The organism is Achromobacter marplatensis (assembly GCF_002209535.1).
In the GTDB taxonomy this organism is placed as follows: domain Bacteria; phylum Pseudomonadota; class Gammaproteobacteria; order Burkholderiales; family Burkholderiaceae_B; genus Achromobacter; species Achromobacter marplatensis.
In genome coordinates, this window is sequence record NZ_NJIG01000005.1 from 226618 (window position 1) to 340844 (window position 114227).

A 114227-nucleotide genomic window follows, 5' to 3' on the forward strand; every position below is an offset into this window, starting at 1 on the left:
GTGGAATTCCGGCACCGTAGCTGGTTCGAAACGCCGGCGGCCACGGCGGACACGCTCGCGTTCGAACGCGACCTGGGCGTGGTGCATACCGTGGTCGATGCCCCCCAGGGCTTCGACAACACGGTGCCCGCCGTTTGGGAAAGCAGCCATCCCGAACTGACGCTGCTACGCCTGCACGGCCGCAATGCCGCGGCCTGGAACGTATCCGGGGCGGCCTCGTCGGGACGCTTCCAGTATGAATACACGGAACAGGAATTGGCCGAATTGGCAGAGCGCTTTTCGCGGCTGGCGACGCAAAGCGCCCAGGCGCATGCCGTGTTCAACACCAATTTCGAAGACCAGGGCATGCGCAACGCTGCCGCGTTCGCGTCCGCGCTGCTGCCGTTCTAAGGCCGCGGTATCGACGCCGCCGGTCAGGCCGCCGCCGGCTTGCGGGCGACTTCCGCCAGGCTTTCCAACAGCACTTCGAACTTGCGCGCGATGTCGTGCTCGGGCACACAGGCGTAGCCCAGCAGCAGGCCCGGCCGCCGCCCTTCCGCATTCACGTAGTACCGCGACAGCGCGCGCGTCAGCACGCCTTTGCTGCGCGCCACGTCAACCACGCGCAAATCATCCATATCCGGCGGCAGAGTCAGCACCAAGTGCAGGCCCGCCATGCTGGCGTCGCGGTGCAGCCAGTCCGGACCCAGCCGGCGTTCGATCAGGTTGACCAGCATCGCGCGGCGCCGACCATACAGCATGCGCATCCGGCGGATATGGGCCGCGTAATGGCCTTCGGCGATGAACGTCGCCAGCGCTGCGTGCGTCATCAGATGCCCCTCGCGGTAAAGCTCCGCATGCGCCGCCTGGAACGCCGCGGTCAGCGGCTTGGGCAATACCAGATATCCGACGCGCAGGCCCGGGTACAGGGTTTTGCTGAAGGTGCCCATATAGATGACGGGCGCATCCGGCTCCAGGCCCAGCAACGATGCGATGGGCCGGCCTGAGAAGCGGAATTCGCTGTCGTAATCGTCTTCGATGATCCAGCTGCCACATTGCCGCGCCACGGCAAGCAATTGGCGGCGCCGGGTCAGCGACATGACCGGACCCAGCGGATACTGGTGCGAGGGGGTGACGAAGATGAAGCGCGGCGGCGTGCCCACGGCGTCCGGCAGGCGCATGCCTTCTTCATCGACCGGCAGGTGCACGGTATGCAGGCCATTGGCCTGCAGGATGGTGCGGGCACCCCAATAGCCCGGGTCTTCGACCCAGGCGGTCTCGCCGGCTTCGCCCAGGATGCGAGTCGTCAGGTCGATGGCCTGGTGCGACCCTTCGGTGATGATGATCTGTTCGGGGTCGCAATCGATGGAGCGCGTCAGCGCCAGATGCTGGGCCAGCGCCTCGCGCAGTGCCGGCAGGCCGCCGCCGTAGGCATAGGTCAGCAGATCGGGCGACGGGTTACGCCATAGCGAACTGAAGATGCGGCCGAATTTCTTGTGCGGGAACTCGGTCAGGTCGGGCACGCCGGGCATGAAGGCGCCCCATTGGTAGGGCGAGGCCGACACGCCATCCACGATGGCCGCGCCGCGCGGCGACAAGGCCGGGCCCGGCTGCGACTTCGGCGGCTGGCGCAGCCGGCGGCCGCTGGCCAGGTAGGAATCCGGTACCGAGGCGTTGACGAAGGTGCCGTTGCCCTGGCGGCTGCGCGTATAGCCTTCGGCCAGCAGCTGGCTGTAGACGTGGACCACGGTATTGCGGGCGATGCCGAGTTCGGCAGCCAGGTCGCGCGAAGCCGGCAGGCGCGAGTCCGCGGCGATGGCGCCGTCCAGGATCGCTTCGCGGATGCCGCGGTACAGCCGCTTGTTCATCGGCTCGTTCGCCCCATCGGCCAAACGCAGCAGCAGCAAGTCACCTACAATGGACCGCAATTGGTTCTACCTGTTTTATTAAAGTGGTTCCCACAAATGGGGCCATCGTAGCATTAAATAAGGTTTTTCCCGCCCACCACGTTCCCCGAGGCAGAGATGAAGAATCAGGACCTGAATACCCGCCGTTCCTTGGCCACCCCGCGTGGCGTCGGCGTCATGTGCGACTTCTACGCGGTGCGCGCCGAAAACGCCACGCTGTGGGACGCCAACGGCAAGGAATACATCGATTTCGCGGGCGGCATCGCCGTGCTGAACACCGGCCACCTGCACCCCAAGGTCAAGGCCGCTGTGTCCGCCCAGCTGGACAACTTCACGCACACGGCCTATCAGATCGTGCCGTACGAAGGCTACATCTCGCTGGCCGAGCGCATCAACCGCCTGGCCCCCATCGACGGCCTGAAGAAGACCGCGTTCTTCACGACCGGCGTCGAAGCCGTTGAAAACGCCATCAAGATCGCACGTTCGGCCACCGGCCGTTCGGGCGTCATCGCCTTTTCGGGTTCGTTCCACGGCCGCACCATGCTGGGCATGGCGCTGACCGGCAAGGTCGCCCCCTACAAGCTGTCGTTCGGCCCGATGCCGGGCGACATCTACCACGTGCCGTTCCCCAACGGCACCCAGTCCATCACCGTGGCGGATTCGCTCAAGGCGCTGGACCTGCTGTTCAAGTGCGACATCGATCCCAAGCGCGTGGCTGCGATCATCATCGAACCGGTGCAAGGCGAAGGCGGCTTCAACATCACCCCGCCTGAACTGATGACCGCCCTGCGCAAGCTTTGCGACGAGCACGGCATCCTGCTGATCGCCGACGAAGTGCAAACGGGCTTTGGCCGCACCGGCAAGCTGTTCGCGATGGAACACCACTCGGTGCAGGCAGACATCATCACGATGGCCAAGAGCCTGGGCGGCGGCTTCCCGATCTCGGGCGTGGTCGGCCGCGCCGACGTCATGGACGGCCCGGCCGCGGGCGGCCTGGGCGGCACGTACGCCGGCAACCCGCTGGCGGTCGCCGCTGCGCACGCCGTGCTGGACGTGATCGCCGAAGAAAAGCTGTGCGAACGCGCAAGCGTGCTGGGCGACAAGCTGCGCGCCCATCTGCAAGGCCTGCGTGGCAAGGTGGCGGGCATCGCCGACGTGCGCGGCCTGGGCTCGATGGTGGCGCTGGAACTGAACGACGCCAACGGCAAGCCGGACGCCGAAGCCGTCAAGCGCGTGCAAGCGCGCGCGCTGGAGCAAGGCCTGATCCTGCTGAGCTGCGGCGTGTACGGCAACGTGCTGCGCTTCCTGTACCCGCTGACCATCCCCGACGCGCAATTCGACCGCGCGCTGGTTATCCTGTCCGAGGCGCTGGCCGCCTGATGCCCAGGGCCTGAACACCCGATCTTCGGTTGGGCAGGCATGGCAATTGCGGGCGTGTTGCGGTTTACCGCCACGCCCGCAGCCGTTTCCTGGCCCTGCTGCATTTCATTCAAGGAGACTCCGATAATGACCGCTTTGACCCATCCCCTGTCGCGCCCTGAACTGCTGCGCGACGCCTGCTACATCGACGGCAAGTGGGTAGGCGCCGGCAACGGCGCATCGATCCCGGTGGACAATCCCTCCACCGGCAAGACCATCGTGTCCGTGCCCAAGCTGGGCCGCAAGGAAACCGAACAGGCCATCGCCAGCGCACAAGCCGCGCTGCCGGCCTGGAGCGCCAAGACCGGCAAGGAACGCGCCGCGATCCTGCTGAAGTGGGCGCAGTTGATGATGCAGAACCAGCAAGACCTGGCCGCCATCATGACGTCCGAACAGGGCAAGCCCGTGACCGAAGCCGCCGGCGAAATCGCCTACGCCGCCTCGTTCCTGGAATGGTTCGCTGAAGAAGCCAAGCGCATCGACGGCGACGTGCTGCAAAGCCCGAAGGCCGGCCAGCGCTTGCTGGCATTGAAGCAGCCCATTGGCGTCACCGCCGCCATCACGCCGTGGAACTTCCCGGCCGCCATGATCACCCGCAAGGTCGGCCCGGCGCTTGCCGCCGGCTGCACCATGGTCGTCAAGCCCGCCCAGCAGACCCCGCTGACCGCGCTGGCGCTGGCCGTGCTGGCCGAAGAAGCCGGCGTGCCGGCCGGCGTGTTCCACGTCATCACCGGCAGCTCGCGCGATATCGGCGCGGCCCTGTGCGAGAGCGAGGTGGTGCGCAAGCTGAGCTTCACCGGATCGACGGAAGTCGGCCGCACGCTGATGGAGCAATGCGCGCCGACCATCAAGAAGCTGTCGCTGGAACTGGGCGGCAACGCGCCCTTCATCGTGTTCGACGACGCCGACCTGGACCGCGCCGTGGACGGCATCCTGGCCTCGAAGTACCGCAACGCCGGCCAGACCTGCGTGTGCGCCAACCGCATTTACGTGCAGGCCGGCGTGTATGAAGAGATCGCCAAGCGCCTGGTGGCCAAGGTCAATGGCATGAAGGTGGGCGACGGCTTCGCCGACGGCGTGACGCAAGGTCCGCTGATCGACGCCAGCGCCGTGGAAAAGGTGCAGGAACACATCGCCGAGGCAACCTCGCACGGCGCCAAGGTCATCGCTGGCGGCAAGCCGCATGCGCTGGGCGGCACGTTCTTCGAGCCGACCGTGGTGCGCGACGTGACCCAGTCGATGCGTTTCGCGACCGAAGAAACCTTCGGCCCGGTGGCCCCGCTGTTCCGCTTCGAAACGGAAGAAGAAGTCATCGGCATGGCGAATGACACCATCTTCGGCCTGGCCGCCTACTTCTTCACCCGCGACTACGCCCGCATCTGGCGCGTGTCGGAATCGCTGGAGTACGGCATCGTCGGCATCAACACCGGCTTGATCTCCAACGAAGTCGGCCCGTTCGGCGGTGTGAAGCAATCCGGCCTGGGCCGCGAAGGCTCCAAGTACGGTATCGAGGAATACCTCGAGATCAAGTACTTGTGCGTCGACCTGGGCTAAAGAGAAAGGGCCCCCACGCCGCGCACGCTACGCGTGCTTGCTGCCCCCCGAGGGGGCGGCGCCGCTTTGGGGCGGCCCGGCGGCGGCGCGGCCCCCACGCCGCGCACGCTACGCGTGCTTGCTGCCCCCGAGGGGGCGGCGGCGCCTCCGGGATAAGCGGGCTTTGCCCTGCTTATCCCCACCAACTGTGGACAACCCGGCAGATAACTCCTGCATAGCCGGAAAAAGTCCTTTCATTCCAGTGACTTGCAAAACACGATCAAATGCCGCTCAGGCGTGATAGATTTGCGCGTTCCCTGGATGAGTCAGTATGAGCAGAACTTTTACCCGCGAGGACACCCGCAAGCTTGCCGTCGTGCTGGCCGAAACCGCCCTGGCGGAGGTCATGCCGCGCTATCGCAACCTGCCGGAAGGCTCGGTGCGGGGCAAGAGTTCGCCGCGCGACCTGGTGACCGACGCGGACGAGGCGGCTGAACGCCTGATCGCCGCCCGCCTGGCCAAGCTGCACCCCGGCGCCGTGCTAATCGGCGAAGAAGCCTCCGCGCGCAATCCCGCCCTGCTGAACATGCTGGTCGACGCCGACCTGGCCTTTTTGATCGACCCCATCGACGGCACCCGCAACTATGTGGCTGGCTTGCCCCTGTTCGGCATGATGATCGCGGCCTGCCATCGCGGCGACGTCATCGCGGGCGTCATCTACGACCCCGTCAACCGCGACAGCGCGCTGGCCGTGCGCGGCGAAGGCGCCTGGATGGAATACGAGAATGGCCGGCAGGCCCCGCTGGCAGTCGCCAGCCCGGCGCCGCCCGAAGACATGGATGGCCTGATCGCCACGGGTGCGCTGCCCGAACCGTTGCGCACCACCGTCAATAGCAACCTGTCGCGCCTGGGCAGCACCGCATCGCTGCGCTGCGCCGCCCATGAATACCGGATGCTGGCCGCCGGCCATTGCCATGTGGCGCTGTACAACCAGCTGACGGCCTGGGACCATGCGGCGGGCTGGCTGCTCCACCGGGAAGCCGGCGGGTACGCCGCGCGCTTTGACGGCTCGCCCTACAAGCCCACGCACCGCACGGGCGGGCTGCTGTATGCGCCGGATGCCGGCAGCTGGCACGCCGCCCGCAAGGCGTTACTGGGCGACGGGCTTGAGCCGCTAGAGACGTAAAAAATGGGGGTTATCCCTAGGAATTATCCACAGTTCCTGTGGACAACCCTATGGAAAGGTCTGTAACAGAGCGAAAAATCCCTTACGGGGCAAGCACTTGCTTAGACCGGTCAAAAACCGGCCGGCAAAAAGTGTGCCTATAAGGCATCCAACGCCACCGCACAGGGCTGTTCCACCTTCAGGGTCAGCAGCGGATCGGCCCGCGTGCGGCCCAGGTTGATGGCGGCGATCGGCATGCCGTTGCGGGACGCCGCGGTCACGAAACGATAGCCTGAATACACCATCAGCGACGAGCCGACGACCAGCACCGCATCGGCGCTCATCAGGCCGGCATTGGCCCGGTCCACGCGATCGCGGGGTACGGTTTCACCGAAGAAGACCACGTCCGGCTTGACGATGCCGCCACAGCGCGGACAAGGCGGCACGGCGAAGCGCGAGAAATCCTCGCCCTCGAGGTCGGCGTCACCGTCGGGCGCATCGGTGGCGTCCAGGGACGTCCATTCCGGGTTGCCCTGCAGAAGCGCCTCTTGCCAGGGCTGGCGGCCGCCGCGCCAGTCGCAATTCATGCAACGCACCTCGTCCAGCCGGCCGTGCAGGTCCACGACTTCGCGGCTGCCCGCCGCTTCGTGCAGGCCATCGACGTTTTGCGTGACCAGCACCGTGACGTGGCCGCGCGACTCCAGCCGCGCCAGCGCGCGGTGCGAATCATTAGGCTTGACGCTGCCGAAGCGGCGCCAGCCGACCATGCTGCGGGCCCAATAGCGGGCGCGCGCCAGGTCGTCGCCCATGAAGGTCTGCAGCGTCATGGGCGGCTTGCGCTTCCATTCGCCTTCAGTATCGCGGTAGTCGGGGATGCCGGAGTCGGTGCTGACGCCCGCCCCCGTCAGTACGAACAGCCGCGGGTGGCGGTCGACGAAGCCGCGCAGCGCGGCCAGATCCGAGACTCGTGTATCCATCCTGACTCCTCTGTCCTGGCCGCCCGCGCACGCGGCGCTGCGTGCATCGATAAAGGCGGTTCAGCCGCCCAGGCCGCAATCCGGCATGTCGCTGACCAGGCTGGCCTGCGTGACGTTGCTACCCGGGGCCACACTGCGCGTCAGCCAGACGTTGCCGCCAATGGTCGATCCCTTGCCGATCGTGACGCGGCCCAGAATCGTGGCGCCAGCGTAGATCACGACATCGTCTTCGATCAACGGGTGACGCGGCAGGCCTTTCTTCAGCTCGCCGTTTTCACCGGGCGGGAAGCGCTTGGCGCCCAGCGTCACCATCTGGTAGAGCCGCACGCGGTCGCCGATGATGGCGGTTTCGCCGATGACCACGCCCGTGCCGTGGTCGATGAAGAAACTGCGGCCGATGGTGGCGCCCGGGTGGATGTCGATGCCGGTGTCAGCATGGGCGATCTCGGCCACGATGCGGGCCAGCATCGGCACGTTCAGGCGGTACAGGACGTTGGCCAGGCGGTGATGGATCATCGCCGCCACGCCGGGATAGCACAGCAGCACTTCGTCGACGCTGTGCGCCGCCGGGTCGCCCTGGTAGGCCGCGGTCACGTCCAGGTCGAGCGCGGCGCGCACCCGCGGCAGCTCGGCGCCGAACTGGCGCACGATCTCGATGGCGCGCCGCTGGGTTTCAGCGGGGTCCACGTGTTCATGGCGGCCCACGTATTGCAGTTCAAGACAGACCTGGTGCAGCAGCGCGTCCAGTGCGGCGCCGATGGTGTGCCCGACGTAGAAGTCTTCGACTTCCTCGCGCAGGTCGATCGGACCCAGGCGCATCGGGAACAAGGCGCCACAGAGATCCTTGACGATCTGGCGCAGGCTTTCCTGCGACGGGAATTCGCGCAAACCCGAGTCTTCGCGCAAGCGGCCGCGCGGGCCGCGCCAGGCGACGCGCGCGTCGCGCAGGCCGGACACGATGCTGTCCAGGTTCCAGTGGGCCGGCGGCAGGTAGGAGGGGCCGCTCATTGCCACTGCTCCGGCAAGGCGCCGTGCTGCCCGGCATACGGATGGAATTCAAACATGGAAGTGCCTCACTGACGGTGCATGGCCCGGGCGGCCAGGCCGCCGGGCCATGTTGCTACGCAATAATCCCGTCAACTGTAACCGCTACCGCCCTTTTTCCGTAACCCCTCCGACACGCCATTGGGGTTATGCGGCGGCCTGGGTAGCGGTGGGCTCCCCGTGCCCCGGCGGCAACTGGCCGGGCGCGTCGTAGCCTTGCGGATTGCCTTGCTGCCAGCGCCACCCGTCGGCGCACATGGCGGCCACGTCGTGCGTACTGCGCCAGCCCAGCAAAGCGGCCGCCAGGGCGGGGTCCGCCCACATCCGCTCGATGTCCCCAGGACGCCGCCCCTGCGTGCGCACCGGAATGCGGCAGCCATTGACCCGTTCAAAGGCATGCACCAGCTCCAGCACGCTGGTGCCCTGCCCTGTGCCCAGGTTCACCGCCACGAAACCGGGGTGATCCTTGGAATACGACAAGGCCTGCACATGGCCCTGCGCCAAGTCCATGACGTGCAGATAGTCGCGCACGCCCGTGCCGTCGGCCGTGTCGTAATCGTCCCCGAACACGCGCAGGAAGGGCTGCCGGCCCACCGCCACCTGGGTGATGAAGGGAAACAGGTTGTTGGGCAGGTCGCGGGGGCTTTCACCGATCAGCCCGCTGGGGTGCGCGCCGATGGGATTGAAATAGCGCAGCGTGACCGCACTGAAAGCAGGAGACGCCGTGCAGACATCGCGCAGCATTTCCTCCACCATCAGCTTGGTGCGGCCGTAGGGGTTGGTCGGTGCCAGCGGGTGCGCTTCGGTGAACGGCAGGTATTGCGGTTCGCCATAGACCGTGGCCGACGAACTGAACACCAGCCGCGCCACGCCCGTCTCGCGCATTGCATGCAGCAAGGCCAGCGACCCCGCCACGTTGTTGTCGTAGTACTTGAGCGGATCGGCCACCGATTCCCCGACGGCCTTGCAGCCGGCCAGGTGCAGCACCGCCTGCACGGGCTCGCCCCGGCCCGCGGCGTCGGCCAGCACCGACTCCACCAGACCGGGGGTACGGATGTCGCCCTCGATCAGCGGAATCGGGACGCCACACAGGCGCTCGACCCGGCGCACGGCCTCGCGGCTGCCGTTGCTGAAGTTATCCAACACCAGCGGCCGCTGGCCCGCCGCCAGCATCGCGACCAGCGTGTGCGTGCCGATGTAGCCCGCCCCGCCCGTCACCAGCACATGCAGGTCCGCCATGCCGGCCCCCGTCAAAGGTGCGCCGCCACGCCCGGCACCCACGCGTGCCGCGAACGCGGTGCCTGGGCATGGCCGCGATAGCGGTCGATCCAATACGACGTGGAGGCGTCATGGCCCCAGTCCACCACCCCGGCCGAGACTGGCACTGCCAGTTCGCGTTCGATGCCGGTGGCCAGGCGTTTGCCCAGTTCCACACCCCATTGATCAAAGGGGTTGATGCCCCAGACCACGCTTTGCACGAACACTTTGTGCTCGTACAAGGCCAGCAGCGCGCCCAGGCCCCGCGGGTCCAGTTGGCGCAGGACGATCAGGGTCGACGGCCGTCCGCCCGGATGCACCATGTGCTGCGCCAGGCTGAGCGCGCGTTCCTGGTCGTCGATATGGGCCACGTCCAGGAGCGCCTGTTCCAGGCACTTGCCGCGCAGCAGCGCCTGCCGCTGGGCCAGGCAATTGGCCAGCAGCATGCGGTGTGCGTCGGGGCTGTCGGTATGGCCTTGCAGGCTGGCGATGAAGTCCACCGGTGCGCCGTCTTCGCTCTGATGCAGCCACTGGAAGAACGTGTGCTGCCCATCGGTACCCGGCATGCCCCAGATGATCGGCGCCGTCGGCACGCCCACGGCCGTGCCGTCGCCGGCGACCCGCTTGCCCAACGACTCCATTTCCAACTGCTGCAGATACGTCACCAAGTGCAGCAAGCGCGCGCTGTAGGCAGCGATGTTCAGGGAGTTGTGGCCCAGCACGCTGCAGTTCACCAGGCCGGCCAGCGCCAGCTGGATCGGCGCGTTCGAGGCGAACGGCGCCTGCTGGAAATGCTGGTCCATCGCTTCGGCGCCCGCCCGCATGCCGATCAGTACGTCGGCGCCCACCGTCAATGCGATCGACAGGCCGGCGACCGACCACACGGAGTAGCGTCCGCCCACCCAGTCGCACATCTTGAACACCTGGTTGGCCGGCACGCCCAGGGCGCGCGCGGCAGGCGCGTTCGCCGTGACCGCCGCCAGATGCTCGGACACGTCGGTCACGCCGCCCTGCTTGAGCCAGGCGATGGCGGCACGCGCGTTGTGCAGGGTCTCGGACGTGGTGAAGGATTTGGACGACACCACCACCAGGCAGCGGCGCGGGTCCAGCCCGGCCACGGCATCATGGAAAGCATGGCCGTCGATATTGGAGACAAAGCGGATCTGGCGGCGTTGCCCCGGGCCGCCGAAGGCCTGAATGGCCAAGCGGGGGCCCCAGTCGCTGCCGCCGATACCGATGTGCAGCACGGACGAAAAATCGGCCGTCTGGTCTACCTTGCGGACGAAATCGGTCATGCGCGAATACTCGCAGACGGATTCCGCATCCAGGCCGTCAGGCTGCTCGCGGGTACGCCCGGCGCGCAACGCGGTATGCCAGGCCGGCTTGCCTTCGGTCCAGTTGACGGGGTCGCCTGCGAACAACGCGTGGCGCGCATCCGCCAGCCCACGCGCCTGCAGCAGGTTCAGCGCCGCCGCCTCCAGGGCGGGGGACTGCCGCTGCATGGTCAAGTCCACGCACAATCCCGCCGCTTCAATCACTTTCAACGTGCCGGCATCCAATCCGGCGCTCTGCGCGGCCTGCGCAAACGCCTGCCACTCGGGGCTTTGCGCCAGGCCGGAATTGGCCCTTAACGCCTCAATCGCATAGTTGGCCTTACCCATCGCGTGATGCTCCTTAGAACGGTAAACGAACGTGAGGCGCAATGCGCCGGAACGCGTTGCGGAAGTCCTCCTCGATACGGGCCAATGCGGCCACGGTGTCTCCTTCAAAACGCAAAACCACCGTCGGCGTGGTGTTGGACGGACGCGCCAGGCCGAAGCCATCGGCATAGTCCACCCGGACGCCATCCAGATCGTTGACGGAGATGGCGCCAGGGAACTCCCCCTGCGCGCGCAATGCCTCCACCAGTTCGAACTGTTCGCCTTCGGCGGTGTCCAGCTTGATTTCAGGGGTCGCGCAGGATTGAGGCAGACTTTCCAGCAAGCCTGACGGATCCGGCGCTGCCGAGAGGATCTCCAGCAGCCGGGCAGCGGCGTAAATGCCATCGTCAAAGCCGTACCAGCGCTCTTTGAAAAACATATGGCCGCTCATCTCTCCAGCAAGTAGCGCTCCCGTCTCGCGCATCTTGGCCTTGATCAGCGAATGACCGGTCTTCCACATGGTGGCGCGCCCCCCCGCCTCGACGATGGCGCGCGCCACGTGGCGGCTGCATTTGACGTCGTAGATGATCTCGGCGCCCGGATTGCGCTCGAGCACGTCGCGGGCGAAGAGGATCAGTTGCCGGTCGGGCCAGATGATCTGTCCCGATTTCGTCACCACCCCCAGCCGATCGCCGTCACCATCAAAGGCCAGACCCACTTCGCAATCGGAATAGCGCAGGCAATAGATCAGATCTTGCAAGTTCTGCGGATCTGCCGGGTCGGGGTGGTGGCCAGGAAACGAGCCGTCCACTTCGCAGAACAGTTCGGTCACTTCGCAACCCAGCGCGCGGAACAGTGCCGGCGCCACCGCGCCCGCCACGCCGCTGCCGCAATCGATGGCGATCTTCATCGGGCGCGCCATGCGGATGTCGCCCAGCAGGCGGGCCGCGTAGCAGGGCTGGATCTGCATCTGGGTACGTCCGCCTGCCACGGCGGCCGATTCGATGGGCAGCCGCATGGCGTCGCGCAAGGCTGTGATTCCTTCGCCGTACAGCGACGCGCCTTCCAGCACGATCTTGAAGCCGTTGTGCGCTGGCGGATTATGGCTGCCCGTGACGGCGATGCCGGCGCCGGTGTCCATCAGGCGCGTGGCGAAATACACCATCGGCGTGGTGGCCATGCCGATATCGATGACGTGCATGCCCGCCGAACGCAGCCCTGCCTGCAGCGCGGCCGCCAACTCCACGCTGCTGATCCGGCCGTCGCGGCCCACCACGATCGAGCGCGCCCCCTGCTCCCTTGCCTGGGTGCCTGCCGCCATGCCCAGGCTGTGGGCAAAGCGCGCATCGATCTCGTCGGGCACGGTGCCGCGTATGTCATAAGCCTTGAAAACCGCATCCAGAATTTGCGGGGTATCCCAGCCAAAAGTTCCGTGCATGCCAGTTTCTCCGGGTGGCGTTATTTGGGGCCGTTCTGTTTGAAATCGCCGTAATACGCCGCACGGGAATACCGATAACTCCCATACTTGGACCGGAAGCCGAAGCGCTCCGGCATGAGCTTGAGCCCGTTGAACAACACGCCGTCCACGGGCGCTCCGGCCTGGATCAGCCGCTTGGCCGTTTCGCGGATCTCGCCCACGGTGTTCATGCCGGAGCGCACCACCACCATGACTGCGGCCGCATGCGTGCCCACCACCGCCGCGTCGGGCGATGACAGCACCGGGGCCGTATCCAGAATCACCATGTCGTACTGCGACGCCAGTTCGCGCAGCGTGGCGCCGAAGACGGGCGAGGCCAGCAGTTCTGACGGATCGAAGGTCACCGCGCCTGTGGCGATGAAGTCCACGCCTTCGGACACGCTGTGCTTCCTGACGCGAGTCAGCGGGATGGTGCCCGACAGCACTTCGAACAGTCCGTCTTCTTTCGGCACGCCGAAATAGCGGTTCAGCTGGCCCTTGCGGAAGTCGGCGTCGATGAGCAGCACGCGCTTGCCCACGCCGCCCTGGATGAAGGCGAAGTTGGCCGACAGGAACGACTTGCCCACGCCCGCCACAGGCCCGGTGAACATGACCATGTTGTTGGCGGACTGGCGCAGCGACGCCTGCAACACATTGCGGAACGAACGCAGGCTTTCGATGGGCGGCGCGTTGCCCTGGCTTTGCGCGAGCAGCGCAGGCACGGTCGCGTTCTTGCGGCGGCTGCGGCGCCACAGCTTGTCCTGCATGTCGCTGTACGGGATGGCGGCCAACACAGGCAGACCCGTGTAGCGTTCGACGTCCTCGGGTTCCGACAGGCCGCCGAACAGCGCGTTGCGGACGAAGGCGCACAGCATGCCGAAGATCAGGCCGATGGCCGTCGCCACGCCGATGATGATCGCGGCCTTGGGGCGCACGGGACGGTCGGGTTGCACGGCCGCATCCAGGATGCGCACGTTGCCCACCTTGCCCGCGCGGATCAGCCGCAGTTGCTGCGCGTTGTTCAAGAGGCCCGTGTAGAGCTCGGTGTTGACGCGCACGTCGCGCACCAGGCGCACTACGTCCTGCTCCAGATCCGGCAGTTGCTTGATGTTGTTGCCGATGCGGCTGACGTCACCGGAGAGCGACGTAATCTGCCGATCGATGGCCACGATGCTGGGATGGGTCGGCGCAAAGCGCGTGATCAGTTCCTGCCGCTTGGAACGCAGCTCCATCACCTTGGTCTGCGCGTCCACCGATTGCGCCAGGATGAGCTTGGCTTCTTCGCTCAAGTCGATCGTGCCGCGCTTGTTGCGCAGCGCGTTGTACTTGGTTTCTGCGGCGTCCAGTTCGCCCTTCAGGATGGGCAGTTGCTGCTCCAGGAACGTCAGCGACTTCTCGGCCTGGGCCGACTTGCGGTTGACGTTCTGCTGCACGTATTCCTGGCCGATCTGGTTCAGCACCGCCGTGGTCAACGCCGGATCATTGCCTTCCAGCGTGACGCCGATCACGCCCGAAGCGCGGCCGCGCTCGAAGATGCCCAGGTGCGATTGCACGTCTTCGATCGCTGCCAGGCGCGAACTGCGGGACACCGTGAACTCGGTGCCGGGGCGGCCCGCCAGCGCATCGATGTGCACGTCCATCGCGCCGCCGCCGGGCAAGAGGAAGTGTTCCGGCTTGCCGACGGTGCCGTTGAACGTGGCGCCGGTGAACTTGTCGGTCAGCGTGTAGCGGCCTTCGCCCAGCGTGGTCACGCGAAAGGGCTTGCCCAGCCATTCATTGGGCACGTCCAGTTGCGAGATCGCGATGGACTCCCCGCCCCATGCATACCCGCCGCGCGGCAGGCTGGACGGATACGGCAGCGCTTCATAGCGCTGCGCCAGCCATTCGCCCACCACGGGGAAATAGCGCGGCTTGGCGTGGATGTAGAGCAGGAATTTGTCGACGGCAGGTCCGACCACCATGCGCGAACGCAGCACTTCCATTTCGCCGGACGTCTCGGCCTTGGTGTCGAACATGGCGGAGACGTCGCCCAGCAGGCTGCGCGCCTGGCCATTGGGCATTTCCTCTTCGACCTGCACGATGATGTCGGCCGAATAGACCGATGGCGTCACCATCACGTATGCCAAGGCGCCAAGAAAGGCGAGCAAGGTGATGGCGATGATCATCCACCGGTTCGAGACGATCGCATCCACGTGGGACGACAACGGGGTTTCCTGCTGGCGAGCCGGGACGTTCGGCTCGAATGATTCGATGGGCAACGACATGCAGCTCTCCAGACGTGGGCGCCGCCGCGGTCGCGGCGCCCCCAAAGGCGTGGTTTAGGGTCTGGCGACCCTGAAAGGCGGACTAGTTGATCGATTTCACGGTCTGTACCGTTTGTGCGCTCGGGAACAGGTTGCTGATGAAGCGGTTCCACCGCACCAGCGCTGCCGTATCCACGAACACGACGTCTTTGGGTTCCAACTCGAACTTCGCTCCTACCGCCAGAGCCTGCGGCGACTTGGAGTTCAGATGGAACACCAGCGGCGTCGCTTGCTCAGTACTGCGCACTACGAAAATCTGCGACGCGTCAGCCGTGAGCTGGTTCGGTCCTCCCGCCATGCCCAGCGCCTCGGTCAACGACATGCGTCCGTCGCGCATCACCACCGTGGTGGGCAGGAACACTTCGCCCATCACGAACACCTTGCTGTCGTCACGCGGCGTCACACGCACAATGTCGCCTGACTTCAGCATGACCTGATTCAAGTCCTGGCCACGTTCGATCAGCGCGGGCAGGTTCACGCGGGTACGGCGGCCATCACGAATCACATAGACGGCGCTGCGGTCGGCGGTGGGCAACAAACCTCCCGCGCGGTTGACCGCTTCGAGCAGAGTCATCGGGATGTCATTGATGGCAACCGTGCCCGGCAACTTGACCTCGCCTTCGACGTAGACGCGCTTGCTGCGATAGCCAAGCACGCGTACTGTGATCTGCGGATCCTGGATGTACTTGCCGGAACTATTGACTATGAGATTGCGCGCCTGAAGTTCCGTCAACCCCGCCACTTTCAGCAATCCCGTATAGGGAAATTGGATGTATCCAGTGGATGACACCGTATAGCCCGGAATGCCCGAGGCGGTATCTCCCATGACTAGTTCGGTCACCCCTGTCCCGATGGCGTAGGTTTGCGTCGGAAGGACGAGCTCGGGGTGATCCCAGACCACGATGGAGAGGATGTCTCCCGGGCCGATGCGGTAGGGCTCGACGCTGCCGACCAGGCGGTCCACGCCGTCGTTGTCGATCAGCGCCTGGCGGGCCCGCAAGTCGTCCACGACCAGCGACGGCGTGATTTCCTTGATCGGGGCCACGGAGTTCGGATCCAGGGGATCTACGAGGTGGCTGGCATTAAAGGTCATACCGGGAGACAGGGCGCAAGCGCCCAGCGAGGACACGAGCGCGATAGCGGCGATGGCTCGGCTCAACGTTCCGAAAAATGTCGTCATGGCAAATCCACTGTGAATGACTTCGTTGCTTGGAATGGAGCCCGATGCGTAACGGGTTGCGACATTCCACTCTCTTTTCGAAGCCCCGCACATTCGACGGATGCCCTAAGCCTTCTCCTACATCGTTTGGAGGTTTCGGGTACGCCTTGCACTCAATAAGATTTCGTCGGTAGCCACATGTTTTGCGGCAGTGCATCGTTTTTTTCGCCGCAAGAGACTCCCCACGAACAGGAGTGCGCGATGGACCCGTCCAACTCGGACACGTCGGCAAGATTCAGCGGAGCCAGTTATCTGTACCGCTTGCTCGATGCCGCGATCGTGATCACCTGCGGCCTGACTGCCACCGGTTTGAAATTCTCGGACGATGCTCTGGCGGACCCGCCGCAGATCCATCTGTTCCTCGTCTACTTGTGCGGCCTGGGCGTCATCGCCATCTTTCCGGCGTTCCGCCTGTACGTGTCGTGGCGGGGCCGCCTGCTGACGGATCTGGTGGTGCGCAGCCTGATGGCGTGGGCCACCGTCTTCGCGCTGGGCATCCTCGTCAGTTTTCTCATGCACCAGACCGCCGCGATATCCCGCATATGGGCGGCTACCTGGTTCGGCATGTCGGCCTTGACGCTGGCGGGTGTGCGCATCGCCGTCTATGCGGCGCTGGGCGCGGCGCGCGACCGCGGCCTGAACAAGAAGAACGTCTTGCTGGTGGGCTTTGGCGCGCTGGGCCATGACCTGTGGCGCCGCGTCGAACGGTACCGGGGCGCAGGCTACACCGTGGCCGGCATCTACGCCGAACCGCATGAAAGCCTGCCGCCGCAAGTGCGCCGCCTGCAGGACCTGGATAACCTGCACGCCTTCGTCCATGAACACAACGTGCGCGAGATCTGGATCGTCCTTCCGATGGAGGCGGGCCAGGAATTGCGTGAAGTGCTCTACCACCTGCGCAACGACCTGGTGGATATCCGGTGGATCCCCGATGTGATGTCGATCCAGCTGCTGGGCCACCGCATCGGCGAATTCCTGGGCTTGCCCGCCATCCAGCTCAACAGCCTGCCGGCCGCCGGCGTGCGGGGCTGGGCCAAGGAGGTCTTCGACCGCAGCTTCGCCTTTTGCGCGCTAATCGGCTTGTCGCCCCTGATGATCTCCATCGCCCTGATGGTGAAACTGACGTCCCGTGGCCCCGTTTTCTTTACCCAGCCGCGGCTGGGCGTGGACGGCAAGGTATTCCACGTCTACAAGTTCCGCACCATGACCGTGCATCAGGAGCATGGCACGGTCACGCAGGCGACCCGCAACGATTCCCGCATTACCCGCATCGGCGGCTTCCTGCGGCGCACCAGCCTGGACGAGCTGCCGCAGTTCCTGAACGTGCTGATGGGCGACATGTCCGTCGTCGGGCCCCGCCCGCACGCGCTGGAGCACAACGAAATGTACAAGGACCTGGTGCAGCGCTACATGATGCGCCACCGCGTCAAACCGGGCATTACGGGCTGGGCCCAGGTCAACGGGTTCCGGGGACAGACGGACACGCTGCGCAAGATGAGCGACCGCGTCGAACACGACATCTACTACATCCAGCACTGGACGTTCCGGATGGACCTGTTGATCATCGCCCGCACGGCCGTGTCGGGATGGACGGGCCGCAATGTCTACTAAGCCTCTGGGATGGCCGGGCCACAGCGCCCGCACGGACATCAGTCGTGGCGGCATGCTGGCCCAGGCCGACTTCCGCCAGGCGGTGGAGATGCTGCCACTGGTGTCCATCGACCTGTTGCTGCGCGACGCCAACGGCCGCTACCTGACGGGCTTGCGGACCAATCCGCCGGCCCGCGGCGCCTGGTTCGTGCCCGGCGGCCGGATCCGCAAGAACGAATCCCTGCGCAACGCGCTGCGCCGCATCGCCAATGACGAGCTGGGCTTGGCCATCGCGGCCGAGGCCTGGACGCCTCGCGGCGTGTACGAACACTTCTATGGCACCAATTTCGCGGGTGAAGCCGGACGCTCCACCCATTACGTCGTCCTCGCCTACGAGGCCGAGTTGTCGTTGGACACCGCTTGTCTTCCGCAGGCGCAGCACCAGAGCTACCGCTGGCTGCCTGCGGAAGAGATCGCCGCCGACCCCGGCGTGCATCCGTACACCCAGGCCTACTTCAAGGAGTGAGCGCCATGACGAATCCCCCTCCCCCCTACCGGGCTGTCATCCTTTGCGGCGGTTCCGGTTCGCGCCTGTGGCCGTTGTCGCGCGAGCTGCTGCCCAAGCAGTTCATCCGTTTGACCGATGCCCGCAGCCTGTTGCAGAACACGCTGCTGCGCCTGGGATCTGCCGGCGCCCAGGCCAAGCCGATGCTGGTGTGCAACGACGCCCACCAGTACATCGCCGCCGAACAGACCCTGGAACTGGGCATCAAGGACGCCGAGGTGATCCTGGAGCCCTTCGCGCGGAACACCGCCCCGGCGATCGCCGCGGCCACGTTGCGGGCCATGCGGGACGGTGAAGACCCTATCATGCTGATCATGCCGTCGGACCACGTGCTGGAGGACGGCGAGGTGCTCAGCGCGGCCTTCGCCGCCGCCTACGAGGCCGCGCGCCAGGGTGCGCTGGTGACCTTCGGCATCACCCCGACCGCGCCGCTCAGCGGCTACGGCTATATCCAGGCGGAAGAGCCCGGCGTCATGGCGCCGGCCCGCCGCGTGCGCCGCTTCGTCGAAAAGCCGTCGCCCGAGGTGGCGCAGCGCTTCATCGACGACGGCGGCTACTACTGGAACAGCGGCATGTTCGCCTTCCAGGCCTCCGTCTTCCTGTCTGAAATGGCCCGCTTGGCGCCGAAGATGCTCGAGCAGGTGCAGGCCGCCGTCGCCACCGGCCACGGCGAAAGCGGGCTGTTCCATCTGGACGGGCCGTCGTTCGAGGCTTGCCCCAGCGATTCGATGGACTACGCCATCATGGAACGCACGGACAGCGCCGTCGTCATCCCGCTGGCGGCCTCATGGAGCGACGTAGGGGCCTGGGACGCGGTCTGGGGCATCGCCCAGAAGACGGTGGAGGGCAACTCCACCACGGGCGACGTCATGGTCGAGGATTCCCGCAACTGCCTGATCCATTCCACCAGCCGGTTGGTCGCTTCGGTGGGCCTGGACGACATCGTGGTGATCGAAACGGCCGACGCCGTGCTGGTGGCCCATAAATCCCGGTCGCAGGACGTCAAGCGCCTGGTGGAGATCTTCAAGACCCAGCATCGGTCGGAACTGAACCACCACCGCGAGGTGCAGCGCCCCTGGGGGTCCTACGACTCGGTGGGCCACGGGCCGCGCTACCAGGTCAAGCGCATCACGGTGAAGCCGGGCGCCCGCCTGTCGTCCCAGATGCATCATCACCGGGCCGAACACTGGATCGTGGTGTCGGGCACGGCGCGCATCTACAACGGCGACAAGCAGTACCTGCTGACCGAGAACCAGTCGACCTACATCCCGTTGGGCGAGACCCACAGCCTGGAAAACCCCGGGAAGATCCCGCTGGAGATCATCGAGGTGCAGTCGGGCGCCTATCTGGGCGAGGACGACATCGTGCGCTTCCAGGACCTCTACGGCCGTGTCTGAAAACCCGGTGAAAGAACCCTTCTGGCGGCCGGGGTTGGCTCGGATATGCCTGCCGTTGGCCGGCCTGTTCTTCGCCGTGCTGGTGACGGTGGGCAACCTGCCCGGGCTGGCGGCGGACATGTCGGACGCTTTTGGCGACAAGCGTCTGCACCTTGTGGCTTACGCCTTCCTGACCGCGTTGATCTACCTGTCGGTCAACCGGCGCCCCGCCCTGGTGGCCATGCTGGCAATCACGGCTTTAGGTGCCCTGGACGAATCAATCCAGTCCTTTTTTCCCTACCGACAGGCTGAACTCTTAGACCTTTTGGCCGATATCTCGGCGGCTGGTGCAACAGTAATCTCATTGCACATCGGTTCCGCAGCCTTCGGCTCCTTTCGTGCAGTCACTAAGTCTTAAGGATACAACCATGCCAAAACGGGCACTGATTACCGGCGTTACCGGCCAAGACGGGGCCTACCTGGCGGAGTTCCTGCTGGCCAAGGGCTATGAGGTCCACGGCATCAAGCGGCGCGCTTCGCTGTTCAACACCGCGCGCATCGATCACCTGTACCAGGATCCCCACGACCAGCCGCGCAATTTCGTGCTGCATCACGGCGACATGACCGATTCGTGCAGCCTGATCCGCATCGTGCAATCCGTTCAGCCGGACGAGATCTACAACCTGGCGGCACAAAGCCATGTGGGGGTGTCGTTCGAAGAGCCTGAATACACCGCCAACGCCGACGGCCTGGGCACCTTGCGCCTGCTGGAAGCCATCCGCATCCTGAAGCTGGAGGAAAAGGCGCGCTTCTACCAGGCCTCCACCTCTGAGCTGTATGGCCTGGTGCAGGAAACGCCGCAGAAGGAAACCACCCCCTTCTATCCGCGCAGCCCCTACGCCGCCGCCAAGCTGTACGCCTATTGGATCAGCGTGAACTACCGCGAAGCCTATGGGATGTACGCCTGCAACGGCATCCTGTTCAACCACGAATCGCCCAAGCGCGGCGAGACGTTCGTCACCCGCAAGATCACCCGCGGCCTGGCGCGCATCGTCCTGGGCCTGCAGGAATGCCTGTACCTGGGCAACTTGTCGGCCCTGCGCGACTGGGGCCATGCGCGGGATTACGTCGAAATGCAATGGCTGATGCTGCAGCAGGAGACGCCCGAGGACTACGTCATCGCCACCGGCCTGCAATACAGCGTGCGCGAATTCATCAATACGGCGGCGCGCGAGCTGGGCATCCTGCTGGCGTGGGAGGGCGAAGGGCTGGAGGAGACGGCCACCGTGCTGTTCTCGCCCGTCCATGACATCAAGCCCGGGCAGGTGATCGTGCGCGTCGATCCGCGCTACTTCCGTCCGACCGAAGTGGAGACGCTGCTGGGCGACCCCACCAAGGCGCGGGAAAAGCTCGGCTGGTCGCCGCGCACCACGTTCGCGCAACTGGTCAAGGAAATGGTGGAGAGCGACCTGAAGGATGCGCGCCGCGACGCGCTGGTCGAGCAGAACGGCTACGAAATCTACGCCTACAAGGAGTAGTCCGCCATGACGAACCTGGACCAACGCGTGTTTGTCGCCGGCCATCGCGGCATGGTGGGCGCCGCGATCACCCGCGAACTACAGCGGCGCGGCTACCCCCATGTGCTGACCCGCACCCGCGCCGAACTGGACCTGGAAAACCAGAACCAGGTGCACCGCTTCTTTTCGACGACCCCTGTCGACGTGGTGTACCTGGCGGCGGCCAAGGTAGGCGGCATCCTGGCCAACCAGAATCATCCGGTCGATTTTCTGTACAAGAACCTGATGATCCAGTGCAACGTGATCCGCGCCGCCTATGCGGCCGGCGTGCGCAAGTTGCTGTTTCTGGGTTCGTCATGCATCTACCCCCGCGAGGCTCCGCAGCCGCTGCGCGAGGACGCTTTGCTGACCGGCCCGCTGGAATCCACCAACGAGCCGTACGCCATCGCCAAGATCGCGGGCCTGAAGCTGTGCGAAGCCTACCAGCGCGAGTACGGCGCGCGCTTCATCTGCGCCATGCCGACCAACCTGTACGGCCCGCATGACAACTATGACCTGCACAGCAGCCATGTGCTGCCGGCGCTGATCCGCAAATTCCACGAAGGGCGCGAATCGGGCCAGGAAAGCGTGACGATCTGGGGCACGGGCACGCCGCTGCGCGAGTTCCTGTACGTGGACGACCTGGCCCAGGCCTGCGTCACGCTGATGGAGCACCCCGACGCCGAAGGCATCTACAACATCGGCGCGGGCAAGGACATCTCCATCGCGGACCTGGCGGCGCTGGTGGCGCGGGTGGTGGGTTACCACGGCCGCATCGTCTACGACGCCACCAAGCCCGACGGCACGCCGCGCAAGCTCATGGACTCGTCGCGCGTGCAGGCGCTGGGCTGGCGGCCCGACGTATCGCTCGTGGACGGCATCACGCTGGCATACGGCCACTTCCTGCGTGAACGCGCCGAACAACCCCAACAGGCGCTGCCCGTGGCCTGACGGCCGCGCCAGCATGAACCATAGGCCATCCGATGCTTGGATTCGTCAGGAAACACATCGCCGGCAATGCCTCTTTCTGGGGGCTGGTGGAATACGGCATCGGCCCCGTTGCGGCGCTGGTGGCCCTGCCCATCCTGTTCCGTCAACTGGGAACGGTGGGCTTTGGCCAGTATTCCATGATCATCGCGCTGGCCGGCTTCGGCAACGCCGCCAACCTGGGTGCGGCCGTGACTGCGACCAAGCTGGTGTCCGAACGGCTGCACGAACCGGGCGGCGCCTACCGCGCGGCGGGCGTCAGCATGTCGCTGATCGGTTGCGCGCTGGGCGTGGTCACGCTGGCTGCGGTGCTGCTGTGGGCGGTCGTGGGCCTGGGGTGGCCCGCCGCGACGTTCGGCGGCGTGGCGGTGACGCTGCTGGCCATGCCGGCGCTGGCCATCTACCTGACCCAGCAATATGACCAGCTGTTCTCGGGCTGCCTGAAGGGGCGCGAGGATTTCCGCGCCACCGCGCTGTGCGAAGTCTTCAGCCGTTCCGGCACGATGGCGCTGGCTTGCGCCACGGCCTGGCTGACCGCGTCGCCCACCTGGACAGGCGTGGCGCAAGCCTTCGGACTGCTGATCGCGGGCACCGTGAAGATGCGCGTGTTCTCGCGCGCCTACGGCCGGGTGCTGGTGCGCCCGGTGCGCGACCGCGCCGCGATGATGGACGCATTCAAGTTTTCGCGCTGGTCCTGGTTGAACAGCCTGAGCGCGCTGGCGTTCGGGTCCGTGGACCGCGTGCTGGTGGGCAGTTTGATGGGCCCGGCCGCGCTGGCGATCTATACCGTCGGCGTGCAGGTCGGCCAGATCATCCATACCGCGGCGGTGGCGATCTTCCAGAAAGCCATGCCGCGCGTCAGCCGCCTGTCGGTGTCGCCGCCCTATGCGGGCGCCGCCGAACACGAGATCCGCCGCATGATGCTGTGGAACCTGGTGCTGTCGACCAGCGCCACGCTTGCGGTGCTGGCGGTCAGCCATCCTCTGTTGAACCTGCTGCTGGGTGACAACGTGGCCACGGGCCATCTTGCCACCTTCCGGCTGCTGATCGTGGCATCGGGGCTGCTGTCCCTGAATGCCGCGGCGCACTTCTCGCTGCTCGGCCTGGGAAATTCCCGCGCGGTCGCCATCCTGAACGGGCTGGGCGGACTGGCGATGCTGTGCGTCATGGCGGGATTGGTACACGCGGCGGGCGAGCACGCCGCGGCTTGGGGCCGCATGGCCTACGCGGCAATCACGCTGGCTGGCGTCGCTCTCGCCATCCGTCAATCGCGCCCCGACTTCCCGGGCGCGTTGCCAGCGGCCACCCGATAACCCCAACATGTTGAGGTCTTACATGCGCAAGCGTCATAACGAGTACTCACGTCAGCTCATCGACTTCGTCCGCGAGCTACGCCCGCCCGCGCCGATCGCCGGGGGCCTGTTGCCCAAGGTGACCATCGTGACTCCCTCGTTCAACCAGGCCAAGTTCCTGGAACGCACCATTCTTTCCGTGCTGAACCAGGGCTATCCGCGCCTGGAGTACATCATCATCGATGGCGGGTCGACCGACGGCAGCGTGGACATCATCCGCAAGTACGAACGCTACCTCACCTACTGGGAAAGCACCCCGGACCGCGGCCAGTCGCACGCCATCAACAAGGGGTTCGAGCGCGCGACCGGCGACTACGTCGGCTGGCAGAACTCCGATGACCTGTACTTCCCCGGTGCGCTGCGCAAGCTGGGCGCGGCTGCCGCCCGGGGCCGGGCGCCCATCGTCAGCGGAAACCTGTTCGTGGCCGACGCCAACAACCAGATTTTCCGCAAGATTCACTACACGCCCGTCAACCGCGGCACGCTGACCGTGGTGAAGGCATCCATCCCCAACCAGTCGGCCATCTTCCGCCGCGACCTGCTGCGCAAATACGGGCTGCTGCAGGAAAGCATGCGCTACTGCATGGACCTGGAGCTGTGGAGCCGCCTCTTGCGCGAGGGCAAGAACCTGATCGTGCCGGACGCGCTGGGGGTCTACACCGCGCATGACGAAACCAAGACCGCGCTGATGCAGGACGTGCTGCTGGAAGAGCGCGAACAGATCGTGACCCGCATCCGGCGCACCGAGCCGGGGCTGGGCCGGCTGTTCGAACTGTCCTGCCGCGCGTCGAAGGTCGCAGCCCATGCCCGCCAAGGGGACCTGTCCTATCTATTCGAGAAGCTGACGACCAAGATCTTCGGTCGCGACGACTGGGCCGCCCACTAGAGCACCCACCTGGACACCCCCATGAGCCCGCATCGCCGCCTATCCACCCTGCACTTGCTGGGGCTGTTCGCGTTCACCGCCCTGGCCCTGAACGACGACCGCTTCATCCTGGGCGTGGGCAGCTTCAAGCTGTCGCCGTTCGACGTGCTGTTCGTCGCCATGCTGGCCGTCAAGGCGCTGCGGCTGGCCGAGCCCAGCGCCTACGCCTTGCCGCGCGGCCTGCTTGGCGCGCTCCTTGGCCTGCAGGCAATGTCGGTAATCTATCTGCTGCTGGTGTCGATGCACCATCCCGGCATCGAGACGGGCGACGTGGCGCGCGACTTGCGCATCGTGTTCTATTTCCTGTGCACGCCCTTTCTTTGCTACAAGGACATCGACAGCCCCGCCGCCTACGCCGTGTTGCAGAAGTACATCGTTGCGGCCTGCCTGGCCGTCGCCACGCTGATGTTGCTGGAGCAGCTGCAGGGCTTCAGCGTGGCCAACCCGCTGCGTAACGTGCGGTTGGGCGTCTGGGCCATTCCCTTCGGCGTCGTCTCACTGCTGTACTTCCGCCGCACGCTGAACGTGTCCGGGCCAAAGGCCTATGCCTTGACGGTGTACATGCTGCTGGCGCTGGTGTTCTCGCTGAACCGCAGCCAGTACCTGCAATTGGCGGTGTCGGTGCTGATCGCCGTGCTGCTGGGCTCGGGCCCCGAGATCCGCCGGCGCGCCGTGCTGATCTTCGCGCCGGCCGCCGTCGCGGGCGTGCTGGTATTCGCCAGCATCGGCTATCTGGACGTGCTGACCAACCGCATCTTCAGCGTGGAAAAGCTGGACGAGGACTCCAGCTATGGCGCCCGCATCCAGGAAATGCAGGGGCAGATGGACTTTTTCGCCGAAAGCCCCGTGTTCGGTAAGGGCGCGGGCTTTCGCAGTTGGGTGATGGGCGAGAACGGCTTCGAGCTCAGCACCTTCGCGCACAACTCCTGGGCGTTCTACCTGATGAAGTTCGGCGTGGTGGGCACCATCATGATCATGCTGCCGCCACTGCTGATCCTGCTGCTGACGCTACTCAAGCGATACAACCATCCCGGGCTGGAGATGCACCGGCGCTACCTGCTGGCCACCGCCCCCATCTACATTTTCATCGACTCGCTGTCGGGCGGCCTGGCCTACGCGCCCAAGACCGCGTTCACCGGATTTCTGCTGTGCTATTGCCTGTCTCTGATGCGTAATGCGCAGATCATGCCCGTGCCGCAGGCGGACACGCCTGGCACGACGCTCACCCCCAGCCATCGTCCGGACGCCGCGCGCCGGGCGCTACCGCGAGTGATTCCCCATGCCTGATGTCCTGTTTGTCGCGCCCGACTTGCACGGCGGCGTCGGAAGATGCGTCGCCTTCATCGTGGACGCCTTGCCGGAACAGGGCGTCGATTCCGCGCTGTTCCTGCTGCGTTCGCGCAACCGCGAATACCCGGTCGGCAACCCGAAGGTCACCCGCGCGCTGCCGGTCATCGAATCGCCCGCCAAGCTCAGGCTGATGCTGCCGCTGGCGTTCATGCGCCTGGTGGCCCAGATCCGGCGCGACAAGCCGGCGATCGTGTGCTCGCACGGCTTGCTGTGCAACATGCTGGTGGTGCTGGCCAGGAAGTTCCTGGGCGGCACCTTCCGCACCGTCGCGTTCGAGCACAGCAGCCCGGCCATCCATTACGGCGCATCGCGGATGCGGCGCCTGAAGTGCTGGCTGGTCAGCCAGACCTACCGCCGCCATGACGCCGTGGTGGGCGTGTCCCGCGGCGTGAAGGAGGACTTGGTCAGCATGTTCCCGCCGTTGCGCGGCAAGGTGCACACCATCTACAACGGCGTGCCGCTGGACAATGTGCGCAAGCAAGGCGCCCAGCGCCCGGATGGCGGCAGCGATACTCCGTATCAGGTGGTGGCGGTGGGCCGGCTGGAAGCGGTGAAGGATTACGCCACCCTGATCGACGCCGCTGCGCTGCTGGACGATCCCGGCATCGCCTTCACCATCCTGGGCGAGGGTTCCGAACACGCCGCGCTGCAAAGGCGCATCGACGAACGCCCTTCCCGCACGTCGGTCACCTTGGCTGGCCACATCGACAACCCCTTCCCCGTGATCGCGGGCGCGGGCGCCTTCGCGTTGACCTCCATCCGTGAGAGCTTCGGCAATGTACTGGTCGAAGCGCTGTGCCTGGGCGTGCCGGTGATCTCGACCGACTGCCCTCATGGCCCCGCGGAAATCCTGGATGCGGGCCGCTACGGCCTGCTGGTGCCGGTCGGCGACGCCGCGGCGTTGGCCGATGCCGTGCGCCGCCTGGCCTATGACGGCAGCATCCGCGAACAACTGGCCGCGCAAGGCCCCGAGCGCGCCGACGCCTTTTCCCTAGAGCGGCATTGCCGCAACGTCATCGCGCTATTCCAGCCGCTGATGCAACGCGGCACGCCTTGAACAGGACAGCATCATGCAGAAAATACCGGTTTCCGTAGTGGTCATGACGAAGAACGAGGAACGCAATATCGCCAAGTGCTTGAAAGCGCTGGTGGAATTCGACGAAGTGTTCGTCGTGGACTCCGACAGCACCGACGCCACCTGCGCGATGGCCGCGGCGCTTGGCGCCCGCGTCTCGAACTTCCAATGGAACGGCAAGTACCCCAAGAAAAAACAGTGGTGCCTGGAACAACTGCCGTTCTCGCACCCGGTCGTGCTGTACGTGGACGCCGACGAGGAAATGACCCCCGAGCTGGCCGCCGAGATCCGCGAGGTCCTGCCGCGCTTCGCCGCCGGTGCGGGCGGCGCCTTCGTGCCCTTCGATTACGTGTTCTGCGGCAAGAAGCTGGAACACGGCCACCGCGTCTACAAGCTGGCACTGCTGGCGCGCGACCAATCCCGGTTCCTCGACTACGACGATCTGGATGTCGCCCACATGTGGGAAGTCGAAGGCCACTACCAGCCGCAAGTCAAGGGCGAGACCTTTGCGCTGCGCCAGCGCATGGTGCATAACGACCACGACTCGCTTTTCCATTATTTCGACAAGCACAACCGCTATTCCGACTGGGAAGCCAACCTGCGCACGAAGGGGCTGATGAACGACCCGCGCGAAGCCAACGTGGGCGCGCGCGCACTGCTCAAGCGCATCTTCCAGGCCATGCCGTTCAAGGCGCCGATTTCTTTCCTGCATTCCTATGTCTTCCGACTGGGTTTCCTGGACGGCAAGGCGGGCTACGACTATGCGGTGGCGCGCGCCATGTATTACTGGCAGATCCGCATCAAGACCGAAGAACTCCAGAAGGCGCGTCTGGCGCGTGCCGGCGACACGCAGGCCGACACCGTGGCGGGAGCCGCCAAATGAGCACGCTTCAGCAACTGGATCGCTTTGCGCTGGCCCCCGGCCAACGCGGCCGCTCCGCGTTGACGGTGCAGCTGTGGTGGATGGTGCAAGGCACGGTGTTCCGGTGGTCGCCGCAGGTGGCATACGGTTTTCGCCGCTGGTTGTTGCGCTGCTTCGGCGCACAGGTCGGCCGCAAGGTGCTGATCCGGCCGACCGCCACGGTGACCTATCCGTGGAAGGTCCAGATCGGCGACTACGCCTGGATCGGCGACGACGCCGTGATCTACAGCCTGGGGCCCATCCACATCGGCGCGCATGCCGTGGTGTCGCAACGCAGCTACCTGTGCGCGGCCGATCATGATGCGGGCCAGCCGGATTTTCCCTTGCGCGAACGCGCGGTCCGTGTCGAAGACGGGGCCTGGGTGGCGACTGACGTATTCGTCGGCCCGGGCGTGACGATCGGCCGTGAAGCCGTGGTGGGTGCGCGCAGTTCGGTGTTCCGCAACATGCCCCCCGCGATGGTGTGCCATGGCAACCCGTGCCGGCCTGTCCGCCCACGCATGCCGACGCCGCCATGAAGATCCTGATCTACGGTATCAACTACGCGCCGGAATTGACCGGCATCGGCAAGTACAGCGCTGAACTCGCTGAATGGATGGCTGCGCACGGGCATGAGGTCAGTGTTGTGACGGCGCCGCCCTACTACCCCCAATGGCAGGTCCACGACGGCTACCGCGCCGGCCGCTACCGCAAGGAAGAGCGTGCCGGGGTCACGGTGCGCCGCGCGCCCCTGTGGGTGCCGGCCCGCCCCGGTGGCCTCAAGCGCCTGATCCACCTGGCCAGCTTCGCGGTGTCCAGCCTGCCGTCCTTGCTGCGCGCGGCTGCCAGCCGGCCAGACCTCATCCTTGTGGTGGAACCCGCTTTGTTCTGCGCGCCCGCCGCCTGGCTGACCGCCCGCCTGTGCGGCGCCCGCGCGTGGCTGCACATCCAGGATTACGAAGTCGACGCGGCGTTCGAGCTGGGCCTGCTCAAGGGCGCTGGCTTGCGCTCCCTGGTCAAGCGCGCCGAACGCTGGCTGATGCGCCGCTTCGACCGCGTGTCGACGATCTCGCACCGCATGCTGGACCTGGCGCTGGCCAAAGGCGTGGCGCCTGAACGCGCGGTGCTGCTGCCCAACTGGATCGACGTCAACGCCATCACGCCCCGCGCGGACGGCGGCGACTATCGCGCCGAGCTCGGCATTCCCCAAGACGCAATCGTTGCGCTGTACTCCGGCAACATGGGCGGAAAGCAGGGGCTGCAGACGCTGGCCGACGTAGCCCGGCAGCTTGCGGACGACACGCGGGTCTGGTTCGTATTCTGCGGCCAGGGGCCGGAACGCGCGCCGCTGCAGGCGCGCTGTGTAGGCTTGCCGCGCGTCCGGTTCCTGGATCTGCAACCGGCGGCCCGACTGGGCGCGCTGCTGAACACGGCGGACATCCACCTGTTGCCGCAGCGCGCCGGCGCGGCCGATCTCGTCATGCCGTCCAAGCTGACCGGCATGCTGGCCAGCGGCCGCCCCGTCGTCTGCGGGGCCGCGGCCGGCACGGAACTGGCCAACGTCGTCGCGCATTGCGGATTGCTCACCCCACCCGAGGACGCCGACGCCATGGCCCAGGCGGTGCGCACGCTAAGCAGCGATGCGCACGCCCGCCAAACCCTGGGCGCGTCGGCGCGCCAGTACGCGCTGGCCCATCTGCACGTGGATGCGGTGCTGGCCGCGGCCGAGCGCGAGTTCGCCTCTGTAGTCGGCGCCAAGGCCAAGCCGGCATCCCTGAAAAGCCGTACACGCGAGAGTGATACGTAGGATGGGTGGAGCGCGAGAGTTGTAGGATGGGTGGAGCGCGAGAGTGCTTAGGCAAGGACTCTTGCGTTCAGCGCGCGCAACCCATCAGGCAGCGGCTGCGCTGTGGCTGGAGTTGCCAAGAAATCACCGTTGCTTGATGGGTTACGCGCGCTGGGCAGAAATTTTCTTGCCTAAGCACTCTCGCGCTCCACCCATCCTACGGTTTCCCATCAGGTGATCGCGGCGGGAACAATCGCCCCCGCCCCGCTCCCTGTCAATTGCTGTCCGCTTTCCCCTGTGCCAGCGCGCCGCCGCTTCGGACCAATCCCATCTGCACCGCGATATAGGCCGCCTCGGCCTGGTTGCGCGCGTTCAGTTTCCAATACAGCGTGCGTGCATGGCTCTTCACTGTGGCGACCGATATGCCGACCTGTTGGCCGATCTCCCGCATTGTCTTGCCCTGCACCAGCAGTTGCAGGATTTCTTCCTGCCGCTGCGTCAGTTCGCGCAGCTCCTGCACTGGCGCGTGGGAGACGGCCTGGGGCCGGCCAGCCGGCTGGGGATAGCACTCGCCGCCTGCCATCACCAGGCTGACGGCCGCAGCCAGTGCGTCGGGGCTTGAGGCCTTAGGCAGGTATCCCGCCACGCCGGTACGCGCACACACGCCCATGACCGAAGGGTCCAGCACGGAGTAAAGCACCAGGACCAGCCGCGGCATGAAGAAGGCCATCGCCTGCGAGATGAGCCCGATGTCCTGCTCGGCCATGCCGCTGCAACCGATAACCAGCAATTCCACTGGACGGTTGATCGAGCTGGACATGTTGAGCAAGTGGGCTGGCGAAATGGCCAGGATGTCGTCGGCGTTCCGGACACGTTCCAGTACATGCTGGATTGCGACGCGAAGCAGAGCGTAGTCTTCGATCAGTACGGTTGTCATCCCGGGAGGAACCTTGTGACGCATGGCCCATACACGGTTCCCGTCACGCCGGCGCATCAGGCTGCCAAGGCAGGTTTTGGCGGTGCGCCGGCATGACGGGAATCTCGTCCGCGCTATTGGATCGCGATCGCGAGGCGTTGTGATTCGCGCTCTCAACCCATGCTTGCGGACACAACCCATGCTATCAGCGGCTACGTCCGCTGAATCTCGGTCAGGTGGATGATTGGTGGAGGAAAGGCGTGCCGCGCGGCACGCCGGGCCCTGCTGTGTATGCCTTAGCCAGGATGGCTATGAGGACCCGGCAGCAACGGAACCTGTGCGTTCCAGGCTGCCGGGCAGGCAGCGCAACCCGCTACTACCCCAGCTTGCGCCCATAGATCTGCCCGGCGTCCGTATCCCTGCCATTGGGATCATGCCATTCCAAGGTCGCGCCACGCTGCAACGCCGCGTATACGGCCTCTCCCTTGTTCTTGACATGCAGACGCTGGTAAAGCGTGCAGGCATGCGTCTTGGCGGTAGCGACCGAAATATTGAGCATCCGGCTGACCGTCTTGATCGGATAGCCCCTGGCCAGCAACACCAGGACTTCGTACTGACGCGGCGTGATCTGAAGCAACTGCGCCCCGGCGCTGACCGGCATCGTGCCCTTTCCAGATGCGTCGTCGGCATCGCGGGAAGGCAAGGCGCAAACCGTCGCCGCAGGCGCCTGCAATGCCTGCTCGCTGGGGAAGCACTGCCCGCCTGCCATAACCAGGCGTATCGCGGCTTCCAGGATTTCGACCGAAGCGGTCTTCATCAGGCAGCCATACACGCTTGCGCCAGGCAGGCCCTGCACCGGCATCGGCAAGGGCATCACATCCGTCAGAAGCAGAATCCGCTTCGGGGTGAGCACACGCTGGATCTCGTGCAATGCGCTCCATGCCTCGTCGGTCTCAACCGGCAATCCGTAGATCAGAAGATCGGCGCCAGCGTGCGCGCCGTCGGCCTTGGACAAATCTGCCAGGCCCATCCCCTCGATTTCCCACACATCATCCAACTTGCTAAGTATCTGCCACAACCCCAACCGCAATAGCGGATGAGCTTCAATCAGGACCATCTTGGCCATGGTGTCCTCCCGGTTTTTCGACGGGCCTAGAAGGGATCTTCGCTGTGCTGAAGACTATTTTTTTTCCAACCCCGCGGTGGGTGGTCCGCACTATCCCGGAATATCTAATGAAGCTGGACCGGGGCGTTTGGGCTGGGCAACTTTGGTAGCCAACATAACGGATGGCATGAACCCATCTTATGGTTCGAAACTCCCAAAATCAAGACGTTTCAGGGCGATATAATCCGATAAAAACAGAAATCATTCGTTAGCCTTAATCACTCTCGTAAATAGGGATGAGATGACCGTCTCCCCCTTTTTACCGCTAGGGTTTTCACCAGGAATCCACGGTGTTCCCAGGAGATCCCCCTCCATCCTCACCGTGCGCAAGCGCAATGGGGACGGGGATGAGGGGGAGCAAGCGCCCGAAAAAAAGCCGCAGCGGGGCACGCCCCCGCCGCGGCAAGAAAGTCCGGTTTTGGATGAAAAGCCTATCTATATGTTTCCACGGACACACCCTGCCCGTGCAGGCATCTTTCAATCGAAATATAGGTAACATTTTTATTTTTGTGCCGGAAACGTCATTTACTCCATATAGGCGAAGTCAAATACCGTATGACCCCCCTGATGATGCCAATGGTGCATTGAAGCATGACGCTTCCTCAAAAAGCTCGCGTAGTGGATTTCGCCGTCCGTTTCCACGTAGGTGGTCGGCGAGAGCTCCTCGATCCGGTTCAACGAGACGCCCTTGCCGTAGTGGCAGAAGCCCTGGTACTGGGCACATCGGATCACGTCTCCGCTAGGCGAGACAACGATTCCGGCGTTTCGAGCCCGCATCGGGTTGCGCACGATGGGGTTGCATGCGTGCGGCGTCCAGACGGTGGAACGCGGCGAATCCGAAAAAAACGCGAAAAGTTCGTCGCAGTGGTTTTGCCCATCAGTCCGGTCAATATTCGTTAATAACCACCAGTATTCTCCGTGTTTAAAAATAATAGTATCCACGGCGGATATATTGGTCATTAACGTGACATCAAGCTCCCATTTAAGCGGAAATTCAGTGCATTTCCATAATTCAATACTACGATTTCCGCACGTTTCCGGAACCATGTACGTCACGCCATCGTGTTCGAAAATATAAGGAAACGAGAGGTGATAGGGCAGGTTCAGCGCGGTGCCAAGCAGCCGGAAAGCCCCGTCAGAGTAGGTCGCGACCGAAATCGTCCCCTTGCGTGAAGTGAAGTCGTAATCCTCGAAAAAAATATATGGTTTCTTGTCGTGGGTATATACAAACGGATCCGCAAAAAAACGCCCCTTCGGCGGTTGGAGAACCATCGCCTCGGATATCACCGCCTGTTGCCGCGATGATGGAAACATGCCGATCCGCCATCGGACATTACGTTTCATGACGCGGCGCACAATCAAATCCGATATTAACCACGCTTGACGTGCGATATATGCCGCACTGTCCCACTCCGCCGGATCCGCCCGGCGCGGCCCGCTCATGATCTGCATCTCAGGCGCCGCCAAGGCTTGCCTGGCGCGGGCCAGCGCCTGCAGGGCGTCGTAGACCATGAAATTTCCCAGGCTGAAAGCACGGGCCTGATTTTTCAACCAAAACACTTCCGTGTTGAAACTGCGCTGGTCCAGGAGCTCATCCTGATCCGCTTGCGGACCGACTCGCCAGAGTTTCACCGTGGTGTGATCCTCCCGCTGATAAACCTCCCAAAAACCGGCATATCGGCTGGTCGACACCGCGATATCCGAATAGCTCAACTGCCAGACGCCCAGGCGTGCCCACCCCATCATCTGGGCCCGCGTGGCCAGCGACGCGCCCAGCGTGATCACCAGGTCCAGGCCCAGGGCGGCCACCACGTCCTCGCCCGGCGCCCCCTCCGGCTCCCGTGGCGTCAGCGGCAGGACCGGCACGCCGGCGGGCATGCTCTGCCGCATGTCGCGGCAATTGGCCAGCATCTGGCGCTGCTTGACCGGCAGCAACCTGGCCTCGAAGCGCGACAGCGTGCCGAACAGCGCCTTCACGCCCAATCGCGGCGCTTTGCCCATGCCTTCGGGGGGTATCACCAACAAGGCGGACATGTCGAAGTCCTGACTGTGGATCAGCCACTCCGCCATCTCATGCATCCAGCCGGGTTGCTCATACCCGTCAACCAGCAGTCCCACTCGGTAGGTCTTCATTTGTCCTGCTCCTGTGTCAGGGCGCACGGGTAGCCGCAGCGGTCTGGCAAACGGGCCCGCGTCACGTATCGCCGGTGCAATGCGTTCAAGTCCTCGCGCTGATACTGCGGCGTTTTCGACGTGCATTCCAGACCACATTCATCCTAGGTCGGCCGTCCGAGGGCGAACGGCTCAGCCCCCCGCCTACGGTCGATGCGCGGGTCGTCCGACTGCGCGAGCTGCCTCATCCATCTGATCTAGCTTGCCCGGTGCCCCAATACCTGAAGGGTTCACAGCGACCGGTACTTCAGTACCTGAAAGGTTCAGACCAACCGGCGCAGCAGCGCCGTTACGGGTAAACCCTATTGGGGATAGCCGAGGCTCGCTTCTCGCACTTCGCTACCGCATAATGCTTTTAAACGAACGTTTGAATTCAACCTTATGCAAGAAATCAGAACTCCCAACACCCGCGAATCCATCCTGGACACGGCCGAAGCGCTATTTGCGCAACAAGGCCATGACGGGACATCGATGCGACAGATCACCGGCGCGGCCGGTGTCAATCTGGCATCGGTGAACTATCACTTCGGCTCCAAGGAGTCACTCGTGCAGGCGGTGCTCAAACGGCGCCTGGAAGTGCTCAATCGCGAACGTCTGCGCCTGTTGGATGAACTGGAGTCGCAATCCGGCGGCAAGCCCTTGAAGCCGTCGCTCATCGTGGACGCCTTTTTCGGGACGCTGCTGCGACTGGCGGCCGATCCCGCGCAGGCGGGCAGCACCTTCCTGCCGCTGCTTGAACGCACCATGACCGACCCGTCAGACTTCATCCGCGCGCTGTTCGCCGAGGAATACGCCGACGTGCTGGAGCGCTACCGCAATGCCCTGTTCGCCGCGCTGCCCGACGTGCCCAAGGCCGAAATCGTGTGGCGCTTCCAGTTCATGCTTGGCGCCACGTCGTACGCCATCATCGGCACGGACCTGCTGCGGTCCGTCACGGGATGGACGCTGGACGAAGCCGAACAACCCGACAACCCCGACTTGCTGCTGCCCCGGCTGATGAGCTTCCTGCTGGGGGGGCTGCGCGCACCGCTGCCGCCCGTAGCCGGCACCTAGCGGGCCTCGCGGACCGGCAGCCAGAACAGAACACATACGGAGACAAAGAAATGAACGCAGTCCTCATCGCGCTGGTCGTCATCGCGCTCCTTGCTGCCGTCGTGCTGGGCGTGCGCCCCATCCGGCGGGCGCTGCTGTCCGCGCCGATCTTCAACCTGTACCGGAAAGTGCTGCCGCAGATGTCGGACACCGAGCGCGATGCGCTGGAAGCCGGCACCGTGTGGTGGGAAGGCGAACTGTTCCGCGGGCGGCCCGACTGGAGCCGCCTGCTGGCCTACCCGCGTCCGCGCCTGACCGACGAAGAGCAGCACTTCCTGGACAACCAGGCAGAGCAAGCCTGCCGCATGGTCAATGACTGGAGCGTCACGCAAGAACGCTACGACCTGCCCGCCGATGTCTGGACCTATCTGAAGTCCCAGGGTTTCCTGGGCATGATCATCCCCAAGGAATATGGCGGCCTGGCCTTCTCGGCCTACGCCCATTCCGAGATCGTCACCAAGTTGTCCACGCGCTCGTCCGCGCTGGCCGTATCGGTCATGGTGCCCAATTCCCTGGGCCCCGCCGAACTGCTGCTGCACTACGGCACCGACGAACAGAAAAACCACTACCTGCCCCGCCTGGCGCGCGGCGAAGACGTGCCCGCCTTCGCGCTGACCAGCCCCTGGGCGGGTTCCGACGCCGCAGCCATCCCCGACAGCGGCATCGTCTGCAAGGGCGAATGGCAGGGCCGCGAAGTGGTCGGCATGCGGGTTACCTGGGACAAGCGCTACATCACGCTGGCGCCCGTCTGCACCTTGCTGGGCCTGGCGTTCCGCCTGTATGACCCCGAGGGCCTCCTCGGCGGCAAAAAGGACCTGGGGATCACCTGCGCGCTGGTGCCGCACGACCACCCCGGCGTGGACACGGGCCGGCGCCACTTCCCGCTCAATGCGATGTTCATGAACGGGCCCACTCGCGGCACCGATGTCTTCATGCCGCTGGACTTCATCATCGGCGGCCCGGCCATGGCGGGCCAGGGCTGGCGCATGCTGATGGAATGCCTGGCCGCGGGCCGTTCGATTTCACTGCCCTCCTCCAACACCGGCATGTCCAAGCTGACGGCTCGCGCCGTGGGCGGCTATGCACGCGTGCGCAGCCAGTTCCGCACGCCCGTCGGCAAGTTCGAAGGCGTCGAAGAAGCGCTGGCGCGCATCGGCGGCCATACCTACATGATGGATGCGGCGCGCAGCATGACCGCAGGCGCCGTGGACCTGGGAGAAAAACCATCGGTGGTCTCGGCGATCGTGAAATACCACGTGACCGAACGCGCTCGCCAGGTCGTCAACGACGGCATGGACGTGATCGGCGGCAAGGGAATCTGCCTGGGCCCCAACAACTTCCTGGGCCGGGCGTATCAGCAGATCCCCATTGGCATCACCGTCGAAGGCGCCAACATCCTGACGCGCAGCCTGATCATCTTCGGCCAGGGCGCGATCCGCTGCCACCCCTATGTGCTGGCCGAAATGCAGGCTGCTCAATCGCCTGACAGGAAGCAAGGCCTGACGGATTTCGACCGCGCCTTCTGGGGCCACGTCGGCTTTGTCGCCCGCAACAAGCTGCGCGCGCTGGGCACGGCGCTGACCGGGGCCCGCTACGTCGGCGTGAACGCCGATGTCGCGCCGGACATGTTGCGGTACTACAAGCTGCTTAGCCGCTATTCCGCCGCCTTCGCCTTGCTGGCCGACACCTCGATGCTGGTGCTGGGCGGCAGCCTGAAGCGCCGCGAGCGCCTGTCCGCGCGGCTGGGCGACGTGCTGTCCCAGATGTACCTGATCAGCGCCACGCTCAAGCGCTACGAAGACGAAGGCCGCCAGGCCGCCGACGCGCCGCTTGCGCACTGGTCGATCCAGGACGCGCTGTTCAAGCTGCAGGAAGCGTTGGACGGCGTGCTCGCCAACTACCCCAACCGCTTCGTGGCCTGGAGCCTGGCGCGCATCATCTTCCCGTGGGGCCGCACGCAGTCGCCGCCCTGCGACCAGCTTGGCCAGGACGTGGCGCGCCTGATGATCAACCCCAGCGCCACGCGCGACCGGCTGACGGCGGGCTGCCACCTGCCCGCCACGGCTGATGAGCCCGTGGGCGCCATTGAACAGGCGCTGGCCGCCACGCTGGAGGCCGAACCCATCGAAGCCAAGATACGTGAACTGGAAAAGCGTGGCGCGCTGGAAGGCAACCCGCAGGCCAACGTGCGCGACATCGCGGATGCCGCCTTTGCGGCCGGCGGCATCACCGCCGAAGAATATGCGGTGGTGAAACGCCGCAACAGCTTGCGCGATACCGTCGTGAAAGTGGATGATTTCCCCTTCGACCTTGGCGCGTCGGGCGCAGCCAGGCCCGCCGCCGAGCTCAAGGTCGCCTGAGGGAGGGAACGGATGGCATTCAAACCGGTTTACGTCGTCGACGGCGCCCGTACGCCCTTCCTGAAAGCGCGCACCGGGCCCGGCCCCTTCTCCGCGGGCGACCTGGCCGTGCAGGCGGGCCGCGGCCTGCTGCTGCGCCAGCCCTTCGCGCCCACGGACTTCGACGAGGTCATCGTGGGCTGCGCCGCCCCTTCGCCCGATGAAGTGAATATCGGCCGCGTCATCGCGCTACGCCTGGGTTGCGGCAACAAGGTGCCCGGCTGGACGGTGATGCGCAATTGCGCGTCGGGCATGCAGGCAGTGGATTCCGGCATCGCCAACATCCAGTCCGGCCGCTCGGAACTGGTGCTGGCGGGGGGCACGGATGCCCTCTCGCGCGCGCCGCTGTTGTTCTCGGACGACATGGTGCGCTGGTTGGCCGGCTGGTACGCGGCCCGCGGGGTCGGCGCCAAACTGGCCGCCTTGCGTCGCTTCCGGTTGAAGAATCTGGCCCCGGTCATCGGCCTGTTGAAGGGCCTGACGGACCCCGTCGTGGGCCTGTCGATGGGCCAGACCGCCGAAAACGTCGCCACCCGCTTCGGCATCGATCGCGCCGCCATGGACGCCTATTCGGCCGGCAGCCATCAACGCGCGCTGGCCGCCCGCGCGGCCGGCGTCATGACCGAGATCACGCCGCTCATCGATACCCAAGGCAAGCTGTATCCCGATGACGACGGCGTGCGGGAAGACTCGACGCCGGAAAAGCTTGCCAAGCTCAAGCCCGTGTTCGACAAGCCCTGGGGCAACATCACCGCCGGCAACAGTTCGCAAGTGACCGACGGCGCCGCCATGCTGGTCCTGGCTTCCGAAGCGGCCGTCGCCAAATGGAACCTGCGCCCCCTGGGCCGCATCGTCGACAGCCAGTGGGCAGGCCTGGATCCGGCGCAGATGGGCCTGGGGCCCGTGCACGCGGCCACCCCGATCCTGCAACGCCACGGCCTGGGCCTGAATGACCTGGATTTGTGGGAGATCAACGAGGCGTTCGCCGCGCAGGTGCTAGGCTGCCTGGCGGCATGGCGCGACGAGGCCTATTGCCAAGCGCACTTCGGTACGCCAGCATGGGGGTCGCTTGACCCCGCCAAGCTCAACGTGGACGGCGGCGCCATCGCGATCGGGCATCCGGTGGGCGCGTCTGGCGCCCGCATCGTCCTGCATCTGCTTGACGCCCTGAAGCGCCGCGGCGCCAAACGCGGCATGGCGGCCATCTGCATCGGCGGCGGCCAAGGCGGCGCCATGCTGGTTGAAACCCTGGACGAGGACCGCCCATGACGACGTTGGACTCGCTTTCCCACTGGCGCCTGGAGCGCGACGCCGACGGCGTGGCGTGGCTGACGTTCGACCGGGCGGGCAGTGCCGTCAACGCCCTGTCGGCCGACACCATGGCCGAGCTTTCCCAGGTGCTGGACGCGCTGGACGCCGCTCCGCCCAAGGGCTTGATCATCCAATCCGGCAAGGCCACGGGCTTCATCGTGGGCGCCGATGTCAATGAATTCGCCAGCCTGGACACGCCCGAACAGGGCCGCGCGCTGGTGGCCCGCGGCTGGAACCTGTTCAAGCGCCTGGCCGCCGTGCGCTATCCCACGCTGGCGCTGATCCAGGGTCACTGCCTCGGTGGCGGACTGGAACTGGCGCTGGCCTGCCGGTATCGGCTGGTGGCCGATCAGCCCGGCACGTCGCTGGCGCTGCCCGAAGTCATGCTGGGCATCTTCCCCGGCTGGGGCGGCATGTTGCGCCTGCCGCAAGTCATCGGCGCGCCCGCCGCGCTGGACATGATGCTGACCGGCCGTGCGGCCGATGCCCGCCGCGCCGCCGCGCTGGGCCTGGCCGACGCCCGCGTACCGCCCCGCCTGCTGCGGGCGGCTGCCCGCCAGACAGTGCTGTCGAACAAGCCGCCGCGCCGTGCGCGCGGCCTGGGCGGGCTGGCCAACCACTGGCCGCTCAAATCCATCGTGGCCAACCGGGCCCGCAAGCAGATCACCGCCAAGGATCCGCTGGGCCACTACCCCGCCGCGCCCGCCATCGTGACGCTGTGGGAAAAGCATGGCGGCAACGCCCTGCTGGCGCCCGAGCTGATCGACGGCATCATCGCGTCGGACACCGCCCGCAATCTGCTGCGCGTATTCCGCCTGCAGGAACGCCTGAAGGCCAATGGCAAGCAAACGGGCGTCACGCCCGCGCGCCACGTCCACGTGGTGGGCGCCGGCGTCATGGGCGGCGACATCGCCGCCTGGTGCGCGTTCAAGGGCTTGACGGTTACGTTGCAAGACCAGGACATGTCACGCATCGCCCCGGCGATTCAACGCGCAGCCACGCTGTATGCGCGCCGCCTGAAAGACCCGCGCCTGGCGCGCGCGGCGTTCGACCGGTTGATCCCCGATCCAGCGGGCAATGGCGTGCCCCTGGCCGACATCGTCATCGAAGCCATCAGCGAACAACCCGAAGCCAAGCGTTCGCTGTACCGGTCGCTGGAGCCCCGCATGAAGCCGGGCGCGCTGCTGGCCACCAACACCTCCAGCCTGTCGCTTGAAACCCTGCGCGCCGGTTTGGCGCGCCCCGAGCAACTGATCGGCATCCACTTCTTCAACCCGGTGGCCAAGATGCCCTTGGTCGAAGTGGTGCATGCCGAGGGCGACGCCAGCGACGCGCTCACGCGTGCCTGCGCCTTCGTCGGCCAGATCGACAAGCTGGCGCTGCCCGTCAAGAGCGCGCCCGGATTCCTCGTCAACGCCGTGCTGGCGCCGTACATGCTGCAGGCCATGCGCAGCGTGGATGACGGCGTCGCGCCGGAGACCGTGGACGCCGCCATGGTGGCGTTCGGCATGCCGATGGGACCGCTGGAATTGGCCGACACCGTGGGCCTGGACATCGCGCGCGCAGCGGGCGAGGAACTGGCCGGCGGCGCCGAGCCTCCGCGCTGCCTGGCCGAGCGGCTGGCGCGCGGCGACCTGGGCAAGAAAAGCGGCAAGGGCTTCTACACCTGGCGTGATGGCAAACCGGTCAAGCAAGGCGGCGCCAGCCCGGCCGCCGCGCCGGCGGGCCTGGCGAAGCGCCTGATCCAACCGCTGATCGACGCTACCCGGCAACGCGTGGAAGCGGGCGTCGTGGCCGACGCCGACCTGGCCGACGCGGGCGTGATTTTCGGAACGGGGTTCGCGCCATTCACGGGCGGACCCCTGCATTACCAAGGCAGCAACCCGAAGCACAGCAGTGAAACGGCTCACGCCGATTAGACCGGCCCGACAAGCAGACCGGCAGTGCAATAGAGACATACATCCAACTCGAGGAGGCAGTACCATGCGCAGACGTTCATTGTCCCTGAGCACCTTGTCGGCCATTGTGGTCGGCCTGGGCGCATCCGCAACGTCCTACGCCGCCGGCTTTCAGCTTTTAGAGCAGAACGCCAGCGGGCTGGGCAACGCGTACGCAGGCTCGGCGGCAAACCCGGAAAACGCCAGCATCATCTACTACAACCCGGCAGGGATGACCTATCTGCCCGGCATCAACTTCTCGGGCGGGGTCAACCTCATCAAGCCCTCGTTCAAGTTCTCGGACAATGGCAACAGCCGCAACCCCAGCGTGCCCGGCATTCCCGGCTCTGGCCTGAACGGGTCGGTGCCCACCGGCGGCAACGGCGGCGACGCCGGCAACCTGGGCGTCGTTCCCAACCTCTACGCCTCCTGGCAGTTGAACGAACAGTGGTACGTCGGCCTGGGCGTCGGCGCCCCGTTCGGCCTGATGACCGAATACGACGACGGCTGGGTCGGCCAGTACCACTCCAACAAGTTCGAGATCAAGACCATCAACGTGAACCCGTCGATCGCCTACAAGGTCAACGACAAGTTCTCGATGGGCTTCGGCGTGAACTGGCAGCACATCGACGCCAACTACAAGAAGAAAACGGTGGTGCCGATCGCCGGCCTGCCGCTGGCCACCAACGGCGATGCGGACCTGAACCTGAAGGGCGACGCCTGGGGCTGGAACGTGGGCTTCATGCTGCAACCGACGGAAGACACGCGCATCGGCCTGTCGTACCGCTCGAAGATCAAGCACACGGCCAAGGGCGATACCGACATCACCAGCATCGGCCCGACCAAGGCATCGGTCTCGTTCGACGCCAAAGCCTCGGTGGACCTGCCCGACTCGCTGATCCTCAGCGCCACGCATCAGCTGAACGAGCGGTGGGAGCTGCTGGGCGACGTGTCGTGGACGGGCTGGAGCAGCATCCCCGACCTGAAGATCCGCAACTCGGGCGCCGGCGCTCGCGACGACGACCTGCCACTGAACTTCCGCGACACGTGGCGCGTCGCCGTGGGCGCGAACTACAAGTTCGCTCCCGACTGGAAGTGGAAATTCGGCCTGGCCTATGACCAGTCGCCGGTCCACAAGGAAGCCGACCGCCCGACGTCGTTGCCCGACAACGACCGCTATTGGTTCTCGACCGGCGTGCAATGGGCCGCCACCAAGAACACGACGCTGGACCTGGGCTACACCTATCTGTACCTGCGCAAGACGGACATCGACACGACGTCCGGCAATCAGCTGACCAAGGGCCGCGTGGCGGGCACCTATGACAGCAGCGGCCACATCGTGGGCCTGCAACTGTCGTCCCGCTTCTAGCCTTGCACGGGCGGGCGGCCCCGCGCCGCCCGCCCGCTTTTCCAGGAGAATCCCTTGAGCAAGTTCGTCGTCAAACACGTCGCCGTCCTGGGTGCCGGCGTCATGGGCGCGCAGATCGCCGCCCACCTGGCCAATGCCGGCGTGCCCGTCACGCTGTTCGATCTGGCCGCGGCCGAAGGCGACCGCAACGGCATCGTCAAGAAGGCGCTGGCCGGCCTGAAAAAACTGGAACCCGCGCCGCTGGCCGGCGCGGCCCGCATCGCCCTGATCACCCCCGCGAACTACGACGACCATCTGGACGCGCTGCGCGGCTGCGACCTGGTCATCGAGGCCATCGCCGAACGCATGGACTGGAAGACGGCGCTGTACGAGCGCATCGCCCCGCATGTGTCGCCCGACGCCATCATCGCCTCGAACACGTCCGGCCTGTCCATCGACGCGCTGGCCAACGCGTTGCCCGCGAGCCTGCGCGACCGCTTCTGCGGCATCCATTTCTTCAATCCGCCCCGCTACATGCGGCTGGTGGAGATCATCGCCACGTCCCACACCCAGCCTGCGGTGCTGGACCAGCTGGAAACCTGGCTGACGTCTACGCTGGGCAAGGGCGTGGTCCGCGCGCTGGACACGCCCAACTTCGTGGCCAACCGCATCGGCGTGTTCTCGATCCTGGCTGCCATGCACCACACCGCGCGCCTGGGGCTGGGTTTTGACGAGGTCGATGCGCTGACCGGCCCGAAGATCGGCCGCCCCAAGAGCGCTACCTACCGCACGGCGGACGTCGTCGGCCTGGACACGCTGGCCCACGTGGTCGGCACGATGGAAAAGAACCTGCCCGACGACCCCTGGCACCGCTACTTTGCATTGCCCGCCTGGTTGTCCGCCTTGATCCAGAAAGGCGCGCTGGGTCAGAAGACCGGCGCCGGCGTCTACCGCAAGCAGGGCAAGGACATTCTGGTGCTGGATCTGAAGGCGCAAGACTACCGGCCCAGCGCCGGCAAGCTGGCCGATGAGGTCGCCGCGCTGCTGAAGGAACGCGACCCCGCGCGCCGCTTTGCCGCGCTGCGCGCCAGCGAGCATCCGCAGGCGCAGTTCCTGTGGAGCCTGTTCCGCGACATCTTCCATTACAGCGCCGTGCAGCTTGAGCACGTGGCCGACAATGCACGCGACCTGGACCTGGCCATGCGGTGGGGCTTCGGCTGGGCGCAAGGCCCGTTCGAAACCTGGCAGGCCGCCGGCTGGCAAGCGATCGCCGCCGCGGTGGCCGAAGACATCGCCGCCGGCCGCGCCATGAGCGACGCCCCCCTGCCCGCCTGGGCGCTGGAACCCGGCCGCAAAGGCGTGCACACGCCGGAAGGCTCGTATTCCGCGCGCACCGGCCGCCTGCATCCGCGTTCGACCCTGCCGGTGTACCGTCGTCAATTGTTCCCGGAACGCGTGTTCGGCGAAGGGGCCGACGACCGCGGCGTCACGGTGTGGGAGAACGAGGGCGTGCGCCTGTGGAATCTGCCCGACGTGGATGCCGGGATCGCAATCCTGTCCGTCACGTCCAAGAACCACACGCTGGGCGGCGAAGTGCTGGAAGGCGTGCTGCAAGCAGTCGCCCGCGCCGAGCGCGAATTCGACGGCCTGGTGATCTGGCACGAGCCCCCCTTCGCGGTCGGCGCCAACCTGCAGCAAGTGGTCGAGGCTTGCGCAGCCGGCCAATTCGACATGCTGGAAGCCATGGTAGAAAAATTCCAGCGTGCCTCCCAATCGTTCAAGTACGCGCAGATCCCCACCGTCGCTGCCGTGCAGGGGATGGCGCTGGGCGGGGGCTGCGAATTCCTGATGCACGCCTCGCACCGCGTGCTGGCACTGGAAAGCTATATCGGCCTGGTGGAAGCAGGCGTCGGCCTGATTCCGGCGGGCGGTGGCAGCAAGGAGTTCGCTGGTCGCGCGGCCGCCTTGGCCGCCAAGACCGCCACCCCCGGCGAGGTGTTCCCCTACCTGCAACCCATCTTCCAGACGATTGCCACGGCGCAAGTGGCCAAAAGCGGCCTGGAAGCCATCGACACGGGTTTTGCGCGCGAGCACGACATCGTGCTGTTCCATCCCGACGAGCTGCTTTATGTGGCCATCGGCCAGGCGCGCGCCGCGGCCCAGGCCGGCTACACGCCGCCGCCCCGCCTGGCGAACATCCCGGTGGCGGGCCGCAACGGCATCGCCAACTTCGAGATGGTGCTGGTCAACATGCGTGAAGGCGGCATGATCAGCGCGCACGACTATCGCGTGGCGCGCAGCGCCGCCGTGGCCCTGTGCGGCGGCGAGATCGAGACTGGCACCAAGGTGGACGAGGAATGGCTGCTGGCGGTGGAGCGCCGCGAATTCGTGGCGCTCTTGCGCACGCCTGAAACCCAGGCCCGCATCCGCCACACCCTCGAAACCGGCAAGCCTCTACGGAACTGAGGAGTAGAACATGAGCAAGCAGATTCAGGACGCTTACATCGTCGCCGCCACGCGCTTGCCGGTGGGCAAGCGCAATGGCGCCTACATCACCACCCGCCCGGACGACATGCTGGCCGCCGCGCTGAACGGCGCGTTGGCCCAGGTTCCCGGGCTGGACACGGCGCGCATCGAAGACGTGATCGCAGGCTGCGCCATGCCGGAAGCCGAGCAAGGCATGAACGTAGCGCGCATCGGCCTGCTGCTGGCCGGCCTGCCGCAAAGCGTGGCCGGGGTCACCGTCAACCGCTTCTGCGCATCCGGCCTGCAAGCGGTGGCGGATGCCGCCGCCCGCATCCGCGCGGGCGAAGCCGACATCATGATCGGCGCCGGCACCGAATCCATGAGCGCCATGCCGCAGATCATGGGCAACAAGGTGTCGATGAACCCGGCCATCTTCGCCAACGAAGAGAACATCGGCATGGCCTTCGGCATGGGCCTGACCGGCGAAAAGGTCGCTGAACGCTGGAAGGTCTCGCGCGAGGATCAAGATGCCTTTGCGCTGGCCTCGCACCAGAAAGCCTGCGCCGCCATCGCGGCCGGCCACTTCCGCGCGGAAACCACGCCATTCGAAGTGGTGTCGCATCTGCCGGACGGCGCCAGCGGCGCCGTGCGCGTGGTGCGCCGCCTGGTCGAGGTGGACGAAGGCCCGCGCCCGGACAGCAGCGCGGAAGCGCTGGCCCGGCTGCGCCCCGTGTTCGCGGCGCGCGGCAGCGTCACCGCGGGCAACAGCTCGCAGATGTCCGACGGCGCAGCCGCCGTGGTCCTGGTGTCCGACCGGATCCTGCGCGAATTCAACCTGAGCCCGCTGGCGCGCTTTGTCAGCTTCTCGGTGGCCGGCGTGCCGCCCGAAGTCATGGGCATCGGCCCGGTCGCCGCCATCCCCAAGGTGCTGGAACGCGCCGGCATCACGCAAGATGCGCTGGACTGGATCGAACTGAACGAGGCCTTCGCCGCGCAGTCGCTGGCCGTGATCCGGGAACTGAAACTGGATCCCGCCAAGGTCAATCCGCTGGGCGGCGCCATTGCGCTGGGCCACCCGCTGGGTGCGACCGGCGCGATCCGCACGGCCACGATCACGCACGGCCTGCGCCGCACTGGCGGCAAGTACGGGCTGGTCACCATGTGCATCGGCACCGGCATGGGTGCGGCTGGCCTGTTCGAGGCGATGTGATCCAGCCCTATTGGTTCAAGAGCCTGTCGCCGCAATGGCGCGCGCGCCTGATGCGGGTGGGGTTCAACCTGCATCCGGCGTTTCGCGCCACCGGCGGACGCGTGCTGCATGTGTCGCCGGACTTCCAGCACATCCGCATCAAGCTGCCCTTGCAGCGGCGCACGCGCAATATCGTCGGTTCGATGTATGGCGGGTCGCTGTTCGCGGTGACGGACGGCGCGCACCCCACGATGCTGATGTCTGCTCTGGGCGCGGACCACATCGTTTGGGACAAGGCGGCGTCGATCCGCTTCCGCAAGCCTGCCTATACGACGCTGTATGTGGACTTCCGGCTGCCGCCTGGAGAGATTGCTGAAATCCGCCGCATCCTGGCGCGGGACCATGAGACGACCCGCACGTACACGGTGGAGTTGAAGGACAAGGACGGCGTGGTCTATGCCGTCGTGGAACGCACGATCTATATCGCCGACAAGAAGTTCTACAAGCGAAAGAACACAGGAGGAGACCCATGCATCCCATCTCTGGAGGGCGATCCGCCGCCCTGAGCCTCATTGTTGCCGCCACCCTGGCGGGTGCGCCCGCTTTCGCCGCCGACATGGACGTCGCGGGCGTGCGCGTGCCGGAACAGCTGTCCGAAGGCGGCCGCGCGCTGGTGCTCAACGGCGCCGGCGTGCGCACCAAGTTCGTCGTGAAGGTCTACGTAGCCGCGCTGTACGCCACCGCCAAGAGCAGCGACGCCGCGGCGTTGGTCAACAGCACGGAACCCCGACGCATGCGCCTGCAGTTGCTGCGCGACGTAGACAGCAAAAGCCTGGACGACGCGTTGCAGGAGGGATTGCGCGACAATACGCCGAAGCAGGAGCTTGCCGCGCTGAAAGCGCCGGCAGACCGTTTGTCCCGTCTGATGGCCGAGATCGGCACCGCCAAGACGGGCGATGTCGTCGACCTGGACTTCGACGCCCGCGGCGTCACGGTCACGGACAACGGCAAGCAACGTGGCCGTATCGACAGCCCCGAGTTCGCGCGCGCCTTGCTGCGCGTCTGGCTGGGCGACAACCCTGCGCAGGCTTCCCTGAAGAAAGCCCTCCTGGGCAACTAGGCACAACGATGGAACGAATCTGGCACAAGAGCTATCCCTCCGGCGTTCCCGCGGAGATCGAGATGGACGGCGTGACGACGCTGGTCTCGGTCGTGCAGGAAAGTTGCCGCCGCTTTGCGGACAAGACCGCCTACATCAGCATGGGCAAGTCGATCCGCTACGCCGAACTGGACGCGCTGACGCGCGACTTCGCCGCATGGCTGCACGCCAACGGGTTGGGCAAAGGCGATCGCGTCGCGCTGATGATGCCCAACCTGCTGCAATACCCGGTCTGCCTGTTCGGCGCGCTACGCGTCGGCTGCGTCGTCGTCAACTGCAACCCGCTCTATACCGCGCACGAGCTTGAACACCAGTTGGCCGATTCGGGCGCGCGCGCCATCGTGGTAGCGGACAACTTCGCGTCCACCTTGCAGAAGGCCCTGCCACGGACTGCGATCGAACGCGTGCTGGTGACGTCCATTGGCGGGATGCTTGGGCCCGTCAAAGGCCAGCTGGTGGACTTCATCGTCCGCCGCGTCAAGCGCATGGTGCCGGCCTGGTCGCTGCCCGGCGCCGTCCGGCTGGGCGACGCCTTGCGTGCCGGCCGCAACATGCCGTTCACCGAGGTGCCACTGGACCAGCGCGACCTCGCCTGCCTGCAATACACCGGGGGCACGACCGGCGTGGCCAAGGCCGCGATGCTGACGCACGGCAACCTGGTGGCCAACCTGAGCCAGGCCCATGCCTGGATCAAGCCGTTGGTAAAAGAAGGCGAAGAGTGCGTCGTGACAGCCCTGCCGCTTTATCACATCTTCGCGCTGACGGCGAACTGCCTGACCTTCATGAAGATCGGCGCCAGCAACCTGCTCATCATCAATCCGCGCGACATCCCCGGCTTGATCAAAGAGATGGGCAAGGTGCCTTTTTCCGCCTTCACCGGGGTCAACACGCTGTTCAACGCGCTGCTCAACCATCCCGATTTTGCCAAGCTGGACTTCTCGCGCCTGCGCCTGACGATGGGCGGCGGCATGGCGGTGCAACGCGCCGTGGCCGACCGCTGGCGCGCCGTCACGGGCAAGTCGCTGGCGCAGGCCTACGGCCTGACCGAGACCTCGCCCGCCGTCACCGTCAACCCGCTGGACGTCAAGGTGTTCACCGGCTCGATCGGCCTGCCGGTGCCGTCCACCGAAATTTCCATCCGCAATGACGAAGGCCAAGAGCAAGGCATCGGCGAAAGCGGCGAGATCTGCGTGCGCGGCCCCCAGGTCACGCAAGGCTATTGGAACCGGCCCGACGAAACCGCGCTGGTGATGTACCCGGACGGCTTCCTGCGCACGGGCGACATCGGCTACGTCGATGAAAACGGCTACGTGTTCCTCATCGACCGCAAGAAGGACATGATCCTGGTGTCCGGCTTCAACGTCTATCCCAACGAGGTCGAAGACGCGGCCGCGCTGCATCCCGGCGTACGCGAAGTGGCCGCGGTCGGGGTGCCCGACGAACGCTCGGGCGAGGCGGTGAAGCTGTACGTCATCCGCAAGGACCCCGGGCTGGACGCGGAAACGCTGATCGCCCATTGCCGCACGCAACTGACGGGCTACAAGGTGCCGCGCTACGTGGAGTTTCGCGATGACTTGCCGCGCACCAACGTGGGCAAGATATTGCGGCGGGAGTTGAAGCCGGAGGCGCAGAATGCCGCCCCCCAATCCCAAACCCGATCCGCGGTAAAGGCCTGAGGGCCGCCCCTCCTACCACTGCCCGAAAAACACACCGGCGCGCTTGTGCGCGTTGGTGGCGTTTTCCACGGCTTCGTCGCTGATCGTGGTGCGCCGCTTGCCGCGCAGCATCCAGTCCAGCAAGCGTTCACGCAATTCCGCGCGCACCCCCGCGTGCGCGCTGCTCACGCCCAGATCCTGGAATTCGTCAGGATCGGCATGCAGGTCGAAGAGCTGCTCGGGCTCGTCCAGCCAATGCACGTAGCGCCAGCGGTCGGTCCGCACCGACCAGGCGCGCGCGTTCTGCGGCGTCTTGCCGCGCAGCACTCGCGCCTGCCGGAAGCTGTAGTCCAGTTCGGAAAACACGCAATCCCGCCAAGGCGTGGCGGCATCCCGGCCATGCAGTAGTTCCTGCAGCGCCCGGCCCTCCAGCCGATGGCCCGGTCCGGCCGTCCCCAGCGCGCGCAGCACGGTGGGCACCACGTCCACGCTCTCGACCATGTCCGCCAAGGCGCGGCCGCGCGTGGCATCGGCTGCGGCCGACGGGTCCATTACGATGAAGGGAACCCGCTGCACGGTGTCGTAGAACAGTTCCTTTTCGCCCACCAGTGGTCGCCCAGGAAGTCGCCATGATCCGCCGTGAACACGATCAGCGTGTTCTTCATCAGCCCCGCGCCTTCCATATAGTCGAAGAGCCGGCCCAGGTGGTCGTCCAGTTGCCGGATCAGGCCTTGATAGGCGGGCCGCACCACGCGCACGCATTCGTCCGTGGAGAAGCTGACGCTTTCTTCCTGCTGGCGGTATGCGGCGACAACGGGATGCGCGTCCACCAGTTCTTCGCGGTTGCGCCGCACGGGCAGGCATTGGTCGGCGGTATAGCGTTTGTGATAGGGTGCCGGCGCCATGTAGGGCCAGTGCGGTTTGACGTAGCTCAGGTGCAGCACCCAGGGCTGGCCGCCGCGCCTCTTCATGAAATCCAGCGCCTGGTCCGTCATGTACGCGGTCTCGGAATGCGGCTCGGCGACTCGCGATGCCAGATGCACGTTGCGCATGTTCCACCCGCTGACGACGTTGCCGCCAGCATCCACGCCCGCGATCACGTAATCGGTCCAGGGGTCCACGCTGTCATAACCATTGCGGCGCAGGAATGCGGGGTAGCCGCTTTCCTTGCCGGGCGTGTGATGGCCGTCATAGCGGTCCAGCTCGGTGAAGCCGCCCCGGCTTAGCAACACGCCCAATTCGGAGGCGCCATCGATTGCCAGCCGCTCCATGCCCGCTTTGTCGGGGATGATGTGGGTCTTGCCCGCCAGCGCCAGCTCCCGCCCCTGCCCGGCCAGGTACTCGCCCAGCGTGATCTCGTTGACCGATAGCGGCACGCGGTTCCAGGTCGCGCCATGGCGCGACGGGTAGCGCCCCGTGTAGTAGCTCATGCGCGAGGGGCCGCAGACGCCGGAATTCACGAAAGCGCGGTCAAAGCGCACGCCGCGGGCCGCCAGCGCGTCCAGGCTGGGTGTCTGCAAGTAGGGATGGCCATAACAGCTCAGGTGGTCGGCCCGTAGCTGGTCGGCCATGATGAACAATACATTCTGCACGGTGCCCATGCCGGCTCCTCTTATTGCGTGGCCGTGAAGCCGGAGGCCCGCACCACCGGTTCCCATTGCTTGCGGTACGCGGCCAGCGCGTCGGCGGTGCCGGCAGCATCGAGAGAAACCGGTTCCAGGAACACGCCGCGCACGGCCTCCTGCATGGCGGGTTCGCGCAAGATGGCCGCGATGTCCGCGCCCAGCCGGTCGACCTTGGCCTGCGGCATCGCGGCCGGGGCGAAGAAGGCGTTCCAGCCGTCGGCCGCCAAGTTCACACCGCTTTCCTTGAACGTGGGCACCTCTTTCAGATCCGCATCACGGGTGTCTCCGGACGTGGCCAGGATGCGGATCTTGCCCGCGCGGTGCTGCGGCAGCAGCGTGTCCAGCGTATCGATGCCTTGCGGCAGGATCCCGCCGATCAGCTCCGAGATCAGCGGGGCCGATCCCCGGTAGCCGACCACTTCCGGCTCCTGCTCGATCTCGCGCCCGAGCATCAACGCGAAGAAGTGCGGCAGGCTGCCCGTGGCCGGCACGCCCACCGTGAACTGCTTGGGGTTCTGTCGCAGCCACTGGCGCAATGCCGCCACATCCTGAATCGGCGAACTGGCCGGCACCGCCAGCGCGAACTTGTAGCGGCTGGCCAGCGACACGGGCTTGAAGTCCTGCTGGGCGTCGTAGCCTGGTTGGGCATAGACCAGAGGCGCCACCACCATCACGGCCGGGTTGGCCAGCATCAGCACGTTCTGGCTGGCAGGCGCCGCATGCAACCCCTGCGCTGCGATACGGCCGCCGGCGCCGGTCTTGTTCTCGACCACTACCGGCACGCCGGCCCGGTCTTTCAGCCGGTCAGCCACCAGCCGCGCAATGCGATCCGAACTGCCGCCTGGCGGATAGCCCACCACGATGGTCAGCGGGCCGTCCAGCGGCGCTTGCTGCGCACAGGCCAGCGGGGCCAGCCCGGTCAACGCCGTCGCCACCAGGGCGCCCGTCATCCATTTACGCATTGTCTTCTCCTGGAGACAGTGGCCCGCTGTCGGTTATGGTTATCCATGCTTGGCCGATACCCGATTGAGTGAGCGGACTGTAGCAACGCGGCCGTTGGTTGATCTAATCCAGGACTTTCCATAACGATATGCACGCCATGCCTTCCACGCCCCTGTCCGAGCCGCCACATCTGGCGGACATGCTGATGTACCGGCTGTATCAGGCCTGGTCGCAAAGCAATCCGGTCTTCGTGCGGCTGTGCGAAGGCCGTTTCGGCATCACGCGTCGCGAATGGCGGATCCTGGCCTGCGCCGTCGAAGGCGGCATCATGAACTCGGCCGAACTGGCCGCGGCCGCCAAGCTTGATTTACCCCGCACCTCGCGCACGCTTGGGACGCTGTGCGAAAAGGGCTGGCTGCGGCGGCTTCACGACAGCGCCGACCGCCGGGTCGTACGCGTGGAGGCCACCGCCGAAGGCATCGACCGCTACCAGCGCCTGCTGCCCGAGGTCGCCCGCCTGAACGACCTGCTGGTGCAGGACCTGAACCACGATGAAATCGCGCTGCTGCGCGACTTCCTGGCCCGTATCGAACAGCGCGGGCGCCGCATGGCCGACGACAATATCGTCTCGGAAAAGGCCAGCCGCCGCGAAGGCGGCACGCGCCGGGCGCGGTACGCCTGAAACGCCATTTGTCGCGCATCGCCAACACATCTCCGCTGCGGGGCACCGAAACCAGCACCCGCGCCAAGCCGCTGATAAATATGGGATTTATTGCATTAAAACTGCCCACGCAGCCAGTTTGCAGGGCTTTTTTACATCTGCGAGCACCCTGATTTCGCGTGTCTGGCCGACGCCCAATTAATAATAATTATCGTTGCCATTCTTATATGTGATCGGCTGCCAAGCAGCCGCCGGGGAGATCTCTTGAAACGCCACCCTTATCCGACCGCGCGTCGAGCGCGGCCGCAGACCCTGTTGCCCGTCACCGCCCTGCTGGCCGCCTGCTTCGGCGCGGCGGCTCAGGCCCAACCCGCCCAACCCGGCCCGTCCACCGAGCCCGCCACGGTGCTGCCCGCCGTGCAGGTCACCGGCACGGGTGAAACCGCGACAGGCCCCGTCGACGGCTACGTCGCAACGCGCAGCGCCACCGGCACCAAAACTGACACCCCGCTGTCCGAAACTCCGCAGGCCATCACGGTGATACCCCGCGGGCAGATCGTGGACCAGGGATCGCAGAACGTGCAGGACGCCATGAATTACGCGGCCGGCGTGCGGCCCAACGCCTACGGCGTGGACAACCGCGGCGATTACGTCCGAATCCGCGGCGTGGAACCGGCGCAATATCTGGATGGTCTGCGTCAGTTCTTCAACTACAACAACCCTCGCACCGAGATCTACGGGATGGAACGCGTGGAAGTGCTGCGCGGCCCGTCATCCATGCTGTACGGACAGGGCAGCACGGGCGGCATCGTCAACCTGGTCAGCAAGCGCCCGCAGGCCGAAGCCCAACGCGAGATCGGCGTGGTGCTGGGCAACGACAACCGCCGCGAGATCCAGGCGGACCTGACCGGGCCGGTAACGGAAGACGGTCAATGGCTGTATCGCGTCGTGGCGGTGGGCCGCGACAGCGACACGCAGGTGCAGCACGCGCCCGACGACCGCCTGATGCTGGCGCCTTCCCTCACGTGGCGTCCCAGCGCCGCCACCTCACTGACCCTGCAGGCCCTGTGGCAAAAGGACAAGGCCGGCACCACGCAATCCTTCCTGCCCTGGAGCGGGTCGGTGCAGGAAAATCCGAACGGCCGCATCCCGACCCGCCGCTTCGTCAGTGAACCGGGTTTCGATGCTTACGATACCGAGCAATTCAGCGTGGGCTGGCTGTTCGAACACCAGTTCAACGACACCTGGAAGTTCCGCCAGAACTTCCGCAACACGGTCAGCCGGGTCGACTACCAGTCGCTGTATCCGAACGTCTACGGCGACCGGCGCGGCAATTCGTACATCGATGCGGACCAGACCACCACGGATCGCTTCTTCTACATCAACAAGCCGCGCATGCGCACGCTCTTGGCCGACCAGAACATCGAAGGCAAGCTGAACTGGGGCCGCACCGAGCACACCGTGATCTTCGGGATGGATTATTCGCACTACCGCGAAACCAGCCAGACGGCCAGCGGCCTGGGCGCGCCGCTGAACCTGTATCACCCGGTCTACGGCAACCTGCCGGAATACGAACTGTCCGACACGCCGAAGCAGAAGCAGCAACAGTTGGGCTTCTACGCGCAGGACCAGATCAAGTTCGACAAGAACTGGATCTTCCTGGCCGGCATCCGGCGCGACCGCGCCGACAACCGCATCGACGGTCAGGACAAGGAAACCGACTACGCCACGACCAAACGCTTCGGCCTGATGTATGCCGCCGACAACGGCTGGTCTCCCTACCTGAGCTACAGCGAATCCTTCACCCCGATCGCGGGTTCCGACTTCTACGACCAGCGCTGGAAGCCCATGCGCGGCAAGCAGGTCGAGGCCGGCATCAAGTACATGCCGAAGGATGCCGACATCGAGTTCACTGCCGCCGCCTACGATTTGCGGGAAAAGAACCGGCAGACCAACGACCCGAACAACCCCAACAACCAGATCCAGGCGGGCAAGACGCGCACGCGCGGCGTCGAACTGGAGCTGCGCGGCCGGGTCACCAAAGACGTGGACGTGATCGCCAATTACATCTATACCGATCCCGATCCGCAGCTGGAAGGCCTGCCCAAACACATGGCGTCGCTGTGGGGCAAATACCGCTTCGCCCTGGCTGGACAACCGGGATTCGCCGTAGGCGCGGGGGTACGCTACCTGACGGCATTCCGCGACGGCGGCGCGCCGCAGACACCGGCCGTGACCTTGTTCGATGCCATGGTCAGCTACGACAATGGCCCATGGCGCTACGCGTTGAACGTCAACAACATCGCCGACCGTACCTATGAAGTCGTCTGCCTGGACCGTGGCGACTGCTTTTACGGGGCGCGCCGCACGGTCATGTTGAGCGGGGCCTACCGCTTCTAAGCAGCACACGAACTTCAGGACGGGGAAAACCTGTACGTACCGGCTGTACGTACAGGTGTACACTACGGTTTTTCAACCCCCACTGACAGACGCATCAACGAACTTCTGCAACCCACCAGAACCGTCCTGGAGACTCCCGCAAGTGTCGACCGCCGCCTCTTCCCGCTCGCCCTTTTTTGGCACCATGCAGAAAATCCCTGGTGGATTGATGCTGGTGCCGCTGATCCTGGGTTCCCTGATCGGCACCTTCGCCCCTGATGCACTGGCCATCGGCGGCTTCACTACCGCCCTCTTCAAGAACAGCGCCCTGCCGCTGATCGCCCTGCTGATCTTCGCAACCGGCACGCAAGTCAACACCCGCACCGGCGGCCCCATCCTGGCTACCGCCGGCACCATCCTGTTGATGAAGACGCTGGTGCCCGCCACGTTGATCATCATCCTGGGCAGCTACGTCGGCCTGGACGGCGTGCTGGGCGTGTCGATCCTGGCCATGCTGGCTGCGTTCGACAACAGCAATGGCGGCCTGTGGCTGGCCTACACCGGCCAGTACGGCGATGCCCGCGACCGCGGCGCCTATGTGGCCAGCGCGGTCAACGACGGCCCCTTCTTCAGCCTGCTTTTCCTGGGCGCCTCGGGCCTGGCCGATATTCCGATGATTGCCCTGGTGGCGGCACTGGTGCCGTTCCTGCTGGGCGTCGTGGTCGGCAATCTGGACCCGAAGTGGCGCGACGTGCTCAAGCCCGTGCCGAACATCGTCATCCCGTTCTTCGCCTTTGCGCTGGGCACCGGCATCAACTTGGGCGCGGTCGTCAGCGGCGGCATGAGCGGCCTGATCCTGGGCCTGATCATCAGCCCCATCACCGGCGGCCTGGTCTACCTGGGCTATCGTATGATCCTGCGCCGCGGCGGCAAGAGCGGCCTGGGCTTTGCTGCAGGCACGACGGCCGGCAACGCCATCGCCACGCCCGCCGTGGTGGCGGCAGCCGACCCCAACTTCCAGCAATACGTCGCGACCGCCACTGCACAGGTCGCCGCGTGCGTGCTGATCAGCTCGATCCTGGCCCCGATCCTGGCCTCGTATTTCCTGAAACGCGCGGGTGAACTCAAGTCCGAAGATGCGGACGTAACCGGCGGCACGCCCACCTTGGGCGAGGCCCGTGGAGAAGCGCTTTGACGCCCACCATCGCCATCGTTGCCGATGACCTGACCGGTTCCGGCGACACCGCGGTGCAGTTCGTCCGCGCCGGCTGGAGCACGCATCTGTCCATCGGCGGCGCCGACGAAGCGCTGTCGGGCCCGGCGACCGAGGGTGTCGAAGTGCTGGCGGTCACGACCAACAGCCGCGCCCTGGCCGCCGCCGACGCCGCCGGGGTCATCCGGCAGAACGTCGAACAACTGCGCGCCGCCGGCGTATCGCGCCTCTACAAGAAGGTGGACTCCACCTTGCGCGGGGCCTTCAAGGCCGAGATCGACGCGGCGCGCGACGCCTGGGGCCCGGACACGGTGGCGGTGATCTGCCCCGCCTTTCCTGCCACGGGCCGCACCGTCGAACAGGGCATTCTGTATGTGAACGGCAAGCCGGTCACCGAGACCTCGGCCGCGACCGATCCGGTCACGCCGGTGACCGAAAGCCACATCCCCACCCTGCTGGGCTGCGCCCACGTCGCGGCGCAAGCGGGCGATACGCCCGACACGCTGGCCGCGCGCATCCGGCAGGCCGGCAACACGGTCGTGGTTGACGCCGCCACCGATGCCGACCTGGAACGCCTGGCGCGCGCCATCGGCCTGCTCGGTGAACACGCGCTGCCCGTGGGCGCGGGCGGCCTGGCCGTGCCGCTGGCCCGCGTCTGGGCTGGCGCCGACCAGACGGCGCCCGTCGTCGTCGTCGTGACCTCGCAGCACAGCGCGGCGCGCGCGCAAGCCGCCGCTCTGCAAGCCTCGGGCGCAGACACCTGGACACCGTCGCTGGCCCAACTGGCCGACGACGCGGCATGGCAGGCCTGGAGCCAGCCGCTGCTGCAACACCATGCGCAGGCGCCGGCCGAGGCCGGGACCGTGCTGTTGCTGGCGCCCGAAGGGCAACTCGCGGGGCTGGATTCCGAAACGGTTGCCGAGCGCCTGGGCAGCCTGGCGGCGCAGTTGATCACGACGTCGCGCGCGGCGGGCGTGGTCGCCACCGGCGGCGACGGCGCGCGCAGCGTGCTGGTGGCGCTTGCCGCCCGCGGCATTGCGCTGGTGGATGAAGTGATGGGCGGCGTGCCCCTGGGCACGCTGACCGGAGGCATGGCCGCGGGCCTGCCCGTGGTGACCAAGGCCGGCGGCTTTGGCACCGAAGACGTATTGGTTCGCGCAGTACGCGCGATCCGCGACAGGAGATTCAAGCGATGACACAACCCCAACCCAACAAGCTGCCTTTGCTGGCTGTCACCCTGGGCGACGTGGCGGGCATCGGGCCGGAAATCACGGCCAAGATGCTGATGGGCCACGACGAACTGCGCCAGAAGGCCCGCCTGCTGGTGGTCGGCGACGTGGACGTCATGATCAAGGCCGTGCAGGGCCTGGGCGGCGACGCCGCCATCGTGCGCAAGCTGGACCGCGCAGCGGACTGCACCAACACGCCGGGCACGATCGAAGTGCTGCAAGCCGGCCCGTCGCTGGCCCACGTCAAGCTGGGCGAAATCAGCGCCGACGCCGGCGACGGATCGGTGCGTTTCGTCACCACGGCCTGCGCCCTGGCGCGCGCCGGCGAAGTCGACGGCATCGTCACCGCGCCCTTGAACAAGGCCGCCATGCACGCCGCCGGCCACAAGTGGCCCGGCCACACCGAACTGCTGGCCCACGAATTCGGCGTCAAGACGTTTTCGCTGGTGCTCTCGGCCGGCGACCTCTACATCTTCCACGCCACCACCCACGTGTCGCTGCGCCAGGCCATCGACGACCTGACTCCGACCCGCATGCGCGCCGTCTTGCGCCTGGCCGGATCGTTCGCCAAGGCACTGGGCCGTGGCGACCAGCCGGTGGCCGTATCGGGACTGAACCCGCACGCCGGTGAAAACGGCATCTTCGGCAGCGAAGACGCCGATATCCTGGCGCCCGCCGTGGCCGAAGCCAACGCGGCCGGCATCCTCGCCGCCGGCCCGATCCCGGCCGACGCCCTGTTCCCGCAAGCGGTGCGCGGCAAGTGGCAGTTCGTGATCGCCTGTTACCACGACCAGGGCCACGCGCCCTTCAAGGCGGTCTATGGCGACGACGGCGTGAACATCACGGTAGGCCTGCCCGTCGTGCGCGTGTCCGTCGACCACGGCACCGCGTTCGACATCGCCGGCAAGGGCATCGCCCGCGAAGACAGTTTGATCCTGGCCGCCGAGCGTGCCGCGCATCTAGCCCCGGGCTGGACGCATGTGTGGGAAACTGCGCGGGCACAAACCGGAGGTTGATTCCCATGGCGCCCGCCACGCACGACGCATTGCCCGTTCTTGATCGCACAGGAGACATCCCGCTGCACGCCCAGGTGGCGACCCTGCTGCGGGGCTATATCCGGACGAACAAGCTCGCGGCTGGCGCCGTGCTGCCCAGCGAGGCCGCGCTGTGCGACCGCTTTGGCGTCGCGCGCAGCGTGGTGCGCCAGGCGCTGGCCGCCCTGGCCACCGAGGGACTGATCCAGCGCGAGACCGGGCGCCCCGCGACGGTGGCGGCGCCCCAGGAACACCGGCGGCTGGTGCAGCGCTCAACCGGGCTGTACGAACAGTTTGCCCAATCGGGTGTCGCCTTGCAGACCCGAGTACTGGCGTTTGCACGCGCCGAGCCGCCCGATGACGTCGCCTCCTTTTTCGGTACAACCCAGTTGCTGATGCTGGAGCGCCTGCGCCACGTGGCAGACGCCCCGTTGGCCTACGTGCGTACCTGGCTGCCCGCCGACGCGGTGCCCGGCCTGCGTGCCGATGACCTGACCGATGCGTCCTTGCACGGCGTGCTGACGCGACGCTTCGGCCTGCGCCCGGGTGCCGGCCGCAACCAGATCCGTGCGGTTGCCGCAGACGACCGGCTGGCCGGCTTGCTGGATACCCGGGCAGGCACACCGCTGCTGATGCTGCAAGGCCAGGGCATGGACCAGCACGGGCGGCCGCTGGAATGGTTCACGACCTGGCACCGCGCCGAGCAACTGGTGTTCGACGTGGATGTCAGCGTGGGGCACGAAAGCGTGCAGCCCCGGCTGCAGGACACCCCGGCCCAAGCCGAACCCGGCCATGCCGCCCCGGCCGGCATCGTGCCCGATGGGCATGACCCGCTGGCCCGCGCGCAGGCACTGGTGGCGGAACTTTCGGCCGAGCTGGCCCGGCTGCGCGGCAAGTCCTGATCGGATTTTGCGGGCCAGGGCGGGACGCTTGCCGACCTGACTTCCCCTACCCAGCCTGGCAACCTGCCCGCGCCATGCTTCAGGCGCTGGCAGCCTGCGCGGCCACCTGCCGCGCCAAGGCCTTGCGATCCACCTTGCCGACCGCATTTTCCGGCAGCCGATCGATCCACACGATATCGCGCGGCACATAGATGCGGCCCAGGCGGGCCAATACCTCGGCCTGGATCGCCGACGCCTGCAACGCGTCATCCACCATGCCATCGCCGTCACGCTGCACGAAAATCACCGGGACTTCCCCCAGGTCCTCATCGGGCGCGCCGACCACGCAGCACGCCGCCACGCCGGCCAAGCCGGTGACGACGCCTTCGATCAACGCCGGCGAAATGTTCTCGCCGCCCCGGATGATGACGTCCTTGATGCGGCCGGTGATGCTCAGATACCCCTGCTCGTCGAACCGGCCCAGGTCCCCGGTACGCAACAGCAAGGGCGCCCCGCCGTCCGCCTCGTCCACGCCCAGATAACCCAGCATCAGGCTGTCGCCTTCGATGCAGATCTCGCCTTCGCCGCCCGGTGCGGCCTGCGAGCCGTCCGGCAGCCGCAAGGTTACGCGCTGGCCCGCCAGCACCGTGCCCACCGAGCCCACGCGCCGCGCCCCGGGCGGATTCATCGTGGACGTGCAGGTCGCCTCCGACAAGCCATAGGACACCACCAGCGGGCAGCCCAGAAAGGCCTCGATACGCCGGTGCAATGCCTCGGTGATCGGCGCCGACCCGCAGCGTGCGAAGCGCAAGCCCGCCAGGCTTTGCGGGTCGAACGTCAATTCCAGCATGCGGGCGTACATGGTGGGCACGCCGGTGATGATGGTGGGCAGGAACGCGCGCAGCAGGCCTGGCATGTCGTCCGCCCGGAAGCGGCCGGCCAGCGCCACGCTGGCGCCCGCCAGCAGCGGCGTGAAAATCTGGTTGTTCAGGGCGTTGGTGTGATGCAGCGGCATCACGTGCAGCAGGCGGTCACCCGGCGTCAAGCCGGTGTGCGCCAACACGCCGCGCGCATTGTTCGCCAGGCCCCGGTGGCTGAGCAGCACGCCTTTGGGGTTGCCCGTGCTGCCGGAGGTAAAAAGCAGCAAGCCAGGGTCGGCTGCCGCGACGTCGCTGCCCGACCAATCCACCGGCCCCTGCTCGATGTCGCTGGCTGCCAGCAGGCGCGCGGGCGGCAGGCCGCAAGCCTCCGCCGTCGCGGCGTTGGCCACATCGTGCAGCATCCAGGCCAGACCCACCGCCGACACGCGCCGCGCCGTCTCCTCGACCGACAGGCGCGGCTCCAGCGGGCAAGGGCAGGCCCCCGCCGCCATCACGCCCAGGATGGCCAGCACTTGCGCCAACGAACGCTCCATCGCCACCGCCACGAAGGCGCCGCGCGGCACACCGGCGGCACGCAGGCCGCCGGCCACCTGCCCCACCCGGCGATACAACGCCGCATAGGTCAGCGTTTCGTCCGTCGTCACCATGGCGGGCCGCGCCGACCATTCAGGCTGGCGCCACGCGCGTTCGCACGCCGCCGCGAGCGTGGCTTCGGCAATCGTCATGGCGGCCTCCTAGCGCAGCGCGACGGCAGCGTCGCGTTCGAATTGACCGTCCTCATCCAGCTCGCGCAGCGCACGGGCTTCGGCCGCCGTGGGCGGTTCGGACGGCACGGCGCCGGTGGCGTCGAACTCGAACCCCGTGCGTTCGCGCACTTCAGACAGGCTGGACTCCGGATGCCACGACTGCAAGGCCAGCTTGCCATCGCGCTTCACGAACACGGCGATCGGCGTCACCACGCCATGGAAGCCGCCCCAGGACGTCATGAAATCCAGCTTCTGCACGAACGTGCGGCGCGAGTGTTCCGTGCGCCACGTGCACGCGCGCCGCGCCGTGGGCAGCATCACCGCCCCGCCCCCGCCGCCCGGCAGGCGCACCTTGGGCTCGTGCCAGTCGCCGATGCAGGAATTGTTGGCGCAACCCGCGCCGTCGATCTGCGCCGCCCCCAAGAAGGTCAGGTCCATGCGGCCCCGCGTGCACAGATCGTAGAAATCCTCGTTCGAGAAAATCGACGCCGTGTGCTCGGCCAGCACCGGGTCCGAGCTGGATATCGGAATGTGCGACGGCCGCGGATTCACGCCGCCGGCCACGTTGATGTAGACGAAGTCCCAGTCATAGGCGCGTTTCGCCAGCAGGCACGCCAGCATCGGCATCGTGGAATTGACGCCGCTGAACGTGATCTCGTCGGGGCGGATAAACCGCGCCAGGTTGGTGACGATGTAGGAAAAGCCCGACCATTGCTCAGCCATGATTGCCCCCTTGCGCTTCAGGCGCCGCGGCCAGGTGCGCTTGCAGATCGCTGTTCTTGTCCATGTATGCCTCTACCGCGGGATAGTCGATGGCGTAATCCGGCCAGCACGATCCCGGCCACGCGCTGCCCGGCGCCACGGCGTAGGCCTGCACCATGAAGTACGGCACCAGCGTGGATTCCGGCTGCGCTTCGAACACCGCGCTGTCGACGACCTTCTCGGCCACCACCAGCACGCTGCCCGCGGCGCGCGACATGATGCGGTCCCAATGCGCCGTGCCATGCACGCGCACATTGCCCAGCGCGTCCACTTCAGAAGCCTGGATCACGGCAAAGTCCGGACGAATGGCCGGCACGACATACGTCTTCTCGCCGCTGCCATAAGGGTCGTCCAGGCAGGCCCAGCCATTGAGCGCCGGCAAGCCGCTGCCATGCAGGCCGCCGCAAGGCTGGAACGGCACGCCGAACGCCGCCGCCCGCAACCCCGCTGTCAGGCTGGCGCAGGCATGCTCTTCCAACTCGACCTCGCGGCGCTCCACGGCGCGCCGATACCACGGCGCCAGTCCGAAGTTGCCTTCCATCGCCACGATGCCCGCGCGCACGCGGCGCAGCACGCCGGCGCGGCACAGGATGTCCACGTCGTAGCCGGGCGATTGCTTGATCAGTTCAAGATCGCGCTTGCCCTGGCGGATCAGTTCGCGCACGAACGCGAACGGCCCGCGGTGCAGGAAGCTGCCGCCCAGCGCAATGGATGCGCCATCCGGCACCAGCGCGGCCAGCTCCGCCACCGAGCACTGCTTGTTCTTTTGATTGAAACCCGAAGCCATTGTCTTGTCCTCCCCTGCTGATTCTTGGTCCCTAGCGCGCCTGCAGATAGGCGGCCACGCGGTCCTTCAACCCCGGCGCCGCCGCCGAACGCACCAGGCGCGCCAGATCGGCGTCCGGCGTCTCAAGCGACAGGGCCGCATACAGCTGGACCCGGCTGGCGTCCGTCAACGCGGCTGCCGTTTCCACCGCCTGTTGCTCGATTTCGGGCCACTCCTGCTGCTCGGCAAGCCGGCTGGCGAAGCCGTCACGCAACGCCTCTTCCGCATTGAACGTCGCGGCTTGCTCCAAGACCGTGCGGGCCCGTTCGGCGCCCACCAGCGCGGCAAAGCGGCGCGTGCCCAGCACCAGGCCGAACTTCAGCCCCGGCATGCGAAACGTGGCGTCCGGCGCGCTGATACGCCACTTGCACGCACCGAACAGGTCGACGCCCGCGCCGAAATTGCGACCATGCGCCAAGGCCACCGTCAGGCAAGGCGATGCCGCCAGGCGCTGCAGCAAGGTTTCGATGCGCACGAAGCGCAGCAGCAGGTCGCCCTCGCTTTGCGCCTGCCAGTCGCCGAAGTCGAAACCCGCGCTGAAGTTCTTGCCCTCGCCCTTCAGCACGATCAGCCTGGCACCCTGCGCCTCGGCCTCGTCCAGCGCCGTGATCAGCGCCTCCACCAATTCGGCCGACAGCGCGTTCATCTTCTCTGCGCGCGTGAGCGTCAGCACATGCCGCGCGCCCTGCTTGTCGATATGCAGAACGCCGCTCATGCCGTCGCCCCTTTCTTGGCGCCGCGCAAGGCGCCCAGCACCTCGTCGTTGTGTTCGCCCAGCGCCGGCGGACGCAAGCGCAGCGCCGTGGTCTGACCGTCGAACCGCACCGGCAGGCCAAAGGTGCGGGTCTGCACGCCGTTGGGCAGTTCCACCGGCTGCACCCACCCCATGTGCTCCACCTGCGGGTCGGCCAGCACTTCGGAATACGTGTTGATCGGCGCGCACGGCACGCCGGCTGCACGGAAGCGCGCCAGCCAGGTCTGCGCATCGTCATTGGCGAAGATGGCTTCAAGAATTTCGCGCAGCGCCGTCTGGTTGCGGGCGCGGGCGCTGGTGTCGGTAAAGCGGGGGTCGGCCAGCAGGTCCTCGCGGCCCACGGTGGCGCAAACGCCCTTCCACAGCGCTTGGTTGCCCGCGGCCATGCCGAAGTAGCCCCCCTTGCATCGGAACGCCTGGTACGGCGCGTTGCGCGGATGCGCCGACCCGAGCTTGACCGGGTCCTTGCCGCTGCCGAAGAACTCCGACGTCTGCAAGGCGGCGATGCCCAGCGTTGCGCCCAGCATCGGCACGTCGATGTGCGTGCCCTGCCCGCTGGCCTGGGCTGCGCGTAGCGCCGAAGCGATGGCGAAGGCGCCGTATAGCCCCGCTGAAAAGTCCGCCACCGGCACGCCGCATTTCACGGGTTCGCCGCCCGCCTCGCCCGTCACGCTCATGATGCCGCTCATCGCCTGGATGGTCAGGTCAAACCCGCCTTCCTGCGATCGCGGGCCCGATTGGCCGTAGGCCGAGATCGAGCAATAGACCAGCCTGGGATTGGCTTCGCGCAATTGCGCATAGCCCAGCCCCAACCGGTCCATCACGCCCGGCCGGTTGTTTTCGATCAGCACGTCGGCGGTCAGCGCCAGTTCGCGCGCCAGGGCCAGATCGCCCGGATCTTTCAGGTTCAGCGTCACCGACTTCTTGTTGCGGTTCAGGGACGCGAAGTTCTCGCTGTAGCCGTCGGAGATGGGCGGCCAGCTGCGCAAGGTGTCGCCGCCCTCGGGGTTTTCCACCTTGATCACGTCGGCGCCCATATCCGCCAACAACATGCCGCAAAACGGCCCCGCCGCGACATTGCAAATCTCCAGCACCGTGATGCCGGCAAGTGCCGAACTGGGTGTCATGTCTGACCTCTCGTTATAAAAATTCAATATTTAGGATTCGAAAAATATTATAAGAGCGCGGTTTGCAGGATGGCATCATGCCGGACGGATTTATGCCATTCACCCGTGTTTCCTAGTGCAATCCCTAGGTGACGCGCTTAATTGTTGACCAGCATATCACCGTGTGGAATTCTACGTAAACCATTTATTGGAATGCGAGTCCTATATTTTAGGACTTATAGAACAAGATCGCAGCGCCGCAAGCCCCCGCAGCCGCAGGGGCCCGCGCAGGACGGTCCGACCACACCAAGGAGACTCCCCATGAAGCAAACGTGGCGCATTGCGCTCGCCGGCGCCGTTCTGGCGCTGGCCGCCGGCCCTGCCCAAGCCCAGGCCTGGCCCTCGAAACCCGTGCGCATGGTCGTGCCGTTTCCCCCAGGCGGCGCCACGGATGCCGCCGCGCGCATCTACGCGCAACACCTGGGAGATTTCCTGGGGCAAGGCGTGGTGGTCGAAAACAAGGCGGGTGCGGGCGGCGAGATCGGTGCCGAATTCGTCGCCAAATCGGCGCCTGACGGCTACACGCTGCTGATGGGGGCCGTAGGCAGCCATGCTATCCACGCCGCCATGCCGGACAAGCCGGGCTATGACTTCGCCACCGCGTTTGTCGGCGTCTCCATGGCGACCAGCATGCCGATGGCGGTCGCCGTGAACAGCAAGGTGCCTGCCACGAACGTGCAGGAACTGATCGCGCTGGCCAAGAGCAAACCCGGCACCATCACGTTCGGATCGGCGGGCCCGGGCACGTCGCAACACATGGCGGGCGAACTCTTCCAGGTGGTGACGGGCACCCGCCTGATGCATGTGCCCTACCGTGGCAGCGGCCCGGCCATCACCGACTTGCTGGGCGGCCAGATCGACATGGTGATCGAAACCCTGCCCGCGCTCCTGCCGCAGGTCGCCAGCGGCAAGATCCGGCTGCTGGGGGTAACCACCGCCACGCGCGCCACCGCGCTACCCGACCTGCCCACGCTGATGGAGCAAGGCGTGAAGGATTATTCCGTCGCCACCGCCTATGCGTTGCTGGCGCCCGCCGGCACGCCGCCTGCCGTCGTCGACAAGCTGTCGGCTGGCATGCAGAAGGCCGCCGCCATGGCCTCGGTGCAGCAGGCCGCGTTGAAGCTGGGCGCCGATGCCGTGGCCACATCGCCCGCCGACACCAGCCGCGTGCTCAAGCAGGAAGTCGCCCGCTGGGCGGACGTGGTGCGCATGTCGAACGCCAAATGACGCCTGCCCACGCATCCTCCCCATCGATGGCCGCGGACCTGGCCATCGTGGGCGGCGGCTCGGTCGCCGTCAGCCTGCTCTACCAATTCCTGCTGGCACTGGAAGCAGCGGGGCGCGGCCCCGCCTCCCTCCCCTTGCGCGTTGCGCTTTTCGAACCGCAAGCGGAGCCGGGCCCGGGCGGCGCCTACCAGTCAGACCTGCCCAGCAATTTGCTCAACATCCCCGCCGGCAACATGTCGGCGCGGGCCGATCAGCGGATGGACTTCGTCGACTGGCTGCGCGAGCAGGATCCCGCCTGGCTGCGCGAAGCGGGCGTCGAGACCGTCGCTCCGTCGGACTTCCTTCCGCGGCCGCTGTTCGGCGCTTATATGCGCGCCGTCCATGCGCGTTGCCGCCAGTTGGCGCCATCGTTGGGCGTGACATTGCTGCATGTGCAAAGCCGGGTCCAACGCGTGTCGCCGCTGCCCGATGGCGGCGTCTGCGTGAATCCGGACGAGGGGCCGCCATGGCGTGCCCGCCATGCGGTACTGTGCAACGGCAACCTGCCTTCGCAGGCCTTTCCGCATCTGGAAGGCGCGCCAGGCTATTTCAACAGTCCCTACCCCGTCGCCGAATTGGCAAACACGATCGCGCGGGATGACGCCGTGTGCGTCGTGGGCACCAGCCTCAGCGCCGTGGACGCCATCGCCGCCTTGCAGCAATCCGGCCATCGCGGCCCCCTCCTCTGTGTATCGCGCAACGGGCGGTTGCCCTCCGTGCGCAGCCCCCACAATCAGCCGCCCGCGGCGTTGCGCCACCTGAGCCGCGACGGCGCCTTGCAACTGGCCGCACGCCACGGCGGGGCGCTGTCCGTCGAGGTCATCGCGCAAGCGCTGAAGGACGAGGTGCGGGCCATGGGCGGCCCGCTGGACGCCGACGACGTGCTGGGCCTGGACGCAGACGCGCACACGGCGCTGGAAGAAGAGATCCGCCGTTCTTCGCAAGCGGCCCGCCCCTGGCAAGCGGTGGCCGCCGCCACCAACGCGGCGGTCGATCAGATCTGGCATTTGATGCCCGCCTCTGAACGCCGCGTTTTCCAATCGCAATGGCGGTCCCTGTGGATGGCGCGTCGCGCCACCTTTCCGATGCGCAATGCGCTGAAACTTCAGGCGCTGTTCCAAAGCGGCCAGTTGCAGGTGCGGGCGGGTTATGTGGACAGCCGCTACGACCCGGCGGACCAGCAGTTCCAAACGCGCCTGCGTGGGGCCGATGGCCTCGTCACGCGGGCCAGCCGCCATCTGGTCAATGCCACGAGCTTCTCGGTAGATACCGCGGCCACCCGCGATCCATTGGTCGCCACGCTGCTGCAGGACGGCCATGCGCAGGCGGACCCGTTCGGCGGGCTGGCGCTGGACTACGAATCGGGCTGCCTGAAAGATGCGCGGAACGCGGTGCTGACGCAGATCTCGGTGCTGGGCAGCCTGGCCGGCGGCACCTACTTCTGGACCACGTCGATGGATGTGAACGCGCGCTTGGCGCGGGATCAGGCGCAGCGCATCGCACTGGCGCTCGCGCGGCCGGCGGGGCTTACTGGTCCAGAAAACCCCGCCGATAGCCCATCCCCTGCGAGATGGCCTGCGCACAGGCCGACACATCCGGCGCCAGCTGCTTCATCCTAGCGGCGCTCAGGCGGTCCAGCGGGCCAGAGATGCCCACGGCCGCCACGGGCTGGTCCAGGCTGTTGAACAGCGTCACGGCCAGGCCGCCCACGCCTTCGCGCCATTCGCCGCGGTTCACGGCGTAGCCCGCGCGGGCGATCTTGCGCAGCTCGTCTTTCAGCAGCGCCATGGACACGATGGTGGACGGCGTGTGGCGCACCAGTTGCTCGGCATAGCGTTCGACATAGCCGTCAGGCTGGTAGGCCAGCAGGGCCTTGCCGGTCGCCACGGCGTAAGCCGGCGCGCGGCCGCCCACCATGGAATAGGCCCGGATGGGCTGCGGGCTGTCGATCTTGTCGACGTAGACCACATCAAACCCGTCCAGTACCGACAAGTGCACGGTTTCACCCGTCTGGTCGGCCAGCGTGCGCATGAACGGGGCTGCCAGTTTGCGCACGTCAAGTTGCGCAAGCTGGCGCGCCGCCAGTTCGAACAGGCGCACCGCGCCACGGTATCCGCCGCCGTCATCGTCCTTGATGACATAGCCGGCGTGGATCAGCGTTTGCAATGTGCGATGCGTATTGCTGCGGGTGAGGCCAACCCGCGCGGCAAGCGCATCGATGGTGCGCGGCGGATTGTCCACGTCGGTCACCGCCTCCAACACCATCAGCCCCTTGAGCAGCGTCTTGTCCATGCTATTTTTTCCTAATATTTAGGACGGGAACATAGCATGAGACGCGGCGCGCGAACAGCGCTTTCGGGGCGCGGCGCTCAGCCTTTCAGCCCGGGGATGGTGGCACGCACGGCGGCGGACCGGTCCCACAGATTCGGCAGGCTGGGCGACGAATAGCCGGAGACAAACGGCTTGGGCTGCCCCGTCTGTGGATCATAGACATGGCGCGACACCGCACCGATGTTGCCGCCGTACAGGTGCACACTGATCGACACGCGATCCGCGAAGGCGTTGGACACGCGATGGATGTCGCCCTCTACAGGCGACAGGCGCTCGACGTCACCAGGCTGCAAGGTGGTGGCCTCGCCCGCGGGCGTCAGTTGGCCGTCCGGATGGCGCACGTAGCGCTGATTGATTTCGGCGCCGCGCAGCATGCCCACATAGCCCCAGACCTCATGGTCATGCACCGGCGTGAACTGCCCTGGTCCCCAGACGAAACTGACCAGCGAAAACCGCTCCAGCGGATCGCAATGCAGCAGGAACTGCTGGTAGTACTGCGGATGCGGCGTGGTACAGGCCTCGGGCAACCAATCGTCGTGGCGCACCAGGTCGGCGAAGGCCGCTTCCAGCGCCGGCGTCTGCGCCAGCCCGTCCGGGGTGGCCAAGCGCGTCGCGGTGGCGATAAAACGGCGAAGCCGGTCCAGACCGGGTGAAGCGTCGGGCATTGCGTGTCTCCGTGTCGGCGAGAAAATCCCAGATGAGAAAACCAGTATCCACCATTCGGGATACTTGCGCACGTTTATCCCTGTCGCGGTCACGGCGATGGGAGCCAAGCCGCGCTTGACAGGCCTGGGCGTAAGCGCGCAGCGTATCGGACTATCTTCCAGGTTGAAAATGACGAGTACTTATCAAGATATTCCGCCCACACTGGTGGAGACGTTACGCGGCGCGCAGCGCGTCGTCGTCTTCACCGGCGCCGGGATTTCCGCGGAAAGCGGCATCGCCACCTTCCGCGATGCCTTGACCGGTTTGTGGTCGCGCTTTGACGCGCAAGCGCTGGCCACGCCCGAAGCGTTCCGCGCGCATCCCGATGTCGTCTGGGGCTGGTATGAATGGCGCCGCGCACAAGCGCTGCGCGCCGAACCGAACGCCGCGCACCGCGCCATTGCGGCGTTGGCGCGCCACGTGCCCGAATTGATCGTCGTCACGCAGAACGTGGACGACCTGCACGAGCGTGCCGGCAGCCCTCAGGTAGCGCACCTGCACGGCAGCCTGCATGCGCCGCGCTGTTCATCTTGCGGTGCGCCGCAAGCGTTGTCCGGCGGCGTGTCTGAGGAGCCCGACGAAGGACGCCGCCTCGCGCCGCCCGCCTGCACGCGTTGCGGCGCGCCGGTGCGGCCGGGCGTCGTCTGGTTTGGCGAAAGCCTGCCTGCCGACGCATGGAGCGACGCGCTGCGCGCGGCCGAACAATGCGATCTGCTCTTCTCCATCGGCACGTCGGCGCTGGTCTACCCTGCCGCCGAATTGCCGCAACGCGCATTGGCCGCAGGGGCCACGGTCGTTCAGGTCAACCCGACCGTGACGCCGTTGGACCGGCAAGCGCACTGCAATTTGCACGGCGCTGCCGCCGACGTCATGCCCCGCCTGCTGGCAGCGGCCTTCGGCGCCACCGGCCGCTGACGGACGCATCGGCGCGGCTCCTCGTTCAGCCGCCGGCTCACCACTTGCAGCCGCGGTCCGTCAGGGTATCCGCCAGCAACATCGGCAACGCCAACAGCCCGCCGCCCGCGTGCGCGTCCTTACAGGAGGGCCGCGCAGCTTGGACTATGCCTTGAGCCAGCGCAGACGGCTGCTCGCGCGCCTTTGGCGCAAGGCGAAACACCGGCTCGCCCCGCGCGCGCGGCAGGCCCACCGCCTCGGCATCCGCTTCCCGCCAGCGAAAATCATGCGGCGGTGCGACGGCAGAAGACTGCTGCGCGCCCTTGCTCGGGACGGATGGGGTCGCGGAAGGCGGACGCGCGGAGGGCAATGCCGCCCGCCCCGACCGCGGCACGGGTACAGCGGCGAATTCCGATGCCTGCGTGGGTGCGGGCGCCGAACCCGGCGCAGTTGCCGGTGCCAGTGCTGGTGTCCGCCCAGAGGGCAATGCAGGCGCGGAATGCTTCGCCGGCAGCACCATCACGATCAGAGCGGGCTCCGCCTCCCGCGCGCTTGTCGGCGCAAGCCGGTCGGACCACCACAGCGCCCCCAAGCCCCCATGCAGGGCACAAGACAGCACCGCCGCCCACCCGGAAATCCTCCGCGATTGCCGTCTCAGCACATGCGCGCGTGGCGTCGCGGCCGCCTCTCCCACCATGCTCGACACTCAAGCTGCAAGCCCTTTCAAGCGGGCGACGCGCCGATGATAGCGTCATGTCTGGTGAAGATTTGTGAAGATCTTTAGGGCCGTTGTGGGGTAGAAACAAGGTTGCTGCAGCAGTCGAGGGGAAACCCCAAATCTCACCGCTTCGTCACCGGATTACAGTGGCGCAAGCTGTTTCGGCCGTGGAGAGCATCATCCCTTTTTCCTGGAGACTTCCCGATGTCTTTGTGCGCTCATCAGACGGTGTCTTGCATCGTGTGGTGCGCCACGCCACGACCACCGAAACCATCGCCAAACTTGAGAGCGTTCCCAGCAATTACCACCTGGATTGCGAGTGCATGCTTGATAACGGTGAAACGCTTTCCTGGATAGGAAATAACCAGTATCGTCAGACTAATGGCGGTGCGATCTACACCGCCGAATCCGATATCACGACGCCCCGAGGTGAATCCCGCAAAAGCGGCGCCGCAAAGCGAAGTGGGCCGGATGCATACAGGGCAACCCCGCACAAGAAACTGACTGCGGAGCGCGCCCCTTTACCACTAGCTGTCGTCAATCTAAAAACCGGCAACGATTGGAGCCTGATACGCGCCTGGCGCGAGCACCTCAATATCAGCACTGCGGATATGGCTGCCCGGCTTGGCGTGGACCACTCTATCTACATTGAATTGGAACGGCCGCGTCCACGGCCTCGCCAGGTCATCCTGGATCGCGTTTCGGAAGCATTGGGCGTGTCACCCGACCAACTCGATGATTCATTGTTAGGGGGACGTTTTCAGTAGCGCAGCGAGGGGATTCCCCTTGGCTTCGGAAATTGAAGCGTCCACGTGACTTTGGCGCCGCATGAAAGACGGCCCCGCGCAGGAGGTAAGCAGTATGCTCGGCACCGCAAGACGATTGACGGACGTGCTGGTCACGTCCCCCGATGGCACCCTGTATCGCATTGAACGTTTCGTGGCCGACCTTGACGCGTATTCCGCGCTGGGGACGTCGCGCTTTGATCCGAAGATGCATTGCATCTGTCGGACCAGTTCAGGCGAAAAAGTCACCTGGCTTGGCGGCCAGGCCTACGAGATGCTCAAGAACGGCATCTCGCTGACGGCGGTCGACCGACGACGGCGGTGAGCCCGTGCCCTACCGCGTGAATCGATCCACCAAAAAGTCCACGAAGGTCGTGAGCTTGGGCAACGCCTGCCTGTCCTTGGGATACAGCAGCGAGATCGGGCGCGCGGCGGGCCAGTACGGCTGCAAGATCGGCACCAGCCTGCCTGCGCGCACGTCATCGCCCAGCAACAGTTCGGGCTGCAGCACCACCCCAAAGCCCGCCAGCGACGCTTGCCGCAGCGCCTGGCCATTGTTCGACACGAACCGGCCGGTGGGATACCCCACCTGATTGCCATCCCCGCTGTTCAACTGCCAGCCAGTGCGACGGCTCCAATAGGAAAAATCCAGGCATTGATGCCGCACCAGGTCGTCCGGCGTGGCGGGCGTGCCGTAGCGCTCCAGATACGCGGGTGCCGCGCAGACGATCATCTGGTAGCGCCCGATCGTGCGCGCGACGAGCGTTGAATCCGCCGGCTCGCCGATCCGCACCGCCAGGTCATAGCGCGCCGCGACGATGTCTTCCACCACATCGCTCAGCACCAGCTCCACACTGACATCGGGATAGATGGACAGGTAGTCGGCAATGGCCGGCGTCAGCGCAAATGAACCGAAAGTCACGGTCGAGGTGATGCGCAAATGGCCCCTAGGCGTCAGGCGCAAGGCTTCGGCGCCCTGTTCAGCGTCGCGGATCTCGGCCAGGATGGTCTTGCAGCGCGCGAAATAGGCTTGGCCCGCCTCGGTCAGGCTTTGCCGGCGCGTGGTGCGGTTCATCAGGCGCACGCCCAAGCGGGCCTCCAGGCCCTTGACGTGCTTGGCCGCCATGGCCGCCGACATCTGGTGCCGCGCTGCCGCTGCGGTCAGGCTGCCCAGCTCCACGACCGCCACGAACACTTCCATGCTTAGCAACCGGTCCATGAATTACGCACCCTGAGTATGAAGTGTTTCCACCATTCCTGGATTTTTCCATGGAAATCGAACGGCGAGAATGCTTGCATGCACTGGCGCTCGGCCGGTGCGCCCCAAAGCCAACAGATTTCGGGCAATCCCCGGGAGACCCTTATGAAAATCATCCTTATCGGCGCCACCGGCACCATCGGCCGCGCAGTCGCACAAGAGCTCGGCCAACGCCACGACATCATCGCCGTGGGCAAGACCCAAGGCCAGTACCAGGTCGACGTGACCCGCAGCGACAGCATTCGCAACTTGTTCGAACGCGTGGGCAAAGTGGACGCAATCGTCTCCACGACCGGCACCCTGCACTTCGGCCCGCTGTCCGAAATGACGGCAGACCAGTTCAAGATCGGCTTGCACGACAAACTGCTGGGCCAGGTGGATCTTGCGCTGATCGGCCAGCACTACGTCAACGCGGGCGGCTCCATCACGCTTACCAGCGGCATCGTCAGCGACGAACCCATCCGCTTCGGCGCCAACGCCTCGGCGGTCAATTCCGCCATCGACGGTTTTGTGCGCGGCGCGGCCGTGGAACTGCAAGGCATCCGCATCAACTCCGTCAGCCCGACCGTGTTGCAGGAGTCGATGGCAAGCTATGGCCCCTACTTCCCCGGCTTCGAAGCCGCGCCCGCCAGCCGCGTGGCCCTGGCCTACAGCCGCAGCGTCGAAGGCGCGCAGACGGGGCGGGTGATCCGGGTGTGGTGATGCACGATTGACCTGCTGCAGCGGACTTGGCAGCAGTCGCCCGGACAAAAGAAAAGCGGCTTGATGGATGACCATCAAGCCGCTTTTTGTATTGCTTTTGCCTTTCGGCTGAACCGCGGCATCGTTGATACCGCGTGTTCAAAATAAGGTGGCGCGCCCGGCAGGATTCGAACCTACGACCCCCTGGTTCGTAGCCAGGTACTCTATCCAGCTGAGCTACGGGCGCTCCGAAAGAGGCGTGTTTATAACATGAAAAAATACCATCGTGCAAATCGGGGGCCGAAAACCCGCGGTTTTCCGGAATCCACGATGCCTTGCGCCAGATCAACGATGGTCTGCACCCTGCGCAGTACGCTGAATATGCAGCAACACAGGACCCGGTCCTGCCCCACCGCGCATGCAGGCAAACCATGGCCAAGAAATTTCCGATGTATCCCAAGCACCCCGAACGCATCTGCTGGGGCTGCGACCGCTATTGCCCGACCGACGCGATGAGTTGCGGCAACGGCTCCGACCGCACCATGCACCCCATCGAACTCCTTGGAGACGATTGGGCAAGCGTGGGGGATTGGGGATTCGAAGACACCGATGATGCGCGGCATGGCGCGCAAACTGCGGCCACACAGGCGCCACAGCACTGAATTTCAACGCGCAGTTTGAATGCGCAGTTTCAATACTGCAGACATGCGGGTGACCTTCCCCTCGCATGCACGCCATGCGCCGGAAAAACAAAAAGGCCTTCGATACGAGATCAAAGGCCTTTCCATTTTCTTTCTTTGGCGCGCCCGGCAGGATTCGAACCTACGACCCCCTGGTTCGTAGCCAGGTACTCTATCCAGCTGAGCTACGGGCGCTCCGACAAAGAGGCAAAATTATATCAGAATAATTAAGCCGTTGGGGCTGCTGCTGCCCCTATTTGCTTTTTCTTTTAGGTTTTTTCGCATCCTGCGTTCACAAGGAACATGGGGTACTGAAAACTTGGCGCGCCCGGCAGGATTCGAACCTACGACCCCCTGGTTCGTAGCCAGGTACTCTATCCAGCTGAGCTACGGGCGCATCAAAAAGCAAGCCTTGAATAATAGCGTTGTTTCAGAAAACGTGCAAGTCAGGGGCGAGAATATTCCATACCGATCCGCATCGCGGCGCGCTGCACACGGCTGCCTGCCTCCCCTGCGTACAGCTTTCTGACAGCGGATGGTCACACCGATAGAACGTTGGCTCTTTAGCCTAGCGGCCGTTAACGATGCCGGCTGTCATCCGGCGATCCCGTGGCGCAATGACAGTGCGCCACGTTACCCGCAAGCTCAAGAGTCCATCCCCATGTCTGACAAAGAAAAGAACACCGGCGCGCCGTCCGCCGCCACCACGGACGCGGAATCTCCCGTACGCCCCACGCGCCGCGGCTTCCTGACCGGCATCGCCGCGCTCGGCGCCAGCGCTGCAGCAATGGGCGCCTTGTCCGGTTGCTCAAGCGATGACGACGATGACAGCCCCGCCACGCCCACGCCGGATCCCACGCCGACGCCCACTCCCGCGCCGGATCTGACCCAGCAGTTGCGTGCCAACGTGAAGACGGTGGTCGTGATCTTTGCCGAGAACCGCAGCTTCAACAACTTGTTCGCCAATTTCCCCGGCGTGGAAAAACCGCTGTCCGCATTGACCGCGGCTGACTACGCGCAGAACGACCGCGACGGCACGCCGCTATCCGTCCTGCCACCCGTGTGGAACGGCATGGTGCCCACGTCGCAACAGGCCAACCACATCACGTACCAGGTCGCTCAAGCCGCACCCTACATGAACAATCTGCCCAACGCGCCATTTGCGCTGCTGGGACCGCAGGGCGAACCGCTGCCCCAGGGCGTCGTCACGCGTGACCTGTGGCACGTGTTCTATCAGAACCAGATGCAGATCAACGGCGGCAAGAACGACCGCTTCGTCGCGTGGGCCGACTCCGGCGCGCTGGTCATGGGCCACTACAGCGATTCCGCCTACAACCTGCGCCTGTGGAAGCTTGCCCAGGAATTCGTGCTGTGCGACAACTTCTTCCAGGGCGCATTCGGCGGTTCATTCCTGAACCATCAATATCTGGTCGCGGGCCGTCCGCCCTTCTACCCCGATGCGGCTGATTCGGTCGCCAAGACTCAGATCGCGCAACTGCAAAGCGCCGATCCCGCCGATCCGCGACTGCAGCCCAAGCCCGCATCGCCCGCAAGCGCGCTGACTGGCATTCCGCAATTCGGCGCCAGCGCGCTGACGCCGGACGGCTACGGCGTGAATACCATGGCCCCGCCCTACTGGCCTTCGTTCAGCCGCGACGCCACCGACCCGACGCTGGCGGACGCCACCAATCCGCAAACGATGGTGCCGCAAACTCACAACAACATCGGCGACCTGATGACCGCCAAGGGCCTGGACTGGGCCTGGTACGCGGGCGGCTGGCAAGCCGCCGTGGACTCCACGGCCAACACGGGCTTTCCGTCGTCGCCTAATTTCCAGGCGCATCACCAGCCCTTCAACTACTTCAAGAGCACCGCACCCGGCACCGCCGCGCGCACCGCGCACCTGCGCGACGGCGGACTGGGCGACCTGTCGTCCACCAACAAATTCCTGGCCGACGCCGAAGCCGGCAAGCTGCCTGCGCTGACGTTCTACAAGCCACAAGGCAACCTGAACATGCACGCGGGCTACGCGGACGTGGACTCGGGCGACCGCCATATCGCCCACATCGTCGACAGCCTGCGCAAGAGCGCGCAGTGGGAGAACATGGTGGTGGTGGTCACCGTCGACGAAAACGGCGGCTGGTGGGACCACGTGGCGCCTCCGCAGGGCGATCGCTGGGGTCCGGGCACCCGCGTCCCCGCGCTGGTGATCTCGCCCTTCGCCAAGAAGGGCACCGTCGACCACACGGTGTACGACACCGGTTCGATCCTGCGTCTGGCGACGCGCGTGTTCGACCTGCCGATGCTCGAAGGCCTGAAGGCACGCGACGACGCGATGTCGGCACGCGGCCAGCACCCCATGGGCGACCTGAGCAATGCGCTGACGTTCAGCGCCTGAGCGCGGTTGCCGACGGCGCGCGCGGCGCGTGCGCCGTCGGCCTTCGGCGACCTAGAAAAGCGTGAGCGTGGGCCGCCGGGCGCTGCTGCCGTTCCATGCGGCGGGCAGCCCGGCCGCCTCCGCGGCGCGTACGATCAGTTCCCCTACCCGCACCATGTCGGCATCCCCGCCTTCCGGCGCCCCCCAGAACGCCAGTTCCAGCCGCCCTTCCCTCTTGGCGCGGTTGCGGTCCTGGCGCGTATAGAAGCAGAATCCGTGCAGGCCGGCGGCTGCACCGCCGCGCTCGTGAAAGATTTCCGAGCAATCGGCAAAGCCATCCGACTGCGTCGTGCCCGCATCCTGGAGGGCCACCAGCCCCGCCTGCGTCAACGATGCAAACAACGCATCCAGCCGCGCTTGCGCGTCGCGCCATTGCGCGGCAGTGAGCTTGACGGGTTCCGGCTCAGGCTCCGGCACTTCCAGCGCCACGCCGGTCAGCGCGGACAGCAGCTCCTGCACCTCGGGCATCATCGCGTTCACGGTGATGTGATTGCCATGGGCATCGCGGATATCCGCGCGGGCGCCCGCGTCGATCAACAATTGCACCGCGTCCGTGCTGGGCGCGAACTCGGCCGCCAGATACAGCGCCGTGCGCCCTTCACGATGAAATTCCAACGGGCTGCCGGCGTCGACCAGCAGCTTCAACACCGCGAGGTTCTCGGAGATCTCCGTGTCGTTGGCGCCCATCGCGGCCTGCTGCAACGCCGTGAATCCATACGCATCGACCGCCGCCGGGTCCGCGCCCGCGTCCAGGCAAGCCTGCACCCCTTTCACATCGCCGCTGCGCGCGGCGTCGAATATCTTGCTGAGTTTCAAAGGCGGCTCCTAGATCTGCGCGTCGCCCGCGCCGTGCACAAGCATTGCATAGATTTCCGCGACCCTTTCCACCGTGATGCCTTCGCGTTGCTCGACGGCAAGCGGGTGGTTGGTCGGCTCCAGTTCAATCGATGGCCTGACCCCGCCATCGCGCAAATGCACGTGCGTCTTCAGGCTCAACGTATCCGGATAAGGCGCCAACTGCGTATTCAGCCAGCCGAACAGAGGCGGTGTCTGCGCGCGTTCAGAGGCGTCGAAAGTGCGTACCCAGGTTTCGAAGCTGGCCAGGCTGACCGACACCCATACGCCCCACACAAAGGGCTCGGGATGGCCATGGATGGGCAGCTCGATGCAGCCCCGCACGAAGAAATGCTCCTCGTCGATCACGCAGTCGTCGCTGCCCAGGTCGCCGCGCTGCTGGCGCTCTTCCGGCGCAAGGCGGTAATAGCTTTCAGGCGCGTCGGCGCCAAAGCTGGGCAGGCCGTGATGGACCTGATCGCACGAAGCGCATTTGAATGAGAATTCCATATTCCGGGCAGGCAGGGAGAATGCGCAGATGATAGCAACCGGCACGGCGGGAAAGCTTTATCCTAGGGAGTTCTTCCCATTCATCGCATCCCCGAAACGGCTCCTCACGTGAAACACCTGCTCGCCAGCTTGGACAAGCTGGCAGATTTCGACGAAATCATCGATGTGCGCTCGCCGCTGGAATACGCCGACGACCATATTCCCGGAGCGATCAACGCGCCCGTGCTCAGCAACGAAGAACGCGCGCAGGTCGGCACCCTGTACCGTCAGGTCTCGCCCTTCGAAGCGTCGCGCACCGGTGCGGCCATCGTGGCGCGCAACATCGCGCGGCATCTGGAGACCACCTTCGCCGACCGGCCGCAAGGATGGCGCCCGCTGGTCTATTGCTGGCGCGGCGGCAAGCGCTCCGGCTCGATGACCGTCATGTTCAACATGATCGGCTGGCGCGCGCGCCAATTGGACGGCGGCTACAAAACCTACCGCGGCGCCACACTGCAGGCGCTGGACACGTTGCCCGCCGCGCTGCGCTGCGTAGTGCTGGTCGGCCCCACCGGCAGTGGCAAGACGCGGCTGCTCAACGCGCTGGACCAGGCGGGCGCGCAGACGCTGGACCTGGAACAGCTGGCCTCGCATCGCGGCTCGCTGCTGGGCGCCCTGCCCGGCATCGCACAACCCTCGCAAAAGCGCTTCGACACGCTGCTGGCCGCGCGCCTGCGGGCGTTCGACGCCAGCCAAGCCGTGTACGTGGAAGCGGAAAGCCGCAAGATCGGCTCGGTCGCGCTGCCGCCCGCGCTGCTGCAGGCCATGCACCGCGGCGCCTGCATCGAAGTCGTCTCCTCGCGCGAAGACCGCGCCGCGTTCCTGCAGCAGGATTACGCGCAGCTGTTCGAAAACCCGGACTGGCTGAAAACCCAACTGCAACGCCTGCTGGGCCTGCACAGCCGCGACGTCATCAACGGCTGGCTGAAGATGGTGGACGAAGGCCGGCGCATCGACCTGGCCCGCGAACTCATCGACCGCCACTACGACCCCGCCTACGCTCGCAGCAGCCACACGCACTTCACGCAATTGCCGCAAGCCACACGGATGGCTTTTCGGCCGAATGACGCTGACGGAGTAGAACAAGCCCGTGCGCTCTTGAAGGCGTTGGCGTAAATCTATCAACGACGCCCCGCCCGCAGAACTCTCAATCTTTCGCACAAGGAACCCGGCAACCATGACCGAACCACGCAGCAATATCCTGCTGGAAATCAGACGGCTCACGCCCGCAGAATGGAGTCACGCCTACCCCGTGATCGCCCAACTCCGATCGTTGGACGAAGCAGAATTCCTGGCGCGGGTGCGCCGCCAATCGCATTCAGGTTACGAACTTGTCGCGGCCTTTCTGGGCGGAAAGATCATCGGGATCTTGGGGATGCGGCCCGTGCACACACTGGCGCGCGGCCCCCACCTGCATGTTGACGACCTCGTCGTAGACGCGGCGGTGCGTGGCAGTGGTGCAGGCCGGGCCTTGATGGACTACGCTGAACGCGACGCTCGCGCTCGCGGCATGACGGCGGTGTTTCTCGATGCGCGGCCGGATGCCGTTGCGTTCTACGAACGGGAGAACTATCAGCTGCATGCGGCGCCTTCGATGAAGAAGGTGCTTGCGCCCTGAAGGAAAACGCGGCCAAGGCAGGCCGCCGCGCAGATAACCTCAACCCATGAAAAAACCCCGCAATCACTTTCGCGATTGCGGGGTTTTTATCTTCAGCACTGGCCAGAAGCCAGTACTAAAGCTTATCTGGCGGAGACGGTGGGATTCGAACCCACGATGCAGTTTTTAGCCACATACTCCCTTAGCAGGGGAGCCCCTTCAGCCTCTCGGGCACGTCTCCGAAAAGAGAACGAGATTCTAGCACGAATTTTTGGAGTATTTCCCGAGAAGCGGGCCATCGATCAAAAAAATCGTGCCGGAACCGTTGCCTTTATTCCTTGGCGCCCGGCGTCTGATCCAGGCCGAAGGCCTTGTGCAGCGCGCGCACGCCCAATTCCATGTACTTGTCGTCGATGATGACGGACGTCTTGATTTCGCTGGTGCTGATCATCTGGATGTTGATGCCTTCTTGCGAAAGCGTCTGGAACATCAAGCTGGCCACGCCCACGTGCGAGCGCATGCCGATGCCCACGATCGAGACCTTGGCGACCTTCTCGTCGGTGGACAGTTCGCCCGCGCCAACGGCCGGGATCACTTCGCGCTTGAGCAGGTCCACGGCGCGCGCAAACTCGTTGCGGTTCACGGTGAACGAGAAGTCGGTCGTGCCAGCCACGGACTGGTTCTGCACGATCATGTCGACGTCGATATTGGCGGCGGCGACCGGGCCCAGGATGGAGAAAGCGATGCCCGGTTTGTCGGGCACGGCCAGCAAGGTGATTTTGGCTTCGTCGCGGCTGAAGGCGATGCCGGAGACAACGGCGGCTTCCATTTTTTCGTCTTCCTCAAAAGTAATCAGCGTGCCCGAGACCATTTCTTCGTCGAGCGGGATGAGCGGGTCGGTCAGCGAGGACAGGACCCGGACCGGTACACGGTATTTGCCGGCGAATTCAACCGAGCGGATCTGGAGGACCTTGGAACCCAGCGACGCCATTTCCAGCATTTCCTCGAAGGAAACGACGGCCATGCGGCGCGCTTCGGGCACCACGCGCGGATCGGTCGTGTAAACGCCGTCCACGTCGGTGTAGATCAGGCATTCGTCGGCCTTGATGGCCGCTGCCACGGCGACGGCCGAGGTGTCCGAACCGCCACGGCCCAGCGTCGTGATGTGGCCTTCCGGGTCGATGCCCTGGAAGCCCGTCACGATGACCACGCGGCCAGCGTCGAGGTCGGCGCGGATGCGCGCGTCGTCGATGGAGCTGATGCGCGCTTTCGTGAAGGACGAATCCGTGCGCACGGGCACTTGCCAACCGGCATAGCTGCGCGCCGGCACGCCTTCGGCCTGGAGCGCAATAGCCAGCAAGCCGCTGCTGGCCTGCTCGCCGGTGGCGGCGATCATATCGAGCTCGCGGCCGTCGGGCTGGGGCGCGATTTCGCGTGCCAGGCCAAGCAGGCGATTCGTTTCGCCCGCCATTGCCGACGGCACAACAACAACCTGGTGGCCTGCGGCGTGCCACTTCGCGACGCGACGCGCCACGTTTCTGATGCGCTCGACCGAGCCCATCGAAGTACCGCCATATTTGTGAACGATCAGGGACATCTCGTACTCTGGCTGGGAACCCGCCGCAAAGTGGTGGCGGGCAAAACCATATATTCTAGCGCGGCGGTAAAAATTTGCTCAGTTTGAGGAAATTTATGTTCATTACGCGGCTATTTTTCTGCGGATTCTTTCCAAAGCAGCCGTTTTTATCCTCTGCGCTCGACCCAGACCCGTCCCCGATGGCATCGGACCACATGTCCCGCCTGCTCCACCCGCAGCTGACGGTCATGGCCCAGGCTGTGCAGTTCTCGCAGCTGGCGCAACAGGTCGCGCAGGCGCGCGTCGGTGGGCATGCGGGCCCCGTTTTGCGCCAGCCAATGGCGCAGCACCTGGGCCTGGCGCGCCGCCGACAATCCGCGCCACGCCTGCAGCGAAAAACTGGCGCCGTCCGGGCTGGGCTCCAGCCGGGCGAAATCCTCGCGCGCGACCTCGTCCAGGATTTCTGCCGCTTCGGCCATGTGCGCCGCGTGCCGGGCGACGATGCCCCTCCATCCGGGCCAGCGGCCATCCAGCACCGGCGCCAGCAGCTCGCGCACCGCGGCGCGCGTATAGCGGGGATCGGAATTGGTCGGATCTTGCACCGCTTGCCAGCCACAGGCGGCCTCAACAGCCGCCGCAGCCTGCAGGACCGTAGCGCGGTCCTGGCCTAGCCAGGGCCGCAGGTACCAAACGCCATCGCGCTGCGTGGCCGGCGACATGGCCGCCATGCCTGCCAGCCCGGTGCCGCGCAACAAGCGCAGCAACACGGTTTCGGCCTGGTCGTTGCGATGGTGGGCCAGCAGCACATGACGAATTCCGTCAGCATCGGCCAATTGGGCCAGCGCTGCGTAACGCGCGTCGCGCGCCGCCGCTTCAATGCCCTTGCCGGCCGCTTGCTCGACCTGCACTCGTGCCTCGGCGACAGGCACGCCCAGCAAGCTGCCCAGCGCATGCACCTGGCGCCCCCACGCATCGGCGGCGGCCTGCAAGCCATGATGCACATGGAACAAGGACAGACCGATGCCCAGCTCGCGGGCCACGGCCGCCGCATGCACGGCCAGCATGGCCGAATCCGCGCCGCCGCTGACGGCGACCGCCATGCGCGCGGGACGCTCGGGCAAGGCCAGCAGGGCTTGGCGCAGCGCGGCAGACAATTCCGGGGACACGGGCGGCAAAGAGGGGCCGGAATGCACAACGCCCGACTCGGCCGGTACGGGCGTGTCGGGCGTTGGCCGGACGTTCATGAGGATGGCGCGGGTAGCGCGGTCGCGGCGCCGGCTGGCTTGCCGGCGCCCTGCCCGCCTTACGCGCGCACTTCCTGGTAGGCGCCGTAGGACAGCAGGCGCTGGACGCGCTGTTCCACTAGCTGCTCGGGCGTCATGCCCTGCAACTGGCGCAGGGCGTCGCCCAGTGCGCGGCGCAGCAGGCGAGCCATGACGCGGGGATCGCGGTGTGCGCCACCCACGGGTTCGTTGACCACGCGGTCCACCAGACCCAAGTCCTTCAGGCGCGGGGCGATGATGGCCAGCGCTTCGGCGGCCTCAGGCGCCTTGTCGGCGCTGCGCCACAGGATGGAGGCGCAGCCTTCCGGCGAAATCACGGCGTAGGTGGCGTACTGCAGCATCAGCACGGCGTTGCCCACTGCAATCGCCAGGGCGCCGCCCGAACCGCCTTCGCCGATGATCGTGCAGATCACGGGGACCTTGAGCTCGGCCATGGCGTACAGGTTGTGGCCGATGGCTTCGGACTGGCCGCGCTCTTCGGCGCCAATACCCGGATAGGCGCCCGGGGTGTCCACGAAGGTGAACACGGGGATGCCGAATTTTTCAGCCAGACGCATCAGGCGCAGGGCCTTGCGATAGCCTTCAGGACGCGGCATGCCGAAATTGCGGGCAGCGCGTTCCTTTGTGTCGCGGCCTTTCTGATGGCCGATCACCATGCAGGGGGTGCCGTTGAAGCGCGCCAAGCCGCCGATGATGGACTGGTCGTCGGCGTACATGCGGTCGCCGTGCAGTTCATGGAAGTCGGTGAACATTTCGCGCACGTAATCCAGCGTGTAGGGACGCTGGGGGTGGCGGGCGACGAGGGCCGTCTGCCACGGCGTGAGCTTGGCGTAGATTTCCTTGGCCAAGGTCTGGCTCTTCTGCTGCAGACGTCCGATCTCGTCGGAGATGTCTACCGCTGAATCGGCCTGCACGTAGCGCAGCTGCTCGATCTTGTTTTCAAGTTCGGCCAGCGGCTGTTCAAATTCCAGAAATGTATTGCGCATGTAGTGTGGTTCCGTAGATGGGCTGCCTGGTGTGCATCAGTATTGAACCGGTGTCGGTTCCAGACTGCGCCATAAGTACCAGGTTGCCACGGTACGCCAGGGCTGCCACGCCAGCGAGACTTCGCGAGCCTCGAAGCGCGAGACAGGCTCGCCACTGAAATAGTGTAGCGAGATTGCCTTGAGCAACCCGGGATCATCCAGCGGCAGGACGTCAGGCCGCTGTAGATTGAAAATCAAAAACATCTCCGCCGTCCAGCGCCCGATGCCCCGGATGGCGACCAATTCAGAAATAACGGCCTCGTCGTCCATGGCCGCCCACTTTTCAGGGTGGACGCGGCGTTCGCCGAAATGCACGGCCAGGTCCAGCACGTATTCGGCCTTGCGTTGGGACAAGCCCGCCTTGCGCAGCCCGTCCAGGCCTACGCGCAGCACGGCGACTGGCGTGGGGCGCTTGCCCACGGCATCGATGAACTTGGTCCAGACGGCGTCGGCCGCCTTGGTGGAGATCTGTTGCCCGATGATCGCCCGCGCCAGCGTCACGAACGGCGTGCCGCGCGAGGTCAGCCAGACCTCGGGATGCTGGGGGATGACCTTTTTCAGGATACGGTCGCGCCGCATCAGGTGGGCGACGGCGGCCTCCCAATACTCGGGCTTGGGAATGTCGAGATCGGCGGTGGACATATCGGGCGTATCCACTGGGCTCACGCCCGGCGCCATTGCGTCAAGCCACCCGGCTTGTCGTCGAGTTCAATGCCGGCATCGCGCAATTCGGCGCGGATGCGGTCGGCTTCGGCGAAGTTGCGGGCCGCCTTGGCGGCCGCGCGCGCGTCGATCAACGACTGGATCGCGTCGGCGTCCAGCGTGACACGCTGGCCTTGCTCGATGGCGGCAGCGGAATAACGGGTGGGCGACTGGAAGTACGTCGCCGGGTCCTGTTGCAGAAGGCCCAGCAGCGAGGCCAGCGCCTTCAACTGGCCGGCGCTACGCGCACTCTTGCCGCGGTTGGCATCGGAGGCCAGCTCGAACAGGGCCGCGATGGCGCCTGAACTGTTGAAGTCGTCGTCCATGGCGGCCTTGAAGGCCTGGGCCTGCGGCTCGTTCCAGTCGATGCCCTGGTCGTCGGCCGCCACGTTCTGCAGCGCCTGGTAAAGGCGGTCCAGCGCGTTCTGCGCGTCGATCAGGTTGTCGGGCGTGTAGTTCTGCGGGCTGCGGTAGTGGTTGCGCACAATGAAGAAGCGCACCATTTCGGCTTCACGCGGGTTGACCGGGTAGGACGCCACGTCGGCGGCCGGGTCGCCCTGGGCGATGGTCTGGCGGATGGTGCGGAAATTGCCCAGGGACTTGGACATCTTGTCCGAATCGACCATGAGGGGGCCGCAATGCATCCAGATATTGGCCAGAGTGCCGCCAAAGGCGCCTTCGGTCTGGGCGATCTCGTTTTCGTGGTGCGGGAACTTCAGGTCCGGACCGCCGCCGTGGATGTCCAGCGGCAGGCCCAGCAGGGACTTGCTCATGGCCGAGCACTCGATGTGCCAGCCCGGGCGGCCCAGGCCGTACGGCGACTCCCACTTGGTGTCGTCGGGTTCCTCGGCCTTGGCCGATTTCCACAGCACGAAGTCCAGCGGGTCACGCTTGGCCGAACCCACGGCCACGCGCTCGCCGGCGCGCAGGTCGTCCAGCGTCTTGCCGGACAGCTTGCCGTAGCCGGCAAAACCGCGGACGGCGTAATTCACGTCGCCGTCGTCGGCCTGGTAGGCCAGGCCGTTCTGCTCCAGCTTGCCGATGATGTCCAGCATGTCGCCCACGTACTGGGTGGCGCGCGGTTCGCGGTCGGGCGACTCGACGCCCAGCGCTTGCTCGTCGGCATGCATGGCGGCGATGTAGAACTCAGTGACTTCGCCGATGCGGCGGCCGGTTTCGACGGCGCGGCGAATGATCTTGTCGTCGATGTCCGTGATGTTGCGCACGTAGTCGACGGCCAGCCCGCTGGCGCGCAGCCAGCGCTGCACGACGTCGAACGAGACCAGCATGCGGGCATGGCCCAGATGGCAGAAGTCATACACGGTCATGCCACACACGTACATGCGCACCTGACCAGCCTGGGCCGGTTTGAACGGTTCTTTGGTACGCGATAACGTGTTGTAGATTTGCAGCATGGCGCTTTAGGATTTGTCTAATTGCTTCCGGGGCGGATTCGGAAAGTTGCTTGCGAAGGACAATACCTTCGCAGCCTGCCGCCAACACCATCATCATCGAATACCGACGACTGGTCTTGCCTGGCCTTCAAGTGCGGGTCGGCGTTTGCCGGGCTCCATGCCTTGCAAATACCCGGCATTTGCTCTGCTTTTGCTCGGCTTTTGCTCAGCTTTTGCTCGGCATTTGCCCCACACTCTAAGTCCCAGACCCTGGCCCTACGCCCAATGTCGAGCCAAAAACTCAACCGGGGCTAAAATGGCGGTCGTCAAGTATAGCAAGCGGCCCGGTCGCGCGCGTAAGTGCAAGCCGGCCACGACTTTTAACGGATACCCACGTGACTATCAAGCCGCGTTTTTATGTCGCCCTGCTCGCCCTGGCTGTCGCCGGCGCGCCGGTTGGAGCCGCCCTTGCCCAGTCGATGGCCGGCGGCGGGGGTGCCAGTCCCAACGCCACCCGCACCACGCTGGACCCGATTCCTCCCGAGGGCGGCTGGGACGGCCTGGCCAAGCTGCTGGAAGCCGCCAAGCCCGGTGTCGACACGCGGCTTGCGCCCTCGCCTTCGCAGGTCACCGCGCGCATTGAAATGCTGCTGAACCGCGGCGACGTCGATGAAGCCCTGGCACTGATCGAAAAACGCGAAGCAGAGATCAAGGACCAGCGTGGCACCGACGTGCAACTGATGTTCCAGCACGCCCGCGCCCTGGCCGCCTTGAACCGCACGAACGAGGCCATCGACATCTACACCGACATGACCACGCGTTTCCCGGAGCTTCCGGAACCTTGGAACAACTTGGCGGCTCTATATGCCAGCCGCGGTGAACTTGAAAAAGCGCAAGATGCCCTGCAAATGGCATTGCGCGCCGACCCCGGCTATGCGGCTGCCCGAGCCAATCTGGGCGACCTGCAACTGCTGCAGGCCCTGCAAACCTACAAGAAGGCCGCCAGCGACGGCGTGCCGGGCATGCAGGACAAAGCCCGCGAAGTCGAAACCATGCTGAAGGATAAACAAGGCAAATGATGTCCCGTTACTCCCCCTTCCACCTGCTGCGCCTCACGGCGTGCTCGTTCGCGCTGGCCGCATTTGCCCCGGCCGTAGTCAGCGCCGCTCCCGCAGCCACTTCATCCACCTCCACCTCTGAAGGCACAAAAGCCATGAGCACCAATCCCCGCGTCAAGCTCGTCACGAACCAAGGCGACATGGTCATCACCCTGGACGCCGCCAAGGCGCCCAAGACCGTCGAAAACTTCCTGACCTACGTCAAGGAAGGCTTCTACAACGGCACCGTGTTCCATCGCGTGATCGACGGCTTCATGATCCAGGGCGGCGGTTTCGAACCCGGCATGAAGCAAAAGCAGACCCATGCTCCGATCGAAAACGAAGCCAACAATGGCTTGAAGAACGACAAGTACACCCTGGCGATGGCCCGCACCAGCGACCCGCACTCGGCAACCGCGCAGTTCTTCATCAACGTGTCGAACAACGACTTCCTGAACTTCACGTCGCCCACGCCGAACGGCTGGGGCTACGCGGTTTTCGGCACCATCACCGAAGGCACGGACGTGGTCGAAAAGATCAAGGGCGTGAAGACCGGCAACAAGGGCTTCCACCAGAACGTGCCGAACGAAGACGTGATCATCGAGAAGGCCGAAATTCTTGAATAAGATTTCCCTGTCCGGCCCGATCTGGCTGGCGTCCGACTTGCACCTGGGGCCGGCCACGCCGGCTACCTCGGAGGCCTTCCTGGCCTTTTTGCAAGCGGCGCAAGAAGAGGCTGCCGCCCTGCTGCTGCCGGGCGACATCTTCGATGCCTGGATCGGCGACGACGTGATCCGCGCCGCACCGCCGTGGCTGGCCACGGTGTTGACGGCGCTGCGGGAAACCGCCGCACGCATCCCGGTCTGGCTGGGCCGTGGCAACCGCGACTTCCTGATCGGGGAAGAACTGGCCAACACGGTGGGCGCCAAGCTGTTGCCCGAGCCCGCCCTGCTGGAAACGGATTTCGGCCTGGTGCTGCTGACGCACGGGGACGAGTTCTGTACGGACGACGCCGCGTACCAGCAGTTCCGCAAGATGGTCCGCGATCCGCGATGGCAGGCCGAATTCCTGGCCAAGACCATTCCGGAACGCCTGGCGATGGCACAGCAGGCCCGTGGCGAAAGCCAGGCGGCCAACCAGACGAAGTCCATGGAGATCATGGACGTCAACAGCGCCGCTATCGACGCCATCTTCCGCGAGACGGACGTGCGCGTGCTGGTGCATGGTCACACGCACCGCCCTGCCCGCCACGTGCTGGAAGTGGATGGCAAGAAGCGCGAGCGCTGGGTACTGCCCGACTGGGATTGCGACCACGTGTCGCCGGCCCGGGGCGGCTGGCTCATCATCGACCGCGACGGCCTGGAGTTCTACGATCTGGAAACGTAGGATGGATGCCGCGCGCAACCGATCCCACGATGCAAAAAGGGCCTCGCAATTCATGCAAGGCCCTTTTTTTATTCCGTCGCCCCAAGGCTTAGCGGGTGAAGATCCAGGCCGCCACCACCGCGCCGAACACGATGCGGTACCACGCGAAGACGCGGTAGGTGTGGTTGGCCACGAAGCGCAGCACGGCGCGCACCACCACCATCGCGCTCAGGAAGGCGGCGATGAAACCCACGGCGATGCCGGACAGGTCGTGCTGCGTCAGCACGCCGAAGTTCTTGTACATGTCGAAGACGGCCGCGCCCAGCATCGTGGGCATGGCCAGGAAGAACGAGAACTCGGTGGCCGTCTTGCGCTGGATGCCGGCGATCATGCCGCCGATGATGGTGGCGCCCGAACGCGAGGTGCCCGGGATCATGGCGAAGCACTGCGCCGCGCCCACGCCCAGCGCCTGTTTCCAGGTGATCTGTTCCAGCGTGTAGGCGGAGGCCCGTTCATCGGAGGCCGTGTCGTCCGCCGCGCCCGGCTGATCGCCCGGCGTGTGGTGCGTCCTGCGCTCGACGTACAGCATGATCAGGCCGCCCACCACCAGGGTCACCACCACCACGCCCGGATGATAGAACACCGACTTGATCGTCTTGATGAAGATCGCGCCGATGACGGCAGCCGGCAGGAAGGCGATGATCAGGTTGCGGGCGAACGCCACTTCGCTGGGCACGCCGGTCAAGGCGCCCCGGATCAGCTGCAAGAGCCGCGCGCGGAACACCCACATCACGGCCAGGATGGAGCCCAGCTGGATCACCACCTCGAACACCTTGCCGTCGCCAGACTGGAAATTGATCCAGTCGCCGACCAGGATGAGGTGGCCCGTACTGGACACGGGGATGAATTCCGTCAGGCCTTCCAGAATGCCCAGGATGAATGCCTTGATCAGATAGAGCGCGTTTTCAGTCACGATAGATAGGAGTTCCGGTTAATCGTTGGCAAGCGATGCTTCATCGGAGAGCATTTCCTGGGGCCGCTTCTCGACGCGCACCAGCGCGATGCGGCGGCCGTCCATTTCCAGGACTTCAAACCGGAAATGCTGGTGATGGATTTCGTATTCGCAGACATCGCCCGGCTTGGGCAGATGCCCGAAGCGCGACAGCAGATAGCCCGCCAGGGTCGAAAAGTCCTGGGCCTCATCGACCAAGCCTTCGGTTTCCAGCACCTGCTCGACATGGTGCAGGTCGGCCGCCCCGTCGATCTTCCAGGTGTTGTCGCCGTCGGCGACGATGTCGGGCAGTTCGTCCTCGTCGGGGAATTCACCGGCGATCGCCTCGAAGACGTCGATGGGCGTGACCAGGCCTTCGATGGCGCCGAACTCGTCGGCCACCAGCACCAGTTGGCCGCGCGAACGCTTGAGCGTGTCCATCAGGCGCAGGATGCCGATGGCCTCGTGCACGATGATGGGGTCACGCAGGCGATTGCGGCGCACCCGGCCTTCGGTGATCAGGTCGGCCACCAGGTCCTTGGCGCGGGCAATGCCCAGCACCTCGTCCAGCGACCCCCGGCAAACGGGGAAGAAGCTGTGCGGGGCCTCGGTCAGTTGGCGGCGGATCAGTTCGGGATCATCGTCAATGTTGATCCAGGACACGTCTGTGCGCGGCGTCATGATCGAGCGGATGGAGCGTTCGGCCAGGGTCAGCACCCCGCTCACCATGTTGCGCTCTTCAACGCCGAATGCCGGCATGGACGGGCCGTCCGCGTTGGGCAGGTCGGGCTCATCGCTGGCGGGCGGGCGCTTGCCCAGCATGCGCAGCACGGCCGAGGCCGTGCGTTCGCGCATGGGGCGGCGGGCGTCCAGCTTCAGCAGGTTGCGGCGCGCCACCTGGTTGAGCGCTTCGATGGCCACCGAGAAACCGATGGCGGCATAGAGGTAGCCCTTGGGCACCTTGAAACCAAAGGCTTCAGCCAGCAGCGAAAAGCCGATCATCAAGAGGAAGCCCAGGCACAGGACCACCACGGTCGGGTGCGCATTGACGAAGCGCGTCAGGGGCTTGGAGGCCAGCAGCATGATGCCGATGGCGATGATGACGGCGATCATCATGATGGCCAGGTGATCCACCATGCCCACGGCGGTGATCACGGAGTCCAGCGAGAACACCGCATCCAGCACCACGATCTGCGTGACGATGACCCAGAAGCTCGCGTACACGCGCGGCCCGGACGAGCCGGCGTGCTGCCCGCCCTCCAGGCGCTCGTGGAGCTCCATCGTGCCCTTGAACAGCAGGAAGAGGCCACCCACCATCAGGATCAGGTCGCGCCCCGAGGGGGACAGCGGACCGACGGAAAACAGGGGGGTGGTCAAGGTGACCAGCCACGACATGACGGACAAGAGGCCAAGCCGCATGATGAGGGCCAGGCTCAACCCCATGATGCGCGCGCGATCGCGTTGCGCAGGAGGCAGTTTGTCCGCCAGGATGGCGATGAAAATCAGGTTATCAATGCCCAGGACGATCTCAAGGACGACCAGGGTAAGCAAGCCGACCCACGCAGCGGGGTCTAGCAGCCACTCCATCAGGAGCTCCAGAAGTTACACGACCGGTAATCGTACATGGAAATGCCATGACACGCCGGTGACACGCCTCGTCCGTATGCCTGATGGGCAGTGGCGCGCCTTAAAAAAAAACCGGCCCGAAGGCCGGTTTTCATACTGCGTGATCCGTGTCGGGATCAGGCGGCCGACGGCGGGTTCAGCGACGTCAGCATTTGCGTGAAGATCTTCGGGCTGGCGGCCAGCACGTTGCCGCTGTCCATCCAACCTTGTTCGCCGTCGAAGTCGGCGATCAGGCCGCCGGCTTCCAGGACCATCAGGCTGCCGGCAGCCAGGTCCCAGGGCTTCAAGCCCACGCCGCAGAAGCCGTCCAGGCGGCCGCAGGCGACATAAGCCAGGTCCAGGACCGTGGCACCCAGGCGGCGCACGCCCGTCGCGCCTTCGGCCATCTGGCGGAAGCGCTGCGAGCCCTGTTCGGGGTCGCCGGCGCTGGGCCAGTGGGCGCCCAGCAGCGCCTCGTGGTAGCGGGTGCGGCCCGAGACGCGCACGCGGCGATCGTTCAGGAAGGTGCCGCTGCCACGGCTGGCCGTGAACAGTTCGTTGCGCGAGGGGTCATAGATGACCGCTTGCGTGACCTGGCCGCGCTGCGTCAGCGCGATCGACACGGCGTAGTTGGGCAGGCCGTGGATGAAGTTCGTCGTGCCATCCAGGGGATCGATGATCCACTGGAATTCGGCCTGGTCGGGACCTTGCAGCCCGAATTCCTCGCCCAGCACAGCATGGTCCGGGTAAGCGGCATGCAGTGTTTCGACGATGGACTCCTCGGCGGCGCGATCGACTTCCGTGACATAATCGCGCGGCCCCTTGCGAGCCACGGTGAGTCGTTCCAAATCCATGCTGGCACGGTTGATAATGGTGCCGGCACGCCGGGCCGCCTTGATGGCGATGTTGAGCATCGGGTGCATAAAATTCCGTACGTATGCGGTGGGTTCGCGTGATGGTAGGCCACTTGCCGCCCCCCCGGGTCCGTCGTTGCCCCAACCGGGGAAATCGACCCAAAAAACCAGGAAGGCACTAAGCCAAACGTGCCATTTTAAATGACTCAAGCATTTTCACGTGTTCGCTTCGTTATGGTGAACCCCAGCCACCCCGGAAACGTCGGTTCGGCGGCCCGTGCAATCAAGACAATGGGCTTCTCGGAACTGGTGCTGGTCGAACCTAAATTCCCAGATGTAACAAGCCAGCCGGAGGCCGTGGCGCTTGCCAGCGGCGCGCTCGACGTGCTGGAAAACGCGCGCATCTATCCGTCGCTGGAAGCTGCCCTGGCCCCCGTCACGATGGCGTTCGCCCTGACCGCCCGGGTGCGCGACCTGGGCCCCCCGCCCTGCGACATCCGGCAGGCCGCGGATCTGGCCTGCGCCCATCTGGGGGATACCGCAGAGGGCGTGGCCGCCATCGTGCTGGGCACGGAGCGCGCCGGGCTGACCAACGCCCAGATCGCGTTGTGCCATCGCATCTGCCACATCCCCGCCAACCCCGAGTACAGCTCGCTGAACGTCGCCCAAGCCCTGCAACTGGCCGCCTGGGAGCTGCGTTACGCGTTGCTGGTGGACCAGGGCGCGGCGCTGCTGCCCGCCTCCACCGCCCAGGAACCTGCGCGCGGTGCCGAGCCGGCCTCCAGCGAAGCGGTGCAGGCGTTCCTGGCCCACTGGGAAGAGGCGCTGATCGGCGTCCAGTTCCTGGACCCCGCGCACCCCAAGAAGCTGATGCCGCGCATGCGCCATCTGTTTTCGCGCCCGGCGCTGACCCGCGACGAGGTGGACATGATGCGCGGCGTCTGCACCGCGATGCTGGCCACCGCCAAGCGCAACGGCGGCGCAAAAAAATAGGGACGGGCATCGCCCGTCCCTGGTGCATCGAACTCCCGGCGGCAGGCCGCCGGGAATTCCGATGATCAGTCCACCGTGGCGCCAGAGGCCTTGATCACAGGCGCCCAGCCATCCACTTCCGACTTGATGAACTGGCCGAATTCGGCCGGCGTGGTCTTCACGCCCACGGCGCCCAGCTTCTCGAAGCTGGTCTGTACAGAAGCCTTGTCCAGCGCTTGCTGCATGGCCGCGTTCAGCTTGTTGATCACTTCCGGCGGCGTGCCGGCGGGTGCCAGCAGGCCAAACCAGGACGACACGTCGAAATCGGTGAAGCCCGATTCCTTCATCGTGGGCAGGTCCGGCGCGCTCTTGGAGCGGTCGCTAGTGGTCACGGCCAGGGCACGCAGCTTGCCCGATTGGGCATGCGGCCATGCCGAGGGCATGTTGTCGAACATGAACTGCACCTGGCCGCCGATCAGGTCGGTCATGGCCGGGGCGCTGCCCTTGTAGGGCACGTGCAGCACGTCGATGCCCGCCTTCATCTTGAACAACTCGCCCGCCATGTGGATGGAGGTGCCGCTGCCCGACGAGGCGAACGCCAGCTTGCCGGGGTTCTTCTTCGCGTATTCGACCAGCTCTTGCACCGATTTCACCGGCACTTGCGGGTTCACGACCAGGATGTTCGGCACCTTGGCGCCCAGCGCCACGGGTGCGAAGTCCTTCGTCAGATCGAACGTGACGTTCTTGTACAGCGTCTGGTTGATGGCGCTGGTCACTGCCACGAACAGCAGCGTGTAGCCGTCAGGGGCAGCGCGCTGAACTTGGTCGGTGGCGATATTGCTGCCAGCGCCCGGCTTGTTTTCGACCACGAACGATTGGCCCAGGCTCTCGGTGAGTTCCTTGGCCATGATGCGGGCGATCACGTCCGTCGTGCCGCCGGCGGAAAAACCGACCACGATACGGACAGGCTTGTCAGGATAGGCAGCGTGGGCGGAACCCATGGCAAAGGCGCTTGCGGCGGTAGCCAGAAGGGTGGCGGCCAGACGCCGCAGGCCAGGCTTTTGACCTGTAGTCATAATGTCTCCGTGCAGGTACTGTCCATCTAGTGGACGATTTGAATTATTGGATGATGCATTCTGAGCTATACACGCGGGTTGCATCAAGGTAGAGTCCACGCTACGGACAATGGTTTTCCCTTGACCGTTCCGCAATAACCTACAGTTTTCAGAGATTTGCATGCAAGACAGTGATGCCGCGGCCGCAGGCCCACGCACGTTGCGGCGCGGTTTAGCCGTTCTGGCCGCCTTGCGCGACCAAGGGCCCGACGGCCTCAGCGTGACAGATATCGCCCGCCTGACGGGCATACAGCGCCCCACCATTTACCGCTTGCTGGCCGCCCTGCTCGACGCGGGCCTGGTGCTGCCGGTGACGGGCACCAAGAAATACCGCGCCCAACTGGCGGTGGACCCGGACACGCGCTCGCGCGATCCGCGAGTGCGCCAGTTGCTGCCCGTACTGCGCCGTCTGGCCGACCGCACGGGCGATGCCGTCTTCCTGGTGGTGCGCGATGAAGACGACTCCATCAGCCTGCATCGCGAGATCGGCAGCTACCCGGTGCAGATCCTGGCCACGTACGCTGGCAAGCGCCAGCCGCTGGGCGTGGGCTCGGGCGGTATGGCGTTGCTGGCCGCGCTGCCCGACGACATGGCCCGCGGCATTGTCGAGCGCAACTCCGGACGGCTGGACGAATACGGCGGCATGACGCCGCAGGAAATGTACCGGCTGATTGAAAACACCCGGGCGCGCGGCTATTCGGTGGTGGGCAACCACGCCGTGCGCGGTGCGCTGGGCGTGGGCTGCGCGCTGCTGGATTCGCAAGGCGCGCCGCTGCTGGCCGTCAGCGTCACAGCCATTATCGACCGCATGCCGGCCCAGCGTCAGCGCGAGATCGCCGGCTGGATCAAGGCGGAACTGGCGCGCCTGGCGATGCAGGCCTGAGCGGTCCGCGCTGCCCCCACACAGCCAAAAAAACGGGCGCCCGATGGCGCCCGTTTGTGTTCCTGCCTACCCCGCGGATCAGGTCGCGGCGCCCGTGGGCGCGTCGGACTTGCCAGCCGTCTTGGGGTTCTGGATCTCGCGCAGCGGAATCGGAGGCTGGAAGCCGGCCTCTTCCAGGCTGCTGCGGATCTGCTGGTACAAGCCCCAGCGCAGGTCCCAGTACTTGCTTGTTTCGGCCCACACGCGCACGTTCACGATGACGCCGTTTTCCTTGTAGTCGAACACCTTCACCAGCGGCGCCGGATCCTTCAACGCGTCCGGACGGGCGTCCACGATGTTCTGCAGCTTGGCCACCACCGCGTTCAGGTCATCGCCATAGCGCACCGGCACCGGAATATCCAGGCGGCGGGTCTGGTTGCGGCTGTAGTTGGTGATGGTGGCGTTCCAGACCGTGCTGTTGGGCAGCGTCAGATGGATGCCGTCGCCCTGAATGAGCCGCGTGAGGAAGAGACCCACTTCGGCTACCGTGCCTTCCGCCCCGGAACTCAGCGCGATGTACTCGCCCGCGCGGATGGGACGCAAGATCAGCAGCATGATGCCGGCGGCGATGTTCTGCAGCGTGCCTTGCAACGCCAGGCCGACTGCCAGACCGGCCGCGCCCAGCACGGCGATCAGGCTGGCCGTCTGCACGCCGAAGCGCGCCAGGACTGCAATGACCGTGAAGATACGTACCGCCCAGACGACCGTGCTGTAGAACATCGGCACGATGGTGGGATCGATCTTGCTTGAACGCGTGGCCGCGCGGCGGACCCAACTGCCCAACAGCGATGACACCCACCAGCCGATGACGAGGATCAGCAGGGCAACAAGCAGATTGATGCCCATATCCACCATCCTGGGAGCCCAGGCGTTAAATTCCCTCAAGGCGTCTTCCATGGAATCTCCTGCGAAAAATTGCGACCGAAAACTGTATCAGATGATCGATAAGCCAAGGGCCGCAATGCGGCCCCGGTATGTCAAGCTTTGTAAGCATACGCCCGACAGGCGCGCGGCAAGATGTCAGGTGGGCACGATGCGGAAATGATTGTCCCAGGACACCTCGCGCGACGGGGGCAGCACGGGCGATTCCCGGCCCGCGGCATCCGTGCGCAGCATCGCGCCCAATCCGCTGCTGACCAGGAAGCCGGCATCAGTGGCGGGTGCCACGCCGCAACCATCTGCCAGCAATGTCGTGCCCAGGCAGCGGCCGCTGGCGGTGTCCCAATAGATCACCTGTCCGCCGACGGGGCTGGAGGTGGCCACGATGCCGCCCGCCGCGTCCACCGTGACCGACCCCACGTAGTTGCGCATGTTGCGCAAGGTCTCGACCGGCCCTTCGAACAATTCCAGCTGCGCGCCGCGGCGATGCCGCCCCACCAGCGCCGGACGGTCGGCCGCCGGCCCCATGTACTGGCAGCCGAACCACACGCAACCGTCGGCCGCCAGCGCCAGATGCCGGATCGACAAGCGATGCAGCTCGGGGGCCAGTTCCACTTTTTCCAGCAGCTGGCCGCTGGCGGCATCGATATACGCCAGCGACGGGCGCATCGTGTCCAGGTTCAGTTCCAGCTTGCCGTAGTCGGGGTGCGTCAGGATGCCGCCGTTGGCCACGCACAGCGTCTTGCCGTCGGGCATCAGCACCACTTCATGCGGGCCGATGCCGCCGGAATCGAATTCGCCCACACGCCGCCAGGCGCCGCCGGGCGAGGCGTCGTAGATGCCCAGGACGCCACGGCCGCCCTCGAAGTCGTTCTCGGTGGCGGCCAGCAGCCGGCCACCGGCGATGAAGGCGCCATGACCGAAGAAATGGCGTTCGTCGGGCATCGGCAGCGCCTGCGGCTCGTCGCCGCCACGCAAGGAAAAAGCCACGGCGAAGAACCCGGGTTGCCGGCCGAACACGACCGCACGCTGGCTGGCGGAGTCGATGGCGAAGCTGTGCCCGCGCGCCGGCATGGGCACGACCAGGCGGTCGCGCCCGGTCTCGTCCAGCAGCACCGCTTCGTCGCGCCCGCCGCGCTTGCGCGCGCTCAGGTACAACGGCCCGCCATCGGCGGGCAGCACCGCCAGCGCCGCGCCGGGAGACAGCCCCAGCGCCGCGGCCAGCGACAGGAAGCGTCGGCGATCAATCCCCATCGAGCGCATTGAATCCGATGGTGACGCCCAATGCCGGCGCCAGGTCCTGATCGACGATGGCCTTGGCGTTCTTGATCGTGAGCGACGCCAACTGCAACTGGCGCCGGCCGTCTTCGTCTTTCAGCGCCGCCTCAAGCGGCGTGGGCACCGCCTGCAAGGTCTGCACCGCATTCTGCAATTCGCCGCGCACGGAGACGTCCATCCACTCGTCGCCGCGGGGCAGCGGATAGCCACCGGCTTGATAGAAGGCCTTCAGACCGTCCAGGTTGGCCGCCAGCAAACGCGTGGACAAATCGCTGCGCCAGAAAGCCGCGCGCTTGGGACGCGCCGCCTCGGGCGATTCGCCCAGCACCGGCAGGATCTTCACGTCGCGGGCGAACTGCAAGCCGGTGGACAAGGCCTTCATGGCCTCGGCCGCCACTTCCTGCGGATCGCGGTAAAGGTCGTTGCCCGCTTGCGGCTTGGCGAACTCGCGGCCGAATTCGCCCTGGGCGCTCCAGGCCTGGGCCACGTCGCCGGAAATCGTCGCGACGTTGGCGGCCACGGCGCGGGCGTAGTCGCATGCATAAGCGAACGTCGGCGCGCTGGTCTGCTTGAGAAGCGCAGGCTCGCCATACAGCACGTATTCCAACGCGGGCAATCCCTGCACGGCGACGCTGCGGCCTGCCAGCGCGCCCGGCGCCAGCACGGCAGGGTCGCCCGCCGCGATCAACTGCTGCACTTGCTTGGGCATCACGCCGCGCGTGTCCGGCCAGAAGGCCAAGCGCTCGAAACGGTTGGCCTGCACCAGCGGACCGAAGCGCAGAATTTCCACGCCCGACCAGGCCAGGGCCAGGTTCGTGAACGCGTCGCCCACGCGCGTGGCGCCCGCCGCATCCGGTTTGGCGCACCAGCCGCCCAACGCGCGATTGAGCGCGGCAGCGGCGTCCGCCATCTTGCCCACGGCCGGGCGGGCGTAGTCACGCGCCAGGCGTTCGCCCAAATCGGCGGGCAGTCGGGCTTGTGCGGCCACGGGCGCGGCCACCAGCAGCACCGCCGCCATGGCATGCTTGAACACAGGCTGGAAGGATCGGGCCATCACAGCGACTCCAGGAAACGGATCAGGTCGGCGCGTTCTTCGGGCGTCATCGCCACGACGCGGTCACGCGCGGGTTTGCCCGCGCCGTCATGCCACAGCACGGCTTCCAGCAGCGTGCGGGCGCGCCCGTCATGCAGCCAGGTGGCATTGGGATTCACGGTCTTGGTCAGGCCGATGCCCCACAGCGGCGGCGTGCGCCATTCGCGGCCGTTGGCTTCGCCGTCGGACACGCCGTCGGCCAGGCCTTCGCCCATGTCATGCACCAGCATGTCGGTGTAGGGCCAGATCAGCTGGAAGCGGTGCTCCGGCTGCTTGGCATTGCGGCTCGTCACGTACTTGGGCACGTGGCAGGCCACGCAATTGGCTTCATAGAAGAGCTTCTTGCCCGCCAGCACGCGCGCATCGTCCGCGTCGCGTCGCGCCGGCACGGCAAGATTAGTGGAATAGATCGTGACGAAGTCCATCAGCTTGGCCGGAACTTCCTCAGGGCCGAAGCGCGGCTGCGCGCCATGCGGCATGTCCAGGCACTGCTTCTGCGCCGGCGTGCAATCCCCCGAGTGCTTGGGGAACATCGGCGTGGACAGGCCCATGTCGTTGGAGAACGCGGCAGCGCTTTGCTGCTCGACCGTAGGCTGCCCGGCCTTCAGGTTGAAGCGGCCCAGCACACGCGCGCCCGTGTGCGCATCCGTGACCCAATTGGCCTTGCCGACGATGCCGTCGCGCTTGTCCGCGCCCACGTTGGCCAGGATGTCGGCCTCGTGGATGGATTCCAGCAATCCCAACCCGATCATGGGCGGCGCCAGGCGCGGCGAGATCTGCGTGTCGGCCCGCATCGGCCCGTAGCCGAGGTTCTCGATGCGGTAGGTAGGCTTCATCAACGTGGCGGTCTCCCCCCCGTTGAGCGCGACCGCGATGGGCTCGTATTCGATCTCCATGCGGCCTTCGGCGGGCAGGCCTGCCACCGCGAAGTTCTGCAGCTGCACGCCATAGACGGGTTCGGGCAAGGCCGCGAGCTCGCCCGCGGCAAGCTTGGGGTGCCCGCGGTCGGGACCGTTCGGCACGGCCAGGCGCAGCAACAGCGCCACCGCGTCCGTGCGCTCCAAAGGATCGAAGCCCGGCACCGTGCCGCGTCCGTCCTTGGTATGACAGGCCTGGCACGACCGTGCGTTGAACAGCGGCCCCAGACCGTCGGACGCCTGCGTGGAAGCAGGCGCCGACACCCAATCCTTGCGGAACAGGCCGTTGCCGACCTGGAATTCCTGCCGGCCTTCGAAGCTCATGTTGGCCGACGGCTGCGAAAAGATATCGGCGTTGATGAGCTTGTTGGTCGTGGCCGCGCCGGCTTGCATGGTCTCGAAGGTTTCCACCTTCGAGAAATCGCGCGTGGGCGCGGTAATCGCGGTAACGCGCTTCTGGTCTTCGGGCGTCAGGTCATCACGCCCGGCGGGCACATCAGGTGCGGCGGCGGCGCCGGCGTGAGCCGACGCCGCCAGTACGGCGGCTAATACGAGTTTCACTTGAATACGGCGTCGGGTTTATCCAGGCTGTCGGAACCTTCGATGGCGACCTTGCCCAAATCCAGCAACGCGATCACGCGTTCCAGGCTGCGGGTCTGGTCCACCAGGCGGTCGATGGCGGCCTGCACCATCGCGTTGCCTTCCTTGTTGCCGTCGGCAATCATCTGGTCATAGGTTTCGACCGTTTCGGCGCGCGTCTTCATCGCCTGCATGGCCGCCACCGTGGCGTCCAGCTTGGCGCGCACTTCGGCGTCCAGCTTCGGGTCCTTGGCCTTGACCAGTTCCGACAGGCTGGCGCCCTTGACTTCCTTGCCGTCGATGCGGGTGTAGGCGCCCAGGTAGACGTTGCGGATACCCAGTTGGTCGTAGTAGTGCGCGTTGTGCGTGTTGTCCGAGAAGCAGTCGTGCTCTTCTTCGGGGTCGTGCAGCATCAGGCCGAGCTTCATGCGTTCGCCGGCCAGTTCGCCGTACGACAGGCTGCCCAGACCGGTCAGCATGGCGATCAGGCCAGCCTTGGGGTCTTCTTCGACGGCCTTGCGCGCAGCGCCGTCCTTCTTCCAGTTGCCCACCATTTCTTCCAGGTCCGTCACCAGCAGATCGGTCACGGCCTTCAGGAATTCGATGCGGCGTTCGCAGTTGCCGCCGGTGCATTGCTTAGTGTCGAAGTCCGTATGCGGACGGTTGCCCGAATGGCGTTCTTGCGGCGTGCCCTTGCGGTCGGCCGGCGCCGGGCCCGTGCCGTTCAGGTCCTGGCCCCACAGCAGGAATTCGATGGCGTGGTAACCCGTGGCCACGTTAGCCTCGTTGCCGTCGGCCTCGTGCAGCACTTCGGACAGCAGCTGCGGCGTGATCTTGCTGACGTCGACCGTCTTGCCGCCCACCGAGATCTTGGAATTGGCGATGACGTTGACGGCGTAGTAGGCGTTCTCGTCGTTTTCGGTGCCGTAGGACGCGTCCACGTAATCGATCAGGCCTTCGTCCAGCGGCCAGGCGTTCACGCGGCCTTCCCAGTCGTCGACGATGGGGTTGCCAAAGCGGTAGGCCTCGGTCTGCTGGTAGGGCACGCGGGCCGCCAACCAGGCTTCGCGCGCGGCCTTCAGCGTTTCGGGGCTGGGCTTGGCGACCAGGGCATTGATGGCGGTGCGCAGCGTCTTGGCGGCAGTCAGCGAGTCTTCATAGCCCGCCAGCGCCAGATCCGAATAGGTGGCGACCACGGCCTTGGGCTCAACCGCGGCGTGGGCCGTTCCCCCGAATACCGCGGCGGCCAGCACCGCACCCAAAAGCAACTTGCGCATCGACTTTCTCCCGTAACTCGAACGGTGTCCGCCCCCGCGGCGGGCCGTTCCGACTTCAATTTTGTGGATGCGAGTGTAAACAATTTTCGTTTGATATTCAGCGTAAAGTCAGATACCTGACGTTTTTTTGAACGTAAGACGAGGACGAATCCACGCTGAACGCGGCTGTTGACGCGCACGCACACCGGCGTCGTGCCCCCGTGCGCCAGGCGCGGCATACCGTTACCTACAAGGACCTGGCGGGGCTGCTGCCCGGCGCGGACTGGCTGGTGCTGGCCTGCCCGCTGACACCTGCCACGCGAGAACTCGTGGACCGCCAGGCGCTGGCCGCCCTGCCCGCGCATGCCTCGATCGTCCACGTGGCCCGTGGCCATGTCATCGATGAAGCCGCGCTGATCGAGGCCCTGGCCGCCGGCCGACTAGGCGGCGCTTTCCTGGACGTGTTCCAGCAGGAACCGCTGCCGCCGGAATCCCCGCTGTGGACGCTGGAAAACACCATCGTCACGCCGCATAGCGCGGGCTTCTCGGACGGCAACCGCGCGCGCGTGCGCGGCCTGTTCCTGGCGAACCTGCGCCGATGGACACAAGCAGAGCCGCTGGCCAACCAGCTGGCCGGCTGAGGCATTGCGGCGCGAACAAAAAAAGCCCGGACATCGCGTCCGGGCCAAAGTTCCAGCCAAGCTTTCAGGCCGGCGCCCGGCAGTGTTACCGCTGCAGAGGCGCCTTGGCCGTTTCCTTCGCCGCCAGCAGCGCGATCGCGGTCACGACCAGCGCAGCGGCCACGTACAGCGAAATCGCCAATGTCGAGCTCCACGACTTGTACAGGCTGGCGATGATCAGCGGCGCAAAACCGCCGCCCACGATGCCGGCCAGCGTGTAGGCCAAGGACGAACCGGCGTAGCGCACGCGTCCCGGGAATTGCTCGGTGATGAACGCCGCTTGCGGGCCGTACATCAACGCATGGATCAGCAGGCCCACCACCACCGCCGCGCAGATGGCGATGGGATGCGCCGTATCCATCAGCACAAAGAACACGAATGCCCAGATCATGCCCAGCACCGCGCCCGCCAGATATACCGGCTTGCGGCCGATCTTGTCGGAAAGCGCCCCGCACAGCGGCACGGCAATCGCATTCAACGCCGCGCCCAGCATGGTGGCCGTCAACGCCATGGGTCGGGACAGGTGCAGCACCGTCGTCACGTAAGTCAGCGTGAACACGACGACCAACGCATACAGCACGTCCGAACCGATGCGCGAACCGCCCGCGATCAGCAATTGACGCCAGTACTGGCCCAGCACCTCTTTGATGGGCGTGCTGGCGGTCTCGCGCTTTTCTTCCATTTCGCGAAACACCGGCGTTTCCTCGACGCCGCGGCGCAGCCACAGGCCGAACATCACCAGCGCCACGCTGGACACGAACGGAATGCGCCAGCCCCAGGCCTGGAAGTCCTCGGCGCTGACAAAGGCCGTCACCAGGGCGATGAAGCCGGTGCCGATCAGCGTGCCGCACGACGGGCCGACCTGCGTGAAGGACGCGTTCCGGCCGCGCTGGTCCGGCTTGCCGTGTTCCATCGACAGCAGCACTGCGCCCGCCCATTCCCCGCCCAGGGCCACACCCTGCACGAAGCGCAGCGCCACCAGTGCCACCGGCGCCCACACGCCCCACGAGGCATAGGTCGGCAACAGGCCCATCAAACCGGTCGAGACACCCATGATGACCAGCGTTGCGACCAGCACGAACTTGCGTCCCAGGCGATCGCCCAGGTGGCCGAACACGAAGCCGCCCAAGGGCCGCGACACATAGCCCACCGCGTAGGTCGAGAACGCCAGGATCGTGCCCGTCAAGGGATCAAAGGACGGAAAGAAGATGGAATTGAAGACCAGCGCCGCCATCAGGTTGTAGATGGTGAAGTCGTACCACTCCAGCGTGGTCCCGACCGAGCTGGCCATGGCCAGCCGGCGCATCTTGTTCGGCGTCGCCGCGGTGTTGGCCGCCTTCGCGGCGTGCAAGGCATGTTCTGCCATGAATTTCCCCTTGTTGTGTATCGGTAGAGAGTCGGGCGTAGCCGCGATTTAGCGCAGATCAGAGGCGTTCAGCTTCCAGCCCAGTTCAAGCAGCCAGCCATCCGCCGGATCCGTCTTGAAAACGCTGGCCGCCTGTTCTCGCAGGGCATGCGCGGCGGGCTCGAAGCTGGCCTCGACGACGAACAGCGGCGCCAGTTGGCGGTTGTCTTTGGATTCGCGCGGCAAAGGCGTGCTGAGCGTGGTGTCGGGCACCAGCAAGTAGGACTGGACGAAGCCGTCTGCCTGGGACAAGGCCAAGCCCACGTCGCGGGCCCGGGCAATCAGCGCCGCCGCGTCGTCCGCCATCGGCAAGGGCAACACCACCAATTGGCTGCCGCTACCGAACCCCGTCACGGCCTCGACGGCGCAGACGCGGCGCATCGGGTCGCGCATGCGGTCCAGGTTTGCGATCGACCACGGCGTCTGGCGTTCAAAGGCGGCGCGGTAGTCGGCGGTGGTGAAGGCAGCCAGCGATTCGGTCCGGTACAGGCCCAGGTACTTGCGGCCGCCGCTGCGCGACACGTAACGCGCGCCAGACAGGAAGCCGGGGATGCGCACGCGCTCTTCGACATGCTCGCGGTCGTACCAGCGGTTGAAATCGGGTTCATCGGCCGCCCCGACGTCGGACGCGACGAAGAGCAGGCCATTGGGAGTCGAGGCAGATGCGGCAGAGTGGCTCATAGCGGAAGACCAACGTTCCTTCAATTTCAGAAGGCCACATCTTCATCCGCCAGGCGGGACAGGGACAAACGAGTAATTCTTCCTGCCAGCAACAGAATTACTGAGCGCTACCCTAGGGATAACACTATTGCGCCGATCCGAAACGCGGTTCCGCGACCGACGTCGTGAACTGGTCGGACGCGCGGCTGGCCAGTTCGGCGACCAGCCGGATGGCGTCCGACCCGGCGCTTTCCACATAGCTCACCACGAGCAGTTGCGGGGGCACCGGCATGTCGCTGCGGATCACCTGCACTTCCCCGCGCGCCACATACTCGTAGATGGGCGGCAGCGGTACCAGCGCGCGGCCAAAGCCGCTTTTCACCAGCCGCGCCAGCGCCGAAATGGAGCTGACGCAATGCACCTTGCCCAGCGGCATGCCGGCCTCGCGGTACAGCGCCTTCAGCGCTTCATGCGGCTGCGAGCCTGGGCTCATGGTCAGCACGGGTTCGCTCAGCAATTGCTGCACGGTCAGCGAATCCTCATCGCCCGCGCGCCCCACCCAGCCCATTTCCATGGGCAGGCAGGCGGTGCTGATGATGCCGGGGTCGCTCAGCAGGTCTGTCTGCAGCGCGATGTCCAGCGCGCCTTCGCGCAGGCCCCGGTGCAGCCCGCGCGTGGTTTCGGAGGTCAATTGCACTTCGATGCCCGGGTAGGTGGACTTCAGGTTCGTCAAAAAGCCGATCAGCCAGGTGTGCACCACCGTTTCGATGGCGCCGATGCGCACCAGGCCGAAGACCTCGTCGCCTCGCTTGCCCAGCGACAGGATCTGCTGGCGGATTTCCAGCAAGCGTTCGCCGTAGTCCAGCAGCCGGGTACCGACCGCGGTCAGCCGCAGTTCCTTGGCGTCGCGCTCGAACAGGCGCGCGCCGATGTCTTCTTCCAGCGAGGCGATGCGATTGGCCACCGCCGCCTGGGTGATATGGAGACGGTCGCTCGCGGCCCGGAAACTGCCCAGCCGCGCCGACCACAGAAATGCTTCGACAAAACGCGTATTCATCTTGAACCTGCGCCGACGGGCGGCGCCCTTCTTCCCGTCTGCTTCAAACGCCCGGGGCGGCAAGCCCCGGTCCGCGTACATGCTACCGCCTAACCGTCCGGATGCGGGCCCGTGTCCGCGTCCACAAGCTGTTGCGTCCCCTTAAATGGTGCGCCATGCACCAAAGTGGTTCATTCCCGGCACCAGCGCGACGCCCGGGAATGCGTCCGTCATAGGGCGCGGGCACGCTGGCGAAAGTTGGCACGGGTCTTGCTTGATGACTGGTATGCAAGCTTGTCTACAAGGCAAGCGCCGTCACCGGAAACACCGAGAGCACACCAGGAGCCCCCATGATCAACCGCAATGCGCCCTACGCCTTCAACGCCACCCGCCGCCGCCTGATCCAGGGGGCCGCGATGGGCGCCGCAACGCTGGCCGCGCCCGCGCTGGTACGCGCGCAGTCGGGGCCAGTGATTCGCATCGGCTTCTGGCCCGTGGCCGCCGGCCTGCCCTTCTACGCCGCCATCGAAAAAGGCTACTTCAAGGAAGCCGGCCTGAATGTCGAACCGCTGAAGTTCGCCGGCGCCCAGCAGGTCATGGAGGCCATGCTGGCCGGACGCGCGGACGGCAGCGCCAACGGCACCGGCTCGGCCAACCTGGCCATCGGCGAAATCGCCTCGCCTGGCCTGTTCAAGATTTTCGCCTCCAATCCCAGCAACGCCAAGAACGTGCTGGACGAGTTCATTGTCGCGAAAGACAGTCCCATCAAATCCATCGCAGACCTCAAGGGGAAAAAGGTCGGATCTGGACCCGGCATCCAGAACGCCACGCTGGCCAAAGCAGTACTGGAGCGCGCCGGCGCAACCGGGGCAACCGTGGTCGAGTTGGCGATCAGCCAACACGTCGCCGCGGTTGCCGCCGGCCAGTTGGATGCTTGCTACACGCTGGAGCCCACGGGCACCGTGGGTCGCTTGAACGGCACCACCCGCGTGCTGGAAACCGGCGTCATCGCCAAATACGTACTGGGCGACCCGATGGCGCCGTGGTTTGGCGGATCGGCCTCGCTGACCACCGCCTTCCTGAAAAAGCATCCTGAAGAAAGCAAGAAATTCATCGCCGCCTATGCGCGCGGCATCGAACTGATCCGTACCAAGCCCGAAGAGGCGCGTCCCTTCATGAAGGGCTACACCGCCATCGAAGGCCCGATGACCGAAGCCGTGCCGCTGGCCGCCTACACGCTCTACAACGAGTTCACGCCCGGCGACATCCAGTACTTCCAGAAATTCTTCGACCTCTTCACTGACAAGGGAATCTTCGCGCAGAAGGTCGACGTATCGACCATGCTTTACAAGGGCTGATCCATGACCGCAACCACCGCAAGCGGCGCCGCCACGGCGAAGAAGCCGCCCGCCAGGTTCAACGGAACCCGTCTCTTGCCGCTGATCGGCCCGCTGGCGCTGTTCGTGGTGTGGGATCTGGTTGTACGCCTGCAACTGGTCAGCCCCGTGCTCTTGCCCACGCCCAGCGCCACGGTCGTGGCGTTGGTCAAGGGCCTGGCGGGGGGCCCATTGCTGTGGGACTTCCTGTCGTCCTTGAACCGCACGCTGCAGGCCTTCATCATCGCCGGCGTCATCGGCGTGCCCTTGGGCGTGCTGCTGGGCAGCAATGAAAAGGCCTATCGCAGCGTTGAATTCCTGGTGGATTTTTTCCGATCCACCCCATCGTCCGCGCTGATCCCGCTGTTCCTGATGATCTTCGGCGTGACAGACATGAACAAGATCGCCATCGCCGCTTTCGCGGCCGTGCTGGTCATCCTGTTCAACAGCGCCTACGGCGTCATCAATGCGCGCAAGCAGCGCGTGATGGCGGCGCGCGTGATGGGCGCGTCGCGGTGGCAAATATTCAAGGACGTGCTGATCTGGGAAAGCCTGCAGCCCACGTTCGTCGGCCTGCGCAGCGGCGTGTCGATGGCGCTGGTGATCGTGATCGTGGCGGAAATGTTCATCGGCTCGGACAGCGGGCTGGGCAACCGCATCATCAATGCGCAGCAAGTGCTGAACGTGCGCGAGATGTACGCGTCGATCCTGGCGGCCGGCGCCCTGGGCTATGTGCTGAACATTCTTTTTCTCATGCTGGAAAAGCGCGTGGTCCACTGGAGCGGCCGATAAATGTCCACCGTCATCAACCCCATCATCGCCCCCGCGCCTGCCGCAGCACCGTTCGCGCCCGGCCCGCTCGGCACGCACATCACCATCCGCGGCCTGACCAAGTACTTCGCGGGCTGGCCGCTGTACGAAGATTTCAACCTGGACATCCCCAAAGGCAAGATCGTCTCGGTATTCGGCCCCAACGGCTGCGGCAAGTCCACGCTGATCAACATGATCGCGGGGCTGATCCCCATCGACGCCGGCGAGATCCTGTTCGACGGCAAGTCACTGGCGCAGACCAAGATCGGCTACGTCTTCCAGAACTACCGCGAAGCCATGTTCCCGTGGCTGCGCACGATCGACAACATCGCCTATCCGCTGCGCCTGGAAGGCCGCAGCAAGGCCGAGGTGGACGCCCGCGTGGAAGAACTGGTGGCGTCTTTCGACGTCAAGTTCGACTTGAAGCGCTACCCCTATGAATTGTCGGGTGGCCAGCAGCAGACGGCCTCCATCATGCGCGCGCTAGCGCCCGGCCCCGAAGTGCTGTTTCTGGACGAGCCGTTCTCGGCGCTGGATTTCGAGATGACGCTGTTCATCCGCGAAAAGCTGCAGGAAGTCTTCATGCAGACCGGCACCACCATGCTGCTGGTCTCGCATGACCTGGAGGAAGCCGTGTACCTGGCCGACCAGATCCTGCTCCTGACCAAGCGGCCCACGCGCGTGGCCGAAATCCTGGACTACGCCGACGCCCGCCCCCGCACCGTGGAAACGCTGTCCGAACCCAGCTTCATCCAGATGAAGAAACTCAGCCTGGAAATCTTCCAGCGCGAAGTGCGCAAGTAAGCAAGCCAGTCACCATCCAGTCCACCGGGAGAGTCCGCCATGACCCAGGAAACCATCGATCAATACGTGCGCAGCGCCTTGGCGCTGTCGGGGTATGCCTTGCGCGAAGCCACCACGGCCGAGGTCGTGCAGCAGTTCTCGCGCATCCACGACATTGCGGCCAGCTTCGTGGACGAAGCGCTGCCCGTCGAGCTGGAATCGGCTTCGGTGTTCCGCCCGTGACCGGCCCCGCCGCAGACATCGCCCGCCAGGTCGCCAGCGGCGAGCGCAGCGCCGTGGCCGTGCTGGACGCCACGCTCGCGCGCATCCGCGAGCACGATCCCCGCTACAACTGCTTTACCGCAGTCACGGAAAGCCGCGCGCGGCATGAGGCGGCGGCTATCGACGCGCGACGCGCCCGCGGTGAACCGTTACCGCCGCTGGCAGGCGTGCCCTACGCAGTAAAGAACCTGTTCGACATCGCCGACGAAGTCACGCTGGCCGGCGGACGGGTCAACGCCTCCAACGCGCCGGCCCCCCAGGATGCGCGGTTGGTAACCCGCATGCGCGAGGCTGGCGCCGTGCTGGTCGGCGCGCTGAACATGGATGAACACGCCTACGGTTTCACCACCGAGAACACCCATTACGGCGCATGCCGCAACCCGCACGACACCACCCGCATTGCGGGCGGCTCGTCCGGCGGCAGCGCGGCCGCCGTGGCGGGCGGTCTGGTGCCGCTGACGTTGGGATCGGACACCAACGGGTCTATCCGCGTGCCGGCTTCGCTTTGCGGCATCTTCGGCCTGAAACCCACCTTGGGCCGCTTGTCGCGCACGGGGTCCTTCCCCTTTGTGGGCAGCCTGGACCATCTGGGGCCTTTCGCCGCCAGCGCCAGCGATCTGGCTGCCGCCTACGATGCCTTGCAAGGCCCGGACGCCGATGACGCGGCCTGCGCGCAATACGCCGTCGATCCCGTCCTGCCTGGCCTACGCGCCGGTGCGCGCGACCTGCGCGTCGCGGTGCTGGGCGGGTACTTCGCGGAATGGGCCGGCTCGCAGGCGCGTCGCGCCGTCGAGATCGCCGCCCGCGCGCTGGACGCCACCGCCGTCGTCGAACTGCCCGGCGCAGCGCAGGCTCGCGCCGCCGCCTTCATCATCACCGCGGCCGAAGGCGGTGCGCTGCATCGCCGCCGGCTCGTCACGCACTACGACTATTACGAACCGCATTCTCGCGACCGCCTGGTCGCGGGCAGCCTCGTGCCCGCCGCCTGGGTGCAGCAGGCGCAGCGCGTGCGCCATCGCGTCTATCGCCAAGCGCTGGCCTTGTTCGACCAATATGACGTGCTGATCGCGCCCGCCACGCCCGTTTCCGCCACCAAAGTCGGCACCGACTGGTTGACGCTGGCGGGCAAGTCTTTGCCGGCACGCGCCAGCATGGGTCTTTTGACGCAACCGATCTCTTGCATCGGCCTGCCGGTCTGCACGGCGCCCACCTGGCCCGAAACCGAGCAGGACGGGCATCTGCCGCTGGGCGTGCAATTGATCGGCGCCCCCTGGCGCGAAGCCGACTGTCTTGGCGCCGCCTACGCGCTGGAGCAGGCCGGCGTGTCCCGGGTCCGTACGCCCTGAACCGCCCCTTTCCCGATTCCCTTTCAAGGCAACGCTATGGAAACCGCTTTCACCGCCATCGACATGCCGCGCACGCTGGCCGACACGGCCTACGGGTCGCTGAAACGGGACATCCTGGATTTCCGGCTTGCCCCGGGCGACCGCTTCACGGAAACCGAGATCGCGGACCGCTTGCAAGTCAGCCGCACGCCCGTGCGTGAAGCGCTGTTCCGGCTGGAACGCGAAGGCTATCTTGAGGTGCGGCAGCGCAATGGCTGGCTGGTCAAGCCGCTGGACTTCAATACGCTGGACCACTTCTATGAGTTGCGCAGCGTGCTGGAAATCGCGGCCGTGCACGCGCTGTGCACCCCAGGCCAGGTGCCGGACCCACTGCGTGCGTTGCATGCGCTGGCGGACATCTGGCTGGTGGACGACAGCGAACGTTCCAGCGACGGCGAATGGCTGGCCGACCTGGATGAACGCTTTCACATCGACCTGGTGGCCGCGGCCGGCAATCCCGAGATATCGCGCGTGCACCGCGCCGCCACCGAACGCATCCGCATCGTGCGGCGGCTGGATTTCACCTTGCCCGACCGCGTCGGCAAGACCTACGAGGAACATGGCGCAATCCTGCGCGCGCTGCTGGCGCGCGATGCGCCCGACGCCGCCCGGCTGCTGCAATCCCATATCCAGGATAGCCAGACGGCCGTGCGCAAGATCACGCTGCACCGTCTGTATTCCACGCGCCGCGCCAAGGCGGCCTAGGCGCGGTCCAGGACGGTCTTCAACCCGCCCGCAGCCAGCGCTGCAGCACGCGCGTGATGACGGGGATGCAGACAAACACCATGATGGGCGTCAGGATCACGCTGGTGATCAACACGCGCCAGAATATCGGCAGGATGCTCAAGTGCTCGCTGACCAGTATCGAGAACACCAGCAGGACCGGAAAGTAGGCCAGCCAGATGCTGACGGCCTGCTTCCAGCGCGGCGGCGCGCTGGCGGCCTTGGGCGCAAACCAGCCCTCGGTGCCGCTGACCCGGTGCTCGTGGCTAGCCCGCACCAGCGTTGCCCCGCGTTCCAGCCACATCCGGCGCGGCAAGGATTTTTCCCAGCGGTTCAGGCTGGCCGCATCGGTGAAGCGCAACACTATCTGATACTGGTCGCCGCCTTCGGGCGGTTGCAGCACGCCCGACCCGAGAAAGCCCGGGAACCCCGCCGCGAGGATTTCGCCCTGGCGCATCCAGGACAGGAAATCGCTATAGCGCTCGGGCGCGATGTGCCGGGTAACCAGCATGGTCACCGGGGCGGAAAGGGCGGAACTGGACATGGCGGAACTCCTGGGCAGCGGTGCAGCGTGTTATGTCATGCGAATGCAGTGTTAACCCTAGCAAGCGGCATGCCAGCCTTGCGGCGCAACAATCCCCCTGGGCGAATGGCGTTGCGGACGCCAACACGGACAATTGACGCACCGCACCAGACACCATATTGGTGATTACCCTAGAACTCGCACCAGAACGGTGCATATGGAGAAGACGCATGGAAATCAACCTGCCCGACGTCGTGGCGGAAGTGACAGCGGCGTTCGAGCGCTATGAGACCGCCCTGGTCAACAACCAGGTGGACGTGCTGGACACCCTGTTCTGGGATAGCCCGCACACCTTGCGCTACGGCGCAAGCGAAAACCTGTACGGCTACGACGCGATCCGCGCATTCCGCGCCGGGCGCTCGCCGCAGGGCCTCGCCCGCCGCGTGCTGCGCACGGCCATCACCACCTACGGCACCGACTTCGCCACCGCCAACCTGGAATTCCAGCGCGACGGCAGCGAGCGCATCGGTCGCCAAAGCCAGACCTGGATGCGTACGCCCGCAGGCTGGCGCGTGGTGTCCGCGCACGTCAGCCTGATGACATAGGGTGGTCACCAAAGGCGGACATACTCGACTGGCCTGCACGCGATAACGATATTCGGAATCGGCATTGAGCAGGCCGCTGTCCAGGTCTACACTGGGTATTCCATTTCCCGTTGGAGCACACGCCTCATGAGCACCTACAAGATTGCTGTTTTCGTCGGAAGCCTGCGCGCCGCCTCCATCAATCTGCGGCTGGCCCGTGCGCTTGAAAAGCTGGTTCCTGCCGATTTCAAGTTCGAGTACGTGAGCCTGGGCGACATCCCGCTCTACAACCAGGACAACGAGAACAATCTGCCCGCGCCGGCCGCCAAGCTCAAGCAGCAGATCGCCGACGCGCAAGGCATCTTGTTCGTCTCGCCCGAACACAACCGTTCGTTGCCCGCCGCCATCAAGAACGCGATTGACTGGGGCTCGCGCCCATGGGGCCAGAATTCGTGGCCCGGCAAGGCCGTCGGCATCGTGGGCGCATCGCCCAGCGCCGCAGGCACCGCGATGATGCAGCAGCACCTGCGCAACATCCTGGCCGCCGAAGGCGCCAATGCGCTGACCACGCCCGAAGTCTTCCTGCAATATTCGGAAGGCTTGGTCGACGACCAGTTCACCATCACCAACGAAGGCACGCGCAAATTCCTGCAAGGCTGGATTGACCGCTATGTGGATTGGGTCAAGAAGCTGAACAGCTGATCGCCGCCGCTGCCGGCCAGGGCCACGGCCCGGCCGGCGCCGATCGCCCGATCTACCTCCGGGCGATCAAGCCCCCCGATGCGTCGGGGGGCTTTTTTTTCGTCGGCCCGCCCCAAGACAAAAATGCCCCCCCGGGGGGGTAGCAAGCACGCGAAGCGTGCGCGGCGTGGGGGCTCTTTTTTGACTGGCGCATCAATCCAGAAAGCTCGACCCCGCATACATACGCGGACGATTTCACGGCTTGCCCAGCAGAAAGCCACGGCGTACAGAAGTATTGCCGCGCCGCCGCCGGGCCGCCCCAAGGCGGCGCAGCCCCCTCGGGGGGCAGCAAGCACGCGAAGCGTGCGCGGCGTGGGGGCATACTTATCCCCGCCAACTGTGGAGAACGTTGAGGACAGCTTTGGGGTAGACCGGAAATCCCCTGTCCTGCCAAGCACTTGCAGGGGGTGGTCAGATAATGCCCAATCATCCTTTTGGATGAGTTTTGGCGGTTTTATCCACGAAAAGGCTGGATGTCTGTCCAGGCCTTTACTGGCATGAAGACCGCATGTGGATTTGTCCCAGCATTCTGTGGAAAAGCATGAGGACAGCTTGAGGGCAGGTCCGAAATCCCTTGCGATATCAATGCCCTGCAAGGGGTGGTCAAGAAAGGCCCAGACGCGGGATTTGCAACCCGGGTTGTCCCCGCCAAATGTGGATAAGCCTGAGGACAGTGTGCGGGTAGTCGCCAAATCCCCTTATGCAGCAAGGACTTGGAGCGAGCGGGCAAGAAACGCTCAGCCAGACGCGTGAAACGTCCCGATCTTAATTCTTGCCAAGCGATGGGGATAAGCAGACAGGCTTGTCCCCATCGAATGTGGACAAGCCTATGAACAGTCAGATAACAAGCCTGAAAAGTCCTTATCCGACAATCACTTGGAAGGGCTGCTCAAAAAAGACGCAGCACGTACATCACTCATTGCCTTCCAGCCGCATGCCGATCTTCAACCCGACCTGCCAATGCGCCACCTTGCCGTCCTTGATGTGGCCTCGCACTTCGGTCACTTCGAACCAATCCAGATTGCGCAGGGTCTCCGAGGCGCGCTCGATGGCTTTGGCGATTGCATCATCGGTGGACTTGGTGGAAGAGCCCACCAGTTCGATTTGCTTGTAGACATGGTTCGACATAGCTCGTCTCCGCTAACGATGTGAGTCTTCAATCGTCGGCCCGAGCGCCTTTCCGGCGCTTACGACCGGCAATCCATTCGAACACACAGGATACCTCCGCAGCGATAGAGTGGTGTTACGAGTTCCGTCGCCCGGTCTCGACAGGCGACGGAATCGGCTCCCGCAACCCAGCAAGGAGACCACCATGCCTGAACGAAAAACCCTGGAACGCGCCAAGCGCGACAAGCGCCAAGGCAAGTCGGCATCGACGCAGGCCGGAGAATTCGTGCGCGAAGAAATCGACCACGTCCGTGAGGGCAAGCACGGCGTGCGGTCCACCAAGCAGGCCATCGCGATCGGACTGTCCGAAGCGCGCCGCGCGGGCGTGAAGTTGCCGGCTTCGAAGGGCGCCAGCGCGGCGACCAAGCGCAAGGCTGAACAGGACACCCGCGCGGCCAAAGATGGGCACGCCAAGTCCGCCACCCGCGCCCGCGCCACCACCGCCGCGCTGAAAAAGGAAAGCACCACGCCCGCATCGCGTGCCGCGCTATCACGCCAGGCCACCAACACCGCCAGCCGGCGCACGGCGGCGGACCGCTCGGCAGCCGCCAAGAAAGCGGCCGCCACCAAGGGTGCGGCGGGACGGTCAGCCGCGGCGAAGAAAGCGGCCCGCACGCGCGCAGCGAACAAGCAGGCGGGCGGCGCGCACCATCGCGCCGCGCATTGAACGAGGCTGCGCCTAGCCCGCGTCGAAAAGCTTGAAGCGTTCCTGCAGGAATTCGCGCATGCGTTTGACGGCGGGCGACAGCAACATGCGATGCACGCACAGCAGATACAAGGGTGATGGCTCGGTGACGTAGTCTGGCAACAGTTCAACCAGCCTGCCCGCGCGCAGATCGGACAGCACGTCGTAGCGTGACTTATAGGCCACGCCGTGCCCGGCCAATGCCCAACGCCGCACCAGGTCGCCGTCGTCGCCTACGCGGTCGCCCTTGACCGGCACCGTCGTGCTGGTGCCCTCGCGTTCAAAGGTCCAACGGTCATGCAAGGTTTCGCCCAGCACGAACGACAGGCAATTGTGGCGGCGCAAATCGGCGGGCGCCTGCGGCACGCCATGGCGCGCCAGATAGGCGGGCGATGCGCACACGACGCGACGGTTGTGCTCGGCCAGCGGCAGGGCCACCAGCGCCGAGTCGTTCGGCGTGCCGTAGCGGATGGCGATGTCGACCGGCTGGCGGTACAGATCCGCCAGCCGGTCGCTGATGCGCACCTGGAAGCTGACGCGCGGATGCTGGTGCTGAAAATCGTCCAGCCAGGGCAACAGCACATTGCGCCCCAGGTCCGAGGGGATGGAAACCGACAGCGTGCCCGAAATTGCGGTCTTGTCGCGAGCCATCGCGTTCTTGCCGGCTTCCAGCGTGGAGATCGCCGACCGGGCGTACTCCAGGTAGCGCTCCCCATCGCTCGTCAGCCGCAGGCTGCGCGTAGAGCGCACGAACAGGCGCGTCTCAAGCGTCAACTCCAGCCGTTTGAGCGCGGCGCTGGCTACGGCTGGCGTCAAGTCCAGTTCGCGCGCAGCGGCGGAAAAGCTGCCGTGGTCAGCCGCCGCCACAAAGATCCTCAAGTCCTCGAACCGGACCATGATCGCCTCATTTTCAAAAAAATATTGAAACTGAGTCGGATGCTAGCCGGTTTTTCATCGCTGCGGACTGGGTAATCATGGCCCTGTTCCCCGACATCTTTGGAGTCACCGTATGAAAATCGAACTGAACGGCAAGAAAGCCCTGGTCACCGGATCTTCTGGCGGCATCGGGCTGGCCATCGCCCTAGGATTGGCCGAAGCTGGCGCCGAAGTCGTCCTGCACGGCCGCAACGCCGACAAGCTGGCCCTCGCTGCCCAAGCCATCACCCGGAAATTCCCTACTGCCCACGTGAGCACCGTGCAGGCAGACCTGGCCACGGCCGATGGCGCGGCCTCGGTTTGCGCCGCCCATCCCGATGTGGACATCCTGGTCAACAACGCCGGCTTCTTCGCGCCCAAGTCCTTCACCGAAATCACCGACGACGACTGGCAGACCATGATGGATACCAACGTCATGAGCGGCATCCGCCTGTCGCGCTACTACCTGCCGCGCATGATGGCCGCGAACTGGGGCCGAATCATCTTCATCTCGAGCGAATCCGGCGTGCAGATCCCCGCTGAAATGATCCACTACGGCGTCAGCAAGACAGCCCTGCTGGGCGTGTCGCGCGGCTTGGCCGAACTGACCGCCGGCACCGGCGTCACGGTCAACGCGGTGCTGCCCGGCCCGACGCGCTCGGAAGGGGTGGCCGACTTCTTCGCGGAAATGGCCAAGGAACAAGGCGTGTCGCAGGACGACATGGAACGCGACTTCATCGCCCAGCACCGCCCGACGTCGCTGCTGCGCCGCCTCGCCACGGTGGAAGAGGTAGCCAACATGGTCGTCTACACCTGCTCTACGCAAGCCTCGGCCACCAACGGCGCCGCGCTGCGCGTCGACGGCGGCGTCGTCCGCTCCATCCTGTGATTTCCGCCCTTACCCCACACCGAGCCGCCCCATGAAAGCCATCGCCTATTTCAAGAACCTGCCCGCCGACCACGCCGACGCCCTTCAAGACATCACGCTTGACGAACCCGTGCCCGGCGACCATGACCTGCTGGTCGACGTGCACGCCATTTCCGTCAACCCGGTAGATGTGAAAATCCGGGCCAACCGCGCGCCGAAGGACGGCCAAGCCGAGGTCATCGGTTGGGACGCCGCCGGCATCGTACGCGCCGTGGGCGCCAAGACCAGCCTGTTCAAACCCGGCGACCGTGTCTGGTATGCGGGCGCTCTGAACCGGCCGGGCGCCAATAGCGAACGCCATGTGGTCGACGAGCGCATCGTCGGCCGCATGCCCGACACCCTGGACTTCGCCCAGGCCGCAGCCCTGCCGTTGACGACGATCACCGCCTGGGAGCTGCTGTTCGACCGCCTGCGCGTGCTGGACAACGCTGCGCCCAGCCAGCGAACCCTGCTTGTCATCGGCGCGGCCGGCGGCGTGGGGTCGATCCTGGTGCAGTTGGCGCGCCAGCTGACCGGCCTGACGGTGATCGGCACGGCCTCACGGCCCGAAACGCAAGCGTGGGTGCGCGAGCTGGGCGCTCACCATGTCATCGACCACAGCAAGCCCCTGACCGAAGAGCTCAAGCGCATCGGTTT

Annotated in this window: 102 protein-coding genes, 4 tRNA genes and 1 pseudogene (2 of these 107 only partly in view); 60 read left to right on the plus strand and 47 right to left on the minus strand. The window is 65.6% G+C overall.

What is annotated here, in order from left to right:
• Window positions 1-390, plus strand: partial view of a DUF72 domain-containing protein gene (locus CEY09_RS13840; RefSeq protein WP_088589053.1) — the final stretch only. The gene continues 507 nt to the left of window position 1, outside the view; 390 of the gene's 897 nt are visible here — the last part of the coding sequence; its start codon lies beyond the left edge, outside the window; the stop codon is at window positions 388-390.
• 23 nt (window positions 391-413) lie between these two features.
• Here the strand turns inward: CEY09_RS13840 and pdxR are convergent, their stop codons facing one another.
• The gene (gene pdxR, locus CEY09_RS13845) at window positions 414-1907 is read right to left on the minus strand and encodes a MocR-like pyridoxine biosynthesis transcription factor PdxR (protein ID WP_377785534.1); all 1494 of its coding nucleotides are present in this window, start codon (window positions 1905-1907) and stop codon (window positions 414-416) included.
• A 96-nt stretch (window positions 1908-2003) separates the two neighbouring features.
• Here pdxR and gabT point away from each other — a divergent pair, with 96 nt between their 5' ends.
• The 3 genes from gabT to CEY09_RS13860 all read left to right on the plus strand — a co-directional run bounded on the left by gabT (window position 2004) and on the right by CEY09_RS13860 (window position 6024).
• Window positions 2004-3266 (plus strand): 4-aminobutyrate--2-oxoglutarate transaminase, encoded by a 1263-nt coding sequence (gene gabT / locus CEY09_RS13850; RefSeq protein WP_088589054.1) that lies wholly within the window; start codon window positions 2004-2006, stop codon window positions 3264-3266.
• A gap of 126 nt (window positions 3267-3392) precedes the next feature.
• Complete coding sequence (locus tag CEY09_RS13855; protein ID WP_088589055.1) at window positions 3393-4859, plus strand: NAD-dependent succinate-semialdehyde dehydrogenase; 1467 nt, start codon at window positions 3393-3395, stop codon at window positions 4857-4859.
• A gap of 310 nt (window positions 4860-5169) precedes the next feature.
• Entirely contained in the window at window positions 5170-6024 is an 855-nt protein-coding gene (locus CEY09_RS13860; protein WP_006225578.1) for an inositol monophosphatase family protein, read from the plus strand.
• A 137-nt stretch (window positions 6025-6161) separates the two neighbouring features.
• Here CEY09_RS13860 and CEY09_RS13865 read toward each other — a convergent pair whose 3' ends face one another.
• From CEY09_RS13865 to CEY09_RS13895, 7 genes are all read right to left on the minus strand, one after another.
• Window positions 6162-6980, minus strand: a complete 819-nt coding sequence (locus CEY09_RS13865) for an NAD-dependent protein deacetylase (RefSeq protein ID WP_088589056.1) — start codon at window positions 6978-6980, stop codon at window positions 6162-6164.
• Between the two features lie 60 nt (window positions 6981-7040).
• Window positions 7041-7988 carry a serine O-acetyltransferase EpsC gene (epsC, locus tag CEY09_RS13870; RefSeq protein WP_006225576.1) on the minus strand — a complete coding sequence of 316 codons (948 nt, stop codon included), beginning with the start codon at window positions 7986-7988 and terminating at the stop codon, window positions 7041-7043.
• A gap of 183 nt (window positions 7989-8171) precedes the next feature.
• On the minus strand, window positions 8172-9263 hold the full coding sequence (gene galE, locus CEY09_RS13875; RefSeq protein ID WP_088589272.1) for a UDP-glucose 4-epimerase GalE: 1092 nt from the start codon (window positions 9261-9263) through the stop codon (window positions 8172-8174).
• A gap of 11 nt (window positions 9264-9274) precedes the next feature.
• Entirely contained in the window at window positions 9275-10942 is a 1668-nt protein-coding gene (pgi, locus tag CEY09_RS13880; RefSeq protein ID WP_088589057.1) for a glucose-6-phosphate isomerase, read from the minus strand.
• 13 nt (window positions 10943-10955) lie between these two features.
• The gene (locus tag CEY09_RS13885) at window positions 10956-12359 is read right to left on the minus strand and encodes a phosphomannomutase/phosphoglucomutase (protein WP_088589058.1); all 1404 of its coding nucleotides are present in this window, start codon (window positions 12357-12359) and stop codon (window positions 10956-10958) included.
• 20 nt (window positions 12360-12379) lie between these two features.
• Window positions 12380-14641 (minus strand): GNVR domain-containing protein, encoded by a 2262-nt coding sequence (locus CEY09_RS13890; protein ID WP_006225572.1) that lies wholly within the window; start codon window positions 14639-14641, stop codon window positions 12380-12382.
• Window positions 14642-14723: 82 nt separating this feature from the next.
• Window positions 14724-15860 carry a polysaccharide biosynthesis/export family protein gene (locus CEY09_RS13895; RefSeq protein WP_006225571.1) on the minus strand — a complete coding sequence of 379 codons (1137 nt, stop codon included), beginning with the start codon at window positions 15858-15860 and terminating at the stop codon, window positions 14724-14726.
• A gap of 240 nt (window positions 15861-16100) precedes the next feature.
• Between CEY09_RS13895 and CEY09_RS13900 the strand changes: the two genes are divergently transcribed.
• From CEY09_RS13900 to CEY09_RS13960, 13 genes are read left to right on the plus strand one after another with little or no spacing between them, the layout of a single operon-like run.
• Window positions 16101-17510, plus strand: a complete 1410-nt coding sequence (locus CEY09_RS13900) for an undecaprenyl-phosphate glucose phosphotransferase (RefSeq protein ID WP_006225570.1) — start codon at window positions 16101-16103, stop codon at window positions 17508-17510.
• A 52-nt stretch (window positions 17511-17562) separates the two neighbouring features.
• Window positions 17563-18015 carry a GDP-mannose mannosyl hydrolase gene (locus CEY09_RS13905; RefSeq protein ID WP_006225569.1) on the plus strand — a complete coding sequence of 151 codons (453 nt, stop codon included), beginning with the start codon at window positions 17563-17565 and terminating at the stop codon, window positions 18013-18015.
• Window positions 18016-18020: 5 nt separating this feature from the next.
• Window positions 18021-19451, plus strand: coding sequence for a mannose-1-phosphate guanylyltransferase/mannose-6-phosphate isomerase (locus CEY09_RS13910; protein ID WP_088589059.1), 1431 nt, complete (start codon window positions 18021-18023; stop codon window positions 19449-19451).
• A 34-nt stretch (window positions 19452-19485) separates the two neighbouring features.
• Window positions 19486-19848 carry a VanZ family protein gene (locus CEY09_RS13915; protein WP_088589273.1) on the plus strand — a complete coding sequence of 121 codons (363 nt, stop codon included), beginning with the start codon at window positions 19486-19488 and terminating at the stop codon, window positions 19846-19848.
• 10 nt (window positions 19849-19858) lie between these two features.
• Window positions 19859-20968, plus strand: a complete 1110-nt coding sequence (gmd, locus tag CEY09_RS13920; protein ID WP_088589060.1) for a GDP-mannose 4,6-dehydratase — start codon at window positions 19859-19861, stop codon at window positions 20966-20968.
• Window positions 20969-20974: 6 nt separating this feature from the next.
• Window positions 20975-21937: a GDP-L-fucose synthase family protein gene (locus CEY09_RS13925; RefSeq protein WP_088589061.1), complete on the plus strand. Its 963-nt coding sequence runs from the start codon at window positions 20975-20977 to the stop codon at window positions 21935-21937.
• 32 nt (window positions 21938-21969) lie between these two features.
• Window positions 21970-23286, plus strand: coding sequence for an oligosaccharide flippase family protein (locus tag CEY09_RS13930; RefSeq protein ID WP_088589062.1), 1317 nt, complete (start codon window positions 21970-21972; stop codon window positions 23284-23286).
• Window positions 23287-23308: 22 nt separating this feature from the next.
• Window positions 23309-24211 carry a glycosyltransferase family 2 protein gene (locus tag CEY09_RS13935; protein ID WP_006225563.1) on the plus strand — a complete coding sequence of 301 codons (903 nt, stop codon included), beginning with the start codon at window positions 23309-23311 and terminating at the stop codon, window positions 24209-24211.
• Between the two features lie 21 nt (window positions 24212-24232).
• Complete coding sequence (locus CEY09_RS13940) at window positions 24233-25537, plus strand: O-antigen ligase family protein (RefSeq protein ID WP_088589063.1); 1305 nt, start codon at window positions 24233-24235, stop codon at window positions 25535-25537.
• Window positions 25530-26657 carry a glycosyltransferase gene (locus tag CEY09_RS13945; RefSeq protein WP_088589064.1) on the plus strand — a complete coding sequence of 376 codons (1128 nt, stop codon included), beginning with the start codon at window positions 25530-25532 and terminating at the stop codon, window positions 26655-26657. The genes CEY09_RS13940 and CEY09_RS13945 overlap by 8 nt, the downstream gene beginning before the upstream one ends.
• Window positions 26658-26670: 13 nt before the next feature.
• Window positions 26671-27558 (plus strand): glycosyltransferase family 2 protein, encoded by an 888-nt coding sequence (locus CEY09_RS13950; RefSeq protein ID WP_088589065.1) that lies wholly within the window; start codon window positions 26671-26673, stop codon window positions 27556-27558.
• A complete protein-coding gene (locus tag CEY09_RS13955; RefSeq protein WP_006225559.1) occupies window positions 27555-28115 on the plus strand; it encodes a putative colanic acid biosynthesis acetyltransferase in 561 nt (186 codons plus the stop codon). Before CEY09_RS13950 ends, CEY09_RS13955 begins: the two co-directional genes overlap by 4 nt.
• Complete coding sequence (locus CEY09_RS13960; RefSeq protein ID WP_088589274.1) at window positions 28112-29383, plus strand: glycosyltransferase WbuB; 1272 nt, start codon at window positions 28112-28114, stop codon at window positions 29381-29383. Before CEY09_RS13955 ends, CEY09_RS13960 begins: the two co-directional genes overlap by 4 nt.
• Window positions 29384-29636: 253 nt before the next feature.
• On the opposite strand, the gene CEY09_RS13965 is transcribed toward CEY09_RS13960, so the two are convergent.
• The 3 genes from CEY09_RS13965 to CEY09_RS13975 all read right to left on the minus strand — a co-directional run bounded on the left by CEY09_RS13965 (window position 29637) and on the right by CEY09_RS13975 (window position 33576).
• On the minus strand, window positions 29637-30299 hold the full coding sequence (locus tag CEY09_RS13965; protein WP_088589066.1) for a helix-turn-helix transcriptional regulator: 663 nt from the start codon (window positions 30297-30299) through the stop codon (window positions 29637-29639).
• A 355-nt stretch (window positions 30300-30654) separates the two neighbouring features.
• Window positions 30655-31404: a response regulator transcription factor gene (locus CEY09_RS13970; protein ID WP_088589067.1), complete on the minus strand. Its 750-nt coding sequence runs from the start codon at window positions 31402-31404 to the stop codon at window positions 30655-30657.
• A gap of 564 nt (window positions 31405-31968) precedes the next feature.
• A complete protein-coding gene (locus CEY09_RS13975; RefSeq protein ID WP_088589068.1) occupies window positions 31969-33576 on the minus strand; it encodes a glucosamine inositolphosphorylceramide transferase family protein in 1608 nt (535 codons plus the stop codon).
• Between the two features lie 420 nt (window positions 33577-33996).
• Between CEY09_RS13975 and CEY09_RS13980 the strand changes: the two genes are divergently transcribed.
• The 10 genes from CEY09_RS13980 to CEY09_RS14025 all read left to right on the plus strand — a co-directional run bounded on the left by CEY09_RS13980 (window position 33997) and on the right by CEY09_RS14025 (window position 48192).
• Window positions 33997-34668 carry a TetR/AcrR family transcriptional regulator gene (locus CEY09_RS13980; protein WP_006225553.1) on the plus strand — a complete coding sequence of 224 codons (672 nt, stop codon included), beginning with the start codon at window positions 33997-33999 and terminating at the stop codon, window positions 34666-34668.
• 50 nt (window positions 34669-34718) lie between these two features.
• Entirely contained in the window at window positions 34719-37067 is a 2349-nt protein-coding gene (locus CEY09_RS13985) for an acyl-CoA dehydrogenase (protein WP_088589069.1), read from the plus strand.
• Between the two features lie 12 nt (window positions 37068-37079).
• Window positions 37080-38375, plus strand: a complete 1296-nt coding sequence (locus CEY09_RS13990; RefSeq protein ID WP_088589070.1) for an acetyl-CoA C-acetyltransferase — start codon at window positions 37080-37082, stop codon at window positions 38373-38375.
• A complete protein-coding gene (locus CEY09_RS13995; RefSeq protein ID WP_088589071.1) occupies window positions 38372-40336 on the plus strand; it encodes a 3-hydroxyacyl-CoA dehydrogenase NAD-binding domain-containing protein in 1965 nt (654 codons plus the stop codon). The genes CEY09_RS13990 and CEY09_RS13995 overlap by 4 nt, the downstream gene beginning before the upstream one ends.
• Window positions 40337-40400: 64 nt before the next feature.
• Window positions 40401-41723, plus strand: a complete 1323-nt coding sequence (locus CEY09_RS14000; protein WP_088589072.1) for an OmpP1/FadL family transporter — start codon at window positions 40401-40403, stop codon at window positions 41721-41723.
• A 54-nt stretch (window positions 41724-41777) separates the two neighbouring features.
• Window positions 41778-44168, plus strand: coding sequence for a 3-hydroxyacyl-CoA dehydrogenase/enoyl-CoA hydratase family protein (locus tag CEY09_RS14005; protein ID WP_088589073.1), 2391 nt, complete (start codon window positions 41778-41780; stop codon window positions 44166-44168).
• Between the two features lie 10 nt (window positions 44169-44178).
• A complete protein-coding gene (locus tag CEY09_RS14010; protein ID WP_088589074.1) occupies window positions 44179-45378 on the plus strand; it encodes an acetyl-CoA C-acyltransferase in 1200 nt (399 codons plus the stop codon).
• Complete coding sequence (locus CEY09_RS14015; protein WP_035213518.1) at window positions 45378-45923, plus strand: DUF4442 domain-containing protein; 546 nt, start codon at window positions 45378-45380, stop codon at window positions 45921-45923. The genes CEY09_RS14010 and CEY09_RS14015 overlap by 1 nt, the downstream gene beginning before the upstream one ends.
• Window positions 45887-46477 carry a chalcone isomerase family protein gene (locus CEY09_RS14020; protein WP_088589075.1) on the plus strand — a complete coding sequence of 197 codons (591 nt, stop codon included), beginning with the start codon at window positions 45887-45889 and terminating at the stop codon, window positions 46475-46477. The genes CEY09_RS14015 and CEY09_RS14020 overlap by 37 nt, the downstream gene beginning before the upstream one ends.
• Before the next feature lie 8 nt (window positions 46478-46485).
• Complete coding sequence (locus CEY09_RS14025) at window positions 46486-48192, plus strand: AMP-binding protein (RefSeq protein ID WP_088589076.1); 1707 nt, start codon at window positions 46486-46488, stop codon at window positions 48190-48192.
• A gap of 12 nt (window positions 48193-48204) precedes the next feature.
• Here the strand turns inward: CEY09_RS14025 and CEY09_RS14030 are convergent.
• Window positions 48205-49772: pseudogene (locus CEY09_RS14030) on the minus strand (sulfatase-like hydrolase/transferase).
• An 11-nt stretch (window positions 49773-49783) separates the two neighbouring features.
• The gene (locus CEY09_RS14035; RefSeq protein WP_088589077.1) at window positions 49784-50758 is read right to left on the minus strand and encodes a Bug family tripartite tricarboxylate transporter substrate binding protein; all 975 of its coding nucleotides are present in this window, start codon (window positions 50756-50758) and stop codon (window positions 49784-49786) included.
• A 128-nt stretch (window positions 50759-50886) separates the two neighbouring features.
• Between CEY09_RS14035 and CEY09_RS14040 the strand changes: the two genes are divergently transcribed.
• The 6 genes from CEY09_RS14040 to CEY09_RS14065 all read left to right on the plus strand — a co-directional run bounded on the left by CEY09_RS14040 (window position 50887) and on the right by CEY09_RS14065 (window position 58156).
• Window positions 50887-51420 (plus strand): MarR family winged helix-turn-helix transcriptional regulator, encoded by a 534-nt coding sequence (locus CEY09_RS14040; protein ID WP_088589078.1) that lies wholly within the window; start codon window positions 50887-50889, stop codon window positions 51418-51420.
• Window positions 51421-51663: 243 nt separating this feature from the next.
• Window positions 51664-53799 carry a TonB-dependent siderophore receptor gene (locus CEY09_RS14045; RefSeq protein ID WP_088589079.1) on the plus strand — a complete coding sequence of 712 codons (2136 nt, stop codon included), beginning with the start codon at window positions 51664-51666 and terminating at the stop codon, window positions 53797-53799.
• A gap of 184 nt (window positions 53800-53983) precedes the next feature.
• Window positions 53984-54973: a 2-keto-3-deoxygluconate permease gene (locus CEY09_RS14050; protein WP_052017898.1), complete on the plus strand. Its 990-nt coding sequence runs from the start codon at window positions 53984-53986 to the stop codon at window positions 54971-54973.
• Complete coding sequence (dtnK, locus tag CEY09_RS14055; RefSeq protein WP_006225538.1) at window positions 54970-56187, plus strand: D-threonate kinase; 1218 nt, start codon at window positions 54970-54972, stop codon at window positions 56185-56187. Before CEY09_RS14050 ends, dtnK begins: the two co-directional genes overlap by 4 nt.
• Window positions 56184-57236: a 4-hydroxythreonine-4-phosphate dehydrogenase PdxA gene (gene pdxA, locus CEY09_RS14060; protein WP_006225537.1), complete on the plus strand. Its 1053-nt coding sequence runs from the start codon at window positions 56184-56186 to the stop codon at window positions 57234-57236. Before dtnK ends, pdxA begins: the two co-directional genes overlap by 4 nt.
• A 5-nt stretch (window positions 57237-57241) precedes the next feature.
• Window positions 57242-58156: a GntR family transcriptional regulator gene (locus CEY09_RS14065; RefSeq protein ID WP_088589080.1), complete on the plus strand. Its 915-nt coding sequence runs from the start codon at window positions 57242-57244 to the stop codon at window positions 58154-58156.
• Window positions 58157-58235: 79 nt separating this feature from the next.
• Here the strand turns inward: CEY09_RS14065 and CEY09_RS14070 are convergent, their stop codons facing one another.
• Genes CEY09_RS14070 through CEY09_RS14090 form a run of 5 tightly spaced genes read right to left on the minus strand, consistent with a single transcriptional unit; the run spans window position 58236 to window position 63231 of the window.
• Entirely contained in the window at window positions 58236-59741 is a 1506-nt protein-coding gene (locus tag CEY09_RS14070) for a class I adenylate-forming enzyme family protein (protein ID WP_088589081.1), read from the minus strand.
• Window positions 59742-59750: 9 nt separating this feature from the next.
• Entirely contained in the window at window positions 59751-60485 is a 735-nt protein-coding gene (locus tag CEY09_RS14075) for a CoA-transferase subunit beta (RefSeq protein WP_088589082.1), read from the minus strand.
• Entirely contained in the window at window positions 60478-61311 is an 834-nt protein-coding gene (locus CEY09_RS14080) for a CoA transferase subunit A (protein WP_088589083.1), read from the minus strand. The genes CEY09_RS14075 and CEY09_RS14080 overlap by 8 nt, the downstream gene beginning before the upstream one ends.
• Before the next feature lie 31 nt (window positions 61312-61342).
• On the minus strand, window positions 61343-62065 hold the full coding sequence (locus tag CEY09_RS14085; protein WP_088589084.1) for an enoyl-CoA hydratase/isomerase family protein: 723 nt from the start codon (window positions 62063-62065) through the stop codon (window positions 61343-61345).
• Entirely contained in the window at window positions 62062-63231 is a 1170-nt protein-coding gene (locus CEY09_RS14090; RefSeq protein WP_088589085.1) for a CaiB/BaiF CoA transferase family protein, read from the minus strand. The genes CEY09_RS14085 and CEY09_RS14090 overlap by 4 nt, the downstream gene beginning before the upstream one ends.
• 300 nt (window positions 63232-63531) lie before the next feature.
• Here CEY09_RS14090 and CEY09_RS14095 point away from each other — a divergent pair, with 300 nt between their 5' ends.
• Together CEY09_RS14095 and CEY09_RS14100 are read left to right on the plus strand one after the other, a co-directional pair.
• Window positions 63532-64497, plus strand: coding sequence for a Bug family tripartite tricarboxylate transporter substrate binding protein (locus CEY09_RS14095; protein ID WP_088589086.1), 966 nt, complete (start codon window positions 63532-63534; stop codon window positions 64495-64497).
• A complete protein-coding gene (locus CEY09_RS14100; RefSeq protein ID WP_234818301.1) occupies window positions 64494-66155 on the plus strand; it encodes an FAD/NAD(P)-binding protein in 1662 nt (553 codons plus the stop codon). Before CEY09_RS14095 ends, CEY09_RS14100 begins: the two co-directional genes overlap by 4 nt.
• On the opposite strand, the gene CEY09_RS14105 is transcribed toward CEY09_RS14100, so the two are convergent.
• Entirely contained in the window at window positions 66064-66828 is a 765-nt protein-coding gene (locus CEY09_RS14105) for an IclR family transcriptional regulator (protein WP_006225528.1), read from the minus strand. The genes CEY09_RS14100 and CEY09_RS14105 overlap by 92 nt on opposite strands.
• Before the next feature lie 77 nt (window positions 66829-66905).
• A complete protein-coding gene (locus CEY09_RS14110; protein WP_088589088.1) occupies window positions 66906-67532 on the minus strand; it encodes a cysteine dioxygenase family protein in 627 nt (208 codons plus the stop codon).
• Between the two features lie 169 nt (window positions 67533-67701).
• Here CEY09_RS14110 and CEY09_RS14115 point away from each other — a divergent pair, with 169 nt between their 5' ends.
• The 3 genes from CEY09_RS14115 (at window position 67702) to CEY09_RS14130 (ending at window position 70294) form a co-directional block, all read left to right on the plus strand.
• Window positions 67702-68487 carry an SIR2 family NAD-dependent protein deacylase gene (locus CEY09_RS14115; RefSeq protein WP_088589089.1) on the plus strand — a complete coding sequence of 262 codons (786 nt, stop codon included), beginning with the start codon at window positions 67702-67704 and terminating at the stop codon, window positions 68485-68487.
• 864 nt (window positions 68488-69351) lie between these two features.
• On the plus strand, window positions 69352-69951 hold the full coding sequence (locus tag CEY09_RS14125; protein WP_088589275.1) for a helix-turn-helix domain-containing protein: 600 nt from the start codon (window positions 69352-69354) through the stop codon (window positions 69949-69951).
• 94 nt (window positions 69952-70045) lie between these two features.
• Window positions 70046-70294 (plus strand): hypothetical protein, encoded by a 249-nt coding sequence (locus CEY09_RS14130; protein WP_175216741.1) that lies wholly within the window; start codon window positions 70046-70048, stop codon window positions 70292-70294.
• Window positions 70295-70303: 9 nt separating this feature from the next.
• On the opposite strand, the gene CEY09_RS14135 is transcribed toward CEY09_RS14130, so the two are convergent.
• Window positions 70304-71188 (minus strand): LysR family transcriptional regulator, encoded by an 885-nt coding sequence (locus tag CEY09_RS14135; protein ID WP_088589091.1) that lies wholly within the window; start codon window positions 71186-71188, stop codon window positions 70304-70306.
• 144 nt (window positions 71189-71332) lie between these two features.
• On the opposite strand from CEY09_RS14135, the gene CEY09_RS14140 reads away from it, so the two are divergent.
• Window positions 71333-71929, plus strand: a complete 597-nt coding sequence (locus tag CEY09_RS14140; protein ID WP_088589092.1) for a short chain dehydrogenase — start codon at window positions 71333-71335, stop codon at window positions 71927-71929.
• Window positions 71930-72078: 149 nt separating this feature from the next.
• Here CEY09_RS14140 and CEY09_RS14145 read toward each other — a convergent pair.
• Window positions 72079-72155: transfer RNA gene (locus CEY09_RS14145), tRNA-Arg, on the minus strand.
• A gap of 184 nt (window positions 72156-72339) precedes the next feature.
• Between CEY09_RS14145 and CEY09_RS14150 the strand changes: the two genes are divergently transcribed.
• Window positions 72340-72570 carry a DUF3079 domain-containing protein gene (locus CEY09_RS14150; RefSeq protein ID WP_006225521.1) on the plus strand — a complete coding sequence of 77 codons (231 nt, stop codon included), beginning with the start codon at window positions 72340-72342 and terminating at the stop codon, window positions 72568-72570.
• 136 nt (window positions 72571-72706) lie between these two features.
• On the opposite strand, the gene CEY09_RS14155 is transcribed toward CEY09_RS14150, so the two are convergent.
• A tRNA-Arg gene (locus tag CEY09_RS14155) sits at window positions 72707-72783 on the minus strand.
• A gap of 125 nt (window positions 72784-72908) precedes the next feature.
• Window positions 72909-72985: transfer RNA gene (locus CEY09_RS14160), tRNA-Arg, on the minus strand.
• A gap of 264 nt (window positions 72986-73249) precedes the next feature.
• On the opposite strand from CEY09_RS14160, the gene acpA reads away from it, so the two are divergent.
• Window positions 73250-74986: an acid phosphatase gene (acpA, locus tag CEY09_RS14165; protein ID WP_088589093.1), complete on the plus strand. Its 1737-nt coding sequence runs from the start codon at window positions 73250-73252 to the stop codon at window positions 74984-74986.
• Between the two features lie 51 nt (window positions 74987-75037).
• Here acpA and CEY09_RS14170 read toward each other — a convergent pair whose 3' ends face one another.
• Both CEY09_RS14170 and CEY09_RS14175 read right to left on the minus strand, forming a co-directional pair.
• A complete protein-coding gene (locus tag CEY09_RS14170; protein ID WP_088589094.1) occupies window positions 75038-75841 on the minus strand; it encodes an ankyrin repeat domain-containing protein in 804 nt (267 codons plus the stop codon).
• A 9-nt stretch (window positions 75842-75850) separates the two neighbouring features.
• Window positions 75851-76369: a DUF2199 domain-containing protein gene (locus CEY09_RS14175; protein WP_088589095.1), complete on the minus strand. Its 519-nt coding sequence runs from the start codon at window positions 76367-76369 to the stop codon at window positions 75851-75853.
• Between the two features lie 108 nt (window positions 76370-76477).
• Between CEY09_RS14175 and mnmH the strand changes: the two genes are divergently transcribed.
• Together mnmH and CEY09_RS14185 are read left to right on the plus strand one after the other, a co-directional pair.
• Window positions 76478-77524, plus strand: coding sequence for a tRNA 2-selenouridine(34) synthase MnmH (gene mnmH / locus CEY09_RS14180; protein WP_088589096.1), 1047 nt, complete (start codon window positions 76478-76480; stop codon window positions 77522-77524).
• A 61-nt stretch (window positions 77525-77585) separates the two neighbouring features.
• On the plus strand, window positions 77586-78026 hold the full coding sequence (locus CEY09_RS14185; RefSeq protein ID WP_175216738.1) for a GNAT family N-acetyltransferase: 441 nt from the start codon (window positions 77586-77588) through the stop codon (window positions 78024-78026).
• 127 nt (window positions 78027-78153) lie between these two features.
• On the opposite strand, the gene CEY09_RS14190 is transcribed toward CEY09_RS14185, so the two are convergent.
• The 6 genes from CEY09_RS14190 to cysS form a co-directional block, all read right to left on the minus strand.
• Window positions 78154-78246 (minus strand) — tRNA-Ser (locus tag CEY09_RS14190).
• A gap of 90 nt (window positions 78247-78336) precedes the next feature.
• Complete coding sequence (locus CEY09_RS14195; protein ID WP_006225514.1) at window positions 78337-79602, minus strand: aspartate kinase; 1266 nt, start codon at window positions 79600-79602, stop codon at window positions 78337-78339.
• 146 nt (window positions 79603-79748) lie between these two features.
• Window positions 79749-80723, minus strand: a complete 975-nt coding sequence (gene tilS / locus CEY09_RS14200; protein ID WP_175216742.1) for a tRNA lysidine(34) synthetase TilS — start codon at window positions 80721-80723, stop codon at window positions 79749-79751.
• A gap of 161 nt (window positions 80724-80884) precedes the next feature.
• Window positions 80885-81850 (minus strand): acetyl-CoA carboxylase carboxyltransferase subunit alpha, encoded by a 966-nt coding sequence (locus CEY09_RS14205; RefSeq protein ID WP_059372051.1) that lies wholly within the window; start codon window positions 81848-81850, stop codon window positions 80885-80887.
• A gap of 36 nt (window positions 81851-81886) precedes the next feature.
• On the minus strand, window positions 81887-82531 hold the full coding sequence (locus CEY09_RS14210) for a DNA-3-methyladenine glycosylase family protein (RefSeq protein ID WP_088589277.1): 645 nt from the start codon (window positions 82529-82531) through the stop codon (window positions 81887-81889).
• 20 nt (window positions 82532-82551) lie between these two features.
• Window positions 82552-84006 carry a cysteine--tRNA ligase gene (cysS, locus tag CEY09_RS14215; protein ID WP_088589098.1) on the minus strand — a complete coding sequence of 485 codons (1455 nt, stop codon included), beginning with the start codon at window positions 84004-84006 and terminating at the stop codon, window positions 82552-82554.
• 374 nt (window positions 84007-84380) lie between these two features.
• On the opposite strand from cysS, the gene CEY09_RS14220 reads away from it, so the two are divergent.
• The 3 genes from CEY09_RS14220 (at window position 84381) to CEY09_RS14230 (ending at window position 86468) form a co-directional block, all read left to right on the plus strand.
• Window positions 84381-85064, plus strand: a complete 684-nt coding sequence (locus CEY09_RS14220; protein ID WP_088589099.1) for a tetratricopeptide repeat protein — start codon at window positions 84381-84383, stop codon at window positions 85062-85064.
• A gap of 134 nt (window positions 85065-85198) precedes the next feature.
• Entirely contained in the window at window positions 85199-85708 is a 510-nt protein-coding gene (locus CEY09_RS14225) for a peptidylprolyl isomerase (protein ID WP_006225507.1), read from the plus strand.
• Window positions 85701-86468 carry a UDP-2,3-diacylglucosamine diphosphatase gene (locus tag CEY09_RS14230; RefSeq protein WP_088589100.1) on the plus strand — a complete coding sequence of 256 codons (768 nt, stop codon included), beginning with the start codon at window positions 85701-85703 and terminating at the stop codon, window positions 86466-86468. The genes CEY09_RS14225 and CEY09_RS14230 overlap by 8 nt, the downstream gene beginning before the upstream one ends.
• Before the next feature lie 88 nt (window positions 86469-86556).
• On the opposite strand, the gene CEY09_RS14235 is transcribed toward CEY09_RS14230, so the two are convergent.
• From CEY09_RS14235 to CEY09_RS14245, 3 genes are all read right to left on the minus strand, one after another.
• Complete coding sequence (locus tag CEY09_RS14235; protein WP_088589101.1) at window positions 86557-87420, minus strand: undecaprenyl-diphosphate phosphatase; 864 nt, start codon at window positions 87418-87420, stop codon at window positions 86557-86559.
• 18 nt (window positions 87421-87438) lie between these two features.
• A complete protein-coding gene (locus CEY09_RS14240; protein WP_006225504.1) occupies window positions 87439-89025 on the minus strand; it encodes a TerC family protein in 1587 nt (528 codons plus the stop codon).
• Between the two features lie 155 nt (window positions 89026-89180).
• On the minus strand, window positions 89181-89966 hold the full coding sequence (locus CEY09_RS14245; RefSeq protein ID WP_088589102.1) for an inositol monophosphatase family protein: 786 nt from the start codon (window positions 89964-89966) through the stop codon (window positions 89181-89183).
• A 132-nt stretch (window positions 89967-90098) separates the two neighbouring features.
• Between CEY09_RS14245 and CEY09_RS14250 the strand changes: the two genes are divergently transcribed.
• A complete protein-coding gene (locus CEY09_RS14250) occupies window positions 90099-90890 on the plus strand; it encodes an RNA methyltransferase (protein WP_085946950.1) in 792 nt (263 codons plus the stop codon).
• Between the two features lie 65 nt (window positions 90891-90955).
• On the opposite strand, the gene CEY09_RS14255 is transcribed toward CEY09_RS14250, so the two are convergent.
• A complete protein-coding gene (locus tag CEY09_RS14255; protein WP_088589103.1) occupies window positions 90956-91945 on the minus strand; it encodes a Bug family tripartite tricarboxylate transporter substrate binding protein in 990 nt (329 codons plus the stop codon).
• 160 nt (window positions 91946-92105) lie between these two features.
• On the opposite strand from CEY09_RS14255, the gene CEY09_RS14260 reads away from it, so the two are divergent.
• On the plus strand, window positions 92106-92867 hold the full coding sequence (locus CEY09_RS14260; RefSeq protein WP_006225500.1) for an IclR family transcriptional regulator: 762 nt from the start codon (window positions 92106-92108) through the stop codon (window positions 92865-92867).
• A gap of 78 nt (window positions 92868-92945) precedes the next feature.
• On the opposite strand, the gene CEY09_RS14265 is transcribed toward CEY09_RS14260, so the two are convergent.
• From CEY09_RS14265 to CEY09_RS14285, 5 genes are all read right to left on the minus strand, one after another.
• The gene (locus tag CEY09_RS14265) at window positions 92946-93803 is read right to left on the minus strand and encodes a mechanosensitive ion channel family protein (protein WP_088589104.1); all 858 of its coding nucleotides are present in this window, start codon (window positions 93801-93803) and stop codon (window positions 92946-92948) included.
• Window positions 93804-93926: 123 nt separating this feature from the next.
• On the minus strand, window positions 93927-95039 hold the full coding sequence (locus tag CEY09_RS14270; protein WP_167390077.1) for a DUF1513 domain-containing protein: 1113 nt from the start codon (window positions 95037-95039) through the stop codon (window positions 93927-93929).
• Window positions 95029-96117, minus strand: coding sequence for an imelysin family protein (locus CEY09_RS14275; protein ID WP_088589106.1), 1089 nt, complete (start codon window positions 96115-96117; stop codon window positions 95029-95031). Before CEY09_RS14275 ends, CEY09_RS14270 begins: the two co-directional genes overlap by 11 nt.
• A complete protein-coding gene (locus CEY09_RS14280; RefSeq protein ID WP_088589107.1) occupies window positions 96117-97634 on the minus strand; it encodes a di-heme oxidoreductase family protein in 1518 nt (505 codons plus the stop codon). The genes CEY09_RS14275 and CEY09_RS14280 overlap by 1 nt, the downstream gene beginning before the upstream one ends.
• A complete protein-coding gene (locus tag CEY09_RS14285; RefSeq protein ID WP_006225495.1) occupies window positions 97631-98929 on the minus strand; it encodes an imelysin family protein in 1299 nt (432 codons plus the stop codon). Before CEY09_RS14285 ends, CEY09_RS14280 begins: the two co-directional genes overlap by 4 nt.
• Before the next feature lie 155 nt (window positions 98930-99084).
• Between CEY09_RS14285 and CEY09_RS14290 the strand changes: the two genes are divergently transcribed.
• A complete protein-coding gene (locus CEY09_RS14290; RefSeq protein ID WP_272938459.1) occupies window positions 99085-99549 on the plus strand; it encodes an NAD(P)-dependent oxidoreductase in 465 nt (154 codons plus the stop codon).
• An 85-nt stretch (window positions 99550-99634) separates the two neighbouring features.
• Here CEY09_RS14290 and CEY09_RS14295 read toward each other — a convergent pair whose 3' ends face one another.
• The 3 genes from CEY09_RS14295 to CEY09_RS14305 form a co-directional block, all read right to left on the minus strand.
• The gene (locus CEY09_RS14295) at window positions 99635-100894 is read right to left on the minus strand and encodes an MFS transporter (RefSeq protein ID WP_377785537.1); all 1260 of its coding nucleotides are present in this window, start codon (window positions 100892-100894) and stop codon (window positions 99635-99637) included.
• Between the two features lie 108 nt (window positions 100895-101002).
• Window positions 101003-101674 (minus strand): DUF4286 family protein, encoded by a 672-nt coding sequence (locus CEY09_RS14300; RefSeq protein ID WP_088589110.1) that lies wholly within the window; start codon window positions 101672-101674, stop codon window positions 101003-101005.
• Between the two features lie 124 nt (window positions 101675-101798).
• Window positions 101799-102710 carry a LysR family transcriptional regulator gene (locus CEY09_RS14305; RefSeq protein WP_088589278.1) on the minus strand — a complete coding sequence of 304 codons (912 nt, stop codon included), beginning with the start codon at window positions 102708-102710 and terminating at the stop codon, window positions 101799-101801.
• A 329-nt stretch (window positions 102711-103039) separates the two neighbouring features.
• Here CEY09_RS14305 and CEY09_RS14310 point away from each other — a divergent pair, with 329 nt between their 5' ends.
• The 6 genes from CEY09_RS14310 to CEY09_RS14335 are packed head-to-tail and all read left to right on the plus strand — an operon-like array spanning window position 103040 to window position 108030.
• Window positions 103040-104047, plus strand: a complete 1008-nt coding sequence (locus CEY09_RS14310) for an ABC transporter substrate-binding protein (RefSeq protein ID WP_006225487.1) — start codon at window positions 103040-103042, stop codon at window positions 104045-104047.
• A gap of 3 nt (window positions 104048-104050) precedes the next feature.
• Window positions 104051-104857, plus strand: coding sequence for an ABC transporter permease (locus CEY09_RS14315; protein ID WP_035213440.1), 807 nt, complete (start codon window positions 104051-104053; stop codon window positions 104855-104857).
• Window positions 104858-105679 carry an ABC transporter ATP-binding protein gene (locus tag CEY09_RS14320; protein ID WP_006225485.1) on the plus strand — a complete coding sequence of 274 codons (822 nt, stop codon included), beginning with the start codon at window positions 104858-104860 and terminating at the stop codon, window positions 105677-105679.
• Window positions 105680-105718: 39 nt separating this feature from the next.
• The gene (locus CEY09_RS14325; protein WP_006225484.1) at window positions 105719-105901 is read left to right on the plus strand and encodes a DUF4089 domain-containing protein; all 183 of its coding nucleotides are present in this window, start codon (window positions 105719-105721) and stop codon (window positions 105899-105901) included.
• Entirely contained in the window at window positions 105898-107286 is a 1389-nt protein-coding gene (locus CEY09_RS14330; RefSeq protein ID WP_088589111.1) for an AtzE family amidohydrolase, read from the plus strand. Before CEY09_RS14325 ends, CEY09_RS14330 begins: the two co-directional genes overlap by 4 nt.
• A gap of 36 nt (window positions 107287-107322) precedes the next feature.
• Window positions 107323-108030: a GntR family transcriptional regulator gene (locus CEY09_RS14335; protein ID WP_088589112.1), complete on the plus strand. Its 708-nt coding sequence runs from the start codon at window positions 107323-107325 to the stop codon at window positions 108028-108030.
• Window positions 108031-108049: 19 nt separating this feature from the next.
• On the opposite strand, the gene CEY09_RS14340 is transcribed toward CEY09_RS14335, so the two are convergent.
• A complete protein-coding gene (locus tag CEY09_RS14340; protein WP_006225481.1) occupies window positions 108050-108592 on the minus strand; it encodes an antibiotic biosynthesis monooxygenase in 543 nt (180 codons plus the stop codon).
• Between the two features lie 209 nt (window positions 108593-108801).
• Between CEY09_RS14340 and hpxZ the strand changes: the two genes are divergently transcribed.
• On the plus strand, window positions 108802-109176 hold the full coding sequence (hpxZ, locus tag CEY09_RS14345; RefSeq protein ID WP_088589113.1) for an oxalurate catabolism protein HpxZ: 375 nt from the start codon (window positions 108802-108804) through the stop codon (window positions 109174-109176).
• 126 nt (window positions 109177-109302) lie between these two features.
• A complete protein-coding gene (locus tag CEY09_RS14350) occupies window positions 109303-109857 on the plus strand; it encodes an NADPH-dependent FMN reductase (RefSeq protein ID WP_088589114.1) in 555 nt (184 codons plus the stop codon).
• Between the two features lie 951 nt (window positions 109858-110808).
• Here CEY09_RS14350 and CEY09_RS14355 read toward each other — a convergent pair.
• Complete coding sequence (locus CEY09_RS14355; protein ID WP_006225477.1) at window positions 110809-111024, minus strand: dodecin; 216 nt, start codon at window positions 111022-111024, stop codon at window positions 110809-110811.
• Between the two features lie 184 nt (window positions 111025-111208).
• Here CEY09_RS14355 and CEY09_RS14360 point away from each other — a divergent pair, with 184 nt between their 5' ends.
• Complete coding sequence (locus CEY09_RS14360; protein WP_088589115.1) at window positions 111209-111730, plus strand: DUF6496 domain-containing protein; 522 nt, start codon at window positions 111209-111211, stop codon at window positions 111728-111730.
• Between the two features lie 12 nt (window positions 111731-111742).
• Here the strand turns inward: CEY09_RS14360 and CEY09_RS14365 are convergent, their stop codons facing one another.
• Window positions 111743-112645, minus strand: a complete 903-nt coding sequence (locus CEY09_RS14365) for a LysR family transcriptional regulator (protein ID WP_088589116.1) — start codon at window positions 112643-112645, stop codon at window positions 111743-111745.
• Between the two features lie 112 nt (window positions 112646-112757).
• Here CEY09_RS14365 and CEY09_RS14370 point away from each other — a divergent pair, with 112 nt between their 5' ends.
• Both CEY09_RS14370 and CEY09_RS14375 read left to right on the plus strand, forming a co-directional pair.
• Complete coding sequence (locus tag CEY09_RS14370) at window positions 112758-113552, plus strand: SDR family NAD(P)-dependent oxidoreductase (RefSeq protein ID WP_088589117.1); 795 nt, start codon at window positions 112758-112760, stop codon at window positions 113550-113552.
• A gap of 31 nt (window positions 113553-113583) precedes the next feature.
• Window positions 113584-114227: the 5' portion of a zinc-binding alcohol dehydrogenase family protein gene (locus CEY09_RS14375; protein WP_088589118.1), read on the plus strand. The gene runs 370 nt beyond the window's last position; 644 of the gene's 1014 nt are visible here — the first part of the coding sequence; its start codon is at window positions 113584-113586; the stop codon falls past the right edge of the window.

Bases quoted from the DNA above. Each gene is read 5' to 3' on its own strand.
- gabT (WP_088589054.1), top strand. From the start codon at position 2,004: ATGAAGAATCAGGACCTGAATACCCGCCGTTCCTTGGCCACCCCGCGT.
- CEY09_RS13855 (WP_088589055.1), top strand. From the start codon at position 3,393: ATGACCGCTTTGACCCATCCCCTGTCGCGCCCTGAACTGCTGCGCGAC.
- CEY09_RS13860 (WP_006225578.1), top strand. From the start codon at position 5,170: ATGAGCAGAACTTTTACCCGCGAGGACACCCGCAAGCTTGCCGTCGTG.
- CEY09_RS13865 (WP_088589056.1), bottom strand. From the start codon at position 6,980: ATGGATACACGAGTCTCGGATCTGGCCGCGCTGCGCGGCTTCGTCGAC.
- epsC (WP_006225576.1), bottom strand. From the start codon at position 7,988: ATGAGCGGCCCCTCCTACCTGCCGCCGGCCCACTGGAACCTGGACAGC.
- galE (WP_088589272.1), bottom strand. From the start codon at position 9,263: ATGGCGGACCTGCATGTGCTGGTGACGGGCGGGGCGGGCTACATCGGC.
- pgi (WP_088589057.1), bottom strand. From the start codon at position 10,942: ATGGGTAAGGCCAACTATGCGATTGAGGCGTTAAGGGCCAATTCCGGC.
- CEY09_RS13885 (WP_088589058.1), bottom strand. From the start codon at position 12,359: ATGCACGGAACTTTTGGCTGGGATACCCCGCAAATTCTGGATGCGGTT.
- CEY09_RS13890 (WP_006225572.1), bottom strand. From the start codon at position 14,641: ATGTCGTTGCCCATCGAATCATTCGAGCCGAACGTCCCGGCTCGCCAG.
- CEY09_RS13895 (WP_006225571.1), bottom strand. From the start codon at position 15,860: ATGACGACATTTTTCGGAACGTTGAGCCGAGCCATCGCCGCTATCGCG.
- CEY09_RS13900 (WP_006225570.1), top strand. From the start codon at position 16,101: ATGGACCCGTCCAACTCGGACACGTCGGCAAGATTCAGCGGAGCCAGT.
- CEY09_RS13905 (WP_006225569.1), top strand. From the start codon at position 17,563: ATGCTGGCCCAGGCCGACTTCCGCCAGGCGGTGGAGATGCTGCCACTG.
- CEY09_RS13910 (WP_088589059.1), top strand. From the start codon at position 18,021: ATGACGAATCCCCCTCCCCCCTACCGGGCTGTCATCCTTTGCGGCGGT.
- gmd (WP_088589060.1), top strand. From the start codon at position 19,859: ATGCCAAAACGGGCACTGATTACCGGCGTTACCGGCCAAGACGGGGCC.
- CEY09_RS13925 (WP_088589061.1), top strand. From the start codon at position 20,975: ATGACGAACCTGGACCAACGCGTGTTTGTCGCCGGCCATCGCGGCATG.
- CEY09_RS13930 (WP_088589062.1), top strand. From the start codon at position 21,970: ATGCTTGGATTCGTCAGGAAACACATCGCCGGCAATGCCTCTTTCTGG.
- CEY09_RS13935 (WP_006225563.1), top strand. From the start codon at position 23,309: ATGCGCAAGCGTCATAACGAGTACTCACGTCAGCTCATCGACTTCGTC.
- CEY09_RS13940 (WP_088589063.1), top strand. From the start codon at position 24,233: ATGAGCCCGCATCGCCGCCTATCCACCCTGCACTTGCTGGGGCTGTTC.
- CEY09_RS13945 (WP_088589064.1), top strand. From the start codon at position 25,530: ATGCCTGATGTCCTGTTTGTCGCGCCCGACTTGCACGGCGGCGTCGGA.
- CEY09_RS13950 (WP_088589065.1), top strand. From the start codon at position 26,671: ATGCAGAAAATACCGGTTTCCGTAGTGGTCATGACGAAGAACGAGGAA.
- CEY09_RS13955 (WP_006225559.1), top strand. From the start codon at position 27,555: ATGAGCACGCTTCAGCAACTGGATCGCTTTGCGCTGGCCCCCGGCCAA.
- CEY09_RS13960 (WP_088589274.1), top strand. From the start codon at position 28,112: ATGAAGATCCTGATCTACGGTATCAACTACGCGCCGGAATTGACCGGC.
- CEY09_RS13965 (WP_088589066.1), bottom strand. From the start codon at position 30,299: ATGACAACCGTACTGATCGAAGACTACGCTCTGCTTCGCGTCGCAATC.
- CEY09_RS13970 (WP_088589067.1), bottom strand. From the start codon at position 31,404: ATGGCCAAGATGGTCCTGATTGAAGCTCATCCGCTATTGCGGTTGGGG.
- CEY09_RS13975 (WP_088589068.1), bottom strand. From the start codon at position 33,576: ATGAAGACCTACCGAGTGGGACTGCTGGTTGACGGGTATGAGCAACCC.
- CEY09_RS13980 (WP_006225553.1), top strand. From the start codon at position 33,997: ATGCAAGAAATCAGAACTCCCAACACCCGCGAATCCATCCTGGACACG.
- CEY09_RS13985 (WP_088589069.1), top strand. From the start codon at position 34,719: ATGAACGCAGTCCTCATCGCGCTGGTCGTCATCGCGCTCCTTGCTGCC.
- CEY09_RS13990 (WP_088589070.1), top strand. From the start codon at position 37,080: ATGGCATTCAAACCGGTTTACGTCGTCGACGGCGCCCGTACGCCCTTC.
- CEY09_RS13995 (WP_088589071.1), top strand. From the start codon at position 38,372: ATGACGACGTTGGACTCGCTTTCCCACTGGCGCCTGGAGCGCGACGCC.
- CEY09_RS14000 (WP_088589072.1), top strand. From the start codon at position 40,401: ATGCGCAGACGTTCATTGTCCCTGAGCACCTTGTCGGCCATTGTGGTC.
- CEY09_RS14010 (WP_088589074.1), top strand. From the start codon at position 44,179: ATGAGCAAGCAGATTCAGGACGCTTACATCGTCGCCGCCACGCGCTTG.
- CEY09_RS14020 (WP_088589075.1), top strand. From the start codon at position 45,887: ATGCATCCCATCTCTGGAGGGCGATCCGCCGCCCTGAGCCTCATTGTT.
- CEY09_RS14025 (WP_088589076.1), top strand. From the start codon at position 46,486: ATGGAACGAATCTGGCACAAGAGCTATCCCTCCGGCGTTCCCGCGGAG.
- CEY09_RS14035 (WP_088589077.1), bottom strand. From the start codon at position 50,758: ATGCGTAAATGGATGACGGGCGCCCTGGTGGCGACGGCGTTGACCGGG.
- CEY09_RS14040 (WP_088589078.1), top strand. From the start codon at position 50,887: ATGCACGCCATGCCTTCCACGCCCCTGTCCGAGCCGCCACATCTGGCG.
- CEY09_RS14050 (WP_052017898.1), top strand. From the start codon at position 53,984: ATGCAGAAAATCCCTGGTGGATTGATGCTGGTGCCGCTGATCCTGGGT.
- pdxA (WP_006225537.1), top strand. From the start codon at position 56,184: ATGACACAACCCCAACCCAACAAGCTGCCTTTGCTGGCTGTCACCCTG.
- CEY09_RS14065 (WP_088589080.1), top strand. From the start codon at position 57,242: ATGGCGCCCGCCACGCACGACGCATTGCCCGTTCTTGATCGCACAGGA.
- CEY09_RS14070 (WP_088589081.1), bottom strand. From the start codon at position 59,741: ATGACGATTGCCGAAGCCACGCTCGCGGCGGCGTGCGAACGCGCGTGG.
- CEY09_RS14075 (WP_088589082.1), bottom strand. From the start codon at position 60,485: ATGGCTGAGCAATGGTCGGGCTTTTCCTACATCGTCACCAACCTGGCG.
- CEY09_RS14080 (WP_088589083.1), bottom strand. From the start codon at position 61,311: ATGGCTTCGGGTTTCAATCAAAAGAACAAGCAGTGCTCGGTGGCGGAG.
- CEY09_RS14085 (WP_088589084.1), bottom strand. From the start codon at position 62,065: ATGAGCGGCGTTCTGCATATCGACAAGCAGGGCGCGCGGCATGTGCTG.
- CEY09_RS14090 (WP_088589085.1), bottom strand. From the start codon at position 63,231: ATGACACCCAGTTCGGCACTTGCCGGCATCACGGTGCTGGAGATTTGC.
- CEY09_RS14095 (WP_088589086.1), top strand. From the start codon at position 63,532: ATGAAGCAAACGTGGCGCATTGCGCTCGCCGGCGCCGTTCTGGCGCTG.
- CEY09_RS14100 (WP_234818301.1), top strand. From the start codon at position 64,494: ATGACGCCTGCCCACGCATCCTCCCCATCGATGGCCGCGGACCTGGCC.
- CEY09_RS14105 (WP_006225528.1), bottom strand. From the start codon at position 66,828: ATGGACAAGACGCTGCTCAAGGGGCTGATGGTGTTGGAGGCGGTGACC.
- CEY09_RS14110 (WP_088589088.1), bottom strand. From the start codon at position 67,532: ATGCCCGACGCTTCACCCGGTCTGGACCGGCTTCGCCGTTTTATCGCC.
- CEY09_RS14115 (WP_088589089.1), top strand. From the start codon at position 67,702: ATGACGAGTACTTATCAAGATATTCCGCCCACACTGGTGGAGACGTTA.
- CEY09_RS14130 (WP_175216741.1), top strand. From the start codon at position 70,046: ATGCTCGGCACCGCAAGACGATTGACGGACGTGCTGGTCACGTCCCCC.
- CEY09_RS14135 (WP_088589091.1), bottom strand. From the start codon at position 71,188: ATGGACCGGTTGCTAAGCATGGAAGTGTTCGTGGCGGTCGTGGAGCTG.
- CEY09_RS14140 (WP_088589092.1), top strand. From the start codon at position 71,333: ATGAAAATCATCCTTATCGGCGCCACCGGCACCATCGGCCGCGCAGTC.
- CEY09_RS14150 (WP_006225521.1), top strand. From the start codon at position 72,340: ATGGCCAAGAAATTTCCGATGTATCCCAAGCACCCCGAACGCATCTGC.
- acpA (WP_088589093.1), top strand. From the start codon at position 73,250: ATGTCTGACAAAGAAAAGAACACCGGCGCGCCGTCCGCCGCCACCACG.
- CEY09_RS14175 (WP_088589095.1), bottom strand. From the start codon at position 76,369: ATGGAATTCTCATTCAAATGCGCTTCGTGCGATCAGGTCCATCACGGC.
- CEY09_RS14185 (WP_175216738.1), top strand. From the start codon at position 77,586: ATGACCGAACCACGCAGCAATATCCTGCTGGAAATCAGACGGCTCACG.
- CEY09_RS14195 (WP_006225514.1), bottom strand. From the start codon at position 79,602: ATGTCCCTGATCGTTCACAAATATGGCGGTACTTCGATGGGCTCGGTC.
- CEY09_RS14205 (WP_059372051.1), bottom strand. From the start codon at position 81,850: ATGCGCAATACATTTCTGGAATTTGAACAGCCGCTGGCCGAACTTGAA.
- CEY09_RS14210 (WP_088589277.1), bottom strand. From the start codon at position 82,531: ATGTCCACCGCCGATCTCGACATTCCCAAGCCCGAGTATTGGGAGGCC.
- cysS (WP_088589098.1), bottom strand. From the start codon at position 84,006: ATGCTGCAAATCTACAACACGTTATCGCGTACCAAAGAACCGTTCAAA.
- CEY09_RS14225 (WP_006225507.1), top strand. From the start codon at position 85,199: ATGAGCACCAATCCCCGCGTCAAGCTCGTCACGAACCAAGGCGACATG.
- CEY09_RS14240 (WP_006225504.1), bottom strand. From the start codon at position 89,025: ATGGAGTGGCTGCTAGACCCCGCTGCGTGGGTCGGCTTGCTTACCCTG.
- CEY09_RS14245 (WP_088589102.1), bottom strand. From the start codon at position 89,966: ATGCACCCGATGCTCAACATCGCCATCAAGGCGGCCCGGCGTGCCGGC.
- CEY09_RS14250 (WP_085946950.1), top strand. From the start codon at position 90,099: ATGACTCAAGCATTTTCACGTGTTCGCTTCGTTATGGTGAACCCCAGC.
- CEY09_RS14255 (WP_088589103.1), bottom strand. From the start codon at position 91,945: ATGACTACAGGTCAAAAGCCTGGCCTGCGGCGTCTGGCCGCCACCCTT.
- CEY09_RS14260 (WP_006225500.1), top strand. From the start codon at position 92,106: ATGCAAGACAGTGATGCCGCGGCCGCAGGCCCACGCACGTTGCGGCGC.
- CEY09_RS14265 (WP_088589104.1), bottom strand. From the start codon at position 93,803: ATGGAAGACGCCTTGAGGGAATTTAACGCCTGGGCTCCCAGGATGGTG.
- CEY09_RS14270 (WP_167390077.1), bottom strand. From the start codon at position 95,039: ATGGGGATTGATCGCCGACGCTTCCTGTCGCTGGCCGCGGCGCTGGGG.
- CEY09_RS14275 (WP_088589106.1), bottom strand. From the start codon at position 96,117: ATGGCCCGATCCTTCCAGCCTGTGTTCAAGCATGCCATGGCGGCGGTG.
- CEY09_RS14285 (WP_006225495.1), bottom strand. From the start codon at position 98,929: ATGCGCAAGTTGCTTTTGGGTGCGGTGCTGGCCGCCGCGGTATTCGGG.
- CEY09_RS14295 (WP_377785537.1), bottom strand. From the start codon at position 100,894: ATGCGCCGGCTGGCCATGGCCAGCTCGGTCGGGACCACGCTGGAGTGG.
- CEY09_RS14300 (WP_088589110.1), bottom strand. From the start codon at position 101,674: ATGAGCCACTCTGCCGCATCTGCCTCGACTCCCAATGGCCTGCTCTTC.
- CEY09_RS14305 (WP_088589278.1), bottom strand. From the start codon at position 102,710: ATGAATACGCGTTTTGTCGAAGCATTTCTGTGGTCGGCGCGGCTGGGC.
- CEY09_RS14310 (WP_006225487.1), top strand. From the start codon at position 103,040: ATGATCAACCGCAATGCGCCCTACGCCTTCAACGCCACCCGCCGCCGC.
- CEY09_RS14315 (WP_035213440.1), top strand. From the start codon at position 104,051: ATGACCGCAACCACCGCAAGCGGCGCCGCCACGGCGAAGAAGCCGCCC.
- CEY09_RS14320 (WP_006225485.1), top strand. From the start codon at position 104,858: ATGTCCACCGTCATCAACCCCATCATCGCCCCCGCGCCTGCCGCAGCA.
- CEY09_RS14325 (WP_006225484.1), top strand. From the start codon at position 105,719: ATGACCCAGGAAACCATCGATCAATACGTGCGCAGCGCCTTGGCGCTG.
- CEY09_RS14335 (WP_088589112.1), top strand. From the start codon at position 107,323: ATGGAAACCGCTTTCACCGCCATCGACATGCCGCGCACGCTGGCCGAC.
- CEY09_RS14340 (WP_006225481.1), bottom strand. From the start codon at position 108,592: ATGTCCAGTTCCGCCCTTTCCGCCCCGGTGACCATGCTGGTTACCCGG.
- hpxZ (WP_088589113.1), top strand. From the start codon at position 108,802: ATGGAAATCAACCTGCCCGACGTCGTGGCGGAAGTGACAGCGGCGTTC.
- CEY09_RS14350 (WP_088589114.1), top strand. From the start codon at position 109,303: ATGAGCACCTACAAGATTGCTGTTTTCGTCGGAAGCCTGCGCGCCGCC.
- CEY09_RS14355 (WP_006225477.1), bottom strand. From the start codon at position 111,024: ATGTCGAACCATGTCTACAAGCAAATCGAACTGGTGGGCTCTTCCACC.
- CEY09_RS14360 (WP_088589115.1), top strand. From the start codon at position 111,209: ATGCCTGAACGAAAAACCCTGGAACGCGCCAAGCGCGACAAGCGCCAA.
- CEY09_RS14365 (WP_088589116.1), bottom strand. From the start codon at position 112,645: ATGGTCCGGTTCGAGGACTTGAGGATCTTTGTGGCGGCGGCTGACCAC.
- CEY09_RS14370 (WP_088589117.1), top strand. From the start codon at position 112,758: ATGAAAATCGAACTGAACGGCAAGAAAGCCCTGGTCACCGGATCTTCT.